The sequence below is a fragment of the Streptomyces sp. NPDC058371 genome (assembly GCF_042723265.1).
Lineage (GTDB): Bacteria > Actinomycetota > Actinomycetes > Streptomycetales > Streptomycetaceae > Streptomyces.
The window spans coordinates 101,220-215,953 of record NZ_JBHXJC010000013.1; the positions used below are offsets into that span (position 1 = coordinate 101,220).

Annotated in this window: 101 protein-coding genes and 1 pseudogene (1 of these 102 only partly in view); 31 read left to right on the plus strand and 71 right to left on the minus strand. The window is 70.6% G+C overall.

All coding sequences use genetic code 11. The features are described 5' to 3' along the window. Positions 1-117: 117 nt before the first annotated feature. The 5 genes from ACFWM2_RS30600 to argC all read right to left on the minus strand — a co-directional run bounded on the left by ACFWM2_RS30600 (position 118) and on the right by argC (position 5,067). Entirely contained in the window at positions 118-654 is a 537-nt protein-coding gene (locus ACFWM2_RS30600) for an arginine repressor (RefSeq protein WP_383286674.1), read from the minus strand. Positions 655-661: 7 nt separating this feature from the next. Next, positions 662-1,870 carry an acetylornithine transaminase gene (locus ACFWM2_RS30605; protein ID WP_383286676.1) on the minus strand — a complete coding sequence of 403 codons (1,209 nt, stop codon included), beginning with the start codon at positions 1,868-1,870 and terminating at the stop codon, positions 662-664. Further along, positions 1,867-2,775 (minus strand): acetylglutamate kinase, encoded by a 909-nt coding sequence (gene argB / locus ACFWM2_RS30610; protein ID WP_383286678.1) that lies wholly within the window; start codon positions 2,773-2,775, stop codon positions 1,867-1,869. Before argB ends, ACFWM2_RS30605 begins: the two co-directional genes overlap by 4 nt. Beyond that, the gene (gene argJ, locus ACFWM2_RS30615) at positions 2,772-3,923 is read right to left on the minus strand and encodes a bifunctional glutamate N-acetyltransferase/amino-acid acetyltransferase ArgJ (protein ID WP_383286680.1); all 1,152 of its coding nucleotides are present in this window, start codon (positions 3,921-3,923) and stop codon (positions 2,772-2,774) included. Before argJ ends, argB begins: the two co-directional genes overlap by 4 nt. A gap of 115 nt (positions 3,924-4,038) precedes the next feature. After that, positions 4,039-5,067: an N-acetyl-gamma-glutamyl-phosphate reductase gene (gene argC, locus ACFWM2_RS30620; protein WP_383286682.1), complete on the minus strand. Its 1,029-nt coding sequence runs from the start codon at positions 5,065-5,067 to the stop codon at positions 4,039-4,041. Positions 5,068-5,221: 154 nt separating this feature from the next. Here argC and ACFWM2_RS30625 point away from each other — a divergent pair, with 154 nt between their 5' ends. Then, positions 5,222-5,401, plus strand: coding sequence for a hypothetical protein (locus ACFWM2_RS30625; protein ID WP_383286684.1), 180 nt, complete (start codon positions 5,222-5,224; stop codon positions 5,399-5,401). Between the two features lie 145 nt (positions 5,402-5,546). Here ACFWM2_RS30625 and ACFWM2_RS30630 read toward each other — a convergent pair whose 3' ends face one another. After that, positions 5,547-6,719: an epoxide hydrolase gene (locus ACFWM2_RS30630; RefSeq protein ID WP_383286686.1), complete on the minus strand. Its 1,173-nt coding sequence runs from the start codon at positions 6,717-6,719 to the stop codon at positions 5,547-5,549. A gap of 81 nt (positions 6,720-6,800) precedes the next feature. Between ACFWM2_RS30630 and ACFWM2_RS30635 the strand changes: the two genes are divergently transcribed. Continuing rightward, entirely contained in the window at positions 6,801-7,376 is a 576-nt protein-coding gene (locus ACFWM2_RS30635; protein ID WP_383286688.1) for a CGNR zinc finger domain-containing protein, read from the plus strand. A 209-nt stretch (positions 7,377-7,585) separates the two neighbouring features. On the opposite strand, the gene ACFWM2_RS30640 is transcribed toward ACFWM2_RS30635, so the two are convergent. Beyond that, positions 7,586-8,398 (minus strand): sigma factor, encoded by an 813-nt coding sequence (locus ACFWM2_RS30640; protein ID WP_383286992.1) that lies wholly within the window; start codon positions 8,396-8,398, stop codon positions 7,586-7,588. Positions 8,399-8,583: 185 nt separating this feature from the next. Between ACFWM2_RS30640 and ACFWM2_RS30645 the strand changes: the two genes are divergently transcribed. Beyond that, positions 8,584-9,357, plus strand: coding sequence for an SDR family oxidoreductase (locus tag ACFWM2_RS30645; protein WP_383286690.1), 774 nt, complete (start codon positions 8,584-8,586; stop codon positions 9,355-9,357). Between the two features lie 260 nt (positions 9,358-9,617). After that, a complete protein-coding gene (locus ACFWM2_RS30650; protein ID WP_383286692.1) occupies positions 9,618-10,031 on the plus strand; it encodes a carboxymuconolactone decarboxylase family protein in 414 nt (137 codons plus the stop codon). Here ACFWM2_RS30650 and ACFWM2_RS30655 read toward each other — a convergent pair. Continuing rightward, positions 10,018-12,495, minus strand: coding sequence for an alpha-L-arabinofuranosidase C-terminal domain-containing protein (locus ACFWM2_RS30655; protein ID WP_383286694.1), 2,478 nt, complete (start codon positions 12,493-12,495; stop codon positions 10,018-10,020). The genes ACFWM2_RS30650 and ACFWM2_RS30655 overlap by 14 nt on opposite strands. A gap of 143 nt (positions 12,496-12,638) precedes the next feature. Between ACFWM2_RS30655 and ACFWM2_RS30660 the strand changes: the two genes are divergently transcribed. Beyond that, positions 12,639-13,145: a DUF6314 family protein gene (locus ACFWM2_RS30660; RefSeq protein ID WP_383286696.1), complete on the plus strand. Its 507-nt coding sequence runs from the start codon at positions 12,639-12,641 to the stop codon at positions 13,143-13,145. Here ACFWM2_RS30660 and ACFWM2_RS30665 read toward each other — a convergent pair. Both ACFWM2_RS30665 and ACFWM2_RS30670 read right to left on the minus strand, forming a co-directional pair. Next, on the minus strand, positions 13,142-13,726 hold the full coding sequence (locus ACFWM2_RS30665; protein WP_383286698.1) for a histidine phosphatase family protein: 585 nt from the start codon (positions 13,724-13,726) through the stop codon (positions 13,142-13,144). The two genes, ACFWM2_RS30660 and ACFWM2_RS30665, sit on opposite strands and share 4 nt — an antisense overlap. 346 nt (positions 13,727-14,072) lie before the next feature. Next, positions 14,073-15,509: a PLP-dependent aminotransferase family protein gene (locus tag ACFWM2_RS30670; RefSeq protein ID WP_383286700.1), complete on the minus strand. Its 1,437-nt coding sequence runs from the start codon at positions 15,507-15,509 to the stop codon at positions 14,073-14,075. Between ACFWM2_RS30670 and ACFWM2_RS30675 the strand changes: the two genes are divergently transcribed. Continuing rightward, positions 15,508-16,521, plus strand: a complete 1,014-nt coding sequence (locus ACFWM2_RS30675) for a DMT family transporter (protein ID WP_383286702.1) — start codon at positions 15,508-15,510, stop codon at positions 16,519-16,521. The genes ACFWM2_RS30670 and ACFWM2_RS30675 overlap by 2 nt on opposite strands. Before the next feature lie 92 nt (positions 16,522-16,613). Further along, a complete protein-coding gene (locus ACFWM2_RS30680; protein WP_383286704.1) occupies positions 16,614-16,808 on the plus strand; it encodes a DUF1918 domain-containing protein in 195 nt (64 codons plus the stop codon). A 104-nt stretch (positions 16,809-16,912) separates the two neighbouring features. Here the strand turns inward: ACFWM2_RS30680 and ACFWM2_RS30685 are convergent, their stop codons facing one another. Continuing rightward, entirely contained in the window at positions 16,913-18,172 is a 1,260-nt protein-coding gene (locus tag ACFWM2_RS30685) for a glycoside hydrolase family 10 protein (protein WP_383286706.1), read from the minus strand. Between the two features lie 148 nt (positions 18,173-18,320). Here ACFWM2_RS30685 and ACFWM2_RS30690 point away from each other — a divergent pair, with 148 nt between their 5' ends. Then, positions 18,321-19,199 (plus strand): 3-hydroxybutyryl-CoA dehydrogenase, encoded by an 879-nt coding sequence (locus ACFWM2_RS30690; protein ID WP_383286708.1) that lies wholly within the window; start codon positions 18,321-18,323, stop codon positions 19,197-19,199. Between the two features lie 206 nt (positions 19,200-19,405). Continuing rightward, the gene (locus ACFWM2_RS30695; protein ID WP_383286710.1) at positions 19,406-19,663 is read left to right on the plus strand and encodes a hypothetical protein; all 258 of its coding nucleotides are present in this window, start codon (positions 19,406-19,408) and stop codon (positions 19,661-19,663) included. A gap of 26 nt (positions 19,664-19,689) precedes the next feature. Here ACFWM2_RS30695 and ACFWM2_RS30700 read toward each other — a convergent pair whose 3' ends face one another. The 10 genes from ACFWM2_RS30700 to infC form a co-directional block, all read right to left on the minus strand. After that, a complete protein-coding gene (locus tag ACFWM2_RS30700; RefSeq protein WP_358854678.1) occupies positions 19,690-20,235 on the minus strand; it encodes an NUDIX hydrolase in 546 nt (181 codons plus the stop codon). 254 nt (positions 20,236-20,489) lie between these two features. Next, on the minus strand, positions 20,490-21,830 hold the full coding sequence (locus tag ACFWM2_RS30705; protein ID WP_383286712.1) for a transcriptional regulator: 1,341 nt from the start codon (positions 21,828-21,830) through the stop codon (positions 20,490-20,492). Positions 21,831-22,096: 266 nt separating this feature from the next. Continuing rightward, entirely contained in the window at positions 22,097-23,287 is a 1,191-nt protein-coding gene (locus tag ACFWM2_RS30710; protein WP_383286713.1) for a PP2C family protein-serine/threonine phosphatase, read from the minus strand. A 193-nt stretch (positions 23,288-23,480) separates the two neighbouring features. Next, positions 23,481-25,985, minus strand: a complete 2,505-nt coding sequence (gene pheT, locus ACFWM2_RS30715) for a phenylalanine--tRNA ligase subunit beta (protein WP_383286715.1) — start codon at positions 25,983-25,985, stop codon at positions 23,481-23,483. Then, complete coding sequence (gene pheS / locus ACFWM2_RS30720; protein WP_383286717.1) at positions 25,985-27,112, minus strand: phenylalanine--tRNA ligase subunit alpha; 1,128 nt, start codon at positions 27,110-27,112, stop codon at positions 25,985-25,987. Before pheS ends, pheT begins: the two co-directional genes overlap by 1 nt. Before the next feature lie 179 nt (positions 27,113-27,291). Then, entirely contained in the window at positions 27,292-28,440 is a 1,149-nt protein-coding gene (locus ACFWM2_RS30725; protein WP_383286719.1) for an ATP-binding protein, read from the minus strand. Between the two features lie 53 nt (positions 28,441-28,493). Continuing rightward, positions 28,494-29,354, minus strand: a complete 861-nt coding sequence (locus ACFWM2_RS30730; protein WP_383286721.1) for a TrmH family RNA methyltransferase — start codon at positions 29,352-29,354, stop codon at positions 28,494-28,496. Between the two features lie 173 nt (positions 29,355-29,527). Then, the gene (gene rplT / locus ACFWM2_RS30735; protein ID WP_266504458.1) at positions 29,528-29,911 is read right to left on the minus strand and encodes a 50S ribosomal protein L20; all 384 of its coding nucleotides are present in this window, start codon (positions 29,909-29,911) and stop codon (positions 29,528-29,530) included. A gap of 96 nt (positions 29,912-30,007) precedes the next feature. Continuing rightward, complete coding sequence (gene rpmI / locus ACFWM2_RS30740; RefSeq protein WP_003947156.1) at positions 30,008-30,202, minus strand: 50S ribosomal protein L35; 195 nt, start codon at positions 30,200-30,202, stop codon at positions 30,008-30,010. A gap of 152 nt (positions 30,203-30,354) precedes the next feature. Then, positions 30,355-31,074 (minus strand): translation initiation factor IF-3, encoded by a 720-nt coding sequence (gene infC / locus ACFWM2_RS30745; protein ID WP_383286723.1) that lies wholly within the window; start codon positions 31,072-31,074, stop codon positions 30,355-30,357. A 401-nt stretch (positions 31,075-31,475) separates the two neighbouring features. Here infC and ACFWM2_RS30750 point away from each other — a divergent pair, with 401 nt between their 5' ends. Further along, complete coding sequence (locus ACFWM2_RS30750) at positions 31,476-31,832, plus strand: DUF1844 domain-containing protein (protein WP_383286725.1); 357 nt, start codon at positions 31,476-31,478, stop codon at positions 31,830-31,832. 1 nt (position 31,833) lies between these two features. On the opposite strand, the gene ACFWM2_RS30755 is transcribed toward ACFWM2_RS30750, so the two are convergent. Beyond that, the gene (locus ACFWM2_RS30755; protein WP_383286727.1) at positions 31,834-32,568 is read right to left on the minus strand and encodes an SseB family protein; all 735 of its coding nucleotides are present in this window, start codon (positions 32,566-32,568) and stop codon (positions 31,834-31,836) included. 150 nt (positions 32,569-32,718) lie between these two features. On the opposite strand from ACFWM2_RS30755, the gene ACFWM2_RS30760 reads away from it, so the two are divergent. Beyond that, positions 32,719-33,693: a serine hydrolase gene (locus ACFWM2_RS30760; RefSeq protein ID WP_383286729.1), complete on the plus strand. Its 975-nt coding sequence runs from the start codon at positions 32,719-32,721 to the stop codon at positions 33,691-33,693. Between the two features lie 36 nt (positions 33,694-33,729). On the opposite strand, the gene mycP is transcribed toward ACFWM2_RS30760, so the two are convergent. Together mycP and ACFWM2_RS30770 are read right to left on the minus strand one after the other, a co-directional pair. Beyond that, positions 33,730-34,965, minus strand: coding sequence for a type VII secretion-associated serine protease mycosin (gene mycP / locus ACFWM2_RS30765; RefSeq protein WP_383286731.1), 1,236 nt, complete (start codon positions 34,963-34,965; stop codon positions 33,730-33,732). Positions 34,966-35,066: 101 nt separating this feature from the next. Next, a complete protein-coding gene (locus ACFWM2_RS30770) occupies positions 35,067-36,788 on the minus strand; it encodes a hypothetical protein (protein WP_383286733.1) in 1,722 nt (573 codons plus the stop codon). Positions 36,789-37,065: 277 nt separating this feature from the next. Between ACFWM2_RS30770 and ACFWM2_RS30775 the strand changes: the two genes are divergently transcribed. Beyond that, positions 37,066-38,268 (plus strand): amino acid deaminase/aldolase, encoded by a 1,203-nt coding sequence (locus ACFWM2_RS30775; protein ID WP_383286735.1) that lies wholly within the window; start codon positions 37,066-37,068, stop codon positions 38,266-38,268. A gap of 80 nt (positions 38,269-38,348) precedes the next feature. Here ACFWM2_RS30775 and ACFWM2_RS30780 read toward each other — a convergent pair whose 3' ends face one another. The 5 genes from ACFWM2_RS30780 to ACFWM2_RS30800 all read right to left on the minus strand — a co-directional run bounded on the left by ACFWM2_RS30780 (position 38,349) and on the right by ACFWM2_RS30800 (position 44,229). Further along, entirely contained in the window at positions 38,349-39,269 is a 921-nt protein-coding gene (locus ACFWM2_RS30780) for a DUF2510 domain-containing protein (protein WP_383286737.1), read from the minus strand. Between the two features lie 84 nt (positions 39,270-39,353). After that, entirely contained in the window at positions 39,354-40,616 is a 1,263-nt protein-coding gene (locus tag ACFWM2_RS30785; RefSeq protein WP_383286739.1) for a haloacid dehalogenase-like hydrolase, read from the minus strand. Positions 40,617-40,649: 33 nt separating this feature from the next. Continuing rightward, complete coding sequence (locus ACFWM2_RS30790; RefSeq protein WP_383286741.1) at positions 40,650-41,432, minus strand: 3-oxoacyl-ACP reductase; 783 nt, start codon at positions 41,430-41,432, stop codon at positions 40,650-40,652. Further along, entirely contained in the window at positions 41,429-42,856 is a 1,428-nt protein-coding gene (locus ACFWM2_RS30795) for an aldehyde dehydrogenase family protein (RefSeq protein ID WP_383286743.1), read from the minus strand. Before ACFWM2_RS30795 ends, ACFWM2_RS30790 begins: the two co-directional genes overlap by 4 nt. Positions 42,857-42,864: 8 nt before the next feature. Further along, positions 42,865-44,229 carry a glutamine synthetase family protein gene (locus tag ACFWM2_RS30800; protein WP_383286745.1) on the minus strand — a complete coding sequence of 455 codons (1,365 nt, stop codon included), beginning with the start codon at positions 44,227-44,229 and terminating at the stop codon, positions 42,865-42,867. 77 nt (positions 44,230-44,306) lie between these two features. Here ACFWM2_RS30800 and ACFWM2_RS30805 point away from each other — a divergent pair, with 77 nt between their 5' ends. Both ACFWM2_RS30805 and ACFWM2_RS30810 read left to right on the plus strand, forming a co-directional pair. After that, positions 44,307-45,053 (plus strand): FadR/GntR family transcriptional regulator, encoded by a 747-nt coding sequence (locus ACFWM2_RS30805; RefSeq protein ID WP_383286747.1) that lies wholly within the window; start codon positions 44,307-44,309, stop codon positions 45,051-45,053. Between the two features lie 78 nt (positions 45,054-45,131). Further along, the gene (locus tag ACFWM2_RS30810) at positions 45,132-45,812 is read left to right on the plus strand and encodes a gamma-glutamyl-gamma-aminobutyrate hydrolase family protein (protein WP_383286749.1); all 681 of its coding nucleotides are present in this window, start codon (positions 45,132-45,134) and stop codon (positions 45,810-45,812) included. Here the strand turns inward: ACFWM2_RS30810 and ACFWM2_RS30815 are convergent. Both ACFWM2_RS30815 and ACFWM2_RS30820 read right to left on the minus strand, forming a co-directional pair. Next, positions 45,781-46,743, minus strand: a complete 963-nt coding sequence (locus ACFWM2_RS30815; RefSeq protein WP_383286751.1) for an aminoglycoside phosphotransferase family protein — start codon at positions 46,741-46,743, stop codon at positions 45,781-45,783. The genes ACFWM2_RS30810 and ACFWM2_RS30815 overlap by 32 nt on opposite strands. Before the next feature lie 202 nt (positions 46,744-46,945). Next, the gene (locus tag ACFWM2_RS30820; RefSeq protein WP_383286753.1) at positions 46,946-47,884 is read right to left on the minus strand and encodes a LysR family transcriptional regulator; all 939 of its coding nucleotides are present in this window, start codon (positions 47,882-47,884) and stop codon (positions 46,946-46,948) included. 113 nt (positions 47,885-47,997) lie between these two features. Between ACFWM2_RS30820 and ACFWM2_RS30825 the strand changes: the two genes are divergently transcribed. Continuing rightward, a complete protein-coding gene (locus tag ACFWM2_RS30825; protein ID WP_383286755.1) occupies positions 47,998-49,122 on the plus strand; it encodes a TDT family transporter in 1,125 nt (374 codons plus the stop codon). Here the strand turns inward: ACFWM2_RS30825 and ACFWM2_RS30830 are convergent. From ACFWM2_RS30830 to ACFWM2_RS30855, 6 genes are all read right to left on the minus strand, one after another. Beyond that, a complete protein-coding gene (locus ACFWM2_RS30830; protein ID WP_383286757.1) occupies positions 49,088-49,831 on the minus strand; it encodes a helical backbone metal receptor in 744 nt (247 codons plus the stop codon). The genes ACFWM2_RS30825 and ACFWM2_RS30830 overlap by 35 nt on opposite strands. Then, complete coding sequence (locus ACFWM2_RS30835) at positions 49,828-50,625, minus strand: methyltransferase domain-containing protein (protein WP_383286759.1); 798 nt, start codon at positions 50,623-50,625, stop codon at positions 49,828-49,830. Before ACFWM2_RS30835 ends, ACFWM2_RS30830 begins: the two co-directional genes overlap by 4 nt. Before the next feature lie 31 nt (positions 50,626-50,656). Further along, the gene (locus ACFWM2_RS30840) at positions 50,657-51,235 is read right to left on the minus strand and encodes a helix-turn-helix domain-containing protein (RefSeq protein WP_383286761.1); all 579 of its coding nucleotides are present in this window, start codon (positions 51,233-51,235) and stop codon (positions 50,657-50,659) included. A gap of 148 nt (positions 51,236-51,383) precedes the next feature. Next, complete coding sequence (locus tag ACFWM2_RS30845; protein WP_383286763.1) at positions 51,384-52,355, minus strand: hypothetical protein; 972 nt, start codon at positions 52,353-52,355, stop codon at positions 51,384-51,386. Positions 52,356-52,526: 171 nt separating this feature from the next. Continuing rightward, a complete protein-coding gene (locus ACFWM2_RS30850; RefSeq protein WP_383286765.1) occupies positions 52,527-55,142 on the minus strand; it encodes an ABC transporter permease/substrate binding protein in 2,616 nt (871 codons plus the stop codon). Next, the gene (locus ACFWM2_RS30855) at positions 55,135-56,223 is read right to left on the minus strand and encodes a glycine betaine/L-proline ABC transporter ATP-binding protein (protein WP_383286767.1); all 1,089 of its coding nucleotides are present in this window, start codon (positions 56,221-56,223) and stop codon (positions 55,135-55,137) included. The genes ACFWM2_RS30850 and ACFWM2_RS30855 overlap by 8 nt, the downstream gene beginning before the upstream one ends. Positions 56,224-56,492: 269 nt before the next feature. Here ACFWM2_RS30855 and ACFWM2_RS30860 point away from each other — a divergent pair, with 269 nt between their 5' ends. Together ACFWM2_RS30860 and ACFWM2_RS30865 are read left to right on the plus strand one after the other, a co-directional pair. Then, positions 56,493-57,422: a 5'-3' exonuclease H3TH domain-containing protein gene (locus ACFWM2_RS30860; RefSeq protein WP_383286994.1), complete on the plus strand. Its 930-nt coding sequence runs from the start codon at positions 56,493-56,495 to the stop codon at positions 57,420-57,422. A gap of 56 nt (positions 57,423-57,478) precedes the next feature. After that, positions 57,479-58,315 carry a siderophore-interacting protein gene (locus ACFWM2_RS30865; RefSeq protein ID WP_383286769.1) on the plus strand — a complete coding sequence of 279 codons (837 nt, stop codon included), beginning with the start codon at positions 57,479-57,481 and terminating at the stop codon, positions 58,313-58,315. Positions 58,316-58,395: 80 nt separating this feature from the next. On the opposite strand, the pseudogene ACFWM2_RS30870 reads toward ACFWM2_RS30865, so the two are convergent. Beyond that, a pseudogene (locus ACFWM2_RS30870) lies at positions 58,396-58,647 on the minus strand (ABC transporter permease); the annotation flags it as partial. A gap of 374 nt (positions 58,648-59,021) precedes the next feature. On the opposite strand from ACFWM2_RS30870, the gene ACFWM2_RS30875 reads away from it, so the two are divergent. Together ACFWM2_RS30875 and ACFWM2_RS30880 are read left to right on the plus strand one after the other, a co-directional pair. Continuing rightward, positions 59,022-60,557 (plus strand): amino acid permease, encoded by a 1,536-nt coding sequence (locus tag ACFWM2_RS30875; RefSeq protein WP_383286771.1) that lies wholly within the window; start codon positions 59,022-59,024, stop codon positions 60,555-60,557. 109 nt (positions 60,558-60,666) lie between these two features. Further along, positions 60,667-61,644 (plus strand): RluA family pseudouridine synthase, encoded by a 978-nt coding sequence (locus ACFWM2_RS30880; protein WP_383286773.1) that lies wholly within the window; start codon positions 60,667-60,669, stop codon positions 61,642-61,644. On the opposite strand, the gene ACFWM2_RS30885 is transcribed toward ACFWM2_RS30880, so the two are convergent. The 6 genes from ACFWM2_RS30885 to ACFWM2_RS30910 form a co-directional block, all read right to left on the minus strand. After that, complete coding sequence (locus tag ACFWM2_RS30885) at positions 61,638-63,116, minus strand: cytochrome P450 (protein WP_383286775.1); 1,479 nt, start codon at positions 63,114-63,116, stop codon at positions 61,638-61,640. The genes ACFWM2_RS30880 and ACFWM2_RS30885 overlap by 7 nt on opposite strands. Positions 63,117-63,296: 180 nt before the next feature. Next, complete coding sequence (locus ACFWM2_RS30890; RefSeq protein WP_383286777.1) at positions 63,297-63,917, minus strand: ATP/GTP-binding protein; 621 nt, start codon at positions 63,915-63,917, stop codon at positions 63,297-63,299. Next, positions 63,898-64,311 (minus strand): DUF742 domain-containing protein, encoded by a 414-nt coding sequence (locus ACFWM2_RS30895; RefSeq protein ID WP_383286779.1) that lies wholly within the window; start codon positions 64,309-64,311, stop codon positions 63,898-63,900. Before ACFWM2_RS30895 ends, ACFWM2_RS30890 begins: the two co-directional genes overlap by 20 nt. Continuing rightward, a complete protein-coding gene (locus tag ACFWM2_RS30900) occupies positions 64,308-64,715 on the minus strand; it encodes a roadblock/LC7 domain-containing protein (protein ID WP_383286781.1) in 408 nt (135 codons plus the stop codon). The genes ACFWM2_RS30895 and ACFWM2_RS30900 overlap by 4 nt, the downstream gene beginning before the upstream one ends. After that, on the minus strand, positions 64,712-66,295 hold the full coding sequence (locus ACFWM2_RS30905) for an ATP-binding protein (protein WP_383286783.1): 1,584 nt from the start codon (positions 66,293-66,295) through the stop codon (positions 64,712-64,714). Before ACFWM2_RS30905 ends, ACFWM2_RS30900 begins: the two co-directional genes overlap by 4 nt. Positions 66,296-66,678: 383 nt before the next feature. Continuing rightward, entirely contained in the window at positions 66,679-67,302 is a 624-nt protein-coding gene (locus ACFWM2_RS30910; RefSeq protein WP_383286785.1) for a TetR/AcrR family transcriptional regulator, read from the minus strand. Positions 67,303-67,468: 166 nt separating this feature from the next. On the opposite strand from ACFWM2_RS30910, the gene ACFWM2_RS30915 reads away from it, so the two are divergent. The 5 genes from ACFWM2_RS30915 (at position 67,469) to ACFWM2_RS30935 (ending at position 75,704) form a co-directional block, all read left to right on the plus strand. Continuing rightward, entirely contained in the window at positions 67,469-68,293 is an 825-nt protein-coding gene (locus ACFWM2_RS30915) for an urea amidolyase associated protein UAAP1 (protein WP_383286787.1), read from the plus strand. Next, the gene (locus ACFWM2_RS30920) at positions 68,290-69,066 is read left to right on the plus strand and encodes an urea amidolyase associated protein UAAP2 (RefSeq protein ID WP_383286788.1); all 777 of its coding nucleotides are present in this window, start codon (positions 68,290-68,292) and stop codon (positions 69,064-69,066) included. Before ACFWM2_RS30915 ends, ACFWM2_RS30920 begins: the two co-directional genes overlap by 4 nt. Continuing rightward, positions 69,063-72,575 (plus strand): 5-oxoprolinase/urea amidolyase family protein, encoded by a 3,513-nt coding sequence (locus tag ACFWM2_RS30925; RefSeq protein WP_383286790.1) that lies wholly within the window; start codon positions 69,063-69,065, stop codon positions 72,573-72,575. Before ACFWM2_RS30920 ends, ACFWM2_RS30925 begins: the two co-directional genes overlap by 4 nt. A 214-nt stretch (positions 72,576-72,789) precedes the next feature. Then, complete coding sequence (gene atzF, locus ACFWM2_RS30930) at positions 72,790-74,439, plus strand: allophanate hydrolase (protein WP_383286792.1); 1,650 nt, start codon at positions 72,790-72,792, stop codon at positions 74,437-74,439. Between the two features lie 164 nt (positions 74,440-74,603). Continuing rightward, entirely contained in the window at positions 74,604-75,704 is a 1,101-nt protein-coding gene (locus ACFWM2_RS30935) for an LLM class flavin-dependent oxidoreductase (protein ID WP_383286794.1), read from the plus strand. An 88-nt stretch (positions 75,705-75,792) separates the two neighbouring features. Here the strand turns inward: ACFWM2_RS30935 and ACFWM2_RS30940 are convergent, their stop codons facing one another. The 14 genes from ACFWM2_RS30940 to ACFWM2_RS31005 all read right to left on the minus strand — a co-directional run bounded on the left by ACFWM2_RS30940 (position 75,793) and on the right by ACFWM2_RS31005 (position 90,082). Next, on the minus strand, positions 75,793-78,651 hold the full coding sequence (locus tag ACFWM2_RS30940) for a DEAD/DEAH box helicase (protein ID WP_383286796.1): 2,859 nt from the start codon (positions 78,649-78,651) through the stop codon (positions 75,793-75,795). Between the two features lie 71 nt (positions 78,652-78,722). Next, a complete protein-coding gene (locus ACFWM2_RS30945) occupies positions 78,723-79,613 on the minus strand; it encodes a diacylglycerol kinase (protein WP_383286798.1) in 891 nt (296 codons plus the stop codon). 30 nt (positions 79,614-79,643) lie between these two features. Continuing rightward, positions 79,644-80,591 carry a twin-arginine translocase subunit TatC gene (gene tatC / locus ACFWM2_RS30950; RefSeq protein ID WP_383286800.1) on the minus strand — a complete coding sequence of 316 codons (948 nt, stop codon included), beginning with the start codon at positions 80,589-80,591 and terminating at the stop codon, positions 79,644-79,646. A gap of 47 nt (positions 80,592-80,638) precedes the next feature. Then, positions 80,639-80,926 (minus strand): Sec-independent protein translocase subunit TatA, encoded by a 288-nt coding sequence (gene tatA, locus ACFWM2_RS30955; protein ID WP_383286802.1) that lies wholly within the window; start codon positions 80,924-80,926, stop codon positions 80,639-80,641. 238 nt (positions 80,927-81,164) lie between these two features. Then, positions 81,165-81,359 (minus strand): hypothetical protein, encoded by a 195-nt coding sequence (locus ACFWM2_RS30960; protein WP_383286804.1) that lies wholly within the window; start codon positions 81,357-81,359, stop codon positions 81,165-81,167. A 220-nt stretch (positions 81,360-81,579) separates the two neighbouring features. Further along, positions 81,580-81,858, minus strand: a complete 279-nt coding sequence (locus ACFWM2_RS30965) for a hypothetical protein (RefSeq protein ID WP_383286805.1) — start codon at positions 81,856-81,858, stop codon at positions 81,580-81,582. An 11-nt stretch (positions 81,859-81,869) separates the two neighbouring features. Continuing rightward, complete coding sequence (locus tag ACFWM2_RS30970) at positions 81,870-82,952, minus strand: helix-turn-helix transcriptional regulator (RefSeq protein WP_383286807.1); 1,083 nt, start codon at positions 82,950-82,952, stop codon at positions 81,870-81,872. A 16-nt stretch (positions 82,953-82,968) separates the two neighbouring features. Continuing rightward, positions 82,969-83,922 (minus strand): helix-turn-helix transcriptional regulator, encoded by a 954-nt coding sequence (locus ACFWM2_RS30975; RefSeq protein WP_383286809.1) that lies wholly within the window; start codon positions 83,920-83,922, stop codon positions 82,969-82,971. A 186-nt stretch (positions 83,923-84,108) separates the two neighbouring features. Beyond that, positions 84,109-84,480 (minus strand): FKBP-type peptidyl-prolyl cis-trans isomerase, encoded by a 372-nt coding sequence (locus ACFWM2_RS30980; RefSeq protein WP_383286811.1) that lies wholly within the window; start codon positions 84,478-84,480, stop codon positions 84,109-84,111. Positions 84,481-84,535: 55 nt separating this feature from the next. Then, the gene (locus ACFWM2_RS30985) at positions 84,536-85,516 is read right to left on the minus strand and encodes an FKBP-type peptidyl-prolyl cis-trans isomerase (protein WP_383286813.1); all 981 of its coding nucleotides are present in this window, start codon (positions 85,514-85,516) and stop codon (positions 84,536-84,538) included. Positions 85,517-85,664: 148 nt separating this feature from the next. Continuing rightward, on the minus strand, positions 85,665-86,333 hold the full coding sequence (locus tag ACFWM2_RS30990) for a hypothetical protein (RefSeq protein WP_383286815.1): 669 nt from the start codon (positions 86,331-86,333) through the stop codon (positions 85,665-85,667). Between the two features lie 14 nt (positions 86,334-86,347). Continuing rightward, positions 86,348-86,923 carry a matrixin family metalloprotease gene (locus tag ACFWM2_RS30995; RefSeq protein WP_383286817.1) on the minus strand — a complete coding sequence of 192 codons (576 nt, stop codon included), beginning with the start codon at positions 86,921-86,923 and terminating at the stop codon, positions 86,348-86,350. A 528-nt stretch (positions 86,924-87,451) separates the two neighbouring features. Continuing rightward, entirely contained in the window at positions 87,452-88,813 is a 1,362-nt protein-coding gene (gene pafA, locus ACFWM2_RS31000; RefSeq protein ID WP_383286819.1) for a Pup--protein ligase, read from the minus strand. A gap of 9 nt (positions 88,814-88,822) precedes the next feature. Continuing rightward, on the minus strand, positions 88,823-90,082 hold the full coding sequence (locus tag ACFWM2_RS31005) for an MFS transporter (protein ID WP_383286821.1): 1,260 nt from the start codon (positions 90,080-90,082) through the stop codon (positions 88,823-88,825). A gap of 119 nt (positions 90,083-90,201) precedes the next feature. On the opposite strand from ACFWM2_RS31005, the gene ACFWM2_RS31010 reads away from it, so the two are divergent. After that, positions 90,202-91,212: a LacI family DNA-binding transcriptional regulator gene (locus ACFWM2_RS31010; protein ID WP_383286823.1), complete on the plus strand. Its 1,011-nt coding sequence runs from the start codon at positions 90,202-90,204 to the stop codon at positions 91,210-91,212. 260 nt (positions 91,213-91,472) lie between these two features. On the opposite strand, the gene prcA is transcribed toward ACFWM2_RS31010, so the two are convergent. From prcA to arc, 6 genes are all read right to left on the minus strand, one after another. Beyond that, positions 91,473-92,219 (minus strand): proteasome subunit alpha, encoded by a 747-nt coding sequence (gene prcA / locus ACFWM2_RS31015; RefSeq protein ID WP_383286825.1) that lies wholly within the window; start codon positions 92,217-92,219, stop codon positions 91,473-91,475. A gap of 56 nt (positions 92,220-92,275) precedes the next feature. Further along, the gene (gene prcB, locus ACFWM2_RS31020) at positions 92,276-93,121 is read right to left on the minus strand and encodes a proteasome subunit beta (RefSeq protein ID WP_383286827.1); all 846 of its coding nucleotides are present in this window, start codon (positions 93,119-93,121) and stop codon (positions 92,276-92,278) included. Next, positions 93,073-93,678, minus strand: coding sequence for an endonuclease VII domain-containing protein (locus tag ACFWM2_RS31025; protein ID WP_383286829.1), 606 nt, complete (start codon positions 93,676-93,678; stop codon positions 93,073-93,075). Before ACFWM2_RS31025 ends, prcB begins: the two co-directional genes overlap by 49 nt. 51 nt (positions 93,679-93,729) lie before the next feature. After that, positions 93,730-93,948 carry a ubiquitin-like protein Pup gene (locus ACFWM2_RS31030; protein ID WP_030356241.1) on the minus strand — a complete coding sequence of 73 codons (219 nt, stop codon included), beginning with the start codon at positions 93,946-93,948 and terminating at the stop codon, positions 93,730-93,732. A gap of 166 nt (positions 93,949-94,114) precedes the next feature. Beyond that, positions 94,115-95,626: a depupylase/deamidase Dop gene (dop, locus tag ACFWM2_RS31035; protein WP_383286831.1), complete on the minus strand. Its 1,512-nt coding sequence runs from the start codon at positions 95,624-95,626 to the stop codon at positions 94,115-94,117. A 234-nt stretch (positions 95,627-95,860) separates the two neighbouring features. Continuing rightward, the gene (gene arc / locus ACFWM2_RS31040) at positions 95,861-97,627 is read right to left on the minus strand and encodes a proteasome ATPase (protein WP_383286833.1); all 1,767 of its coding nucleotides are present in this window, start codon (positions 97,625-97,627) and stop codon (positions 95,861-95,863) included. Positions 97,628-97,881: 254 nt separating this feature from the next. Here arc and ACFWM2_RS31045 point away from each other — a divergent pair, with 254 nt between their 5' ends. Further along, positions 97,882-98,187, plus strand: coding sequence for a ferredoxin (locus ACFWM2_RS31045; RefSeq protein ID WP_383286836.1), 306 nt, complete (start codon positions 97,882-97,884; stop codon positions 98,185-98,187). Between the two features lie 37 nt (positions 98,188-98,224). Here the strand turns inward: ACFWM2_RS31045 and ACFWM2_RS31050 are convergent, their stop codons facing one another. The 3 genes from ACFWM2_RS31050 to ACFWM2_RS31060 form a co-directional block, all read right to left on the minus strand. Beyond that, on the minus strand, positions 98,225-98,800 hold the full coding sequence (locus ACFWM2_RS31050; protein WP_383286838.1) for a hypothetical protein: 576 nt from the start codon (positions 98,798-98,800) through the stop codon (positions 98,225-98,227). A 176-nt stretch (positions 98,801-98,976) separates the two neighbouring features. After that, complete coding sequence (locus ACFWM2_RS31055) at positions 98,977-99,879, minus strand: tRNA (adenine-N1)-methyltransferase (RefSeq protein ID WP_383286840.1); 903 nt, start codon at positions 99,877-99,879, stop codon at positions 98,977-98,979. A gap of 47 nt (positions 99,880-99,926) precedes the next feature. Beyond that, positions 99,927-101,711, minus strand: coding sequence for a site-2 protease family protein (locus ACFWM2_RS31060; RefSeq protein ID WP_383286842.1), 1,785 nt, complete (start codon positions 101,709-101,711; stop codon positions 99,927-99,929). Positions 101,712-101,973: 262 nt separating this feature from the next. Here ACFWM2_RS31060 and ACFWM2_RS31065 point away from each other — a divergent pair, with 262 nt between their 5' ends. Further along, positions 101,974-103,014 carry a PD-(D/E)XK nuclease family protein gene (locus tag ACFWM2_RS31065; RefSeq protein WP_383286996.1) on the plus strand — a complete coding sequence of 347 codons (1,041 nt, stop codon included), beginning with the start codon at positions 101,974-101,976 and terminating at the stop codon, positions 103,012-103,014. Positions 103,015-103,028: 14 nt separating this feature from the next. Next, entirely contained in the window at positions 103,029-103,700 is a 672-nt protein-coding gene (locus ACFWM2_RS31070) for a response regulator transcription factor (protein ID WP_266467029.1), read from the plus strand. A 101-nt stretch (positions 103,701-103,801) separates the two neighbouring features. On the opposite strand, the gene ACFWM2_RS31075 is transcribed toward ACFWM2_RS31070, so the two are convergent. The 4 genes from ACFWM2_RS31075 to metH all read right to left on the minus strand — a co-directional run bounded on the left by ACFWM2_RS31075 (position 103,802) and on the right by metH (position 111,809). After that, positions 103,802-105,385 carry an ABC transporter substrate-binding protein gene (locus tag ACFWM2_RS31075; protein WP_383286997.1) on the minus strand — a complete coding sequence of 528 codons (1,584 nt, stop codon included), beginning with the start codon at positions 105,383-105,385 and terminating at the stop codon, positions 103,802-103,804. A gap of 77 nt (positions 105,386-105,462) precedes the next feature. Next, the gene (locus ACFWM2_RS31080) at positions 105,463-107,061 is read right to left on the minus strand and encodes an ABC transporter substrate-binding protein (protein WP_383286844.1); all 1,599 of its coding nucleotides are present in this window, start codon (positions 107,059-107,061) and stop codon (positions 105,463-105,465) included. A gap of 421 nt (positions 107,062-107,482) precedes the next feature. Beyond that, positions 107,483-108,184, minus strand: a complete 702-nt coding sequence (locus tag ACFWM2_RS31085; RefSeq protein ID WP_383286846.1) for an HAD family hydrolase — start codon at positions 108,182-108,184, stop codon at positions 107,483-107,485. Between the two features lie 97 nt (positions 108,185-108,281). Further along, positions 108,282-111,809 carry a methionine synthase gene (gene metH, locus ACFWM2_RS31090; protein ID WP_383286848.1) on the minus strand — a complete coding sequence of 1,176 codons (3,528 nt, stop codon included), beginning with the start codon at positions 111,807-111,809 and terminating at the stop codon, positions 108,282-108,284. 269 nt (positions 111,810-112,078) lie between these two features. On the opposite strand from metH, the gene ACFWM2_RS31095 reads away from it, so the two are divergent. The 3 genes from ACFWM2_RS31095 to glpK form a co-directional block, all read left to right on the plus strand. Continuing rightward, the gene (locus tag ACFWM2_RS31095) at positions 112,079-112,843 is read left to right on the plus strand and encodes an IclR family transcriptional regulator (RefSeq protein WP_383286850.1); all 765 of its coding nucleotides are present in this window, start codon (positions 112,079-112,081) and stop codon (positions 112,841-112,843) included. Between the two features lie 350 nt (positions 112,844-113,193). Then, the gene (locus ACFWM2_RS31100; RefSeq protein ID WP_383286852.1) at positions 113,194-113,988 is read left to right on the plus strand and encodes an MIP/aquaporin family protein; all 795 of its coding nucleotides are present in this window, start codon (positions 113,194-113,196) and stop codon (positions 113,986-113,988) included. Between the two features lie 103 nt (positions 113,989-114,091). After that, a protein-coding gene (gene glpK, locus ACFWM2_RS31105; protein ID WP_383286854.1) for a glycerol kinase GlpK crosses the window boundary here: on the plus strand, positions 114,092-114,734 show its beginning. 905 nt of this gene lie beyond the right edge of the window; the window shows 643 of its 1,548 coding nt (coding positions 1-643); it begins with the start codon at positions 114,092-114,094; the stop codon falls past the right edge of the window.

Sequence of the window (114,734 nt, forward strand, 5' to 3'; positions counted from 1 at the left end):
GGGGGTCTTGTGTGAGTCGGGGGGAGACACCAGGGAACCGTGGGGGGGTGGGGGGGGGGGGGAGAGGGGGGGGGGGTCCCCCCCCGGCCGTCCCCCCCCCCTCCACTCACGTATGCCTCAATGATTGTTCTGAGCCAGCCGCAGCAAGTGATCGGCGAGCGCCTGACCCCCCGCGGGTTCGCGGCTGATCAGCAGCAGCGTGTCGTCCCCGGCGATCGTGCCGAGGATGTCGTGCAGCTCCGCCTGGTCGATCGCCGAGGCGAGGAACTGCGCGGCACCCGGCGGCGTCCGCAGGACCACGAGGTTCGCGGAGGCCTCCGCGGAGATCAGCAGCTCCGCCGAGAGCCGCCGCATCCGCTCCTCCTTGGCCGACTCCCCCAGCGGCACGCGCGGGGTGCGGAAGCCGCCCTCGCTCGGTACCGCGTAGATCAGGTCGCCGTCGTTGTTGCGGATCTTGACCGCGTTCAGCTCGTCCAGGTCCCGGGAGAGCGTCGCCTGGGTGACGGTCAGCCCGTCGTCGGCGAGGAGCTTCGCCAACTGGCTCTGGGAGCGCACCGGTTGCCGGTTGAGGATGTCCACGATCCGGCGGTGGCGTGCGGTGCGGGTCTGCGGCACGGCAGGCCCCGCGTGCTCGTGATCCTGCGCCTGACTCATCGTCGTCTCATTCCCCGGATCGTCCTTCCCCGTGCACTGCGTCGAGGACGCCGGGAAGGGCCCGGAGGAACGCGTCCACCTCGTCGTCGCCGAGGTTCAGCGGCGGCATCAGCCGTACGACATCGGGGGCGGGCGCGTTGACCAGGAGGCCGGCGTCCTGAGCCGCCTGCTGCGCCTGGGGCGCGAGCGGCTCGGTGAGCACGATACCCAGCAGCAGGCCCGCACCCCTGACATGGTCGATCAACGGGTGCCCGAGTGACTCGATTCCGTCCCGCAACTTCTCGCTGGTGCGCTTGACGTTCTCCAGCAGGCCCTCGGACGCGATCGTGTCGAGCACGGCGAGTCCGGCGGCGCACACGACGGGGTTGCCGCCGAAGGTCGTGCCGTGGTGACCCGGCTTCAGGAGTTCCGCGGCCCGCCCGAAGGCGACGGTCGCACCGAGCGGCAGTCCGCCGCCGAGGCCCTTGGCGAGCGTGACGACGTCCGGCAGGACGCCTTCGTGGGCCTGGTACTCGAACCAGTGTCCGGTACGGCCGATCCCGGTCTGCACCTCATCGAGGACGAGCAGGGCGCCGGTGGCGGCGGTGATCGCGCGGGCGGCCTTGAGATAGCCCGGCGGCGGCACGACCACGCCGTTCTCGCCCTGGATCGGCTCGATGATCACCAGCGCGGTGTCCTCGGTGACCACCTCGGCCAGGGCCTGCGCGTCGCCGTACGGGACATGCGTGACGTCACCGGGCAGTGGCAGGAACGGGTCCCGCTTGCCGGGCTGGCCGGTGAGCGCGAGGGCGCCCATGGTCCGGCCGTGGAAGCCGCCCTCGGTCGCCACCATGTGCTTGCGGCCGGTGAGCCGTCCGATCTTGAAGGCACCCTCGCCGGCCTCGGCGCCCGAGTTGCAGAAGTACACCCGGCCGTCGCGGCCGAAGAGCTGGAGCAGCCGTTCGGCGAGCGCCACGGGCGGCTCGGCGACGAAGAGGTTGGAGACATGGCCGAGGGCGGCGATCTGCCGGCTGACGGCCTCGACGATCGCGGGATGGCCGTGCCCGAGCGCGTTGACCGCGATCCCGCCGACGAAGTCGAGGTACTCGTTGCCGTCCGCGTCCCACAGCCGGGTGCCCTCGCCGCGGACGAGGGGCAGGCGCGGGGTGCCGTAGTTGTCCATCAGCGAGCCCTGCCAGCGCTCGGTGAGCTCTGCGTTGGTCGCGGTCCCGGTCACGCGTCCCCCTCGGTCGTCTCGTCCGGCACGACCATCGTGCCGATCCCTTCGTCGGTGAAGATCTCCAGCAGGATCGAGTGCTGGACCCGGCCGTCGATGACCCGGGCGGTGGTGACGCCGTTGCGGACGGCGTGCAGACAGCCCTCCATCTTCGGCACCATGCCGCTGGCCAGCTCGGGCAGCAGCTTCTCCAGCTGGCTCGCGGTGAGCCGGCTGATGACCTCGTCGGAGTTCGGCCAGTCCTCGTAGAGGCCCTCGACGTCCGTGAGGACCATCAGGGTTTCGGCACCCAGCGCCGCAGCGAGTGCCGCAGCCGCCGTATCAGCATTGACGTTGTAGACATGTCCGTCGTCCTGGGAGCGGGCGATCGAGGAGACGACCGGGATACGGCCGTCGGAGAGCAGAGCCTCGATGGCGCCTGTGTCGATTGCGGTGATCTCGCCGACCCGGCCGATGTCGACCAGTTCGCCGTCGATCTCGGGCCGGTGCTTGGTGGCGGTGATGGTGTGCGCGTCCTCGCCGGTCATGCCGACGGCGAGCGGCCCGTGCTGGTTGAGCAGCCCGACCAGCTCGCGCTGCACCTGCCCGGCCAGCACCATGCGTACGACGTCCATGGCGTCCTCGGTGGTGACCCTGAGGCCCGCCTTGAACTCGCTGACGATGCCGTGCCGGTCGAGGGCGGCGCTGATCTGCGGTCCGCCGCCGTGCACGACGACGGGCTTCAGGCCGGCGTGGTGCAGGAAGACGATGTCCTGGGCGAACGCGGCCTTCAGCCCCTCGTCGATCATGGCGTTCCCGCCGAACTTGACGACGACGGTCTTGCCGCGGTGCCGGGTCAGCCAGGGCAGCGCCTCGATGAGGATCTGCGCCTTGGGGAGCGCGGTGTGCTTACGAGTAGTGCTCATGACGAGTACGCGCTGTTCTCGTGGACGTAGTCGGCGGTGAGGTCGTTGGTCCAGATCGTGGCGGTCTCGGAGCCGGCGGCGAGGTCGGCGACGATGTGGACCTCGCGGTAGCGCATGTCGACGAGCTCGCGGTCCTCACCGACGCTGCCGTTCTTGCAGACCCAGACGCCGTTGATGGCGACGTTCAGCTGGTCCGGCTCGAAGGCGGCCTGTGTGGTGCCGATCGCCGAGAGGACCCGGCCCCAGTTGGGGTCCTCGCCGTGGATGGCGCACTTGAGGAGGTTGTTCCTGGCGATGGAGCGGCCGACCTCGACCGCGTCGTCCTCGCTCGCGGCGTTGACGACCTCGACCTTGATGTCCTTGCCGGCGCCCTCGGCGTCCCGGATGAGCTGCTGCCCGAGGTCGTCGCAGACCGCGCGTACGGCCTCCGCGAACTCCTCGTAGCCGGGGGTGACTTCGGCGGCGCCGGAGGCGAGCAGCAGCACGGTGTCGTTGGTGGACATGCAGCCGTCGGAGTCGACGCGGTCGAAGGTGGTGCGGGTGGCGGCGCGCAGGGCCTTGTCCAGTACGTCGCTCTCGACGTCGGCGTCCGTCGTCAGGACCACGAGCATGGTGGCGAGGCCGGGGGCGAGCATGCCGGCACCCTTGGCCATGCCGCCGACGGTCCAGCCGTCGCCGGTGACCACGGAGGTCTTGTGGACGCTGTCGGTGGTCTTGATGGCGATGGCGGCCTTCTCGCCGCCGTGCCCGGAGAGGCGCGCGGCGGCCTGCTCGACTCCCGGCAGCAGCTTGTCCATCGGCAGCAGTACGCCGATGAGTCCCGTCGAGGCCACGGCGACGTCGCCCGCGTTCACGTCGAGGGTCTCGGCGACCTTCTCGGCGGTGGCGTGCGTGTCCTGGAAGCCCTGGGGTCCCGTACAGGCGTTGGCCCCACCGGAGTTGAGGACGACGGCCGAGACGAGACCGTCCTTGAGGACCTGCTCGGACCAGAGCACCGGCGCGGCCTTCACGCGGTTGGAGGTGAAGACGCCCGCGGCGGCGAGGCGGGGCCCGTTGTTGACCACGAGGGCCAGGTCCGGGTTGCCGTTCTCCTTGATGCCTGCTGCGATGCCGGAGGCGGTGAAGCCCTTGGCAGCGGTGACGCTCACTGTGTCTCCTTGTTCGCTTCTTCGCCCGTGCAGCGAAGAGGTGCGGCCTTCGTGGTGGTCTGCAGCCCGGTGGCTGCGCCTGCTCCCCCAGCTACCGCTGGGCGGTACCCCCGGCTCACGGTGCGACTCCGATCGTGGAAAGACCCTGCTCCTCGGGAAGCCCGAGGGCGATGTTCATGCTCTGGACGGCACCGCCCGCGGTGCCCTTGGTGAGGTTGTCAATGGCGCTGATCGCGATGATGCGGTGCGCGGCGGCGTCGTACGCGACCTGGACCTGAACGGCGTTGGAACCGTGGACGGACGCCGTGGCGGGCCACTGTCCCTCCGGCAGCAGGTGCACGAACGGCTCGTCCGCGAACGCCTTCTCGTACGCGGCCCGTACGGACTCGGCGGTGACGCCTTCCCTGGCCTTCGCGCTGCACGTGGCGAGGATGCCGCGGGGCATCGGGGCGAGCGTCGGAGTGAAGGAGACGGTGACGGGCTCGCCGGCCGCCGCGCCGAGGTTCTGGATCATCTCGGGGGTGTGCCGGTGGCCGCCGCCGACGCCGTACGGGGACATGGAGCCCATGACCTCGCTGCCGAGCAGATGCGCCTTGGGCGACTTGCCGGCGCCCGAGGTGCCGGAGGCGGCGACGATCACGGCCTCGGGCTCGGCGAGCCCGGCCGCGTACGCGGGGAAGAGCGCCAGCGAGGCGGCCGTCGGGTAGCAACCGGGCACCGCGACGTGCTTGGACCCCTCCAGCGCGGCACGGGCACCCGGCAGTTCAGGAAGGCCGTACGGCCAGGTCCCGGCGTGCGCGGAGCCGTAGAACTTCTCCCAGTCGGCCGGGTCCTTCAGCCGGAAGTCGGCGCCCATGTCGACGACGAGGACCTCGGTGCCCAGCTGCTCGGCGACGGCGGCGGACTGCCCGTGGGGCAGCGCGAGGAACACGACGTCGTGCCCGGCGAGCACCTCGGCGGTGGTCTCCCGCAGGACGCGGTCGGCGAGCGGCAGCAGATGCGGCTGCAGCGCGCCCAGGCGCTGACCCGCGTTCGAGTTGCCCGTCAAGGCGCCGATCTCGACCTCGGGATGCACCAGAAGCAGCCGCAACAGCTCTCCACCCGCATATCCACTCGCCCCGGCCACTGCCACACGTACCGCCATGGAACCCTCCTCCTGATGGCATGACTATACGTTTCTCTGCACGTTTATGCAATGCGGCAGGGGGCGCGGAGGCGGCACCTGTGACCGTCTGCTGGCCGATCCGGGATATGGCGCACGTACCGGTGCTGTCGTCCCGCCCGATGCGGGGGTTCCGGTGGCGGGCGAACAGCGGCATCGCCCCGGGCTTGAGGGCATGGCCTCAACGGGCAGGAAGCATGCCTACGAGTCGTTGGAGGAGATGCGCTTGCTGGTCGCGCTGGACCTCCTGAGGGCATCGGAGGTGCTGTCGCAGCCGTTCCGGCTGGGCTTCGAGCATGCGGGCGGGCAGGCCTGACATATCCCGGACTTTGCCCAGGCCTGTCTACGAGCCGCGCCCTGTCCGACCACGTTCTGCCGTCTCGATGAACTCGGACTGGGAGCCGTCGGGCAACGCCTTGAGCCGGATCAGGCGGTGATCGAGTGCCGGCACCCAGCCGCGTTCACCGATTGGCCGCCAGCACGGCCGCGAGGCCCTCTTGCAGGTCTTTGACGAAATACTCGGGGACCTCCAGCGACGGGAAATGTCCCCCGGATTCGGGCGACCTCCAGCGGACGATCTGGCGGTACCGCTCCTGTGCCCAGGTGCGCGGGCTCTTCTCGACGTCGCGGGGGTACATAGTGATCGCCGATGGGACGTCGACCCGAAGTTCGGGGTCGAGCGAGTTGTGGCTTTCGTAGTAAATGCGGGCCGACGATGCGCCCGTCCGCGTCAGCCAATACAGGGTGACGTCGTCAAGAATGCGGTCCCTGGAAATCGTCTCGAACGGACTGTCCTCGGTGTCCGACCACTCGGCAAACTTGTCGAGGATCCAGGCAAGCAGCCCGACCGGTGAGTCGACGAGTGAGTAGCCGATGGTCTGCGGCCGGGTCGCCTGCTGCTTCGCGTACGCCGCGCGGTGGCGCCAGAAATCGCGGGTTTCCTCGGTCCACCGGTGCTCGACCGCCGTCAGCCCGTCCGTCGTCAACCCGGGCGGCGCCTCCGCGAACGTGGTGTGAATGCCGAGAACGTGCGCCGGGAACCTGCCGCCGAGGACCGTGGTGATATTGCCGCCCCAGTCGCCGCCGTGGGCTACGAACCGGCTGTAGCCGAGCCTTCCCATCAGTTCGACCCATGCGGCCGCGATCTTTTCGGTTCCCCACCCGGTGGTGGCCGGCTTGTCGCTGTATCCGAAGCCCGGCAGCGACGGCACCACGACGTGGAACGCCGGCGCGTCCGCATCCTTCGGATCCGCCAACTCGTCCACCACATCGGTGAACTCGGCGATGCTGCCCGGCCAGCCGTGCGTCAAGATCAGAGGAGTGGCATCCGCGCGCACGGATCGGCGGTGCAGGAAGTGGATTCCCAGACCATCAATGGTCGTGCGGAACTGACCGATCCGGTCAAGACGCCTTTCGAAAGGCCGCCAGTCGTACCCGGTGCGCCAGTAGTTCACGACATCGACGAGGTCGGCGAGAGGAACGCCCTGCTCCCACCGGCGGGAGCCGGGCGCGGCGCCATGAACCGTCTCAGCCTCCGGCAGTCGCGCCGCGGCCAGTCGCGCACGCAGATCGTCGAGGTCGGCGTCGGTTGCGTGGGCTTCAAATGCTTGCACGTCGCTGGTCGGACGGGGCATGAGACCTCCTGGCTTCGCGGAACCGGCTAAGACGGTTCTAACAGTTCTCCGAGCCACGACGCAACCAGCTAAGGTGGTTCCATGCGTGCTGGCTTCCCTGACTTCCGCCTCGGTTCGGTGCTGGCGACCAGCTTCACGGGGACCCTGTCGGAGCGTCATGGCGATGCCGTGGAGCGCATTCCCACGCCGCAGCGACTCGTCGACTGGCTGGCGGTGTACGGCCTCGCCGTGGACTCCTGCACCACCGCCCAGCTCGACCTCGCCCGGGAACTGAGGGAGTCGATTCACGCCGCCGCGACAGCAGCCGCGATCCAGGATGTTCTCCCCGCACCTGCCGTCCACGTCATCAATAACCGCAGCGCTCAGGGTCGGGCCGCGGCCATCCTGACGCCCGAGGGCAAGCGGCAGTGGCAGCTCGGCTCGGCTTCCTGCGTGGAAGACGCCCTCAGCGTGATCGCCGCCGACGCGATCAGCATCATCTCGGGCGAACGAGACGGAAAACTGGCCCTGTGTGCCTCTCCGACCTGCCAAGCAGCCTTCTTCGACACCAGCCAGAGCCGCACCCGCAAATGGTGCGACATGAACACGTGCGGCAATCGTCAGAAGAAGGCGCGCTTCAATGCCAACCAGCGCAGAAACCCCGGCCCAGCGGAGTGATCGTTACCTCGGCGCAGCCAAGTGGGTCCCACGCCTACGGCACATCTGCCGCGTTGGGTGCAGTCCAACGGCACCACTGAGAGCCATCCGTCGCCTTCGAGCAACGTCCACTCCTCTACGAAGAGCAGATCTGAGGCCCGCCCCCCGCACGCAACCGCGAGAACATCACGCACCTGATCGAGACCTGGGCATGTGCTGACGCCATGCGGTCAGGCGTCGAGTACCGCGAGGGCGAGGCGGCGTAGGTGGGGCGGTTCGGCGATGACCTCGATCTCGGTGATGTGGCCGTCGGTGATGGTGAAGGCGAGGACCAGGGCGAGTCGGCCGTGGCGGGCCATGGCGAGGCCGACGGCTCCGTCGACCAGGGCCACGCCGGTGAACTGGGCGCGTTCCACGGCGGCCATCGCACCCTTGGCCACGGCGTGCGCGCCGCTGACACGGATGGGCTCGGGGGTGGGGATGACGGCCTTGTCGGCCCGGAGCACCACACCGGGGTGGAGCAGGGAGACCAGCGCGTCGAAGTTCCCGCCGCGGGTGGCGGCCAGGAAGGCGTCGACGACCTCGCGCTGCCGGGCGAGATCGGCGGCGGGCACCGCGCCGCCGCCCTTGACCCGGCGGCGGGCCCGGCCGGCGAGCTGCCGCGTCGCGGCGGCGGAACGCTCGATCATCGGGGCGATGTCGTCGAAGGGCACCGCGAACATGTCGTGCAGCACGAAGGCGAGGCGTTCGGCGGGCGCCAGGGTGTCGAGCACCACGAGCATCGCGTGCCCGACCGAGTCGGCCAGCTCCGCTTCCTGGACCGGGTCGCTCCCCGACTCCGGGCCCATGATCGGGTCCGACACCAGCGGGTCGAGCGGGTCCTCCCGCCGGTGGTCGCGCGAGCGCAGCATGTTCAGGCACACGCGCGCCACGACCGTGGTCAGCCAGCCGCCGAGGTTCTCCACGCCCTCGGTGCCGGCGCGGCTCGCGCGCAGCCAGGCCTCCTGAAGGGCGTCGTCGGCCTCGCTGAGGGAGCCGAGCATCCGGTACGCGACGGCCCGCAGATGGGACCGCTGTTCCTCGAACCTCTCCGTCAGCGACGTCAGCGATGCGTTCTCGTCCACGTGTCACATTCCTTCGTCGCCGGGTGTCAGAACAGTAGATCGACACAACGCGGCCGAAGAAGCCGGGAGCACGACTCCCGGATCTGACGAAACGAGGAATTGCCATGACGACCTCCCCCATCCTGGTCACCGGCGGCACGGGCAACCTGGGCCGCCACGTCGTCCCCCTGCTGCGGGCGGCCGGCTGCCAGGTCCGGGTCCTGAGCCGGAAGGGCGGCACGCCGGCCGACGGCGTCGAGCATTTCGCCGTCGACCTGCTCCGGGGCGAGGGCCTCGAGCCCGCCCTGGCAGGAGTCGAGACGGTGCTGCATCTGGCGGGCGGCACCAAGGGCGACGACCAGGTGACGCAGAACCTGGTGCGGGCCGCCCGGCAGGCCGGGGTGAAGCACCTGGTGTACATCTCCGTCATCGGGGCGGACACGATGCCGATCGGCTGGTTCAGGACGCAGCTGGCGGCGGAACAGGCCGTAACGGAATCCGGCATCCCGTGGACGATGCTGCGGGCGGCCCAGTTCCACGACATCGTGCTGATGATGGCCGAGAAGATGGCCAGGATGCCCGTCATCCCCGTCCCGGGCGGTCTGCAGTTCCAGCCGGTCGACTCGCGTGAAGTGGCCGCCCGTCTGGTGGAGTTGACGCTGGAGGGGCCGGCCGGTCTGGTGCCCGACCTGACCGGGCCGACGGTGTACCCGATGGGCGACCTCCTCCGCAGCTACCTGGGCGCGCGCGGCAAGCGCCGTCCGCTGATGCCGGTGCGGATGCCCGGAAAGGCCGGCAAGGCCTACCGCGCCGGTGAGAACCTCGCCCTCACGGGCACCGACACCGGCAACCGGACCTGGGAGGAGTTCCTCACCGAGAGGGTGAGCGCCGGCAAGTGAGCACCGGAACACCTCGCCTTGGAGCGCGCTCCAAGTTCTACGGTTCAGTCGTGGCGACTCCGGTGATGGCGACCGGCGTCACCGCAGGCGTGGCGACTCCGGTGATGACAACCGGCGTCACCGCGCCCCCGCCCGGCGAACCGCACCCGGAAGCGCATCCGGAAGCGGATCCGCCGTGCCGTCACCCGACCTGGACAGCACGACCGACCCCTGTACGGCTGCCCGCCCCGGCGCGGGCGGCCGGGAACGGACGACCCCACATGAGCGAGCCCACCACCCGCGAAGAGCGCTTCGAGAAAGGCCTGGAGGTCCTTCGGGGCATCGACAACCAGGCCGGACAGCGGGTCATCGACTCGCTGACCGACATCAACCCCGAACTGGCCCACCAGATCGTCGCCTGGGGCTTCGGCGAGATCTACTCACGGCCCGGACTGGCCGCGCGCGACCGCCAGTTGATGACCCTCGGCATGCTGACCGCGCTCGGCGGCTGCGAGCCCCAGCTCGAGGTGCACATCAACACCTCCCTCAACGTGGGCCTCACACCGGAGGAGATCGTCGAGGCCCTGCTGCACTCCGCGGGCTACTGCGGCATGCCGAAGGCGATCAACGCCACCCTGGTCGCGAAGAAGGTGTTCGCCGAGCGCGGTCTGCTGCCGGTGTCTACCGCGCCCTGATCCTCAGGAACGTCACCGAGTTCGCCGGGAAGGTGTACGTGAACCGGTCGGCGACCCCGGCGAAGGTCGAGGTGACCGGCGAGACGGCCGTGTCCGTCTCGCTGTTCACCGCGTCGGGCGCGGCGGCGAGCGTGGTCACCTTCGCCTTCGGTGAGACCCTGGCCCCGCCCAGATCGACGGCCGTACGCGCGTCCGCCGACTGGGCGTTGACGACCTTGACGATCAGTTCACCGGTCCGCGCGTCCCGCGTGACGACCTGCCGGAACGGCTCGGCCGGCCTGTCGTCGGTGAAGCTCCCCCACTCCTTGCCGTCGAGGGAGAGGGTCACCTGCCGTCCGCGCACCTTGATGCCGATGTCGTAGGCGCGACCCGTCTCGATCGAACCGGCCTTGGAGAGCAGGGTCGACTTGCCGCCGTCCACAGCCTGTTCGACGGCCGAGGCGGTGTTGTTCCAGCCGCCCAGGTTCCACCAGTAGTAGCTGCCGGTGTCCTTGACGCCGAAGGCGACGAGGAAGCCCTCCTTGCCGGACCTCTTGGTGGCCTTCACATGCAGGTCGTAGTCGTGCCAGGCCGGGTCGCCCGCCGAGACCATGGTGTTGGTGGCGGCCTCGTCGGTCTGCACGTACTGACCGTCCTGGACGCTCCAGCTGCCGGTGCCCGTGTGGGTCCATCGCCCGGTGCCCCCGCTGAAGTCGTCGTCGAGCAGCGCGGTGCCGTCCGCGCCGGTGACCCTGACATCGTCGTACGCGGCCGTGGTGGCCCAGGTCGACAGGCCGACCGCGCCCGAAATGGGGCCGCTCACCGAGGGGGTCGAGCTCGCGGTGCTGGGCACCACCCGGTCCCCGGCATTGGTCATGAAGAGCTTCTGCACCTCGTAGTCGGCGGACCCCCAGGAGGCGTGGTTGTTGAACCAGATCATGTCGGGCCGCCACTGCACGTAGTCCTCGTTGGCGAGCAGCGGGGCGTACGAGGCGAGTTTCACCACGTCCGCGTTGCGTTCCAGGCCGGTCATGTACGCGGCTTCGGCGAGGGCGTTCCCGAAGGTGTTGCCGCCGGACGCGTACTCGCCGAGGAAGACCTTGGGGCCGTTCCTGTCGTACGCGTCGTAGCGGTCGTTGTGCTGCAGGAACCACTGCGGGCTGTTGTAGTAGTGCTCGTCGACCATGTCGACGTCCGCGTCCCGGTTCAGCTTCCAGGACGCGTCGAAGGTCGAACCGCTGTCGTCGGGGCCGGAGTTGGAGATGACGGTGACGTCCGGGTACGCGGCCGCGATGGCCGCGCGGAACTCCTTGAAGCGGGCGAAGAACTCCGCGGGCAGGTTCTCCTCGTTGCCGACCTCGAGGTGCGTGAGGTGGAAGGGCGCGGGGTGACCCATGGCCGCCCGCTGCTTCCCCCACCGGCTCGATGCGGGCCCGTTGGCGAACTCGATGAGGTCGAGCGTGTCCCGGATGTGCCGCTTCAGCAGCGCGTCGTCGTCGACGGCCCTGTTCTGGCCGCAGCCGGTGACCAGCGCGGGCACGACGGGCAGCGGCATCGCGCCGATGTCCTCGGCGAACTGGAAGTACTCGTAGTAGCCGAGGCCGTAACTCTGGTTGTAGCCCCAGAAGTTGGAGTTCGTCGCCCGCTGCTCGACGGGACCGATGGTGTCCTTCCACTGGTAGGAGCGTCGGCGTTCGTAGCCCGAGGCCTCGTCGTACGCCTTCATGCTGCCGGTGTTGACCAGGCAGCCGCCCGGGAAGCGCACGAAGCCCGGACGGAGGGCGGCGATCTTCTCGGCGAGGTCCTTGCGCAGGCCGTGACCCCGGTAGGTGTCCCGCGGAAGCAGCGAGATCATGTCGAGCGCCACGGGATCGTCGGCGGTGACGGTGAGGCGGCCGGTCGTGCTGCCGCGGCTCGCGGTGAACTTCGCCGTGTACTGGGACCAGCCGCCCCGGGTGGCGACGCGGCGGGCCGGCGCGAGTGTGCCGTCCGCGTCGTGCAGTGTCACCGTCAGGGACGACCCGGCACCGGTGCGGGCCCGGACCGAGAAGTCGTACGTGCGGCCGCTCTCGACCCGCATGCCCGTGTTGTAGCCGGAGTTGGTGACCGATGAACCGGCACCCAGGGCGAGATAGGTGCGGTTGCGGGCGTTGAGGCGACCGTCGTCGTCGACGGCCCGTGCGGCTCCGGAGGTGCTCCAGGAGGTGAGCGGGGTGTACGAGGCGTTGTCCGCGCTCGTGTACTCGAACGACCGGTTCTGGACGAGCTCCGGGTAGAGCCCGCCGTCCGCCGCCCGGTTGATGTCCTCGAAGAACACGCCGTACATCGTGTCGTCGATGGTCGCGCCAGAGCCCTTCGGGTCGACGCTGATCGTGTAGTCGGTGACGTCGGCGGCGGCGTTCGCGGGCCCGGGCACGACGGCCGAGGCCACCAGGAGCGCGGCGGCGGTGAGACCGAGTCTCCAGCGGGTGCGGGTGGGTGACATGGACGCTCCACGATTCCCTAGTTGTTCGAAATATCAGACACTGATCTGTACTTCGAACGGCAAGATAGGGAGGGGGCAAGGGCGCGTCAATGGATCGCGCAGCATCCGGCGCCATGGCCGGCCCAGAGCGGAGAGCGGACGAAGTGCGAGACGGGACGGGCGAGTTCAGGCCGGTGGCCGATGTGCTCGGCTATCTGGCCGGAAGCTGGCGGGTGGAGCGGGAGGTGAAGGACCTGGCGTCCGGCGCCGCGGGCCGCTTCACGGGCACGACGGTCTTCTCGCCCCTCGAGGACGGCGGCGACGGCCTCCTCCACCAGGAGTCCGGCATGTTCGACTGGCAGGGCACGCCCCGGCCCGCGGAACGGACGCTGTGGTTCCTGCCGGGGGAACGTCCGGGCACCGCGGCCGTACGGTTCGCCGACGGCCGCCCCTTCCACGACCTGGACCTCACGACCGGGCGTCACGTCGCCGACCATCCGTGCGTGGCGGACCTCTACCGGGGCGAGTTCACCGTCCGGGACGCCGACCACTGGCGCACGGTGTGGCGCGTGGGCGGCCCCGCCAAGGACCTGGTCCTCACGACCGACTACGCACGCGTGCGCATCGCCGCTCCGGCGAGTCGGCCCCGGAGTCCGCGCGACAGGCCCTAGACGTGCCCCGACCCGGCCTCCAGACGCAGGTTCCAGCGCCCGTTGTGCCCGGTGAGGGTGGCCGTCGACAGGGGGCGCACGTCGATGTTCCAGTACGAGGTCGGCTGGGCCTTCAGGGCGTAGACGAGCGCGGCCCGCACCACGGAGGGTTCGGCGACGGCGACGATCCGGCTGCCGTCGTCGGCGGGCCGGGTGTCGAGCCAGGCGCCCACCCGGGAGATGAACGACATCAGGGACTCACCGCCATGCGGAGCGGAGCGCGGATCGGACAGCCAGGCGTCCACGGCCTCGGGTTCGCGCGCCATCGCCTCGCCGAGCGTGAAGCCGCGCCAGCGCCCCATGTCGCAGTCGCGCAGAGCGAGCTGGACGAGCGGCGCGTAGCCGAGCCCGTCCCCGGTGGCCCTGCTGCGCGGGGTCGGTGAGCAGTAGCGCAGTTCTGCCGCCGACAGCGGCACCAGTTCATGTGCGACGCGCTGCACCTCGTGCCAGCCGGCCTGATCCAGCGGCCGGTCGTCCTCGAAGCGCTCCGCGAGCAACGAGGAGCTGCGCGCGGCAGCGACGAAGGTGACCCGAAGATGCATGCGGCGATGGTGATCCGCGAAACAGCGCAGGTCAAGAGGGGTAACTCAGGGTACCCAAGGAGTCACGCGCACCGCCCGGGGCCAACGGCCCCACGGGTCGTCGAGACCCGGCGTCCGGCGCTCACCCGACGCTGCGCGCGGCCCGGTAACCGCGTCACCACGGCATCGCGGCATCGCGGCATCGCGGCATCGCGGCATCGCGGCATCGCGGCATCGCGGCATCGCGGCATCCTGCCTGACCGAGCCCCGGCCTCGGTCGCCCGAGACGGTCGGCATCCCCTGGTCCGCCGGTCCGGCGCCGACCACCGCGAGCCGACCCTTCGCCACACCCGGCGTTCCGGTGCCGTCACCCCAGGACCTCGTCGCAGGCGACCCGCAACCGCCGTACCCCCTCCGTGATCTCACTCGTCCCCGCGACGGCCGCGAAGCTCAACCGGACGTGGCCGGCGGGTGGTTCGGCGCTGAAGTACGGGCGGCCGGGAGCGACGGCCACGCCCGCGCGCAGGGCGGCCGCGACCAGCGCCGACTCGTCCGTGCCGTCGGGCAGCCGCAGCCAGAGGAGGTAGCCGCCGGACGGGATGTGAGGCAGGGCGAGTTCGGGCAGGTGGCGGCGGAGCGCGGTCGCCATCGTGTCGCGGCGGTTCTTCAACTCGGTCGCGACGGACCGCAGATGGCGCGGCCACGCGGGTGAGCCGACGAGTTCGAGTGCGGCTTCCTGCAAGGGGCGTGGCACGAAGAAGGTGTCGACGACCTGGATGGCGCGCAGCCGCTCCAGCACCGGGCCGCGGGCCGCGAGCGCCCCCACCCGGAAGCTGGGCGACGTCGCCTTGGTCAGCGAGCCGACGTGTACGACGACTCCGTCGGGATCGTCCGCGGCGAGCGGACGCGGCAGCGGCCCGGCGTCCTCGTGCACGAGCCGCCGTACGAAGTCGTCCTCCACGACGAACGCGCCCGCGGCCTGGGCGATCCGGAGCACCTCGCCCCGGCGCTCGGGGGTGAGCACGGCGCCCGTCGGGTTCTGGAACAGGGGCTGGCAGACGAACACCCGGGCGCCGGTCGCCTTGAAGGCGTCGGCGAGCAGGGCGGGCTTCACCCCGTCCGGATCCACCGGCACCGGCACGGGCCGCAGACCGGCCGACCGGGCGATCGCCAGCATGCCCGGGTACGTGGGCGACTCGACGAGAACCGGCGCACCGGGCGGTGCGAGCGCCCGCAGGGCGGTCGTCAACGCGGACTGACCGCCCGCGGTGACCAGGACCTCGGCCGCGGAGGTCGCGCCGCCGATGCCCCGGGCGAACCACTCCCGCAGCTCGGCGAGCCCCTCCATCGGCGGCCGCCCCCAGACGCCGGGCCGGCGTCCCGCGCGGGACAGCGCCGCGCCCATCGCACGCTCCGGCTGCAACGAGGGGTGCAGATAACCGCCGTTGAACTCGATCACGCCCGGCGCGGGTGCGGCCAGCGAGACGAGCACGCCGGACGCGTCGACCGTGCGCGGCACGCCCTCGGCGGTGGCGTCCGCGCTCAGTGCCACCTCCTGCCAGGCGGTGTCCCCGATGGCGGGGGGAGCCGTACGGGCCTCGGCCCGGAAGGCCCCGGACCCGGGCCGCGTCACCACCAGCCCCTCGGCGACCAGCTGCGCGAGGGCCCGCGACACCGTCACCGGACTCACCCGGAACCGCTCGACCAGGGCCCGACTCGACGGCAGCTTTCCACCTGCCGAGTAGCGGTTGAGCTCGCCCCGCAGCCGATTCGCCAGTTCATCGACACTGCTACGCTCTTGCATGAGAGCACAGGATAGCGCTACTGCCTCGACCGGGATAGCGGTCAACACCCCGGGCGACACCGCCCGGACCGCCGAGCACGCCCTCCGCGCGGAGACCGGGCCCGACGTCCGCACACAGGCCGGCACCACCGGCCGCCCGAGGCGAGCCGCCGCGGCCGGCACTGCCGGCACCCTCCAAGCCGCCCTCGGTGTCGCCGCCTTCTCGCTCACCTTCCCCGCCACCGCCTGGGGCCTGGAGGGCTTCGGGCCCTGGTCGCTGGTGGCCGTGCGCAGTGTGCTGGCGGCGGTGATCGCGGGTGGCTGTCTGCTGGCGCTGCGCGTGCGACTGCCCGCCCGCGAGCACTGGGCGGGGCTCGCCGTGGTGGCCGCAGGTGTCGTCCTCGGCTTCCCGCTGCTGACGACGCTCGCGCTGGAGACGGCCACCACCTCCCACGCGGCCGTGGTGGTGGGGCTGTTGCCGCTGACGACCGCGCTCCTCTCGGCGCTCCGCACCGGGGTGCGGCCCTCCCGTGCCTTCTGGGCCGCCGCGCTCACGGGCGCCGCGGCGGTCATCGCGTTCACGGTGCAGCAGAGCGGCGGCGCCCTCACCGGCGCGGACGCGTATCTCTTCGGGGCGCTGCTGGTCTGCGCCGCCGGTTACACCGAGGGGGGCCGGCTGGCCCGGGTCATGCCCGGCTGGCAGGTCATCGGCTGGGCGCTGGTCCTGTGCCTGCCCCTGTCGCTGCCCGGCGCGCTGGCCGCGCTGTCGTACGAGCCGGCGCGGCTGACGGCGCACAGTGTGACGGGACTCCTGTGGGTGGCGGCCGGTTCGCAGTTCCTCGGTCTGGTCGTCTGGTACCGCGGCATGGCGGCGATCGGCGTTCCGAAGGCCAGCCAGTTGCAGCTGGCGCAGCCGCTGCTCACACTGGTGTGGTCGGTGCTGCTCCTTGGTGAGCACCTCACACCGGCCGCACCCCTGACGGCCGCTGCCGTGCTGGTCTGCATCGCCGTCACCCAGCGAACGCGGGGCTGAGGGACCCGCACGGACCGGGCCAACCGGCGTCTCCAGCCGTAGAATCGTGGCCACCGACCGCTGTTCCCGCACGTGATGAGGAGGCCCTCCAGATGCGTGCAACCGTGGGCGACCAGCTTGTGCAGCACGGCAGGATTGTCGGACAGCACGACAAGGTCGCAGAGATCACCGAAGTCATGGGGGCGGAGGGCACACCCCCCTACCGTGTGCGCTTCCAGGACGGGCACGAGGCCGTGATGTCCCCGGGCCCCGACTCGGAAATCCGCCACCGGGAGAACCTGGGCTAAGGCCCGTCGGATCAGCCTGTAACCGCCGGGCCCCGCGACCGGACGTCCGCCGGGTCCGGGCGGTCACCGCGACCGGACATCCCGCCGGGACCGGACGCGCGGGCTCAGCGCGGTGTTCTCACCGGCTTCCCGTAGTGGTCGGCGACCACGCGCGCCATCGCGCCGATCCGGTCCACGCCCACTTCCTTGGCCGAGAAGAAGACGTGCCCGCGCACCTGCGGAAAGTCGGCGGCGAAGGTGAGATGCCGGGACAGTTCGGCCGGGTCCTGCCAGGCCGCGGGCTGCGCGGGATCGCCGGCCTTGTAGAGCGCCTCCCCCACGTACAGCCGGACGCCGGTGCCCTCGGCCACCTTCGCCCACCAGGGCACCAGCTTCGCGTAGTCCGCGGCGGCGAAGCCGATGTTCCAGTACACCTGCGGGCAGATGTAGTCGATCCAGCCCTCCCGCACCCACTTCCGGGTGTCCGCGTACAGATCGTCGTACGTCTGCACACCGGCGCGGGTGTCGGAGCCGAGCGGGTCGGTCGCCGCGTTGCGCCACACCGCGAACGGGCTGATGCCGAAGCGGACCGAGGGGCGGACCTTCTTGATGCGGGCGGCCGTCTCCAGCACCAGCCGGTCGATGTTGTACCGGCGCCAGGCCGCCCGGTCCGGGAAGCCGTCGCCGTGGGCCGCGTACGCCGCGTCGTCGTCGAAGACCTGGCCCGCGACGGGATACGGGTAGAAGTAGTCGTCCCAGTGCACGGCGTCGATCCTGTACTTGCGCACCGCGTCGAGCATCGCGTCCTGCACGAAGGCACGGACCTCGGGCAGCCCCGGGTTGTAGTAGAGCTTGCCGCCGTACGGCACGACCCAGTCGGGGTGCAGCCGTGCCGGATGGGAGGCGACGAGCCTGGTGGGGTCGGTGTGGTTGGCGATCCGGTAGGGGTTGAACCAGGCGTGCAGCTCCAGGCCCCGCGCGTGGGCCTCCCTGACCGCCGTACCGAGCGGATCCCAGCCGGGGTCCTGTCCCTGGACGCCGGTGAGGTACTGCGACCACGGTTCGTACGGCGAGGGCCACAGCGCGTCGGCCGTGGGGCGCACCTGGAAGACCACGGCGTTGAGGCGACGGCGGACCGCCGTGTCGAGATGGGCGAGGAGTTCGGCCCGCTGCTCGGCGGCGGTCAGTCCGGTCCGCGAGGGCCAGTCCCGGTTGGTGACGGTCGCCAGCCACATGCCGCGCAGGGCGCGCGTCGGCCGGTGCCGGCCCGTCGCACCGGCGGCTCCTGCCACGCCCGGTGCCGCCACCGCGTCGCCCGCCATCGTGAGCCCCGACAGCGTCGCCACAGCGGCCACCGCGAACGCCCGACGTGACACCCGCCCCATCTGCCCACCCCCATACGCTGCGGATCCGCGCCGTCACGGATCGTCTCCCCGCACAGCATGCCCGACCCGCACGATCGATCACCGGGACTTCGGAGGTAACGTGCACGATCGGAGCAGGCACCGAACAACGGGGATCCTGCCAAGCCCGATGATCAGCGAAAGGGACGATGTGACCGACATCGAACGCGTCGGAGTGGTGGGCTGCGGCCAGATGGGAGCGGGCATCGCCGAGGTGTGCGCCCGTGCCGGCCTTGACGTCAAGGTCGCCGAAACCACCGGCGAGGCGTTGGAGATTGGCCGTACCCGCCTTTTCAACTCCCTCTCGAAGGCGGCCGAGCGCGGAAAGATCTCCGCGGACGAGCTCCAGGCCACCCAGGACCGGCTGAGCTTCACCACCGACCTCGGCGAGTTCGCCGACCGGGATCTGGTGATCGAGGCCGTTGTCGAGAACGAGCAGGTCAAGACCGAGATCTTCCAGGTGCTCGACCAGGTCGTGACCCGGCAGGACGCGATTCTCGCCTCCAACACCTCCTCGATCCCGCTGGTGAAGCTGGCCGTCGCGACCTCGCGCCCGGACCAGGTCATCGGCATCCACTTCTTCAACCCGGCCCCGGTGCAGAAGCTCGTCGAGCTGATCCCGGCGCTCACCACCTCCGAGGGCACCCTCAGCCGGGCGCAGTCCCTCGTCGAGAAGATCCTCGGCAAGCACGCGATCCGCGCCCAGGACCGCTCGGGCTTCGTGGTGAACGCGCTGCTGATCCCGTATCTCCTGTCGGCGATCCGGATGTTCGAATCGGGCATCGCGAGCCGCGAGGACATCGACAACGGCATGGAGTTGGGCTGCGCCCACCCGATGGGCCCGCTCAAGCTGTCCGACCTGATCGGCCTGGACACCGTGGCCTCGGTCGCGTACTCGATGTACGAGGAGTACAAGGAGCCGCTGTACGCCGCTCCCCCGCTGCTCCAGCGCATGGTGGACGCCGGCCGCCTCGGCCGGAAGTCCGGCTCTGGCTTCTACAGCTACTGAGTGCGCGGCAGTTACTGACTACCCAGCGTAAAACCTGGGCGTGCGCGGGCCCGGCACTCTTTCGAGAGCCGGGCCCGCGCCATTCACACACCGTGTGCGCGCCGGGCCCGCATATGCCCCTCGCACACGCTCCCCACGCGCCCACCAGGCGAGTTGACTTTCCGTGCGCAGTAAGGGATGTGACGACTACGGAAAGGAGCGGACACGTGACCGCCGACCCCGAGCATCCCGTGGTCCAGGGGGAACTCGCAGAGTTACGCCGCCGCCTCGATGTGGCGCATGCCCGCGTCGAGGGAGGGCTGGCTCTGCTCAGTCACCGCGCCGAACAGACCACCAAGGAGGTCGACGATCTGAGCGCACGGATCGTCGCCATGGAGCACACCCGCTGGCCGCTGCCCGCGGTCGCGGCCATCGCGGCCGTGGGCGCACTGGCCGTGGCGGTCTGGCAGGCTCTCGGCCATTAGGCCCCAGGACGCCGGGGGGGGGGAGATCAGGGCACAGCGTCCTGCCCGAGCCTCAAGTGGTGCAGGAGGAGCAGCGCGGCCGCCATGTTGGCGGCCGGGACCTCGCCGCGGGCGACCATGTCGGGAACGAGTTTCAAGGGAACCCATTCCCGGCGGTCCGACTCGAAATCGTCCACGGGGTGTCCGATGTACGTGCCTTCGTCGGCCCAGTAGATGTGGTGCCTGGCGTCGGTGAGCCCGTTGCAGGGCTCGACGCTCATCAGACGACGCAGCGGGCCCGGCCGCCAGCCGGTCTCCTCCTCGAGTTCGCGGGCCGCCGCGACGGCGATGTCCTCGCCGTCCTCGACGACGCCCGCCGCGAGCTCCCATCCCCAGCTGTCGGTGATGAAGCGGTGCCGCCACAGAAGCAGCACCTCATTGGCCTCATTCACCACAGTTGCCACGGCGACGGGCCGCAGCCGTATTAAGAAGTGATCGAGGTGCCGACCGTCCGGCAGCTCGACATCCGCGAGATTGACGCTGAACCAGCGGTTTTCATACACAGTTTGTTCGTTCTGTTTCGTCCACTGCACGGTTCTGCCACCTTCCGCCGAGTAGATGGCAATATCGCAGCAGGAGCGTCCAGACAGCAGCTCACGGCAGTCCGCTCACAGCGCAGCGGCAGGCGCAGTGTTCCGGGCAATCGGGGGCACAGTGGTCGGGCGGAGACGGGCGCGGTCCGTTCCGGGGCCGGACGGGGCGTGTCTCCCGGTCCCCCGGAGACGCTGCCCCGCGGAGGCCCCGCCGATGCCTACGGCCGTACGCGCGGGGCCCGCCGACCGGCTGCCTACAGCGGTACGCGCAGTGCCCCGTCGATCAGTTCGGCGGCCGCCGCCGTGCCGGCGCAGCCGCTGGCCACCAGGTGTTCGCGTACCGCCCGCAGTCTGTCGCGCAGTCGCTGGGACTCCATCCCCCGTGCCTGCTCGGCCATTTGGACCGCGGTCGCCACCGCCTTGTCGGCGTTGCCCTGACGCAGTTCGATCTGGCTGAGCATGGCGAGCCGGTGCACCCGCCCCCGGTCGTGCGCCGGCGTGTCCACGGCGGCCGCCGCATGCTCGGCCGCGGCCACCAGGTCCCCGAGACTGAGCAGCGCCTCCGCCACCTGTACGTTGACGAGGCCCGGTTGGACATAGCCGGTCTCATCGGGCTCGTAACCGCGCCGGATGCGCTCGGCGGCCTGCTCGGCACGCCGGATGCAGGACAGGGCGCTGCTGCCGTCGCCGAGGTGTGCGTACGCCTTGGCCTGCATCGCGTAGAGGTCGGAGGCGAGCGCCGGAGTGATGTGCCGCCCCGCGGCACGCAGTGCGGCCTCCGCGAACGCGACCGCCTGCCGGTACTCGCGCATGAACAGCGACTGGTTGACCAGGAGCGCTATGACGTACGCGCCAAGTCCCCGGTCCCCGCTGGCCTTTGCCAGGCGCAGCGCCTGATGGAAGTAGCGCTGCGCGAGCCCGTGCGCGTCCGAGTCGTAGGCGCAGATGCCCGCGATGGCGACCAACCCACCGGTGGCGCGATGGAGTTGGCGTCCGGTCGCGTCGGTGTAGCCGCCCCGCAGCAGGGGCGCGGTCTCGGAGTTGAGGAAGCCGACGATGCGGGTGCGGGTCGCGATGCCGCCGGCCTTGCGGTACATCTGCTCGTAGTGGGCGCGGGCGGCGCGCAGCATGTCGATGTCGGCCATGCTGACGTGGTGCCGCCCGCCGCGCGAGACGTCGACGTCCTCGGGTGGGTTCTCCCACTCCCACACCGGCATCACGGCCGGCGTGCCGGTGACCGCCGGAGCGCCGAGGATGTGCGGGCGCTGCTGTTCGTCGCAGCGCCACAGCGCGGTGGCCCGTTCGACGAAGCCGGAGAGCGTGGTGCCGTGCGGGGCGGACGGCTCGCCGGGGACGCCGAGGCCGATGTCGTCGAGCGTGACCGACCGGTGGAGGCGTCCCGCGAGTACTTCGCAGATCAGGTCGGGCACCTGGCCGCGGGGGCGCTGCCCCTTCAACCACCGCGCCACGGCGGTGTGTTCGTATCTGAGCGCGAGGCCACGCACCCGCCCCGCCTGGTTGACGTGCGCGGCGAGTCCCGCGTGGGAGATGCCGGCCTCGTCGAGAATCGCGTCGAGCAGGGTGTTGGGCTGCATGAAGGCCCTCCGGTGGCTCGGTGTCGACAGAGTAGTGCGTCCGCCTTCACACGGGGTGTGAAGGGAATGCTCGAATCCGGGCAGTACGCGCGCTGTTGCAGAGCGTTTCGGGCCGGTTGACTGAAATGCCTCGCAAGAGGCCGGCCGGGCCGCCGGCTCCCCCTCGTACAGTGCGGTGGCCCGTTTCCGCGCCGTCCGCCCAGCTGCCTGCCCGACACTCCGTGGCGGGGCGGACGGCGCGTCCGCGCTTCGCGGAGACGCCGGGACTACACGCGGTTCGTCGGCTGCGGGTCCGAGGCGGCCGGCCGCGGTCCCGCGACGGAGCCGCACGGGTCACTGTCCCGCGCGCCCGAAGGGACGTGTGTCCTGCGGTCGTTGCGCAGCACGAGTATGGCGATGTCGTCCGCGAGCGCACCGCGGGTGTGACGCAGCAGCGCGGCGAAGACGGACCTCAGAACGGCCTGGGGCAGGACCACCGGATGCTCACGGAGGGCCTCGGCCAGCGCCGCGGGCAACGGAAAGAACCGGCCACGGCCGTCCCGTGCGTCCTCAGCACCGTCCGTGTACAGGACCAGCGCCTCGCCGGGCAGCAGACGCCCCCCGCTCGTGGTGCGCAGCTCGGCCGGCAGCGGGAAGGGCCCGAGCGGAGGCAGGGGTTCGGCGCGGGTGAGCGGCTCGACCCGGGCGCCGCTGAGCAGATACGGCCACGGATGCCCGCAGTTGAGGGCGCGCACCGCACCGTCCCGGCCGATCTCCAGCAGCAGCACGGTGACGAACTCCTCGGCGACCGGGCTGTCGGGGTTCGGTCCCGCCGAGGGATGCTCGGCCCGGGCCCGCTCGCGCAGATGCCGGCCCAGGGCACGCTCAAGTCTCCTGAGCACACAGCCGAGTTCGGGCTCGTCGTGCACGGCCTCGCGAAAACTGCCGAGGACGGCGGCGACGGTTCCGAGGGCACCGAGTCCGTGGCCGCGGACATCTCCCATGACGACCCGTACGCCGTGCTCGGTGGCGATCACCTCGTACAGATCGCCGCCGACGAGGGCGCCCCGTTCCGCGGAGAGCTGTGCCGCGGCGATGTTCAGCCCGTCGATCCGCGGCGGCAGCGGCCGCAACAGCACGTTCTGGGCGGCGCCCGCGACCTTGCGCATCTGCCGCAGCTCGCGCGCCAGCGCCCTTCTCACATGGAGCAGCAGCCCCGTCCCCACCGCGAAGAAGACGGCGCTGGTGACGATCCGGGCGCCGAGCCCGTTCTGCTGCGCGAGCGGACAGGCCATCTTGTACGTGACGGCGGTCGCGCCCCAGACGGCAGGCAGCCCTGTCGAGAGCGCACGCCGGAAGCGCCGGGGGTCCTTGCGTCGGCCGCGGCGGATCCCCCGGGCCACGACAGCCCCGATCCTTCCGCGGGGATGCGCTCGGGTCCTCGCCCTGCAGGGAAGCCCAGCCTTGATACGGATCATGCCGATGGCCCCCCAGTAGGCCCTGACTGCGCAGAACGGCTGCCTCGGAGCTCCATCTCGTACCCCCAGGGCCGGTCCGATTCTGTCGACCGCATGCCCCGAACGGGCCAGATCGCCCGGACTTGTCACCCGAACGAGTGAGGGGCCCCTCCGGTCTCCGGAGGGGCCCCTCACCTGGCTTTCCGCATGCGCGCTACGCCCCGCGCAACACCGCTCCGGTGCGCTCGGCTGCCAGCGCGACGGCCGCGTCGCGGGCCGCGGAGGCCTCGTCGACGGTCAGGGTGCGGTCGGGAGCGCGGAAGCGCAGCGCGTAGGCCAGCGACTTGCTGCCCTCGCCGAGCTGCTCGCTCTCGTAGACGTCGAACAGCCGGATGGACTCCAGGAGTTCACCCGCGCCCGCACGCAGTGCCACCTCGACGTCCGCGTGCGGCACGGACTTGTCGACGACCAGTGCGACGTCCTGGGTGGCGACCGGGAAGGTCGAGATGTGCGGGCCCTTGGGGACACCCGCGCTCGCCTGCTCCAGCACGTCCAGGTCGAGCTCCATCGCGCAGGTCCGCGCCGGCAGACCCAGGGTCTTCAGGACACCGGGGTGCAGCTCACCGGCGTACCCGATGACCCGCTCGGCGCCGTCGGTCCGCACCGCGAGCTCGGCGCAGCGGCCCGGGTGCCACGGCCCGTACTGGCCGCCGCGGACGAGGAGTTCGGTCCCCGCCTCGCGGGCCAGGACGCGCGCGGCCTCGACGGCGTCGGCCCAGTCCGCGGGCCGGCCCTTGCCCCACCAGCCGGCCTGCTCGCGGGCGCCCGCGAGGACGACGGCGGCGTGCCGGGGCTGGACGGGGAGGGCCTCGGTGAGGGAGGCGATCTCCTCGTCGGTCGGGCGCCGGTCGACGGGGAGCCGTACCGCGACCTTCAGCTCCTCGCGCGGGTGGAAGACCAGCCCGGTCTCGAAGAGCGCCAGGTCGTGGCTGCCGCGCCCGTCGTTGCGACGCAGCGCGCCGAGCAGGCCCGGCAGCAGCGTCGTGCGCAGCGCGGGCTCCTCGTCGGAGAGCGGGTTGACCAGCTTGACGACGTTGCGCTTCGGGTCGTCGGCGGCCAGGCCGAGCTGGTCGAAGACGGACTCGCCGATGAACGGGTAGTTCGGCGCCTCGACGTATCCGGCACCGGCCAGCGCGCGGCCGATCCGGCGGTGCAGCCGCTGCCGGTCGGTCAGGCCCCGGCCCGCGGGGGGCTTGGGCAGCGTGGACGGCAGGTTCTCGTAGCCCTCAAGACGGATGACCTCTTCGGCCAGGTCGTTCGGGTCGGTCAGGTCGGGCCGCCAGGACGGGACGGTGACGATCAGCTCGTCCTGTCCGTACACGTCGCAGCCGACCTGCTGGAGACGGCGGACGACGGTCTCGCGGCCGTACTCGACACCCGCCACCTTGTCCGGGTGGTCGGCCGGGATGGTGATGGTGTGCGGGGCCGAGGGGGCGATCACCTCGGTGACACCCGCCTCCGCCGTACCACCGGCGAGGAGGACCAGCAGGTCGACCGTGCGCTGGGCCGCGGCGGACGCGGCCTGCGGGTCGACGCCACGCTCGAAGCGCTTGGACGCCTCGGAGGCCAGCTTGTGGCGGCGGGCCGTACGCGCGATGGAGAGCGCGTCGAAGTGGGCGGCCTCGATGACGACCTCGGTGGTGGTGCCCTCGGTGTCGTCGATCTCGGTGTTGGCGCCGCCCATCACGCCCGCGAGGCCGATGGCTCCGCGGTCGTCGGTGATCACCAGGTCCTCGGCGTCCAGCGTGCGCGTGACGCCGTCGAGGGTGGTGAGCTTCTCGCCCTGCTCGGCCCGGCGCACGCCGATCGTGCCCTGGACGCGGGAGCGGTCGTAGGCGTGCAGGGGCTGACCCAGCTCCAGCATCACGTAGTTGGTGATGTCGACGGCCAGCGAGATCGGGCGCATGCCCGCCTTCTGGAGGCGGCGCCGCAGCCAGATCGGGGAGTGCGCCTCGGGGTCGAGGCCGGTCACCGTGCGGGCGGTGAAGCGGTCGCAGCCGAGCGGCTCCAAGACCTGGACCGGGTAGCCGAAGGCGTTCGGGGCCGGTACGTCGAGCAGCGCCGGGTCGCGCAGCGGCAGACCGTAGGCGATGGCGGTCTCACGGGCCACACCGCGGATCGACAGGGCGTAGCCGCGGTCGGGCGTGACGGCGATGTCGAGGACCTCGTCGACGAGTTCGAGCAGCTCGATGGCGTCGCTGCCGACCTCGTGCTCCGGCGGCAGCACGATGATGCCGTGCGTACCGTCGTCGCCCATGCCCAGCTCGTTGGTGGAGCAGATCATGCCGTGCGAGGTCTTGCCGTACGTCTTGCGCGCGGCGATCGCGAAGCCGCCGGGCAGGACCGCGCCCGGGAGGACCACGACGACCTTGTCGCCGACCGCGAAGTTGCGGGCGCCGCAGACGATCTCCTGGGGCTCACCGGTGCCGTTGGCCTGGCCGACGTCGACGGTGCAGAAGCGGATCGGCTTCTTGAAGCCCTCCAGCTCCTCGATGGTGAGGACCTTGCCGACGACGAGCGGGCCCTTGAGGCCGTCGCCGAGCTGCTCGACGGTCTCGACCTCCAGGCCGACCGAAATGAGCTGCTCCTGGACGTCACGCCCGGTCTCCGTCGCCGGCAGGTCGACGTACTCCCGCAGCCAAGAAAGCGGGACCCGCATCAGATCTCCATCCCGAACGGCCGGGTGAACCGGACGTCACCCTCGACCATGTCTCGCATGTCTTCGACGTTGTGGCGGAACATCAGCATCCGCTCGATGCCGAACCCGAAGGCGAATCCGCTGTACTTCTCGGGGTCGACACCGCAGGCGGTGAGCACCCGCGGGTTGACCATGCCGCAGCCGCCGAGCTCGATCCAGCCCTCGGAGGAGCAGGTACGGCAGGGGCGGTCGGGGTTGCCGACGGACTCGCCCTTGCAGACGTAGCAGAGCATGTCCATCTCGGCGGACGGCTCGGTGAAGGGGAAGTAGTTCGGGCGCAGCCGGGTCTTCATCTCCGCGCCGAAGAGCGACTGGACCATGTGGTCCAGGGTGCCCTTGAGGTCGGCCATGGTGAGGCCCTCGTCGATGGCGAGGAGCTCGATCTGGTGGAAGACCGGGGTGTGCGTGGCGTCCAGCTCGTCCGTGCGGTACACGCGGCCGGGGCACACGATGTAGACCGGCGGCTCGCGGTCCAGCATGGCGCGGGCCTGCACGGGCGAGGTGTGGGTGCGCAGCACGACACCGGACTCGTCGCCCTCGGTGCCCGCCGGGCCCTGGACGAAGAAGGTGTCCTGCATCTGCCGGGCCGGGTGGTCCGGGGTGAAGTTGAGGGCGTCGAAGTTGAACCACTCCGCCTCGACCTCGGGGCCCTCGGCGATCTCGTACCCCATGGACACGAAGACGTCCGCGACCCGCTCCATGAACGTGGTCAGCGGGTGCCGGGCGCCGGCCGGTACGCGGTCGTACGGCAGCGTGACGTCCACCGCCTCCTCGACCAGGACGCGGGCGTCGCGGTCGGCCTCCAGCTCGGCCTGGCGGGCGGCGAGGGCCTTGTTCACCGCGCCCCGGGCCTGGCCCACCAGCTTGCCGGCGGCTGCCTTGGCGTGCGGGGGCAGGGCGCCGATCTCGCGGTTGGCGAGAGCCAGCGGCGAGGTGCCGCCGGTGTGCGCGACCTTGGCCTCCTGGAGCGCGTCGAGGTCACCGGCGGCCGCGAAGGCGGCGAGCGCCTCGTCCCGCATGCGCTCGATCTCTTCCGGTTTCAAGGCCTCGACCTCTACAGGGTCGTACGACTTATTCGGTGCCGACATCTCTTCCCGTGCTTCCGGTTGGCTGGCTGAGGGTCCCCGTCCCGACTCGGGGGACGTGTCGTCCCTGAAACGGGGACGCAAAGGTGCCAAAGACCGAGTCTAACGGGGTGCGAGCCCGCCTCGGACGCGCAGTCCGAGGGGTGGCTCCTGTCGTGTGTGCCCGTGGGGCCTCGTCGGCGTTACAGCAGGTACGCCGGGGTGCCCACGGGCAACGTAAATCGGAACTCGGCGCCGCCGCCGGGGGCGCGGCCGACCGTGATGCCGCCGCCGTGGGCCTCGACGATGCCCTTGACGATGTAGAGCCCGAGTCCGGTGCCGCCGCGCTTGCTGCCCCGCCAGAAGCGGGTGAAGACGCGGTTCATGGACTCCTCCGGGATGCCGGTGCCCTCGTCGCTCACGGTGACCGACGTGCAGACGTCCTCCCCTTCACGCGGGGACGCCGAGGGCGTGACGTCAATGGTGACCGTTCCCTCGCCGTGGCGCACGGCATTTTCGAGGAGGTTGCTGAGCACCTGGTCGACCTTGTCGGGGTCGGCCCACAGCGCGGGCAGCGGCTGCTCGATACGGAGCAGGAAGCGGTCGGCGGGCTGGCCCGCGGCGACGTACGCCTGGATGTGGCGCCCGACGGCGGCGCCGATGTCGACGGGCTGGCGGCGCACTTCCAGCCGCCCGGAGTCGATGCGCGAGATGTCGAGGAGCTCGGCGATGAGCCGCGTGACGCGGTTGGCGTCCGCGTCGACCGTCTCCAGCATCAGCTTCTTCTGGTCGTCGGTGAACCGCTCCCACTTGGCGAGCAGGGTCGCCGTGAAGCCCTTGACGGAGGTGAGCGGGGAGCGCAGTTCGTGGGCGACGATGGCGATCAGCTCGGCGTGACTGCGCTCGGTGCGCCGGCGGGCCTCGGTGTCGCGCAGCGAGACGACGACGCGGCGGATCGGGCCGGTGGGGCGGACGCGGACGTACCGCGCGGAGACGAGCACCTCCCGCCCCCCGGGAAGCAGCAGATTCCGCTCGGGCTGGCCGACCCGGATCGCGAGCCCGCCGTACGGGTCGGTCAGCTGCCACCAGCGGCGGCCTTCGAGGTCTTCCAGGGGCAGGGCCCAGTCCAGCTGACGCCCGAGGGCGTCGGCGGAGGGCACGGCAGTGATCCGGGCGGCAGCGGCGTTGAAGCAGATCACGCGGCCCCGCTCGTCGGCGACGACGAGTCCGTCGGGCAGGTCGTCCGGGTCGATGCCCAGCTCGGCTCCGAGTTTCGCGAGATCACCGTGCCGGGGCGCGGACGTGCCGCGTACCTCCCGTGCTCCGAGTGCTCTCCTCGTGCCGACACCCATCCCCGTACCCCACCTCTCGTCTGGCGCAGTGGGCCCCCGAGCCCGTCACCCTACTAGCTCTCGGTGACGGAACGGCACCCTCCGGAGGCGCGCTGTGCACGGGCGGACGCATAGAGACATACGGCCGCGGCCGTCGCCAGGTTCAGGCTCTCGGCCTTTCCGTGGATCGGGACGCGCACGACGGCGTCGGCCAGCGCACGGGTCTCCTCCGGGAGCCCCCAGGCCTCGTTCCCGAACACCCAGGCGGTGGGACCGCCCATGGTCCCCTTGTCGAGCTCGTCGTCGAGGTCGTCCTCGCCCGCCCCGTCGGCGGCGAGGATCCGCACCCCGGCGTCCGTGAGGCCCTGTACGGCCAGTTCGACCGGCACACCCATGGCCACGGGCAGATGGAACAGCGAGCCGACGGACGCCCGTACGGCCTTGGGGTTGTAGAGGTCGACGGAGGCGTCGGTCAGGACGACGGCCTCGGCGCCTGCCGCGTCCGCACACCGCAGCACGGTTCCGGCGTTCCCGGGGTCCCGGACATGCGCGAGTACGGCGACCAGCTTGGGCCGCGCCGCGAGGATCTCCTCGAACGGGGTGTCCAGGAACCGGCAGACCCCGACGAGGCCCTGCGGGGTCACGGTCGTGGAGATGTCGGCGATCACGTCCTCGGCGGCGAGGTGCACGCGCGCGCCCGCGTCCCGGGCCTCGCCCACGAGGTCGGCGTACCGCTCGGCGGCCTCCACGGTCGCGAAGAGCTCGACGAGAGTGGCGTCGCCGGCGACCCGGTGCGCGGCAGCCTCCCGTACGGCCTGCGGCCCCTCGGCGAGGAACAGCCGCTCCTTGCCCCGGAAGTTCCGCCGGGCAAGCCGCCGCGCGGCGGACACGCGGGGCGAGCGGGGGGAGATCAGCTCGGGGGCGGCTGAGGGCATGGGATCACCTTCGGGAGTGCAGAGGGGACGATGGTCCGTCACGCGCGGGAGGAGCGCCACCGGGGCGGGGGCCGAACGCCCGGCCCGGCCGCGGGGCCGGGCGAACGCACTGGACCCGCAGGCCGTCAGGGCCTGCGGGTCCATGTCACATCCGGCTCAAGCCAGCGCGAGCGTCACGCGGCCTTCGGCGCGTTGACGTCCGAGGGCAGCGCCTTCTGCGCGACCTCGACGAGCGCGGCGAACGCGTTGGCGTCGTTGACGGCCAGCTCCGCGAGGATCTTGCGGTCGACCTCGATGTTGGCCGCGTTCAGACCCTGGATGAAGCGGTTGTAGGTGATGCCGTTGGCGCGGGCAGCGGCGTTGATGCGCTGGATCCACAGCCGACGGAAGTCGCCCTTGCGCTTCTTGCGGTCGTTGTAGTTGTAGACCAGCGAGTGGGTGACCTGCTCCTTGGCCTTGCGGTACAGGCGCGAACGCTGACCGCGGTAGCCGGAGGCCGCCTCGAGGATTGCCCGGCGCTTCTTGTGGGCGTTGACTGCCCGCTTGACGCGTGCCACTTGTTAACTCCTTGTAGCGGGGCCGTGGTTGGACTCACACGACCCGAAATCGATTGGGTCCCGGTCAGAGGTCGGGCGCGACGTGCACGCCCGACGTCACTTGCCGAGAAGCTTCTTGATCTTCTTGGCGTCGCCCGGGGCCATCTCGGCGTTGCCGGTGAGGCGGCGCGTCAGTCGGGACGACTTGTGCTCGAGCAGGTGGCGCTTGCCGGCGCGCTCACGGAGCACCTTGCCGGAGCCGGTGATCTTGAAGCGCTTGCTGGCACCGCTGTGCGACTTGTTCTTCGGCATAGCGCCGTTCTCTCCTCGTCAGTGGCGTTCCGGTGCCCGGTCGTGAAACCGGGCACGGTGGAACGTCATACGTATCGGTTGACATCCCTGGACCGGTGTCCCGGGACTCCCTGGACTCGCGTCCTGGGCATCCCGGGGCCTGCACCCTGGGATCAGGCCTCGGCGGAAGCCTCGGCCGGCGCCTCAACGGTCTCGACGTCGCCGGCGATGTCCTCGCCGTCGATGTCCTCCCCGTCGATGTCGCTCTCATGGGCGTTCTGCGACTTGCCCGGGTTGGCCTTCGCTTCGGCCTTGCGAGCCGCCTGGGCCTCACGGGCTTCGGCCATCGCCTCGGTCTTCTTCTTGTGCGGACCGAGAACCATGATCATGTTTCGGCCGTCCTGCTTCGGGTTCGACTCGATGAACCCGAGATCCTCGACGTCCGTTGCGAGACGCTGCAGCAGTCGGTAGCCGAGCTCCGGCCGGGACTGCTCGCGACCACGGAACATGATCGTGATCTTGACCTTGTCGCCCTGCTTGAGGAACCGCACGACGTGACCCTTTTTGGTGTCGTAGTCGTGCGGGTCGATCTTCGGCCGGAGCTTCATTTCCTTGATGACCGTGTGCGCCTGGTTCTTGCGCGCCTCACGGGCCTTCATGGCCGACTCGTACTTGAACTTCCCGTAGTCCATGAGCTTGCAGACGGGCGGACGAGCGCTCGCCGCCACCTCGACCAGGTCGAGGTCGTACTCCTGCGCAAGCTCCAGGGCCTTGGCAAGCGGAACAATCCCGACCTGCTCGCCGCTGGGACCGACAAGTCGCACCTCGGGAACGCGAATCCGGTCGTTGATGCGGGGCTCGGTGCTGATGGATCCTCCTCGGTAGCACCACACGGCAGTCTGGCGGACGGCCGCGTATGTCTCTGATGACAGTGGGACCAACCGCCGCGGCACATGAAAAATGCCCCGGACGGGACACAGGCGGGGCTCCAAGGACTACCGGAGCACCGCCGCGGTCAACCGCGGGGCGCACTTTCGGGCGACTCCATCGTCCGTACGGAACGATGGTGGCCGCCTGACCGGGGTGACCCGCCGTCCCGGAGGACAGTCGGGTGGGAGATCGGAGCCTCCACTTGTGGGCCGGGCACACCGCACAGCTCATGGCGTGTCCGACCGGTCGTAACACAAGGTTAGCAGCTCGGGCCGGGAAGGCCTAACCGAGCCGGGCAGGGCCCCGGTCGGCCCGACCGGGGCCGAGTAGGTCCCCCGCGCGCGGGGGACCTATCGTGTCAGCCATGAGTGACACCCCTCCCCAGAGCCCCGACTTCGACACCATGGCCCGCGACATCGCCGAGGTCCCCGCGGTCGAGGTGATCGTGACGGTCGCCGTCAACCTGATGAGCGCCGCCGCGGTGAAGCTCGGTCTGACGGAGGAGGGTGACGAGCACAAGGACCTGGACGAGGCCCGCAAGCTGGTGCATGCCCTCGCCGGGCTGCTCGACGCCAGCACCACCGAGATCAGCTCCTTCCACGCGGCACCGCTGCGCGACGGACTGAAGTCGCTGCAGCTGGCGTTCCGCGAGGCCTCGCTCGTCCCGGACGAGCCGGGTCAGGGCCCGGGCGAGAAGTACACGGGTCCGGTCTACGGCTGATTCACACGTCTCGTACGTACAGGGGCTCGCCGGGAGGCGTCGCCTCGGCCGGCAGCAGTGCCAGGTCGAGGCCGCGCACCAGGCGGGCCCTCAGTGTTTCGTCGGCGGCCAGCCGCTCGGCGACCGCCCGGGCCGCCTCGGCCGGGGCCGCGGCCGGATTCAGTACGAGGGCCAGGGTGGCGCCCGCCCGGCCGGGGCCGAGATGGGCGCTCAGGACGGCGGGCTCGGCGGCGACAGCCGCGCGGACGGCCGCGGCGACGGCCGGGTCGCTCAGCGGATCCGTGCTCGTCCGCCCCTCGGCGAGGGCGAGCAGCGCCGGGCCGGTCAGCTCGTAGGGCACCGGTCCCGCCAGGTCCAGCACGAGCGTGTCGGCCTTCTCGTGCGCGGCAGCCTGCAGGGCCTGGTGCAGCGGTACGGCGACCGGACGGGCCTCGGGGTTCCAGCGGGCGAGCGACTCCGTGGACGTGAAGGCGGGCAGGGCGGTACGGCTTCCGGCCTTCAAGGTCGGGACCGCCATGTCGCTGGTCTTCTCGTGGCGCAGCCCGCGCTCGTCCTCCTCGACCTCGCCGAGGACGGCCACCACGGGGACCAGCAGCCGGGCCCCCTTGAGCGCCTCCAGGACCGGGGACACCGCGGTGCGGTCCGCGGCCCAGGCCGCGAGCGCCGCGCTGAGCCGGGGATCGGCGGAACCGTCGTCGTCGGGGAAGCCGGAGTCGGGAATGTTCTTGTTCGCCACGGTCACCGACCCTATCGGGGGGATGCTGCTGCGCTTCTGCGGGCCCGGAAACCTGGTGTTCACGCCCCTCACGGGTTTCTCAGCTTTCCCTGACACAGCTCTAACATTCGTCTAACGGCCTGCACAGGCCCGGCACCCAGCATCACGTGCATGGAGTCCGACAGAACTCAGCACCGCCGCGCCCGCGCCCGTTCGTCCCGGCTCCGGCCGCTCCTCTACACGGCCCTGGCCTCCGCCGTGATCGTGGGCGGTACGGCGGCGGGGACCGCGTATGTGAAGGCGCAGGCGCACGCCGACGACGGTCCCGTACCGTCGTCGGCAACGCCTTCCGCGTCGGCGCCGGCGAGTGAGGAGGGCTCCGTGGAACCTGCTGTGGAACCGTCCGCGCCGTCCGTGGACCGGGACGCGCTGCTGGCCGGGGCCATGGCGTCGGTGACCGTCGAGGACGGCGCCGACGTGGCCGTGTCCGTGTTCGATCCGGACTCCGGGGACAGCGCCGGGTACGGCGAGGGCAGCTTCGACACGGCGAGCATCGTCAAGGTCGACATCCTGGCGACGCTGCTGCTCCAGGCGCAGGACGCGGACCGGCACCTCACGGCCCAGGAGCGGACGTACGCCACCGCGATGATCGAGAACAGCGACAACGACTCCGCGACGGCGCTGTGGACCGCGATCGGCGAGGCGGACGGCCTCGACGCGGCGAACAAGCGCTTCGGGCTGACCGGTACGGCAGGCGGGGACGGCGCGCTGTGGGGGCTGACGCAGACCACGGCGGCCGATCAGCTCACCCTGCTGCGGCAGGTGTTCGGGGACGACTCGAAACTGAGCGCGGCCTCGCGGACGTATCTCCAGGGGCTGATGAGCCGGATAGCCGAGGACCAGCACTGGGGTGTCTCGGCGGCGGCCACGGACCCCGGGACCGGCTGGGCCCTGAAGAACGGCTGGCTGGCACGGAGTTCGACCGGGCTGTGGGACATCAACAGCATCGGGCGCGTCACCGTCGACGGCCACGACTATCTGGTGGCGGCGCTGTCCCACGGCAACACGACCAAGGCGAAGGGGATTTCGCTGGTGGAGTCGGCGGCCGAGGCGGCGGTCTCGGCGTTCGGGACGTCGGGCGACTAGGACGCCCGTACCGGCCGGCGCGCGGGGCGCCGGAGGTCAGAGGCTGTAGCGGCGTGATCCTGCGCGGCCGCGCCACAGGGCGATCGCTCCGGCCAGCAGCACCACGCCGAGGCCCCCGGCGACCGGGCCGATCCAGCCGGAGGCGCCGTCGTCGTCCTTGACGGCGTCGGGACCCGAGCCGAAGTACCGCCGGTCGTACGCCGTGGAGTGCAGCCCCTCCGGCTTGAGCCGGCCGCCCTCCTCGATGGCCGCGGCGGGGTCGACGAAACCGAAGCCCCGGGAGTCGTCGCGGCCCCCGCTGGGCGCGTTGCGGGCCGTGTCCTCGAGGAGCTGCTTGATCTGCGCGGGGGCCAGGTCCGGGTGGGCGGCCCTGATCAGGGCGACCGCTCCGGAGACGAAGGCGGAGGCGGCGCTGGTGCCCCAGCCCTGGTAGTACTTGTCGTCCGGATCGGCGATGACGACATCGACCCCGGGGGCGCTGACGGTGGCGTACCAGCGGCGGGTGGAGAACGAGGCGCGGGTGCCGTACCGGTCGACGGCGGTCGCGGCGATCACGCCGGGATACGCGGCCGGGTACGAGATGTGGTCGCCCTTCTCCCCGCCGTTGCCGGCCGAGGCGACCACGACGGACCCCTTCTTGAGGGCGTACTGGACCGCTTCGTCCTCGGCGGGCTCGGGGTGGGCGGAGTTGGAGTCGTCGCCGAGGGAGAGGTTGATGACGTCGGCGCCGTGATCGGCGGCCCAGCGGATGCCCTCGGCGAGGGCGTTGCCTCGGGTGTTGCGGGCCTTGCTGCGGGCCGCGTCGCCGTCTTCGAGGATGACGCGGACGGGAAGGATCTTCGCCTCGGGCGCGATGCCCATCACGCCGTCGGCGTCGCCCGCGCCGTGTCCGTGGCCGGCGATGATGCCCGCCATCGCGGTCCCGTGCCGTGCCCAGGCACGGTCGCCGCGGCTTGCCCCGAAGCCGACCATGTCCTTGCCGGTGAGGACGTTGCCCGCCAGGTCCGGGTGCTCGCTGTCGACTCCGGTGTCGAGGACCGCGACGGTGATGCCGGCGCCCTTGGTGGTGCGCCAGGCCTGCTGGGTGTGCATCGCGTCGAGGGCCCACTGCTGGGCCCGTATGCCATCGGCGTGCGCGGTCGTCGCGGGCAGGAGAGCGAGGGAGCCGGCCAGGAGGAGGGTGAGGAACCGCCCCGACCTGCGGAGGGCGCCAACGGGCCTGCGGGCCGCGCCGCTTGGCGTACGGGACAGGCCAATTGACGTACGGGACACGCTGGTTGGCGTACCGGACGTGCCGGTTGACCTACGCGACACGCCGGTTGGCGCACCGGTTGGCTTGCGGGACGCGCCGTTCGCGCCTCGGGGCTCACGGATCATGACGGCTTCTCCGTGGCCGAGGTGACGGTCTTGCGCAGGCTCCGCTCGATGCGGTCGGCGAGGCCCTGCGCCTCGTGGCCGAGGCCGGCCTGGGCGACGGAGGTGGTGGCGCCGGACTTCACGGCGTCCGCGGCGGGTTCGGGCGTCGTGACGGACCGGCCGTCGGTGAAGCCGGACACCGCGTAGACGACGACGGGGGCGTCGGTGAGGACCGACACCGTCCAGGAGGCACGCTGGGCGTCGCCGAAGCCGGCGGCGACGGTGCCCTTCGCGGCGTATCCGCGGGGCATCAGGTCCGTGCGCCGGTCCAGGCCGTCCTTCTGGAAACGGGTCTTCAGCGAGGTCATGGCCGCCGCGTCCGCCTTGGTGAACAGCAGCCCGACGGTGGTGACATGACTGCGGGTCGCGTCCGTGTAGGTGGCCCGCAGGAGCCGCAGACAGCCGACGGGGGCGAGCGCCTTGCGCAGCAGCGGGTCGAAGGCGTCCTTGCAGCCGCTGTCGGGAGCGATGGCGATCCGCGTCCAGGTGCGGTCGGCGCCGCCGGGTCCCGCGCCCTCTCCGTTCACCGTGGGCGGGAAGAGCTGGTCGACAGGGGCGCTGTGCCACAGGTTCCCGGAGGCCGCGAAGGCACCGGCCGCCCCGGCGGCGCTCGCGCTGTCCCCGGTCAGCCAACTCCCGGTCGCCGCACCGCCGATGAGCCCGAGCCCGAGGACGACGCAGACGGTGGCAGCGACGATCCGCGGGCGGGTCCGGCCGCCCGGCGGGCGCAGCCGCGCGGTGTCGTCGTCGTAGGTCTCGGGCTGCCCGAACGACACGAAAGGACGCCCCTCGGTGGTGGTTCCCGACGGAGACGCGGCGTCGGCCGAACGTCGCGCCGAGGGGACTTCCGGGGACGGGGTCGCGCCCGTCCCGGACTCCTCGTCGCGGATCGGGCGCAGCCGCGTGGTGGTCTCGCTGAAGGACTCCGCGGGTACGTCGGTGCGACGCGGCGGTGCGGCGGGCCGCGCCGGCCTGTTGAAGGGCTCCACGGGTACGTCGGTGCCACGCCCCGGCGTGCCGGGGCGGGCCGGTGTGCCGTCGCGTCCGGAGTCGCGACGGCCGACGGCCGTGGCCGGCCGTGCCGTGCCCGAGGGCGGCGTGTCCGGGAACCGCGCCGAGGCCGGTGGCGGCGGCGGGGTGGTGCCCCGGTCCGGGTGCAGCGGCGGCTTCGGCCGCTCGCCGGTGCGGTGCGCACCCGCGGCGGACGCCGACGCCGGCCGGCGGAAGAAGCCGCCGGTCTCCGGGCCTCCCTCGCCCGCCGGGGGCCGGCTCTCCGGGGCGCCCGTCGCCGGCGGGGTCCCCGGTCGGGGCGGAGTCGACGCGGCTCCCCGCGAAGCCGGCGCCGACGGACGCTGCGCGGGCCCCCGCTGCGAGGCATGCGGTGCGGTGGAGGGCGCGTACGGAGGCCTCGCCGGGGTGTTGACGGTGGCCGGCGCCGGGGGCCGGCCGGTCGAGGGGGGCGGCGGCGGGGCGAGACCCGGACGGCGCGGCACGTCGGGGCGGGACGCGGGCATCGGCGGGGCGGACGGCTCGCGCGAGGAGCCCTGTCCGGTCGGCGGCGCCGGGATGCCGGGCGGCGGGGTGTCGTCCGCCGTGAAATCCTCGCCCTGCGGTACCGACGGACGGGGCGGAGACGACGGGCGTGGGGGAATGTCGGCGCGGCGCGCTTCCGTGCCCATGGCTCCCCCCGCTTCCTCGTACCGGGCCATCGGCCCGCCTCGGAGATCGTGCGGGTCGCTTCACACGTGCGGGAAGGATCCGGCCGACACAGGCACGCATACCCGTACCGACGTGCCGCCACCCCGGCCGTGACCGGCCCGGGCAAGGGCGTTCCTCCCTGCGTGCGCGTCACTCTACGGGTTGACACGCGCCGGGCGGGAACCAGTCCACGGCCCCGCGGCATCTGCCCGGAACGTCCCCCTACCCTGCGGTAATCCTGTCTGGCAGGCTTCGCTCATGACCGTCCGCGCCGCAGACCGGGCCCGCTACGACCGGGCCACCGCTCACCTCGACGCCCCCGTCGCGATCGTGGACCTGGAGGCCTTCGACGCGAACGCCGACGATCTACTGCGCAGGGCCGCGGGGAAACCGATCCGGGTCGCCAGCAAATCCGTACGCTGCCGGGCTCTGCTCGAACGCGTCCTGGGCCGCGACGGCTTCGCCGGCATCATGTCGTTCACGCTGGCCGAGTCGATCTGGCTCGCCCGCTCCGGCTTCGACGACGTCCTTCTCGCCTATCCCTCGGCCGACCGCAAGGCCTTCGCCGAGCTGACCGGCGACCCCAAGCTCGCGGCCGCGGTCACCGTCATGGTCGACGACCCCGCCCAGCTCGCGCTGATCGACGCGGCCCGGCAGGGCGGCACCGAAGTCGTCCGGGTCTGCCTGGAGTTGGACACGTCCTTCCGGCTGTTCGGCGGGCGCGTCCGGGTCGGGGCCCGCCGCTCGCCGCTGTACTCGGCGGCCCAGGTGGCCGAGATGGCCCGTACGGTGACGCGTCGGCCCGGCTTCCGGCTCGTCGGGATCATGGCGTACGAGGGGCACATCGCCGGTGTGGGCGACTCCCTCGCCGGCCGACCCGTGCGTTCGCGTGCCATCCGGCTCATGCAGGCCGCGGCCCGCAAGGAGCTCGTCGAGCGGCGGGCCGACGTGGTGGGCGCGGTGCGGGCCGTCGCGCCCGACCTGGAGTTCGTCAACGGCGGCGGCACGGGCAGCGTGCAGCACACGGCGGCCGAGGACGCGGTGACCGAGATCGCCGCGGGGTCGGGGCTCTATGTGCCGCGGCTCTTCGACAACTACACGTCGTTCGACGGGCGTCCGGCCGCCCTGTTCGCCCAGCCGGTGGTCAGGCGGCCCGGGGTCGGAGTGGTGACGGTGCTCGGCGGCGGGTATCCGGCGTCGGGTGCCGCGGGCCCTGACCGGCTCCCCGTGCCGTATCTCCCGGAGGGGTTGAAGTACGACCCTCAGGAGGGCCCCGGCGAGGTGCAGACGCCGCTGCTCGGTGCCCCTGCCGACGATCTGCTGATCGGCGACAAGGTGTGGTTCCGGCACGCCAAGGCGGGCGAACTGTGCGAGCGGTTCGAGGAACTGCACCTGGTGGAGGGCGACTCCGTGACGGCGACCGTGCCGACGTACCGCGGAGAGGGCCGGACCTTCCTCTGACCGGCTGACCGGCCGACCGGCTGACCCACCGACCCGACCGGCTCACCGACCGGCCGTCCCGGGGCGTTGGCCGCCGGTCCCTACTGGCCGGGGCCGATGCTGCTGCCCACTCCCCCGCCCGTGGCCGCGTCGTCCACCGGGCGGATCCCCTTGGTGATCCGGTCCATGTCGGAGAGCGACGGCCCGTCCGCGCCGGCGTCGAAGGCGAAGCGGACCATGACCAGCGACTGGGAGCCGGTGCTGGCGGGGAAGGCCAGCGACTCGACGTAACCGCCGGGCCCGACCCCGGTCCTGACGCGCCAGCGCACGAAGTACCCGGCCCGGCCCCCGACGGCGACCGAGCCGGACTTCACCACCTCGTGGGACGTGATGCCGCGATAGGGGCGGTTGTCGAGGACGTCGCGGTCGTACGCGCTGTCCGCGGCGGACTTGATGTCGTGCTGGGCGAGGGCCTTGGGCGACTTCTCGTCGTTCGAGGTGACCGTGCTGGAGAAGACCCTGCCGTGGCGGCAGAGCCCGGGGTCACCGGGGCAGTCGTACGTGCCGGGCGTGACCATCAGGAGGTCGTCCTCGGCGAGCCGGTCGGCTCTGGCCCAGCCGTCTGGCAGGGGCAGGGTGATGCCGTTGAGTTCGTCCTCGACGACGGACGGGTCGTCGGACGGTTCGGACGCGGAGGCCGTGGGCGAGGGCGAGGACGACCGGGTCCCGCTCGCCGACGGGGTGGCGGAGGCCGCCTTGGCCGCCGCGTCGCTCCCGCCGTCACCCTGGCCGAGGACGACGGCACCGGTGACGATCGCGGCGACCAGGACGACCGCGGCCACGGTGAGAGTGACGGCCTTGGCTCGGCGCGAGCCGCCCCCGGCCGGCTGCGGCTGCGCCGCGGGCGGTGCGGGCGCCTCCGGCTGACGCCGGTGCTCGGTCCACGCGGTGCCGTCCCACCAGCGCTCGACGAGCGGGTAGGACGGATCGCGGTACCAGCCGGGCGGGGGCGTCATGCTCATCCCGGCACTCTAGGACGTGCCCGCGAGCTCCGTACACGCGGCCGGGCGGGCGGTGTTCGGTGAGCGGCCTTCAACGGGCGGCGTTCAGTAGACGGTGTCCTGCTGGTCGGGCACCACCGAGCCGTCGTCCCGCCGTACCGGCCCCTTGCCGCCGTCCGGCTCGTTGTAGGCGGTCGTCGAGCACGGGTAGGGGTCCGTCTTCCGCGGAAGCGGCTCGATGAACATCGGGTTGATCACCCAGCGGCCGTCGGCGTCGTCGTACGCCCGGCACATGACCTCGTTCTTGTTCCGGTTGAGGACGAGGTGCGCGCCGGTGGCGTCGCCGACGAAGGTCACGTCGGTGTCGGCGTCGCCGCCCGCGATCGCCGTCCGGTGCCGCCGGTCCTGCTGCTGCCAGGCCGCGGCGCCCTTGACGCCGTAGATCTCCTGGTTGATCCAGCAGCGCTTGCCGTCGATGTACGGAATGGCCTCGCCCTGGCTCGCCGGTACGTCGCCGCAGCCCTGGTTCCAGGTGGTGATCCGGCCGTGCCGGTCCAGGACCGAGCGGATCGCGATCGTGTGCGCCGCGTCGATGCCGACGCCGCGCGACCAGACCTCGGTGACGGGTTCGGAGCCCGCCGAGACGATGTAGACGTCGAATCCGGCCCGTTGCAGCGTGCGGATCAGATCACGCTGCTGGTCGTAGTAGCGGACGTACGCGGGGATGGTGTGCGTGCCGAGGGTCCGGGTCGAGCCGACGGGGGCCGCGAGCGCCTCCTCGCGCGCCTTCTTCGTGTACGAGGTCAGCTCGGCGACCGTGTGCCCGGCGAACAGCTGGGGCACCCAGGCGTACTGCGGGACGGTGCGCCGGTGGTTCCAGTCACCGGCGAAGGCGGCGGCGCCGCTCATCGTCGTCCCGTCCTCGCGGATCTCGAAGATCTCGTCGGTGCAGCCGGTGTTCGTGGCGGTCGGCAGCGGCGCTCCCACCGGCACGTCGGTGCCGCAGGCCGCGGTGAGGGCGGTGTCCGCCGCGTCCGTGAGCCACTTGCTGGTGTCCTGCCAGCTCGCCGGGCGCAGGATCTTGTCGTGCCGCAGGGCCCAGGAGATGGTGGCGTCGGTGACGTCGTTCTTGGTGACCGTGTTGTCCCAGTCGAAGGCGGCCACCGGGCGGCCGCCGCCCCCGTGCCCGGAGCAGCTGCCCCGCTCGTCGATGACCTGCTGGAGGTGGGCGCGGTTGTCGCCGTACCAATGTCCGGACAGGCGAGGGCAGTTCGCGGACGCGGTCGCGGCGGCGACCGGAGCTGTCGGCGCGGCCGCCAGGGCGGCGGCCGCGACCGTGGTCCACGCGAGGGCTGATCGGAATCGCATGGAACGTACATACACCTGAACGGCCCCGAGAACCTACTGGGGCGTGACGTACGCGCCCGAGATTCCACCGTCCACCAGGAAGTCGGTGGCGTTCACGAAGGACGAGTCGTCACTGGCGAGGAAGGCGACCGCGGCCGCGATCTCGTCGGCCTCGGCGAACCGGCCGACCGGGATGTGCACGAGCCGGCGCGCGGCCCGCTCCGGGTCCTTGGCGAACAGCTCCTGGAGGAGCGGGGTGTTCACCGGCCCCGGGCACAGCGCGTTGACCCGGATCCCCTCGCGGGCGAACTGCACGCCCAGCTCGCGCGACATGGCGAGCACTCCGCCCTTGGAGGCGGTGTACGAGATCTGCGAGGTCGCCGCGCCCATCCGGGCCACGAAGGACGCCGTGTTGATGATGGAGCCCCTGCCCTGCTGCCGCATGTACGGGATGGCCGCCTTGCAGCAGAGGAAGACGGAGGTGAGGTTGACCTCCTGGACCCGCTTCCAGGCCTCCAGGCCGGTCTCCAGGATGGAGTCGTCGTCGGGCGGCGAGATGCCCGCGTTGTTGAAGGCGATGTCGACCGATCCGTAGGTCTCGTACGCGGTCCTGAAGAGCGCGTCGACCTCCTCGGGGTCGGTGACGTCGACCTTGACGAAGATTCCGCCGACGTCCTCGGCGGCCGCCTTGCCGCGGGTCTCGTCGACGTCGCCGCAGACGACGTGGGCGCCCTCGGAGGCGAGCCGGCGTGCGGTCGCGAGGCCGATGCCGCTGCCGGCACCGGTGATGACGGCGGTGCGGCCGACGAGGCGACGGCAGATGTTGTCCTCGGTCACTGTGCGGGGCCCTCCGTGCTGATGAAGACGTTCTTGGTTTCGGTGAAGGCGGCAAGCGCGTCCGGGCCGAGTTCACGGCCGATCCCCGACTGCTTGAAGCCGCCGAAGGGGGTCCAGTAGCGGACGCTGGAGTGGGAGTTGACGGACAGGTTCCCGGCGCGGACGGCCTGGGAGACACGCAGCGCCCGGCCGACGTCCCGCGTCCAGATGGACCCGGCGAGGCCGTAGTCGGTCGCGTTGGCGAGCCGGACGGCGTCGGCCTCGTCCTCGAAGGGGAGGACGACGGCGACCGGGCCGAAGACCTCCTCGACGGCCACGCGCGCGCCGGGCGCGACGCCGGTGAGCACGGTCGGCGGGAACCAGAAGCCGGGGCCTTCGGGGGCCTTGCCGCGGATGCCCTCGATGTCGTCGGTGGCGTACGACCGTACGCGCTCCAGCTGCACCCGGGAGATCAGCGGACCCATGCCGGTCCGCTCGTCGGCGGGGTCGCCGACGACCACGGACTCGATGGCCGGGGCGAGGAGGTCGAGGAACCGGTCGTAGACCGAGCGCTGGACGAGGATGCGGGTGCGGGCGCAGCAGTCCTGTCCGGAGTTGTCGAGGAAGGACATGGGGGCGGCCGCGGCGGCGGCCTCGATGTCGGCGTCGGCGAAGACGATGTTCGGGCTCTTGCCGCCGAGTTCGAGGGTGACGCGCTTGAGCAGGGCCGCACCCTTGGCCAACACCTGTTTGCCCACGGCCGTTGACCCCGTGAAGACGATCTTCGCGACCCCGGGGTGCTCGACCAGTGCGTTGCCGGCGACGGCGCCGGCCCCCGGGAGTACCTGGAAGAGGTGCTCGGGCAGGCCTGCCTCCAGGGCGAGTTCGGCCAGGCGCAGCGCCGTCAGGGGGGTCGTCTCGGCGGGCTTGAGGATCACCGCGTTGCCGGCGGCGAGGGCGGGTGCCGTGCCCCAGGCCGCGATGGGCAGGGGGAAGTTCCAGGGCGCGATGACGCCGACCACGCCGAGCGGTTCGAGGATCGTGACGTCGAGACCGCCCGGCACCGGGATCTGGCGGCCGGTCAGCCGTTCCACTCCGCCGGCCGCGTAGTCCAGCAGGTCCCGGACGTTGCCCGCCTCCCAGCGGGCGTTGCCGATGACGTGCCCGGCCTCGCGCACTTCCAGCAGGGCCAGTTCCTCGACGTGTGCGTCCACGGTCGCGGCGAAGCGGCGCAGCAGCCGGGCCCGCTCGCCCGGTGCGAGAGCGGCCCAGCCGGCCTGCGCCTTCGCGGCCCGTACGACGGCCGCGTCGACGTCCCGCGGGGTGGCGGCCGGGACGGTGGCGATGACCTCCTCGGTCGCGGGATTGAGCACCTGGAGCGCGTGCTCGCCGGCGTCAGGACCGGCGGACGGCTCGGCGTGCTGGGCAGCGGACTGGTCGGACAAGAAATGCCTCACAAGCGTTCGAAGGAGCGGCGCAGCTCCCAGTCGGTCACCGCGGCGTCGAAGGCAGCCAGCTCGACGCGGGCCATGTTGCGGTAGTGCGCGACGACCTCGTCGCCGAAGGCGGCCTTGGCGATCGGGCTGTTCTCCCAGATCTCGGCGGCCTCGCGCAGGGTGGTGGGCACGTGCGCGTACTCGGCGGCGTACGCGTTGCCCGCGCAGGCCTCGGGCAGTTCCAGCTTCTGCTCGATGCCGTACAGACCGGCCGCGACGAGTCCGGCGACGGCCAGGTGCGGGTTGACGTCTCCGCCGGGGAGCCGGTTCTCGAAGCGCATCGAGCGGCCGTGGCCGACGACGCGCAGCGAACAGGTGCGGTTGTCGTAGCCCCATGCGACCGCGGTCGGCGCGAAGGAACCGGGCTGGAACCTCTTGTACGAGTTGATGTTCGGGGCGTACAGCAGCGAGAAGTCCCGGAGCGCGGCCAGCTGGCCGGCGAGGAAGTACCGCATGACCTCCGACATACCGCCGGGCCCGTCACCCGCCATCGCGTTGGTGCCGTCCTGGTCGGCGAGCGAGAGGTGGATGTGGCAGGAGTTGCCCTCGCGCTCGTTGTACTTCGCCATGAAGGTCAGCGAGACGCCTTCCTGGGAGGCGATCTCCTTGGCACCGGTCTTGTAGACGGTGTGCTGGTCGCAGGTGACGAGGGCCTCGTCGTACTTGAAGGCGATCTCGTGCTGGCCCGGGTTGCACTCGCCCTTGGCGGACTCGACGGTCAGTCCGGCCGTCTGCATCTCGTTGCGGATGCGGCGCAGCAGGGGCTCGATCCGGCCGGTGCCGAGGACCGAGTAGTCGATGTTGTACTGGTTGGCGGGCGTCAGGTCCCGGTAGTGCGCGTCCCAGGCCTGCTCGTAGGTGTCCTTGAAGACGATGAACTCGAGCTCGGTGCCGACCTGGGCGGTGTAGCCGAGTTCCGCGAGCCGGTCGAGCTGCTTGCGCAGGATCTGCCGGGGCGCGGCCACCACGGGGGAGCCGTCGTTCCAGACGAGGTCGGCGATGAGCAGGGCGGTGCCCTCGTTCCACGGCACGCGCCGCAGGGTGGCGAGATCCGGGCGCATGGCGAAGTCGCCGTAGCCCCGGTCCCAGGAGGACATGTCGTATCCCTCGACGGTGTTCATCTCGGTGTCGACGGCGAGGAGGTAGTTGCAGCCCTCCGTGCCGTGCTCCAGGACGTCGTCGAGGAAGAAACGGGCGGCGAACCGCTTGCCCTGGAGCCGCCCCTGCATATCGGGGAAGGCCAGGACTACCGTGTCGATCTCTCCGCTCGCGACGAGGGCTCGAAGCTCCTCGACACTGAGCGGGGGTGTGCGGTCTGCCACGGGAAGTGCCTCCTTCGGTCAGCCGAGAGCCATAAGGTATTGCGGAGAACCATTGCTTGGGAAGGGGGAACGGCCAGATGTCGCAGACGGATCCTGACGGTGGCCCGGGCGGCCTCGTGGACCGGCTGACGCCGGTGCTGCGGCCGGTGCGGGCGGGCAACGGTTTCGAGGAGGCGCTGGAACAGATCCTCCAGGTCGTCCGGCTCGGGCTGGTGCCGGGCGGCGAGCGGCTGCCCGCGGAACGCGAGCTGGCCGAGCGGCTGGGGATCAGCCGGGTGACCCTGCGCGAGGTACTGAAGGTGCTCCAGGACGAGGGGCTCGTCGAGTCGCGGCGGGGCAGGTACGGCGGCACGTTCGTCCGGCCGCGGACCGACGCGCGGGGCGAGGACGAGCTGCGGCGCCGGGTCGCGGCGGTCGACATCGAGGACGTGCTGCGCTTCCGCGAGGTGCTGGAGGTCGGAGCGGCCGGTCTCTGCGCGGCGCACGGGCTGTCCCCGCAGCAGGCGGCGCGGCTGCGCGACGCGCTGGCCCGCACGCACGACGCGCCACTGGCGGACTACCGGCGCCTGGACACGCTGCTGCACCTCACCCTCGCCGAGCTGTGCGGCTCCCCCTCGCTCACGGCCCAGTACGCGGCCGTACGCGCGAACCTCAACGACCTGCTCGACTGCATCCCGCTCCTGGTGCGGAACCTGGAGCATTCGCAGCGTCAGCACATCGCGCTGGTCGAGGCGGTGCTCGACGGGGACGCGGACGGCGCGCGGGAGATGATGCGCGAACACTGCGGGGGCACGGCGGCGCTGCTGCGGGGTTTCCTGGCCTGAGCGACGGGCAGGTCTTGATTCCGCCCGCCCGGCCAGCAATGGTATGAACGTGTTCCATTGAATCCCAGGGAGTGCAGTGTGGGCAGGCCGCTGATCGGTGTGAGTACGTATCTGGAGCCCGGGGTGCGCTGGGGCGTCTGGGAGCTGGACGCGACACTGCTGCCGGCCGGCTATCCGCGGCTCGTGCAGCGGGCGGGCGGGCTCGCCGCCCTGCTGCCGCCGGACGATCCGGCGTATGCCGCGGAGGCCGTCGCCCGCCTCGACGGGCTGGTCGTCGCGGGCGGCCCGGACGTCGAGCCCGCGCGGTACGGCGCCGAGCGCTCCCCGCGCACCGGCCCGCCGGCCGCGGAGCGGGACGCCTGGGAACTCGCCCTGATCGAGGCGGCGTTGGCGTCCGGCACACCTCTTCTCGGCATCTGCCGCGGGATGCAGCTCCTGAACGTCGCCCTCGGCGGGACCCTCGTGCAGCACCTCGACGGCCATCTGAAGGACGTCGGAGTCTTCGGGCAGCACGACGTGACGCCCGTACCCGGGACCCGGTACGCGGAGGCCGTCCCGGAAACCAGCACCGTGCCCGCGTACCACCACCAGGCGGTGGAGCGGCTCGGCGAGGGCCTGCTGGCCTCTGCCCACGCCACGGACGGCACGGTGGAGGCGATCGAACTTCCCCGCCCCGCCTGGGCGTTGGGTGTGCAGTGGCACCCCGAGATGGGCGACGACCCCCGCGTCATGCGGGCCCTGATCGAAGCCTCTTCCTGAGCCACTCCAGGGCCGCCTCCCCCTGAGCCCGCTGGAAGGGGCGCAGGGTCGGCAGCCCCGGAGGCGCCGGCCGACGGGACTGGTGCACGAAGTAGCCCGCCACGGCGGCCAGCGTGGCCGTGGCGCCGTCCGGGTCGGCCGCCCGGCCCAACGGGTGTGCGGCGAAGAGCACTTGCGGGTCGGGGCCGCCCTGAGCGCGCACGCACGGGAGCATGACCAACAGGTCGAACCAGGGGGCGGCCCGCACGGCGTGCGGCCAGTCCACGAAGACGACCTGGCCGGCCACCGTGAGCAGGATGTTGTCCGCGCGCAGATCACCGTGCGCCAGGGTGTCACCGCTCGCGAACCGGGCCCAGGGGGAGGCGAGTTCGGCCAGCTCGCGCAGATGGCTCCGCGTCCAGGGGTCGAGGCCCTCGCCGGTGTCGCCCTCCTCGGTCATTCGCTGCCAGCCACGGAAGGCGTCCGCGCTGCTCGCGGCGACCGGCGGAGCGTCCACCGGGGACGGGGTGAGCGCCCGGCCCAGCTCGCCGACCGCGTCGAGCACCCGCGTCAACTCGTCGTCCCGCCACGGGACATGGGGCTGGCGACCGTCGACATCCTCGAAGACGAGAGCGACCCAGGTGCCGTCGTCGTAGGAGCCGAGCAGACGGGGTGCGGGAACCTCGGGAGGGAGCGCGGCGGCGTGGCGGGCCTCTGCGCGGTGCATCGCCGGGCTGTCCGGGTTCGTCTCGGCGCTCACCGCCTTGACGAACGCGCGACGCCCGGCTGCCGTGGTGACGCGGGCCGCCACGCCGGGCGAGAAGCCGCCGGTCTGGGTGACCGCCGCCGTCACCGGCGCCCCGAGCAGGTCCGCGACGGCGCCCTTGACCGCCCCGGGAAGTGCTTCCCAGGAGGTACGGACACCTGTGGCGGGCGGGGCGGGGAGGCGCATGTCCGCATCCTGCGGGGCGCCGGGCGGGCCGCGCCACGCAATTTCGCGAGCGGCACGTGCGGTACCTGCAACCGCCCGTACCACCGGAACAGGGTGCGCGATGCCTGCAACCGCCCGTACCACCGGAACGCGGTGCGCGGCACCCGTAGCCGCCCGTACGGGACGCGACAAGTCCCTCGCGGAGCGCCCCCGGCCGATCCCGTCACGCCCGGCTTCGGGTGAGCGTCAGCAGGTCGCGGGCCGGGCCCGTGGGACGGTGGCCCGTCGGCCAGACCGCGCGGAGGGCTCGGTGGAGGCGTACCTCGGCGAGCGGGATGCTCACCAGGCGATGGGAGGAGAGCTCCTCGCGCAGGGCCAGTTCGCTCAGCACGGCGGGCCCCGCGCCACTGACCGCCGCGGCCTTCACCGCCGTGGTCGAGGAGAGTTCCAGGAGCGGCAGGGCCAGACCGCCGAGCGCCGTGTCGAGGACCTGGCGGGTGCCCGAGCCCTTCTCGCGGAGGATGAGGGCGGTCGCGGCCAGCTCGTCCGCGGCGAGCGGAGCGCGCCGGCGGGCCCACGGGTGCGTCGGGGCCACCACCACGATCAGGTCGTCATGCGCGATGACGGCCGAATCCAGTCCCGTCGGCACCGACAGTCCCTCGACGAAGCCCAGATCCGCCTCGCCGGTCAGCAACTGCTCGGCAACCACGGTCGAGTTGCCCGCGAGCAACGACACGGCCGTACCGGGTCGCTGCGCGTGCAAGGCGATCAGCCAGCCGGGCAGCAGGTACTCGGCGATCGTCATGCTCGCCGCGACCCGCAGCCGGGAGTCGCGACGGTCGCGCAGCGCCCGTGCCCCCACGTCGAAGGCCTCCGCCGCCTCGACGATCCGCCGCGCCCATTCGGTGACCAGCGCACCGGCGTCGGTGAGGCGCGAGCCGCGCGGCGACCGGTCGACCAGGGCCACGCCCAACTGCCGCTCCATGGAACGGATCCGGCTGCTGGCCGCGGGCTGCGTGATCCCGAGCTCGCGCGCGGCCCGCCCGAGACTCCCCAGCCGGGCCACGGCCAGCAGCAACTCCAGCGCGCCCAGATCCGGGACGCGATGCGCGATCCCGGCCGACGCCCCCGCGCCGCCCACCGCCTCCGGCTGCTCAGCCATGGGGACCCCCGTAAGGGCCACTGCCGTACGTCCGCTCACTCATAAACCCAGCTTATGCCCTCATAGACACGTACTCCCTGGTGGCGGGCCCGGGACGGCGGGACCGTGGAGACATGGTCACCGCAGCCCCGCCCCTCCCCCTCCCGATCGCAGAGGTCCGCCGCCCCCGCGCCGCCGCCGTCCGCCACCTCGGGCCGAACTGGTACGCCTCCGTGATGGGTACGGCAATCGTGGCCACGGCGGGAGCCGGACTGCCCGTGGACGTGCCCGGGCTGCGCACGGCGTGCGCGGTCGTCTGGGCCCTCTCGCTGATCATGCTCGTCACCCTGCTCGGCGCCCGGACCCTGCACTGGACCTACCACCGCGACCAGGCCCGCGCCGGCCTCCTCGACCCGGGCACGGCCCCCTTCTACGGCTGTGTCGCCATGGCCCTGCTCGCCGTCGGCGGCGCCACCATCGTGGTCGGCGCGGACTGGATCGGGACACGGGCGGCGGCCGTCCTGGACGCCGTGCTGTTCAGCGCCGGTACGGCCGTCGGGCTGACGGTCGCCGTGGTGGTGCCGTACCTCATGGTGGTCCGCCATCGCATCGAGCCCAACCAGGCGACGCCGGTCTGGCTGCTGCCCGTCGTCTCGCCGATGGTGTCCGCCGCGCTCGGCCCCCTGCTGGTCCCCCACCTGCCGCCCGGGCAGGCACAGGAGAGCCTCCTGCTCGCCTGTCTCGCGATGTTCGGGCTCAGTCTGGTGGCCACCCTGCTCATGCTCCCGTTGATCTTCGCCCGGCTGATCACCGGCGGTCCGCTGCCGCTCGCGATGACCCCGGTCCTGTTCCTGGTCCTCGGTCCGCTCGGGCAGTCCACCACCGCCGTCAACAAGTTCGCGGACAGCGCCCCCGGTGTGGTCCCCGTCCCCTACGACCAGGGCATGGCGGTCCTCGCCGTGCTGTACGGCGTGCCGGTGATGGGCTTCGCACTGCTCTGGCTCGGCCTCGCCGGCGCGTTGGTACTGCGGGCCCGGCGCCGGGGCATGGGGTTCACGATGACCTGGTGGGCGTTCACCTTCCCGGTGGGCACCTGTGTCACCGGCGCGGAGGGACTCGCCCGGCACACCGGACTCGCCGCGTTCGACGCGCTCGCGGTCGGCCTGTACGCACTGCTCGTGGCCGCCTGGGCCGTGGCCGCCGTCCGCACAGCCCGCGGTCTGCTCAGCGGCGAGCTGCTCGCAGCGCCTCGCCGATGACCTCGGGAGCCTGCGCCAACGAGGGTCCGTACCAGGTGAGATGACGGCCGCTGACGAGTGCGCAGGGGGTTCCCGGGAACGCCTCGGGGCCGTCGTCGGCGCTGAAACGGTAGGGCTCGTCGGGCAGGACCACGAGGTCGGGCCCTGCGTCCCGCAGCTCCTCCACCGGGACCCGCGGATAGCGCTCGGAGTGGCCCGCGTACAGCTGGTCCACGCCCAGCCGCGCGAGCACGTCCCCGGCGAAGGTGTCCCGGCCGAGCACCATCCAGGGCCGCCGCCAGACCGGCACGACGGCGGTCGTACGGCGGTCCGGCTCGGGAAGGTCCGCCCACGCGGCCTCCGCCTCGTCGAGCCAGCGCGGCCGGGACCGGGCCCCGCAGGCCCGCAGCACCCGGTCCAGTTCGCGGAAGGCCGCCGGCACGTCCCGCACCTCGGTGACCAGGACCTCGATCCCCGCCTCGCGCAGGGCGGCCAGGTCGGGGGCGCGGTTCTCCTCCTCGTTGGCGACGACCAGGTCGGGGGCCAGCCGGACGATCGCCTCCACCGCGGGATTCTTGGTGCCGCCGATCCGTACGACGTCGAGGTCCGCCGGATGGCTGCACCAGTCGGTCGCGCCGGCCAGGGCGCCGGGGAGCGACACGGCCACGGCCTCGGTCAGCGAGGGCACCAGCGAGACCACACGCCTCGCCGCGCTGTGAAAGGCGGTCACGGCCGTGTGCCCCAGGTGGTGATCAACGGATACGAGCTGACCGCGAAGGCGGGGTCGTCGAGGAGCCGCAGACAGCGCTCCAGCCGGTCCGGCGTCAGCCCCTCCCCCAGGAGCCGCTCGGCCAGCTGCCGGATGTTGACCTGGTGGAGCTGGGTGCCGGGCGATCCGCCGGTCCAGGACTCGGCGTACGTCACCGACGCCACGTCCGTCAGCCCGGCCGCACGCAGCGCCCCGTACGTGCGCAGGCCCCAGTGGATGTCGGCGCCGGCCCGCGAGACGACCGTCATCACCGCGTCGTGCGTCCGCTCGAAGAGCGCGGCCGCCTCGGGCGTGGGCGCCGCGAGGACGGAGATCCAGCCGCAGTCGAACTCGTCCAGCACCAGCCGTCCGCCGGGACGCAGCGCCCGCACCAGCCGGTCCAGGGCGGCGAGCCGCTCCGGCACGTGCAGCAGCACGAGCCGTGCGTGGACGAGGTCGAACCCGCCCTCGGGCAGGTCTTCCTTGCTGATGTCGTGGCGTACGACGCGGAGGTTGGGGCGCTCGGGCAGGCCGTCCATCCAGCGCGGTTCGAGGTCCGTGGCCAGCACGGAGCCGCTGGGTCCGACCCGGTCGGCGAGCCAGCCGGCCACCGAGCCGCCGCCCGCACCCACCTCCAGACAGCGCGTTCCCGCCGCGACGCCGAGGTCGGCCAGCCGCGCGAAGGTCACCGGGTCGTAGCAGGTCTCCAGGGCGTCGAAACGCCCACCGGCGTGCTCGGAGGTGTTGTCGAAGGCGTAACCGGGGGTGCCTGGCATGGCGTCAGTATCCCAGCGCCGCCCGGTCGGGTCAGCGGCCCCCGAAGGCGTGCCGGTCCTCCACGGCGTCGATGTGGTCGGCGACGGCGACCACGACCACACGGGTGTCCGGCACGGTCGCCCGCCACCGGTGGCGTACCCCGCCCGTCAGGTACAGCGTGTCGCCGCGCCCGAGCCGGTGGGCGCGGCCCTCCGCCTCGACCTCCACCGCGCCGTCCGCGACGTACATCAACTGGTCGTTGCGGTGCTGCAGTTCGCGGCCCGCGTCGTGGTCGCCGGTGAACTCCGTGGCGTGCAGCTGATGGTGACCGCGCACCAGAGGGCGCACCCGGGCCTCGGAGGTGAACTCGGCGGCGTCGGCCCGCACGACGTCCACGCTGCACGCCGGGTCGGCCGCGGCCAGCAGCTCGCCGGCGGTGGTGTCGAGGGCGTCGGCGACCCGCTCCAGGGAGCGCCTGCTGGGCCGGGCCCGCTCGTTCTCCACCTGGCTCAGGAAAGGGACCGACAGGCCGCTGCGCTCGGCCACGACGGCGAGGGTGAGCTCCAGTGCCCGGCGCCGCCGCCGGACGGCCGCGCCCACCCGAAGGGGCTGTTCTTTGTGGTCGCCCATCGCTCCGGCTCCCTCCATCGCTCGTCGGTTGCTGCTTCTGACCACTTCTCACGGCAGTGCTTCTGATGAGTTCTCTGCACCCTACGCATGTTCGGCAAACCGTTTCATGCGCCCGTCACATCGCTGTCACACCGAGGGAGGGCCAGGGTTACAGTTCGCGCCAATAGACGAGTTCTCCCGACTCGCCCGGTGCCGACTCCTCCCGGGGGACGAAAAGGCTGACCAAGAGCGCCGGGTGCCCTGCGGGGTCGGTGATCAGGGCGGCCGACGGATTGGCGAAGGCGCGGCTGCCGCCGTGGGTGCGGAGGCCGAGCCGGTCGGCCCGACCGGTGGCCGGATCGTAGGCGTACGTCCGCCAGCTCCCGAAGTCGTTCTGCCACCGCTGGCCCTCGACCAGGACCAGCTCGCCGCCGCCGAGTTCGAGGGCGGAGCGGTCGCCTATGTTGCCGGCGGTGCCCCAGGACTCCAGGGCGCGGTCGAGGCGCTGGTCGGGACGTGCGTGCCAGGTCCTGAAGTCCGTGAGCACGGCGCGCAGTTGCCGGTCGTTGTCGCACTCCGCCCGGTAGTGCCCGGTGAGTTCGACCGTCCCGTCGTGCACCGCGGTGATGTCCGGCGTGCCCTCGGCGCAGCGCGAGAGCGTCAGGGGTGCGTCGAACGCGTGCTCGGCCGTGCCGGTCAGCAGGGCGTCGAGATCCGGGTAGCCGCGTACGGCTATGTGGTTGTCCGGATCCTTCTCGTACGCGAGGACGTAACCGCCGCGGTCGTCGGCGGCGAGGCTGGGCTGGCTGGTGCCCGCGCCGAAGTCGTGCCGCCGGGTCCAGGTGCGCAGGTCGGCGGAGGTGGCGAGGGCCGCGTGGAAGCGGCCGTCGCCGAGGGTCGTGTGGTAGACGGCGAGATACATGCCGTCCGCCGCCTGCACGATCTGCGCGGCGTCCATGGTGCGGCCGGAGTCGTCCCGCGTGCCGTAGCTGTGGCCGTCGGACGTGCGCACGTCCCCGGCCAGTTCCGCGAAGCGCGCGGTGGCCGCGGAGGCGGGGGCCGCGCTCGCGTCCGGCAGGCGGGAGAGCAGGAGCGCGGCAGCCGTCAGCGCGACGAGGAGTACGGGCAGGCGTGCGGTCACGGGTGGCTCACAGGGACGGGCGGCGGGCAGAGGACGAGCGTACGAACGACTCGGCCGCCCCGGGTACGCCCCGAGGGGTGGGCTTCGCCACACGAGAACCGCTCGGGTTCCCGTCGCGAGGCCCACCCCTCGGGGTGAGCGGCGGCCGGACGGCCGCCGTACCGGTCCGGTCTACTGCGGAGTCATCCGCTCGACCATGTCCGGGTGCTGCTTCAGCCATGTGGCGACGGCGTCCTCCTCATGGCCCTGTCCCGACTTCTTGATCTCGCTCTCCAGGCTGCCGAGCTCGCCCTCGCTCATCCGGAAGTTCTTGATCCACTTGGTGAGCTGCGGGTACTGCTCCGGGAACTTCTTGCTGGAGATGGTCCGGATCGTGTTGCCCTCTCCGAACAGCTTCTTGTCGTCCGCGAGCTTGGTCAGCTTGTACTCGCTGTAGGCCCAGTGCGGAGACCACAGCACAACGGCCACCGGCTCCTTCTTGGCGTACGAACGCTTCAGCTCGGCCAGCATCGCGGGCGTGGAGCCGTCGACGACCTTGTACTCCTTGTCGAGCCCGTAGCCCGGCAGGACCTTCTTCTTGAGCAGGTTCATCTCGCCGGTGCCCGGCTCGATACCGATGATCTTGCCGTCGAAGGTGCCGGCCTTGCCCTTGAGGTCCGCCAGGGTCTTGACGCCCTTGACGTACGAGGGCACGGCGACCTCCAGCGAGGTCGGCCGGTACCAGGTGCCCAGGTCCTTGAGGTCGTTCTTGTGCTGGTCCCAGTAGTTCTTCTGGGCATACGGCAGCCACGCGTCGAAGTTGACGTCGAGGTCGCCGGTGGCCAGGCCGGTGTAGACCGGGCCGACATCCATCTGCTTGAGGTTCAGCTTGTAGCCGCGCCGTGCCAGGACGTTCTTCCACAGATAGGTGACGGCGACGTCCTCGTCCCAGGGGAACCAGGCGACATTCACCTCGCGTTTCGCCTCGGCGCTCGTGCCGGACGAGGAGCGCTCGACCGGCGCCAGCTTGTCGGCGAGCCCGGGGTTCTGCTTCAGCCAGGCACGCACGGCGTCCTGCTGCTTGCCCTTGCCGGCCTTGTTGATCTCGGCCTCAAGACTCGTGAGCTGCTTCTCGGTCAGCTTGAAGTTCTTGAGCCACTTGCCGACGGCCGGGTTGTCCTGGGCGAAGCCCTTGCGGGACAGCGTGTGCACGCCGTCGCCCTTGCCCCAGGCGCCCTTGGGGTCCTTGAGCTTCTTCAGCTTGTAGTCGCTGTACGCCCAGTGCGGCGACCAGAGCGTGCCGACGAACGGCTCCTTCTTGGCGTACGCGCGCTTCAGCTCGGCCAGCATCGCGGGCGTGGAGCTGTCGACGACCTTGTACTCCTTGTCGAGCCCGTACGCCTTGAGGACCTTGGTCTTGAGCAGGCCCATCATCCCGGCGCTCGGCTCGATGCCGGTGATCTTGCCGCCGAACTCGTCGGCCTTGCCCTTGAGATCCTCCAGGGAGTCGATGCCCTTCATGTACGAGGGCACGCTCAGCTCCAGGGACGTCGGGCCGTACCAGGAGCCCAGGTCGTCGAGCTGCTTGCCGTACTTCTTCCAGTACTGCTCGTGCGTGGTCGGCAGCCAGGCGTCCGTCTGGAAGTCGATGTCACCCCCGGCGAGCGAGGTGTAGATCGGGCCGGCCTCCATTTGCTTCGTCTCGACCTCGAAGCCGCGCTCCTCCAGGAGCTCCTTCCACAGAAACGTGGAGGCGACGCCCTCGTCCCAGGGGATGTAGCCGATGGTGATCTTCTTGCCCTGGCCGACGTTCTCGGCGTCGGACGCGGTGGCCTGGGTGTCGCTGGAGCCGAAGATGCCCATGCCGCCCGCGACCAGCGCGAGCACGACGACGCCCACCACGGCCACGGCGGGCCGGGGGCGGTAGGACCAGATCTTCAGCCCCTGTGCGGCGCGCAGCCTGGCGGCGGCGCGGCGGCCGAGCGGTGAGACCTGGGTGCCCAGGGAGCTGGTCATCCGGTCCAGGTAGATGGCCAGGATGACGATGGCGACTCCGGCCTCGGCGCCCAGGCCGACGTTCAGCTGGCCGATGGCCTGGTTCACGTCGCCACCGAGGCCGCCGGTGCCGACCATGCCCGCGATGGCAGCCATGGAGAGGCCCAGCATGATGACCTGGTTGACGCCGGCCATGATCGTGGGCAGCGCCAGGGGCAGCTGGACGCGGAGCAGGATGTTGCCGGGGGTGGTGCCGAACGCGTCGGCGGCCTCGACCAGTTCCTTGTCGACCTGGCGGATGCCCAGCTCCGTCATCCGGACGCCGGGGGCCAGCGCGAAGATCAGGGTGGCCACCAGGCCCGCGGGGGCGCCCGTGCCGAAGAAGAGGAGCGCCGGGATGAGGTAGACCATCGCGGGCAGCGTCTGCATGAAGTCGAGCACCGGGCGCACGAGTCCGCTGACCCGGTCGGAGCGTGCCGCCCAGATGCCCACGGGCACGGAGATGACGAGCGCGATGACCGTCGCCACGATGATGAGCGAAAGGGTCTCCATCGCGTTCGCCCACAGTTCGAGGGAGTCGATGAAGGCGAAGCCGACGAAGGCCAGGACACCGGCAAAGGTGCCGCGCAGCCAGAACGCGATCACGGCGAATATGCCCGCGAGGAGAAGCGGTTCCGGGGCCTGGAGGACGTCGTTGATGCCGTCGAACGAGCCCTGGAAGACGGTCTTGAGGAAGTCGAAGAGCCACGACATGTGGTCGAGCAGCCAGTCGACCGTGTCGTTGACCCAGTCGCCGAAGGGGATCCTAGGCACCGGCCTTCACCACCTTGACGCGCTTGTCGCGCGGTGTGTCACAGGCCACGGGTTCGCCCTGCTGGTCTCCCAGGAAGCCGATCAGCCGCTGCCGTGGCACGACTCCGACCAGTGCCTGTTTCTTGTCGAGCACGGCGACCGCGTGCGACAACCGGGCGCTGATCGCGCACAGTTCGGTGAACGAGGTGTCGGGCGAGGCGGTCTCACAGCCGCAGTCCGCCTCGTTGCCGCGTACGTCCCTGTCCATGACGGACTCCGCGGTGAGGACCCGGGAGCGGTCCACGTCCTTGGTGAAGGAGGCGACGTAGTCGTTCGCGGGGCGCACCAGGATGTCCTCGGCGGTGCCTTCCTGGACTATTCGGCCGTCGCGCATGACGGCGATCCGGTCGCCCAGGCGCATGGCCTCGTTGAGGTCGTGCGTGATGAAGACGATGGTCTTCTTGAGCTTGCGCTGGAGCTCGATCAGCTGGTCCTGCATGTCGCGGCGGATCAGCGGGTCGAGCGCGCTGAAGGACTCGTCCATCAGCAGCAGGTCGGCGTCGGTGGCGAGCGCGCGGGCCAGGCCGACGCGCTGCTGCATACCGCCGGACAGCTCGTCGGGCCAGGACTTCTCCCAGCCCGCAAGGCCCACCATCTCCAGCGCCTCGGTGGCCCGCCGCTTGCGCTCACCGCTCGGCACGCCCTGGACCTCCAGGCCGTAGGCGGCGTTCTCGCGGACGCTGCGGTGCGGGAAGAGCGCGAAGTGCTGGAAGACCATGCTGATCTTCTTCGAGCGGACCTCGCGCAGTTCGCGCGCGCTGAGTCCGGTCAGGTCCTGTCCGTCGAAGCGGACCTGTCCGGCGGTCGGCTCCAGCAGTCCGTTGAGCATGCGCAACAGCGTGGACTTGCCGGATCCGGACAGGCCCATGACCACGAAGATCTGGCCCGGCGCCACGGTGAAGGAGGCGTCGATCACGGCGGCGGTGGTGCCTTCGCTGCGCAGTTCCTCACGGTCGGCTCCCTGGCGGAGCCGTTCCACCGCGTCGTCGGGTCGTCTGCCGAACACCTTGTACAGATGCTCCGCCTCAAGCGTGGATGCCACGGGCGCCTCTCCTCTAGAACCACAACGGCCCGCCTCCCCCGCCGGCGGGCCGTGGAGCGAGGCGGGTTCCGCCCGCTCGACCGGATGGCATTTGTCAGGTGTGGTTGAAAATGCGATCGGCTTCGCTCCGGCTCGGCGCCTGCCCATGCTTATACGGACCAAACGCAGGAGTGACCCAGTTCACATGTCGTTCACCTTGATCTTGTAAGGCCGCGCATGCCGAGCCCCGTACCCGTTCCGAACCGTGCCTGTCGGTGCCGTACGGCATGATGCGCAGGGTGACCAGACGCCTGATGCTGCTCGACACCGCCTCCCTGTACTTCCGGGCCTACTTCGGGGTTCCCGAATCGGTGAAGGCCCCGGACGGCACGCCCGTGAACGCCGTGCGCGGGCTGCTCGAATTCATCGACCGCCTGGTCAAGGACCACCGTCCCGACGACCTGGTCGCCTGCATGGACGCCGACTGGCGCCCCCAGTGGCGCGTCGACCTGATCCCCTCCTACAAGGCGCACCGGGTGGCCGAGGAGCGCGAGCTGGGCCCGGACGAGGAGGAGGTGCCGGACACGCTGTCACCGCAGGTGCCGGTCATCGAGGAGGTGCTCGACGCGCTCGGCATCGCCCGCGTGGGCGTCGCCGGGTACGAGGCGGACGACGTGATCGGCACCTTCACCGGACGCGCCACGGGCCCCGTCGACATCGTCACCGGCGACCGCGATCTGTACCAACTGGTCGACGACAAGCGGGAGATCCGCGTGCTCTACCCCCTCAAGGGTGTCGGCACGCTCCAGCTCACCGACGAGGCGTGGCTGCGCGAGAAGTACGGCGTCGACGGTCAGGGGTACGCGGATCTGGCGCTGCTGCGCGGCGACCCCAGCGACGGCCTGCCGGGCGTGCCGGGCATCGGCGAGAAGACGGCCGCCAAGCTGCTGGCCGAGTTCGGCGACCTGGCCGGGATCATCGCCGCGGTCGACGACCGGGCGGCCCGGCTGACTCCCTCGCAGCGCAAGCGGCTGGACGAGTCGCGGCCGTATCTCGCCGTCGCGCCCAAGGTTGTGCAGGTCGCGGGCGACGTCCCGTTGCCGGCCGTGGACACGGCGCTGCCGCACGCGCCGCGCGATCCGGCGGCGTTGGACGGGCTCGCGGCGCGCTGGGGTCTCGGTGGATCGTTGCAGAGGTTGCTCGCGACTCTTCAGGCATGAGGTGTTAACTGGGGAGAGATGCTAACTTAGGTAACCCTAAGAACTGGGAGGCTGTCATGGCAGAGCGTCCGGCACGCAGGACCCCAAAGCCCCACTCCGCGCGGGTCGTGCGGACCGAACGGCTGACCCCGCACATGCAGCGGGTCGTGCTCGGCGGCGACGGCCTCGCCGGGTTCACCCTCGGCTCCTGCACCGACCATTACGTGAAGCTGCTGTTCGGCGCCGAGGGTGTCGCCTACCCCGAGCCGTTCGACATGCAGCGCATCCGCGACGAGTTCCCGCGCGAGCAGTGGCCGGTGACCCGCACCTACACGGTGCGCAACTGGAATCCCGAACTGCACGAGCTGACCCTCGACTTCGTGGTGCACGGCGACGAGGGGCTGGCCGGCCCCTGGGCCCTGCGCGTCCAACCGGGTGAAATCGTGCGGTTCATGGGCCCCGGCGGTGCCTATGCGCCCGACGCGAGCGCCGACTGGCATCTGCTGGCCGGTGACGAGAGCGCCCTGCCCGCCATCGCGGCATCCCTGGAGGCGCTGCCCGAGGGAGCCACGGTCCGCGCCTTCGTGGAGGTTTCCGGGCCCGAGGAGGAGCAGAAGATCGACTCCGACGCGGAGGTCGTCTGGCTGCACCGCGGGGACCGGCCGGTCGGTACCGCCCTGGTGGAGGCCGTCCGTGCGCTGGAGTTCCCGGCGGGCCGGGTGCACGCCTTCGTGCACGGCGAGGCGGGCTTCGTGAAGGAGCTGCGCCGGCTGCTGCGCGTCGAGCTCGAGATCCCGCGCGAGGACCTGTCCATCTCCGGCTACTGGCGGCTCGGGCACAACGAGGACGGCTGGCAGGCGTCGAAGCGGGATTGGAACGCGCAGGTGGAGGCGGAGCAGGAGACGGCCGCGTAGCACCAACCCGCGTGCGGCGGCGCCGCACGACACAGACACGAACGGCGGGAGGCGGCCACCCAGCGGTGGCCGCCTCCCGCGTTCAGCGGGTCACAGCCCGCCCACATGTGGGAGCTCAGGGCGCTCGTCACCACCACTCCGGGGACGAGGTAGTCCGGACATGACGTGGCGCCGAAGCCGCCGAGCTCGACGACCTTCTTGAAGAGGTTGCCGAACAGGAACAACCGGACCACCGGCCGGATCAGCGTGATCAGCAGATACGCGGGCTGCCGCAGGAAGACCATCAGTTGACGCTGGGGCATACACCGGGTCTGGGACAGAGCGGTGCTCATCGGACGCCTCCGGCGAGGGAGAGCTCGGCCGCGGAGCTGATCGCCTCGGCCTCCGCCTCGGCGTGACGACGGCCCGCGGAGGGGAGGAGACGCCGTCGAGCGAGGACGGGCGACGGTCGCGGCGGCGAAACCGACCCGGCCGGCTCCAGTGCCACGAGCAGCGAGCGTCGACACACGCGATGTATCGCGACCCTGACCCCACCGCAAGGGCGTGAGGACTTCGGCCCGCCCGCGACACGGCCGCGTCATGCGGGCGAAACAGCCCCTCCCTAATTTCTGTCACCCGACAGGAATTAGGCGCGCGGCAGCACCGCCGTCGCCCTTCCCGTCGTGCTCCCGTCCCGCCCCCTTCCGCGCCGAAGGCAGGTGCCGCCGTGACCACCACCGCTCCCTCCGACGTACGCCCCGACCCGCCGCGGTCCCCCGGCGACGGCTCGCTGACCGAGTTCGGCTACCGCCAGGAACTGCACCGCAGCCTCGGCCGGTACGCCTCGTTCGCCGCCGGTTTCTCCTTCATCTCCGTGCTGACGACCGTCTTCCAGTTCTTCGCCTTCGGATACGCGTTCGGCGGCCCCGTCTTCTTCTGGACCTGGCCGGCCGTGCTGGTGGGCCAGTTGCTGGTCGCCGCCTGCTTCGCGGAACTGGCTGCGCGCTATCCGATCTCGGGCGCCATCTACCAGTGGTCGTCGAGGCTCTCCAACCCCTCGTTCGGCTGGTTCGCCGGCTGGATCATGGTGATCGGGCAGATCGTGGTGGTCGCGGCGGCGGCGCTCGCCCTGCAGATGGTGCTGCCGGCGATCTGGTCCGGCTTCCAGCTGGTGGGCACCGACCCGACCCCCACCAGCCCCGACGGCGCGGCCAACGCGGCCGTCCTGGGCGTGATCCTGCTGGTCCTGACCACACTGGTGAACATCCTCGACAACCGCGTGATGTCCGTGATCAACCGGGTCGGCGTCACCGCCGAGATCATCGGCGCCGTCCTGATCATCGTGCTCCTGCTGACCCACTCCCAGCGCTCCCCCGGCATCACCTTCCACTCGGGCGCGGGCGGCACCGGCCTCTTCGGGGCGCTGATGGTGGGCTCCTTCATGGCGGCGTACGTGATGATCGGCTTCGACAGCGCCGGGGAGATGAGCGAGGAGACCCGTGATCCGCGGCGCACCGCACCCCGCACGATCCTCACGGCACTCGGCGCGGCGGGCCTGCTCGGGGGACTGATCGTCCTCGGCGGCCTGCTCGCCGCACCGAGCCTCACCAACGGCCGGCTGGGTGTCGACGGTCTGAGCTACGTCCTGACCAGCAGCCTCGGTGACGGCGTCGGCCGGGCGCTGCTCGCCGACGTGGTGGTGGCCATCGCGGTGGCGACCCTGGCGATCCAGACGGCGGCCTGCCGCATGCTCTTCTCGATGGCCCGCGACGGCCGGCTCCCCTTCTCCGGCCGGCTGGCGAAGGTCAATCCGCGCACCGGTGTGCCGAGCGTCCCCGCCCTGGTCGTCGGCGTCCTCGCCGCGGCCCTGCTGCTCCTCGACTTCGCCTCCCCGGACGCCTTTCTGGCCATCGGCACCACCTGCATCGTGATGCTGTACCTCGCCTACGCGATGGTCACCGGGCCCCTGCTGGTCCGCCGGCTGCGCGGGGAGTTCACCGCCGACGGCACCGACGAGACGGGCGCCCCGCTCTTCTCCCTCGGCCGCTGGGGCGTCCCGGTCAACGCGATCGCCCTGCTCTACGGACTCTTCATGACCGTCAACCTCGCCTGGCCCCGCGCCGAGGTGTACGACCCGGCGGGCGGCCACTGGTACTTCCAGTGGTTCACAGTGCTGTTCCTCGGGGCGACGCTCGCCGTGGGTCTGGCCTATCGGGCGTACAAGGTGCGGGCCACGGTGGCGGAAGCCCCGGCGTACGCGTGACGGGCGACGCCTGGGTACAGCCCCGGGCAAGAAGCCGCGGACCGTGTGCGACGGCCGGGGGCGGCACCTTCCGTCCCCGGCGCAGGCGCCGCCTCGTACGCTTGACCAGGTGAGACGCAAGCCACGGATCCCGCCCTCCCCCCTGCCGCAGCGCGACGGGGTGGACCCCGTGCGGATCAGACTGCCGCACGCAGGGAGCTGGGCCACGGTGCGCGAGCACCTGGTGGAGCGGCTCGCGGCGGAGGCCGGGGTCATCGACGGCATGCTCGGCGACGGACTGATCGTCGGGGCGGACGGGCTGCCGGTGCGCTCCGACGCGGTGTACGTGCCGGGGATGTTCGTGTGGTTCCACCGGGAGCCCCCGGACGAGGAACAGGTGCCGTTCCCGCTCGACGTGGTGTACCGCGACGAGCACATCGTCGTCGCCGACAAGCCCCACTTCCTCGCCACCACCCCGCGCGGAAGCCATGTCGTCGAGACCGCTCTGGCGCGCCTGCGGCGGGAGCTGGGCATCCCGACGATCGGGGCCGCGCACCGGCTCGACCGCCTCACGGCCGGCATCGTGCTGTTCACCGTGCGGCCGCAGGAGCGGGGCGCGTACCAGTCCCTGTTCCGTGACAAGCGGATCGGCAAGGAGTACGAGGCGGTCGCTCCCTACGATCCGGAGCTCGCCCTGCCGCGTACCCTCCGCAGTCGCATCCTCAAGGAGCGGGGTGTCATGGCGGCCCGGGAGATCGAGGGCGAGCCGAACGCGGTGAGCCGGGTCGAGCTCCTCGGTCATCGCGGGCGGCTGGGGCGCTACCGGCTGACGCCCAGCACCGGGCAGACCCATCAACTCCGGGTGCACATGAACGCGTTGGGCGTGCCCATCCTCGGCGACCCCCTCTATCCGGTGGTGACCGGCCCCGTGCCGGTCGGCGACTTCCGGTATCCGCTCCAACTGCTGGCGCGGTCACTGGAGTTCACCGATCCGGTCACGGGGCGGGAGCACCGGTTCGTCAGCGGGCGGCTGCTGGAGGCCTGGTCCTCGTACGAGGACTGGGCGGCCCCGGCGCCGTCACCGCCGTACGCCGGACGGGATCAGTAACCACGCCACCAGCGCAGGAAGCGCTGCCAGGCACCGAGCCGGTGGGCGGCTTCCGGCGTCGGCTCGAAGGGCCCCGGGGCGGCGGGCTGCGGGGCGGGTGCCACCGGCTGCGACCGTGGCGGAGCCGTCGAGACCGGTTGGCTCGGCCGGGGCGGCGGCAGCGGGCGGGTGCCGGGCTGCTGCATGACGTCCTGCGGCGGCTTGGGCGCGAACCGTACCGGCAGCTCCACCAGGTGCCGTGAGGAGATCGACGAGGTCCAGCGCAACTCGCGCTCCTCGCAGTCCAGTTCGACGTCCGGCAGGCGCATCAGCAGGGCGTCGACGCCGGTGTCGGCGATGGCACGGCCGATGTCCTGGCCCGGGCACTCGTGGGGGCCGCCGCCGAAGGCGAGGTGCGAGCGGTTGCCCTGCATGTTGGCGGCGAGGTCGGGCCGGACGTGCGGGTCGACGTTGCCCGGGGCGATACCGAGCAGGAGTCCGTCGCCCCGCCGGATGCGCTGACCGCCCAACTCCGTCTCCTGTTTGGCGAAGTAGCCGAAGATCGTGCTGAACGGCGGCTCGTCCCAGAGGGACTGCTCGACCGCCTCCGGCACCGTCATCTGGCCGCCGCTGAGCTGGGCGCGGAAGCGCGGGTCGGTGAGGACCATGCGCAGCACGTTGGCGATGAGGTTCGCCGTGGCCTCGTAGGCGGCGATGAGGACCAGGCGCAGATGCTGCCCGACCTCGTCGTCGGTGAGCCGGGCCGGGTGGTTGACGAGGTGGGTGGTGAAGTCCTCCTCGGGCTTGGCCCGGCGGCGTGCGGTGAGCCGCATCAGGGCGCCCATGACGTACTCGTTGCTGGCGATCGCGGTCTCGGTGCCCTTGAGCATGTCGCGGGCAGCCTGCACCATGCGCTCGTTGTACTCCTCGGGCATGCCGAGGATCTCGCACATCACGGCCATCGGCAGATGCTCGGCGAACTGGCTGACCAGGTCGGCGGTGCCGCGCTCGCAGAACTGGTTGACCAGCCGCTGGGTCGAGCGGTTGATGTGCCGGCGCACGCCGCGGTGGTCGATCGTCGACATGGCCCCGGTGACCGCGCCGCGCAGCCGGAGGTGCTCGTCGCCCTCGGCATGGGAGCAGATGGGCTGCCACATGATGTGCGGCGCCAGCGGGTGGTCGGCGCCTGCCGTGCCGTTCTGGACGGCGGTCCACACACGGCTGTCGCGGGTGTACTGCATGGGCGTGCGCACCATGTGCAGGTTCTCGCCGTGGCCGAGCACCACCCAGATCGGCACGTCGTTGTGCAGCAACGCGGGTGCGACCGCGCCGTGTTCGGCACGGAGTTTCTCGTACAGGTCCCCCAGGTCCTCCGCCTCGGGGCCGTACAGCCGGCGCAGCCCGCCGGGTCCGGTGCCATGGGCGGGGCAGCCCGGCGGCGGACCGAGCGTGGGGTCGTCGGTACCGGTCGGGGTGTGGGATTCAGGCGTCACGATGATCGCTCCGAAGCTGAAGTGGATCAGTTGTCTTGGGAGTGGGGTCGGGTGGTACGGGGGGATCCGGCGGGCGTGAGGGTGGCTCGTACCCGGTGGGATCCCGCCGGCCGCATGGGCGGGTCGCTCACGGCGGACTCCGCCGGGTGCGGTCGGTGCGTACGCGGCAGGCTCTGCCGGCTATGCGGGCCGCGGCGCCATCGCCAGCGAGTGCAGGAAGCGCATCAGGGTCATCAGGACGTCACGGCTGGAGGCCCGGCGCCGCGCGTCGCACTTCACGATCGGGATCTCCTCGGCCAGGTCGAGCGCGGCCCGCAGGTCCTCGATCGGATAGCGGGGCGCGTCCGGGAAGTCGTTCATGGCGACGACGAACGGCACTCCGCGCTCCTCCAGCCGGCCGATCACGTCGAAACTCACTTCCAGCCGGCGGGTGTCGATCAGGACCACCGCGCCGAGGGCGCCCTCGAACAGGCCGTTCCACAGAAACCAGAAGCGCTCCTGGCCCGGGGTGCCGAACAGGTACAGCACCAGCTGTTCCGTGATGCTGATGCGGCCGAAGTCCATGGCGACGGTGGTGGCCGTCTTGGTCTCCGAACCGTAGTTGTCGTCGACTCCGATGCCGGCCTGCGTCATGGTCTCCTCGGTCGTCAGCGGCCTGATCTCGCTGACGGAGCCCACCATGGTCGTCTTGCCGACTCCGAAGCCGCCCACGATCACGACCTTCACGGCGGCCTCGGCCGTGTGCGGCAGATGGTCCTCGGTGCGAGGGCCCGTGATGGTGTCAGAGCTTTTGAAGTCCATGCATCACCGCTTCGAGGAGGGAACGGTCGGGCAGCGCCGAGCGGACGATCGGGGCGCGTGCCTGTACCAGCTCTGCCGCCAGCAGCTCGGTGAGCAGGACGGTCACCACGCTGACCGGCAGACTGAGATAGGCCGAGATCTCGGCCACGGACAGAGGGGCCCTGCAGAGCCGGAGCAGGGCGGACTGCTCCGGATGGGCGGTGGGCGGCACGTCGGCGCGCGCCACGATCAGCGTGACCAGGTCGAGGGGGGCGCGGTCGCCGCCCTCGCCCCCGCCCGTGAGGACGTACAGCCGCTCCGGATTCCTGGGGTCCTTGCCGTCCCCGGAGCTCTCTTGGGGAGGCTCCGGAGGTTCTTCCTTGGGGTAGCGCCGTCGGCGTTGCGGAGGAGTCATACGGTCTGCCCGTTGCGCCGCGGCGGGCTGGTCAGATGGGCGCCGATCCGTACGACGAGGTCACGCATGCGGTTGCTCATCAGCCCGGCGTCGGCCGTCTGGTCGGCGAGCACCGCGAGATAGGCGTTGGCGCCGGCCGACATCAGATAGAAGTAGCCGCCGTTGATCTCGATGATCACCATGCGCATCCGGCCGTCGCTGTCGGGGATCTCCCCGGCGACCGCGCTGGCCAGGCTCTGCAGACCCGCGCAGGCGGCGGCGAGGCGGTCGGCGGCGTCGGGGTCGCCGCCGTAGCGCGCGATCCGCAGTCCGTCGGCGGAGAGCACCACGATCTGCTGGGTGCCCGGGACACCGTCGGCCAGCTCCTTGAGCATCCAGTCGAAGTTTGCTCGCTGCTGGATCACTTGAGGTCCCCCTCGTCGTCGGCCTCGACGCGGGCCGGCTGATTGGTCGTCGTTCCTGCGGCGGCCGGGTCCGGGTCGCCCTTCAGTCCGTTCATGAACGCCTCGACCCACAGCCCGGGTTCGGGCTCCGGGTCCGGCTCGGGCTCCCAGGTCGGCGCGGCGGCCCGGGCCGCCTCCGCCGCGGCCTCCGCGGCCCGGGCCTCGGCGATGCGCTGGCTGAAGGAGACCTTGACCCGGCTGCGGCGCTGCGGCAGGCCGTTGGCGGTCCACTCGGTGACCTCGGGGACGTCGTCCTCCAGGGACGCGTTGAGCGGGGCGGGGACCCGGGGGCCGGTGGTGGGGCGGCGCTTCTTGGGCTTGCGCGCGGGGCCCTCGACACCGCCGGTGTCCATGCGCGGTACGGCGTTGACACCGATGCCGTGGGCGAGCCCGGGGGCCTCGTCGGTGGTGAGCATGGCGCGCGGTACGACGAGGACGGCGCGGACACCGCCGTACGCGGACTGGCGCAGGGAGACCTGCATGTCGAACATCTGCGAGAGCCGGCCCACGACGGCCATGCCGAGCCGGGGGGTCTCGCCGAGGTCGTTCAGGTCGATGCCGGCCTGGGCCTGCCGCAGCAGGTTCTCGGCGCGGTTGCGGGCCTCCTCGCTGAGGCTGACGCCGCCGTCCTCGATCTCGATGGCGATGCCGGTCTGCACCTCCACGGCGGTCACGTGCACCTTGGTCTGCGGGGGCGAGTACCGCGTGGCGTTGTCGAGCAGCTCGGCGCAGGCGTGGATGAGCGGTTCGACGGAGACGCCGTTGACGGCGACCTCGGCGATCGAGTGGAGCTCGATGCGGCGGTACTCCAGGATCCGGGACATCGCGCCGCGCAACACGCTGAACAGCGGTACGGGCTGCGGCCACTGGCGTCCGGGCCGGCCGCCGCCGAGCACCGCGATGGAGTCGGCGAGGCGGCCGATCAGCGCGGTGCCGTGGTCGATGCGCAGCAGGTCGTCGAAGACCTCGGGGTTGCGCCCGTGGTCCTCCTCCATCTCGCGCAGTTCGTTGGCCTGTTGGTGGACGATCGCCTGGACGCGCCGGGCGATGTTGACGAAGGCGCGCTGGGCGGAGTCACGCAGCTGGGTCTCGTGGTCGACGATCCCGAGCACCGTGCGCACCAAGTCGCGCTGCGGCTCGGGGAGTTGACCGTGGACCGGGTCGCCGTCGATGAAGGTGCGCATCACCTCACCTGGGGAGTCCCCGCCGCGCAGCCGGTAGAGCGCGGCCGGCAGGAGTTCGGCGTCGAGGTAGGCGATCTCCTGGTCGTGGGCGGCGATGCGCTCTTCCAGGTAGGCGGACCGCCGTGCGAGGTCGGCGCGCAGGGCGCGGACGACGCGGCCGCGGCGCACCGCTTCGGCCGCGGTCAGGATCACCACGAGCGTGGCCACGGCACCGCACCAGCCGACGGCGATCCGGGCCGGCTCCGTCACCAGGGCGACGGCGGCCCCGGACACCGCGGCCATCGCTATGGCCGGCAGCAACAGCACGCGCGCGTAGGGAAGTTCACGGCCAGCGGGAGGCGATTGAACACTCACCATGTATGCCCTCTGAGACAGATCGACTGGGGGTGGGGGAAGGAATCGGGGGGAACGACAGCGAACCGTCGCGGAGCTGAACTCTCGTGCTGGGGAATGGTCGTGCAGCTTTCTGGACCTTCGGAACCTTTGGGAACAAGCGCACGATTACATCTCAACTCGGTGCGCTGCGGGCGAGCTTAGTCCGACCGGATCATCGCTGTGTCATATTCAGCAAGCACCTGAAATCGCCCGTACGACTGGAGTACTCTCGGCCCCATTTGCACGCTCAGGCTTCATTCGCACACGTTGAGTGACGGCGCACGGGCATACGAAGCACCCTCTCGCGAGGCCGCCCGAACCTCCCCGGGACCGCCCTTCGGGACTTTTCTTCGGGACTGCGGCGTTCAGATGCCGGCGATGCGCAGCGCCGCGTCCGCCGTGGCCTCGGCGAACGCCGACACGGGCCGCTCCGGGTCGGAGCGATGGACGAGGATGACACCTTCGATCAGACCGAAGACCAGATCCGTACGCAGTTCGAGCTCACTCTTGGCGAGCGCGCCGCCCGCCTCGGTCGCGGCGAGCAACTGCCGGTAGGCGTCCTTGAGTTCGGCCCGTACGGCATGGAAGCCGGCGAAGCGCTCGGCGCGCACCTCGGGCAGCAGATACAGCCCGCCGAGGTTGTGCGAGCCGCCGCACAGCAGTTCCACGTCCGTGCGGCACAGCTCCCACAGCCGGCCGGCGGCGGGGGTCGCGTCGTCCGCGAGGAGCTGCCGGGCGAGGGTCAGCGAGGGCGTGACGGTGGACTCCAGGAGCTCGGCGAGCAGCTCCTCCTTGCCGGAGACGTAGTGGTACATGGAGGCCTGCCGCATGCCCGCGCGCTCGGCGACGGCGCGCGTGGTCGTGGCGGCGTAGCCTCGCGTCGTGAACAACTCGGCGGCCGCCGCGAGGAGTTCGTCGCGCGGCGACAGACCGCTGTCCGGCCGCTGTGCGGCACGCGGCCTGCCGACCCGCCGTCCACTGGTCCCCATGTGTTCGATCGTCGCACACCGCGTCGCGAGGTGATCACGGTGAGGGATCGGTAACCGCGCGGCAACCCGCGGGCAACGGCGCCGACCCGCCGGACTCTTAATTTCTGTCGAGCGACAGAAATGACGGAGCGGGGCCGGCCGGGCCCTGCCGAGCCGGAGGTCCGCGATGGCGACAACGACCACGTACGGAGCCCGCGCCCATGCCCGGGCGCAGGAGGGCGCCCGTGCCGAGGCCATGCCCGTCGTACCCGCAGGCACCTGGCCGGACCCGCCCTGCGAGGCGGGCCACCTGGTGTGGGCGGAGACGGTGGCGGGCGGCAACTACACGCACCGGGTACTGGCCCGCGGCACCGAGCTGCGGCTGACCGACCTGAGCGGCGACGCCTGCGCGCACCTCCTGCTCCATGCCGCCGACCGACCGTGGGAACGGCTGAACGTGGCCGACACGGTCAAGGTCCAGTGGAACGCCTACCTGGGCGAGGGACAGCTCCTGCTGTCCGACCAGGGGCGAGTGCTGGCCTCGGTGGTCGCCGACACCTCCGGGCGGCACGACGCACTGTGCGGGACCTCCACGCTCGTACGGAACACGGAGCGGTATGGCGACGGCACCCCCCAGTCCGCCTCCCCCGCCGGGCGCGAGCTGTTCAAGCTGGCCGCCGCGAAGAACGGTCTGGCGCCGCGCGACCTGCCGCCCTCGCTCTCGTTCTTCCAGGCTGTGCAGGTACGCGACGACGGCACCCTCGCCTTCACCGGCTCGGCCGGTCCGGGGGGCAGCGTGACCCTCCGCGCCGAGCAGGACGTCACCGTCCTGCTCGCGAACGTGCCGCATCCCGCCGATCCGCGCCCCGCCTACACCAGCACCGCGCTCGAAGTGCTCGCCTGGCGCGCGGCGGCGACCCGGCCGGGCGACCCCCTGTGGGAGGCGACACCCGAAGGCCGCCGCGCCTTCCTCAACACCGCCGAATTCCTTGCCGCGAGGGGCATCGCATGAACGCCGTGCCGCAGCCGTCCGAGGAGCCGCGCCCGACCCGCGCCGTGGTCCCGGCCCGGGCCGCCTGGTCGGCGGTCCTGCGCACCGGCGAGACCCTCACGATCACCGATCTGCACGGCAACCAGGCGGTCGACTTCCTGGTGTACGACGCCCGGGACACCGCCGTCCGCTACAGCGCGCCCGACACGATCCACGCGCAGGGCGGCATCTTCCTCAGCACGGGCAGTGTGCTCCTGTCGAACGAGCACACCCCGCTGATGACCGTCGTCGGGGACCAGGTCGGCCGGCACGACACCGTCGGCGGCGCCTGTTCCAAGGAGTCGAACACGCTCCGGTACGGCCATCACACCTGGTCCCAGCACGCCTGCGTGGACAACTTCCTCGCCGAGGGCGCCCGGTACGGCCTGGGCAAGCGCGATCTCGTCTCCAACATCAACTGGTACATGAACGTGCCGGTCGAGAAGGACGGCACCCTCGGTATCGTCGACGGCATCTCGGCGCCGGGACTCACGGTCACCCTGCGCGCCGAACGCGAGGTACTCGTGCTCGTCTCCAACTGCCCGCAGATCAACAACCCTTGCAACGGCTTCGAGCCCACGGCGGTCGAGATGACGATCGGCGCGGCGGGCACGGCGGGCACGCCAGGCACCGTGGGCACGGGCACGGCGGACACCCCAGGCACCGCGGACGCGGGCACGGCGGACACCCCAGGCACCGCGGACGCGGTAGGCGCGGTAGGCACCGCAGCCACCGCCGCGGAGGTCGTCGCATGAGCTTCGACACCCTGCTCGTCGCGAACCGGGGCGAGATCGCCGTCCGGATCATCCGGACGGCACGCGAACTCGGCCTGCGTACGGTCGCGGTGTACTCCGACGCCGACCGCTCCGCGCCCCACGTCCGGCTCGCCGACGAGGCGGTCCGGCTGGGACCGGCGGCCGCCAAGGAGTCCTACCTCGACGCCGACCTCGTCCTGAAGGCGGCCAAGGACACCGGCGCCGGCGCGATCCACCCCGGCTACGGATTCCTCTCCGAGGACGCGGTCTTCGCGCGGCGCTGCGAGGACGCCGGGATCGTGTTCGTCGGTCCGACGCCCGGGCAGCTGGAGCTGTTCGGCGCGAAGCACACCGCGCGGGCCGCGGCCGAGGCCGCCCGGGTGCCGCTCCTGCCGGGCACGGGACTGCTCGCCGACCTCGGCGAGGCGCTCGCGGCGGCCGGCCGCATCGGTTATCCCGTGATGCTCAAGGCCACCGGCGGAGGCGGCGGTATCGGCATGTCGGCGTGTCGCTCCGCCGACGAACTGACCGAGGCGTGGGAACGGGTGCAGCGCGTGGCCGCGGCCTCCTTCTCCTCCGCCGGGGTCTTTCTGGAGCGTCTGGTCGAGCGGGCCCGCCATGTCGAGGTGCAGGTCTTCGGCGACGGACAGGGCCGGGTCGTCACCTTCGGCGACCGCGACTGCTCCCTCCAGCGACGCAACCAGAAGGTCCTGGAGGAGGCGCCCGCGCCCGGCCTGCCGCCCGCCCTGCGAGCCCGGTTGGCCTCCTCCGCCCGCGACTTGTGCGCCGGCGTCGGCTACCGCTCCGCCGGCACCGTCGAGTTCGTGTACGACGCCGCACGGGAAGAGGCCTACTTCCTGGAGGTCAACACCCGCCTCCAGGTGGAACATCCGGTCACCGAGGAGATCTACGGCGTCGACCTGGTCGCCTGGATGCTGCGGCTGGCGCGCGGCGAGGCGGATGTCGTACGGGACCCGGGGACGCCCCGCGGCCACGCCGTCGAGGCCCGGGTGTACGCCGAGGACCCCTCGCGCGGACACCGGCCGAGCGCGGGCCTGCTGACGCGGGTCGAGTTCCCCGGCGGCGTCCGGGTGGACGGCTGGGTCGAGACGGGCACCGAGGTGACCACGTCGTACGACCCCATGCTCGCGAAGGTCGTCGCGTACGGCTCCGACCGGGCACACGCGCTGGCGCGGCTGGACGAGGCGCTGGCCCGGACCCGGGTGGACGGCATCGAGACGAACCTGGGCCTGGTCCGGGCGGCCCTCGCCACGGAGTCGTTCCGCCGGGCCGCCCACTCCACGGCGACGCTCGCGGGGATCACGGACCCGACCCCTCGCGTCGAGGTCGTCTCGGGCGGCACCCTGACCACCGTGCAGGACTGGCCGGGCCGCACCGGCTACTGGCAGGTGGGCGTGCCCCCGTGCGGACCGATGGACGACCAGTCCTTCCGGCTGGGCAACCGCGCCCTCGGCAACCCCGAGGGCACGCCCGGCCTGGAGTGCACCCTGCAGGGACCGGGACTGCGTTTCAGCCACGCCACGACCGTGTGCGTCACGGGCGCGCCGGCACCCGTCACCGTGGACGGCACGGCGATCGCCCAGTGGGAACCGGTGACAGTGCCCGCGGGCGCCCTCCTGGAGGTGGGCGCCCCCGCCGAGCACGGGCTGCGGACGTACGTGCTCTTCGCGGGCGGTCTGGACGTGCCGCCGTTCCTGGGCAGCGCGTCCACCTTCACGCTGGGGCGGTTCGGCGGTCACGGGGGCCGGGCACTGCGCACCGGCGACGTGCTGCACGGCGGGTCGGTCACGGACGCCGGAGCGCCGGTGCCCCGCGCGGACCGCCCCGACATCGGCTCGCGCTGGCACATCGGCGCCCTCGAAGGCCCGCACGCCGCACCCGAGTTCTTCACCGAGCAGGACATCCACGACTTCTACGCCGCCGACTGGAAGGTCCACTTCAACTCGGCGCGCACCGGCGTACGGCTGGTCGGTCCCAAACCCCGCTGGGCCCGCACCGACGGCGGAGAGGCGGGCCTGCACCCGTCCAACATCCACGACACGCCGTACTCGGTCGGCGCCGTCGACTACACCGGTGACATGCCGGTACTGCTCGGCCCCGACGGCCCCTCCCTCGGCGGGTTCGTCTGCCCGGCGACGGTGATCTCCGCGGAGCGCTGGAAACTCGGCCAGCTGCGCCCCGGCGACCTCGTGCGCTTCACACCGATCGGCACGGACGGTTCGACGCGGCCCGCGATCGTGGACGGCGGTGTCCTCGCCCGCGACGGCGACGTCACCTTCCGCCGCAGCGGTGACGACAACCTGCTCGTCGAATTCGGCCCCATGCAGCTGGACCTGGCGCTCCGCATGCAGGTGCACGCCCTGATGGAGGCGGTGAGCGAGGCCGGCCTCCACGGTGTCACCGACCTCACCCCGGGCATCCGCTCGCTCCAGATCCGGACGGACCCGCACCGGCTTCCGCAGCGCGAACTCCTCACCGCCGTACGGCAGATCGTGCGGACGCTCCCGCCGAGCGATCAGCTGGTGGTGCCCTCCCGCACGGTGCACCTCCCGCTGTCCTGGGACGACCCGGCCACCCGCGAGGCGATCGCCCGCTACATGGCGGGAGTGCGCGACGACGCACCCTGGTGCCCGTGGAACATCGAGTTCATCCGCCGCGTGAACGGTCTCGATTCCGTCCAGGACGTGTACCGCACGGTCTTCGACGCCGAGTACCTCGTCCTGGGCCTGGGCGACGTCTACTTGGGCGCGCCGGTGGCCACCCCACTGGATCCGCGCCACCGCCTGGTCACCACCAAGTACAACCCGGCACGCACCTGGACCGCCGAGAACTCGGTCGGCATCGGCGGCGCCTACCTCTGCATCTACGGCATGGAGGGCCCGGGCGGCTACCAGTTCGTGGGCCGTACGACCCAGGTGTGGTCGGGCTGGCAGCAGCGGGGCGCCTTCGAGCCGGGCTCCCCCTGGCTGCTGCGCTTCTTCGACCGCATCAAGTGGTACCCGGTGGAACCGGAGGAGCTGCTGCGGCTGCGGGCCGACATCACCTCGGGTCGTTTCGTGCCGCGCATCGAGGACGGCGTGTTCTCGCTGGCCGAGTACCAGGCCTTCCTGGCCGGGAACGCCGACTCGATCGCGGAGTTCCGAGCCCGGCAGGGTGCGGCCTTCTCGGCGGAACGGGACGCCTGGGAGGCGGCGGGCGAGTTCACCCGGGCCGAGGCGGCGACCGCCCCGGCGGCTGCGCCGGCCGAGGTGACCGTCCCGCCGGGCGGCCGGCTGATCGAGGCCGAATTCGCCGCTTCCGTATGGCAGTTGAACGTACGTCCGGGCGACCGGGTGACGGCCGGCCAGCCCCTCCTCGCCCTGGAGGCCATGAAAATGGAGTCCAGGGTGCCGGCTCCGATGGACGGCCTGGTCACCGAGATACTCGCCAAGCCGGGCGACCAGGTGGAGGCAGGTACGGCGCTGATGGTCCTGGCTCCCGCACCATGAGAATCGGACCGGACCCGAACGGACCGAATGGTCCGGTCCGGTGGCACGGCTGAACCACTGGCAGCGGGCCGCGCCCACTGACGTACGGGGCTGCGGTGCGCGCGCCGGAGCCCGACGCCGGGCGGGTCCCCGATGCCGGCCCGGCCGGTGGGTCACCTGCCGCCATCCACCGACCCGCACCCGCAGACCCGCCCCCGCACAAGGAGCACCTCCGATGTCCACTCTGACCCGGGTACGCAGGGCCTACGCCCGCATCGGGACCGTCGACCGCCCCGAGATCTGGATCGACCTGCGCCCCCAGGCGGAGGTCGAGGCGGAGGCCCGGACGATCGACGCCCGGACGGCCGCGGGCGAGCACCTCCCCCTCGCCGGAAAGCTGTTCGCCGCGAAGGGCAACATCGACGTGGCCGGCCTCCCGACCACCGCGGGCTGCCCGTCGTACGCCGGCACACCGGACGCGGACGCCCCCGTCGTCGCCCGGCTCCGCGCGGCCGGTGCGCTCGTGCTCGGCACCACGAACCTGGACCAGTTCGCCACCGGCCTGGTCGGCACCCGCTCGCCCTACGGCGCGGTCCGCAACGCCCTCGACCCGGCCAGGATCAGCGGAGGTTCCAGCTCGGGCTCGGCCGTCGCGGTGGCACTCGGCATCGTCGACCTCGCGCTCGGCACGGACACCGCCGGCTCCGGCCGGATCCCCGCCGCGTTCAACGGCATCGTCGGTCTGAAGCCCACCCGCGGTCTCGTCCCGACGGCCGGCGTCGTCCCGGCCTGCGCCTCCCTCGACTGTGTGACCGTCTTCGCCCGGACCCTCCCGGAGGCCGAGCAGGCACTCGCCCACCTGACCTCCCCGCCCGGGCGCGACCTCCCGGTCCTGCCCCAGCGCACCCCGGGGCCGTGGCGCGTAGCCGTCCCGCCGCCGGAACAGCTCGGCGAACTGGACGAGGGATGGGCGGCGGCCTACGCGGCAGCGGCCGGACAACTGGCCTCCGAGGGTGCGGAGTTGCGCACGATCGACCTCACGCCGTTCACCGAGGCGGCCGCGATGCTCTACGAAGGGGCGTTCGTCGCCGAGCGCTACACCGCGGTGGGGAGTTTCATCGACAAGTCGATCGCGGAAGGCGGTGCGGATCTCGACCCCACCGTCGCCGGCATCATCACCCGCGCCCGGGACATCCCGGCGCACCGGCTCTACGCCGACCAGGACCGGCTGGCCACCCTGCGCGCCCGGGCGCAGGACGAACTCGGCGACGCGGACGCGCTGTTGCTGCCCACCGCACCCGGCCATCCCACCCTCGCCGAGGTGGCCGCCGACCCGCTGGGCAGCAACGCCCGCCTCGGCCGCTTCACCAACTCCACGAACCTCTTCGACCTGGCGGCCGTCGCCGTCCCCGCCGGCGAGGTGGCCGGACTGCCCTTCGGGGTGATGCTGATCGGCCCCGCCTTCACCGACGAGCGGCTGGCCCGGATCGCCCGGCTCCTCGAACCGCGGCTGCGGGTCGCGGTGGTCGGCGCGCACCTCTCCGGTCAGCCGCTCAACCCCCAGCTGCTCTCCCTGGGCGCCGAGTGGGAACGTACGACCACAACAGCCCCCCGCTACCGCCTGCACGCTCTGCGGACCACCCCGCCCAAGCCGGGACTGGTGCACGTGGGCGAGGGCGGCGCCGCCATCGAGGCCGAGGTCTGGACGCTGCCCGCCGAGGGGCTGGGCCGACTGCTGGCCGCACTCCCCCGCCCGATGGCGCTCGGGCAGGTCGAACTCGCCGACGGCGGTCACGTGCCGGGCTTCCTGTGCGAGCCCGAGGCGCTCGTGGATGCGGCCGACATCACGGCGTACGGGGGCTGGCGGGCGTATCTGAACCGTTGACGCGCGACACGCCCGCCTGTTCAACTGAGCCCATGCGACCTCGGCTGCTGCTGGTCACCCGCGACCACATCGACTTCTGTCGAGTGTGTTCCGCGGCGTGTTGCCGCTGATTCCCCGCCCCAGCAGCAGTTCATCCGCACGCCACGAAACGAGGCCGCTTCACCATGCCCGTCGAGTTCCTCGGCATTGCCGCAACCAACGAAGGCTCCGAAGTCACCGCACGCTCCGGCGTCTCCTTCGACAAGGACTACACACTCCGGCTCGCCCGCGCCCATGAGGAGTACGGCTGGGACCGGGTGCTGTTCGCGTACGGCTCCGGCTCGCCCGACCCGTCCCCGGCCGCCGCCTACATCGCGGCCCGCACGGAGAAGCTGCAGATCCTGGTCGCCCACCGGCCGAACGTCTCGTATCCGACCTTCGCGGCGAAGACCTTCGCGACGCTGGACCGGATCAGCGACGGCCGGCTCGCCGTGCACTTCATCACCGGCGGCAACGACCACGAGCAGCAGCGCGAGGGCGACTTCCTCACCAAGGACGAGCGCTACGCCCGTACCCGCGAGGCCATCCAGATCATCAAGAAGGCCTGGACGTCGCACGAGCCCTTCGACCACGAGGGCACGTACTACCGCTTCAACGACTTCGTGAGCGACACCTTCCCCGTCCAGCAGCCGCATCCGCAGGTCTCGTTCGGCGGTTCGTCCCCGGCCGCGTACGAGGCCGGCGGCGCCGAGGCCGACATCTACTGCCTGTGGGGCGAGCCGCTGGCCCAGACGGCCGAGCAGATCGAGTCGGTGAAAGCCGCGGCGAAAGCGGCGGGCCGCACGACGGTGCCGAAGATCCAGGTCGCCTTCCGGCCGATCATCGCCCCGACCGAGGAACTGGCCTGGGAGAAGGCCCACGACACCCTGGCCCGGATCAAGGCCCGCAAGTCCGGCGCTCCGCTCAGCCGCCGCCACCCCCTGAAGAACCCGGAGAACTCGGGCTCGCAGCGGCTGCTCGCGGTGGCCTCCCGGGGCGAACGGCACGACCGCGCCCTGTGGACGCCGACCGCGGCCGAGACGGGCGGTGCCGGCAACTCCACGGCCCTGGTCGGCACCCCGGAGACGGTGGCCCAGGCGCTGCTCGACTACTACGACCTCGGCGTCGACATCCTCTCGGCCCGCGGCTACGACCTCCTGGACGACGCCATCGACTTCGGCCGGCACGTGATCCCGATCGTCCGCGAGGAAGTGGCGAAGCGGGACGCGGCGCGAGCGGCGGCGTAGCACGCGCGGCGTCGCGGTCGGGGCGCCTTGTGAACGACTGCGCCGCCTCCCGGTCCGGGAGGCGGCGCAGCGCGGAACACCGGTCGGCTCAGCCCACCGACGAGTAGGCCACGACCCCGCGCAGCAAACCGTCGACCGCCTTGCGCGCGTTCTTCGCGACCGTCGACGTCGTGCCCGAGACGGGCGCGGCGGCCGAGATCTGGCCCAGCACGTCGATGACCTGCTTGCACCAGCGCACAAAGTCACCGGCCGGCATCTCCGCCTCGCGCAGCACCTCGTCGAGGCCCTTGCCGGACGCCCACTCGTACGCCGCCCAGGCAAACCCGAGGTCGGGCTCACGCTGGCCGACGCCCTCGGTCTGGTTGATCCGGAAGTCCTCCTCCAGGGCATCGAGACGGCCCCAGATGCGGACCATCTCACCGAGCGCGGCCTTGGCCTTGCCGGACGGCACCTTGGGCGCCATGGCGTCGTCGGCGACCCGGGACTCGTACACCAACGCCGAGACGCAGGCGGCCAGTTCGGCCGGGCTGAGCCCTTCCCAGACACCGGCGCGCAGGCACTCGCTGGCCAGCAGGTCGAGCTCGCCGTAGAGCCGGGCCAGGCGCTTGCCGTGTTCGGTGACCTCGTTGCCGCGGAGGTAGTCCAGCTCGGTCAGGAGCGCGACGATGCGGTCGAAGGTGCGGGCGATGGTGTTCGTCCGGCCCTCGATACGACGCTCCAGCTGCGAGGTGTCGCGCATCAGCCGGTGATAGCGCTCGGCCCAACGGGCGTGGTCCTCGCGGTCCGTGCACCCGTGGCAGGGGTGGGCCCGGATCTCGGTGCGCAGCCGGGCGATCTCACGGTCGTCGGCCGCTTCGGAGCGGCGCTTGCGGTGCCGGTCGGCGACGATGTGCCCGGCCTTGGTGCGCAGGGCGGAGGCGAGATCGCGACGGGACTGCGGCGAGCGCGCGTTGAAGGACTTCGGGATCCGCATCCGCTCCAGCGCCTCGACGGGCACCGGGAAGTCCATCGACGCCAGCCGCTTGACCTGGCGCTCTGCGGTGAGCACCAGCGGGCGGGGCCCGTCGACGTGCTCGAAGCCGCGGTGGCCGTTCGACCGCCCGGCGGGCAGGCCGGGGTCCAGCACCAGCGCGAGTCCCGCGTACTTGCCCGTGGGGACCTGGATCACATCGCCGGGCTTCAGCTTCTCCAGGGCGACGGCCGCCTCCGCGCGACGCTGCGCCGCGCCCTGCTTGGCGATCTCGGTCTCGCGGTCCTTGAGGTCGCGGCGCAGCCGCATGTACTCCTCGAAGTCGCCCAGGTGGCAGGTCATGGAGGACTTGTAGCCCTCGAGACCCTCTTCGTTGCGCTGCACCTGCCGGGAGATCCCGACGACCGACTTGTCGGCCTGGAACTGCGCGAACGACGTCTCGAGCAGCTCGCGCGAGCGATGCCGCCCGAACTGGTCCACCAGGTTCACCGCCATGTTGTACGACGGCTTGAAGCTGGAGCGCAGCGGATAGGTGCGGGTGCCGGCGAGTCCCGCCAGGTGCTCGGGACTGATGCCGCGCTGCCACAGCACGACCGCGTGACCCTCGACATCGATGCCACGGCGGCCCGCGCGTCCGGTGAGCTGGGTGTACTCGCCGGGGGTGATGTCGGCGTGCTGCTCCCCGTTCCACTTGACGAGCTTCTCCAACACCACCGAGCGGGCAGGCATGTTGATGCCGAGCGCGAGGGTCTCCGTCGCGAAGACGGCCTTCACCAGTCCGCGTACGAACAGCTCCTCGACGACCTCCTTGAACGTCGGCAGCATGCCCGCGTGGTGGGCCGCGATACCGCGCTCCAGGCCCTCCAGGAACTCGTAGTAACCCAGGACGTGCAGGTCCTCGGTGGGGATGGACGCGGTGCGCTCCTCGACGAGCTCGCGCACCCTGGCCCGCGCCGCGTCGTCGTTCAGCCGCAGGCCCGCGTACATGCACTGCTGGACGGCGGCCTCGCAGGCCGCGCGGCTGAAGATGAACGTGATGGCGGGCAGCAGCCCCCCGGCGTCGAGCCGCTCGATGACCTCGGGCCGGCTCGGCGTCCACACGCGGGAGCGCTGTCTGCGATCCCGCTCGCGGTCGGCATCGCGCATCGCGCGGCCGCGTTTGCGGTCCTGGTAGGACGGGCGGCTCGCCTCCATGCGCGCCAGGCGCGTGAGGTCGGGGTTGACGGCCTTCTTCTGGCCCTCGCCCTCCTCGAAGAGGTCGTACATCCGGCGCCCGGCGAGCACGTGCTGGAACAGCGGCACGGGCCGGTGCTCGGAGACGATCACCTGGGTGTCGCCGCGCACGGTGTCCAGCCAGTCGCCGAACTCCTCCGCGTTCGACACGGTGGCCGACAGCGAGACCAGGGTCACCGACTCGGGGAGGTGGATGATCACTTCCTCCCAGACGGCGCCGCGGAAGCGGTCGGAGAGGTAGTGCACCTCGTCCATGACGACATAGCCGAGACCGCGCAGGGTCTGTGAGCCCGCGTACAGCATGTTGCGCAGCACCTCGGTGGTCATCACGACCACCGGGGCGTCGGAGTTGACGCTGTTGTCGCCGGTGAGCAGGCCGACCTTGTCCGCGCCGTATCTGCGGGCGAGGTCGGCGTACTTCTGGTTGGAGAGTGCCTTGATGGGTGTGGTGTAGAAGCACTTCTTGCCCTGCTGGAGGGCGAGGTGGACGGCGAACTCGCCGACGATCGTCTTGCCCGAGCCGGTGGGCGCGGCCACGAGCACACCCTTGCCCGCCTCGAGCGCCCGGCAGGCCTCGATCTGGAAGGGGTCGAGGCCGAAGTCGTACATCTCGCGGAAGGACGCGAGCGCGGTGGCCTGCTCGACAGCGCGTTGCCGCGCCGCCGCGTACCGCTCGGCCGGTGAGAGGTCCTCTGTCATCGTGCATTCGAGACTACCGGGAGCCACTGACAACAGGACGATCAATATCGGGATCCCTTCCCGCCCGGCACCGCGCGAGGGTCACCGCCCGGCCTCCCGTGCAGGATCCGCGCAGCTCAGGGCCCCGCGACCCGGACCGCTCCGGACACGCACTCCGCCGCCAGCGGCAGGGGGCCCAGCGGCTCCCCGTCCGCGTATCCCGTGATGCCCTCGGCCGCGAGTTCGACCTTGGCCGCCCGGTACACGGTGACCTGGGGATGGTCGAGATGGGTGCCCTTGTACACCCGTGGGAAGACCTTGAGCAGGGTCGTACGGCTGCAGGCCCCGACCACCGTGACATCGAAGAGCCCGTCGCCCAGGTCCGCGCCGGCACAGATCTTCATGCCGCCGCCGTACGACGATCCGTTCCCGACCGCCACGAGCGTCGCCTCGATCTCCCGGACGTCACCGTCGTCCAGCGTGATCCGGTAGGGGAAGGGCTTGAAGGCGGCCAGCTCGACGAGCATCGCCAGGTCGTACTTGAAGCGCCCCGTCGGCCACCGCATCCGGTTGCCGCGGTCGTTGACGCGGGAGTCGAAGCCGGAGGCGAGGACGGTGCCGAACCAGGTGCCGCCCACCCGTCCCAGGTCCACCTCGCGCAGCCGCGCTTCCTTGAGGGCCCCGGCGATCAGCCGTCCCGCGGCCGCCGGGTCGCGCACCGGGAGTCCCAGGGCGCGGGCGAAGTCGTTCCCCGTGCCGACGGCGACCAGGCCCAGCGGCGTACGGGTCCCGGCGACGGCCTGCAGGGCGAGGTTCGCCATGCCGTCGCCGCCGACGGCGATCAGGGCACCGGTGCCGTCCGCGACGGCGGCCCGCGCGCGGATCAGCGCGTCCTCGGCGTTCTCCCCGAGAACCGTCCGCACGGAGAAGCCCGCCGCCCGCAGAGCCGAAGCGGCCGGCTGCGCCGCGTGGGCGCCCCGGCCGCGGCCCGCGGTGGGGTTGACGAAGAGGGTGATCTCGCTGGTCACGGCCCGACCTTACGAGGTCACCGGGCTTCGTCAGGTCACGTCGTCATAACCGTTGACCCGGTCCGAGCCCGCCTGTTCCGGCAGCGCCCGGCCGGCCGGCACGGCCTCGACCTCGCCGATGTCCTCGGGGGTGAGGTCCAGTTCGGAGGCCTCGTCGTCGTCCGGCCCCGCGGCGTCACGCAGACGCTTGCGGCGGTCGTTGAGGAGCGAGAAGGCGACCGCGGCGAAGTACAGGACCCAGATCGGTCCGGCCAGGGCCAGCATGGTCAGCGGGTCCGTGCTGGGCGTGGCGACGGCGGCGAAGACCGTGATGCCCATGATCATGCCGCGCCACCAGCCGACCATGCGCTTGCCGGTGATCGCCCCGGTGAGGTTGAGGAAGACCAGCAGCAGGGGCAGCTCGAACGAGAGGCCGAAGACCAGCACCATGCGCGTGACGAGGTCGAGCAGATCGTCCAGCGGCAGCAGGTTCGACGCGCCGTCCGGTGTGAAGTCGAGCAGCACCTTCGCCGTGGTCGGCAGCACCGTGTAGGCGAAGTAGGCGCCGCCCAGGAAGAGCGGGACACCCGTGCCGACGAACGCGTAGGCGTACTTCTTCTCGTGCCGGTGCAGGCCGGGGGCGACGAAGCCCCACAGCTGGAAGAGCCAGACCGGCGAGGCCAGGACGACACCTGCCATCAGCGACACCTTCAGCGCCAGCGTGAAGGGGGTGAGCAGTCCGTTGATGGTGATCTGCGCACACGGCTTGCCCGACGACACCTTCGCCAGTTGCTCGAAGCTCTTGTCGCAGCCGACCGAGTCGAGGATCGGCCGGGTGATGAGATTGACGATGTCGTTGTAGAAGAAGGCGGCGACGATCGTGACGGCGATGATGGCCAGCATCGCCTTCGCGAGCCGGTTGCGGAGCTCACGAAGGTGTTCCGCGAGGGGCATCCGTCCCTCGGGATCCTTCTCCTTGTTGCGGGCAGACTTGGGCAACCCACGTTCCCATCTCGTGCGGCGGGCCGGCAGTCACCGGCCCTGCGTCAGCGCTTGGTCGTGTCCGTCGGCTCGGCGACCGGGCGCGAGCTGGTCACGTCTCCGGGCGCGGCCTGGATGGTGCGCTGCGACGGGGGCTGCTCGTCGGTGTTCGGCGGGCCCGCGGGGGTCGTGGTGTCCTGACCCTCCGACTTCATGGCCTTGGCCTCGCTCTTGAGGATGCGGGCGGACTTGCCGAGCGAGCGCGCCATGTCCGGAAGCTTCTTCGCGCCGAACAGCAGGATGATGACGACGAGGATGAGAATGATCTCGGGAGCTCCGAGCCTTCCGAACATAATTCTTTACCTTCTCACCGAGGCGACTGTGTGGGGTGCTGTCCGATGGGTCGGACATACGTCCGACCACCATGCTGACAGCGATCGTAACGCTCAGGGGTAAACGCGGGGCAATCCCTGTGCGTACTCCCAGTTTGCGACCCGGGCCTCGTTCTCCGAGCCGCGATCAGCAGCGTACCTGCCGTTGCCAGGAAGTTGACAGGGCGAAAGCGACGCGAAGCGCAAACCGCCCACCGCATCACAGAGCATCCACGGAGCGCGCCGTGGTCACGGCGGCACGCTCCAGATCCTCGGCGGCACGGTTGATGCGCTGCGCGGAGTCGGCGACCTGTCTGCCGAGACGCTGCGCTTCCAGGAAGACACGGACGGCGAGCACGCCGAGGACGGCGATTCCCAGGAACCCCGCGGCAATCGCGAGCATCGGCCACAACATGGCGACGACCCTAGCGCCTGGCCCCGACCGCCCAGGGCCTGTCCGACGGATCGTGCGGTAGGTCGCGGGGTGTGGCACGCACATCCGCCGCGTTGTCGTCGGTCGTCATGGCTCCGCCATGACTCCCTCCTCCGCCTTGCAGCTGCACGCACCACACCCCGCTCAACCCAGTCTTTCGGGGCACCGTGGGGACCGAACCGCAAGATCCGCCGAACAGACCCTAGGCCTCGGCGTGCAGACGCAGCGCCCGCACCCCGCCGCCGGTGAGCAGCTCGACGATGCGCTCTCCCGCGGGCTTGCGTACGGAGGCCGCGCACTCGGGGCAGGTGAAGGAGTAGAAGGTGGTGCGGCTGGAGGCGCCGACGACCAGCCGCAGGGCGCCGGCGGAGAGCTCGAAGGCGGACCGGCAGTCGGGGCAGGCGGCTCTGAACATCACCGGGGCCACTATGGTCATCCCCGCGAACGCGGATGCCACCGACATTTCACGCGAACCAGACATCGCCGACGTGCTCAAAGCCCTTGCTCCTGCCTGTCGTACAGCCCGTCCTGAACTCCGTGCGGCCCGGCGGGGCCGTCGTCCCCGAGGCCCTCGGCGGGCCCTCCGCGCGCGGGGGGTCCGTCGTACGCCGTGAGCGCCGCACGGGCCGCCCGGCGGGCGCTGTCCGCGAGGTCCTGCGGCGACACGATCCGGCCGTCGCGCCCGAGGCGCAGCGCGAGCCGGCGCAGCGAGGCCGGGTCGGGTGCGCGCAGGGTGATCCGCAGTCCGCCGTCGGGCAGCTCCTCGGCGCTGTCGTGCGGGTAGTACTCGGCGACCCAGCGCCCGCCGGGGCCGACTTCCACGACCACCTCGGGATCCTCGGCCGCCGGCTGGACGAGCCCCTCGGAGAGGTCCCGCAGTTCGATCTCCGGCGGCGCGGACGGTTCGTCCAGGATGCGGATCTCGGCGACCCGGTCGAGCCGGAAGGTGCGGCGCGCCTCGGAGCGGCGGCACCACGCCTCCACATAGGTGTGACCGACGCTGACCAGGCGGATCGGGTCGATCTCCCGCTCGGAGAGCTCGTCGCGCGCGGGCGAGTAGTAGCGGATCCACAGCCGGCGCCGTTCGGAGATCGCCCGGTCGACGTCCGCGAAGACACCCCCCTCGGACTCGAAGGTGACCGACAGCCGGGCACTGGCGCCCGCGGCCTCGCCCGCCGCGGCCTCCACCTTGGCGGTGGCCCGCAGCAGGGCCTGCCGGTCCCCCTCGCGCAGTCCGGGCAGCGTGGAGACCGCGCGGGCGGCCACCAGCAGCGCGGTCGCCTCGTCGGCTGCCAGACGCAGCGGCTCGGCCGCCTCCGCCCCGAGGGCGGCCGGGTTGTGCCACCAGATGCGGTCGCCGTCGGTGTCGATGTCGAGGAGATCGCCCCCACGGAAGCTGGTCCCGCACAGCGGCAGCACATCGAGGTCGGAGATCAGCTCGTCCTCGCTGATCCCGAAGGCGCGGGCGACGTCGCTGACGCGCGCGCCGGGGCGTTCGCGCAGATACGTCACCAGGGACAGCATCCGTCTGGTCTGGTCGATCGCGTTCGCCGGCCTGGCCGGTTTGCCTGCCACGTTCTGTACGTCCCCCTCAGCCCTTGGCCACGGCGCGCAGCCGGTCCACTACATCGGCTCGCAGCTCGGCCGGCTCCAGGACCACCACGTCCGGTCCGAACTCCACCAGCCAGGCGTCCAGCCCATGCCCGTACGGAATCTCCAACTCGTCCCAGCCGTCGCCCAGTTCCCGTACGGAGGCGGCCTTGGCGCGCAGCGGGTAGCCGGACCCGGCGCGCAGCCGGATCCGGGCGGAGCGGTCGGCGTTCTCCCCCGCCCAGCTCGCGACCGTCTCCCGGACCGTGACGACGTCCGGAACCTCGGTGGTGAACTTCCCGGCGCGGGTGCGGACCTTGCCGGTGATGCGCGAGAGCCGGAAGACGCGCTCGGCACTGCGGTCACGGTCCCAGCCCGCGAGATACCAGTGACCGCGCCAGCACTCCAGAGCCCAGGGCTCGACGGTGCGCGGCTCGGGGCGGGCCGCCGTCGCCTTGCGGTAGTCGAAGGCGACCGGGCGGCGGTCGCGGCAGGCGAGCATCAGCGGTTCGAACGCCGCCTCGTGCACCGGAATGTGCGGCTCCAGCGCGCCATGGACCTCGTACGGGTCGACGTCCTCGGGCAGGCCCGCGGCGCGCAGCTTCTGCAGGGCGCCGCTCGCCGCGCCCGCGAGCCGGGCCTGCTGCCAGACCTTGGCGAGCAGACCGAGGGCGGCCGCTTCCTCGGCGTCGAGCGTGATGGCCGGCAACCGGTTGCTGTCGCGGCGGGCGAGATAGCCGACCTCGCCGTCCAGGTTCTCCACGGTCTCGATGACCAGTCCGAGCTCGCGCAGATCGTCCTTGTCGCGCTCGAACATCCTGTTGAAGGAGTCGTCGGAGCCGGCTTCCAGATAGGCCTCGATGGACTCGCGCAGCTCACGCTTGCTGAGCGGCCGCCGGGTCCCCAGCAGACACAGCGCCAGGTTCATCAGCCGCTCGGCCTTGGCAATGGCCATCGACGCCCTTTCCTATGATGCTTCCGACCGATGACCGTACCGCTCCGGAGTGGCGCGGCAAAAGCCGAGGGCCCATGCCCGGGCAGGCATGGGCCCCAGATGATCGGGTCCGGTCAGACCCTGATCACACGGCGTATGAAGATCGGACAGCGGTCCGATCCGCACGATGCTCGGACCGAGTCCGGATCAGACGGCGACCAGGTCGCAGACGAAGATCAGCGTCTCGCCCGGGGCGATCCGGGCACCGGCGCCGCGGTCTCCGTACGCGAGGTGCGCCGGGATCGTCAGCTGGCGGCGGCCGCCGACCTTCATGCCCTGCACGCCCTGGTCCCAGCCGGAGATGACCTGGCCGACACCGAGCTGGAACTCGAGCGGGTTGCCGCGGTTCCAGGAGGCGTCGAACTCCTCGCCGGTGGAGAAGGCCACACCCACGTAGTGGACCTTGACGAAGTCCCCGGCCTTGGCGACCGGGCCGTCGCCCTCCCAGATGTCCTTGATCTCGAGGTCCGCCGGGGGCTCGCCACCCGGGAAGTCGATCTCGGGCTTCTCGATGCTCACTTCATTACTCCTTGTTGCAACGTCTGCGTCCCGGACAGTCTCACAGATTCTGTGGTCAGACCGTGCCGAGGATGTCGACCACGAAGACAAGAGTGTTCTTGGCCAGCTCGCTGCTGGGGTTGGCGCCGTAGCCGAGAGAGGGCGGGATCACCAGCAGCACGCGGTCGCCCACGTTCTTGCCGACGAGACCCTTGTCCCACCCGGCCACCACGGAGCCGGTGCCGATCTGGAAGGCGGTGGCGCCACCGTGGTCCCAGGAGGAGTCGAACTTCTTGCCGTCCTCCCACTTCACCCCGGTGTACTGGGCGATGAGGCCCTGGCCGGCCTCCACCTTCTTGCCGGTGCCCTTGATCAGCACCTGCTCCTTGAGGTCCTTGGGCGCCTTGGTGCCCTTGGGGATGGTGATGGTCGCCGCCTTCGGCGCGGGGGCCGACACCGTGGGCAGGCCCGGGTCGGGTGCCCCCTGCGTCCCCTTGGCATAGGCCTTGGCGTCGACCTTGGCCGAGCCGATCGCGTCGACCACCCAGACCAGCACATCCTTGGCGGTGATGCCGGAGGAGGTGTTCAGCCCCGAGCCGATCAGATCACCCGCGGTGCCCTGCACCAGGATCCGGCTGCCCGTCTTCTGCCCCTTCACGGCGTCCAGGACCTTGGCGGGCAGCTGCTGGCTCTGCTTGCCGATCTGTTCGACGGACTGCTGCCGCGGCGTCTTGGAGCTCGCGGTCGCCGAGGCCCAGGTGCCACCCAGCGCCTGACTGCTCCCCCACTTCTCGGCGGTCCAGTCCAGCCGGACGAAGTCGGAGGCCTTGATCACGGCGCCGCTGCCAGTCGAGACCGTCTTGACCACGGTCTTCTCGGACGGCTTCCCGTTCTTGGGCACGGAGATCTCGGGCTTGGCCCCGAACTCCCCCTTGACCTGAGCGATGCCCGCCGACGTCTCGCTGTCACTCTTGTTGTCCGATCCGCACGCGGCGGTGAACAACAGGGCGGGCACGGCCAGCAGTGCGACGGCACGTCGTTTCACGTTGTAGTTCATCAGTCCAACTGGGAGTCGGGGGTGGGGGCAATGGCCGCCACTCTACGACCTACTTGCCCCCCGCACGGTCTGACGCGAGACACGCCGTCGCCCGGACCGGTGACCGGTCCGGGCGACTGTCAGCCCTGAGCGACCTGCGGACGATCCGTCAGGAGGCCGTCTTCGCGGACAGCGGGCGGAGCTTGCGAAGGAACTCCGTCCGGTTCATCCGGTCGGCGGGCCCCCCGTCGTACGCACCGCGCGCGTAGGTGGCGTCGACGACCGTGTCACCGGCTTCCCGGTAGAGGAAGTTGGGTGTGATGGCCGGCCCCCTCTCCGAGTGGACGGCCGTGTACTCGCTGCCGAAGACGACCAGCGAAGTGCCCTTCGCGAACGTCTTCTTGGCAGGGGCTTCCTCGATCGCGTACCGGACCCCGTCCGCGGTGCCGCCCATGGACCGTACGACGACCTCGGCGCCCTTCTTCAGCGCGCCCTTGTGGACCGTGTCGACCCTGACGACGACGGGTGTGTACACGACCTCGAACTTCGTTCCGTCGTCGAGCACGTCCGTGGCATGCACATCGGGACGCCGGTCCACGACCCTGCCCTCGAAGACGTTCTCGTTCATCGGGAACGCGATCGCGGCCTCGGGGCTGCTGTCGACGGCGTACGGGTGGCCCTCGATGACGCGTACGGCCTTGGTGCCGGACTTCTTCGCCGTGTCCTCGTGCCCGCCGCCGGTGGACCCGGCGCACGCCGAGGCGCCGAGGGCGAGCAGGGCGAGAGCGGCCGAGGCGCGCACCAGGGCACGCGGCCTCACTGTGCGAACTGCACTCATTTCTGCTTCCCCCGTCAGTAGATGGCCCGGACGCCGGCTATGTCGTCGCTGTTCAGAGCGCGCCGGGTGCCGGTGTTGATGGTCGTCATGACGGACCCCTTCTCCGCGGACGTGTACGCGGAGCCGTCCGTGCAGGGGCCCGGCCACGGGTGGGCGAGGCCGGTGAAGTGACCGATTTCGTGCACGACGACCGTCTGCACGTCCGCCTTGCCCTGGCCGATGTTCTGACTGGCGTTCACCCAGGTGAAGCGGTTGGAGAGGTACAGCGTTCCGCCGTTGTGCGTGCTACCCGACACCTGGGTGGAGGCGTATCCGGGCGCGCTGCCCATGAGGCTGGTGTAGCTGTAGGAGGCGCGGAAGGCGTAGATCAGCCAGCCGCTGGTGTACACGGGCGAGTTGTAGCGCAGCGCGGAGCTGCTGCGGTTCCACTGCGTCAGGCCGCCGTTGAGGCCGTTCCGCAGCACGCTGGGGAACGTGGTGTTGACGCCGACGGTCTTCGCGCTGGAGGTGCTGTTCCACTTCGTCATGCCACTGCGGCAGTACGCCGCCGCGGGCGAAGCGGACACTCCCACCAGGGCGGTCGCGATCACCGTTCCCGCTGTGGCGAGAACGAGCGCCGCGCGTCCGTTTGTCTTGACAGAGCGCAAAATGAGCCCCCGGTATGTGTTTGTTGCTGCGAGCGCGGAAAGTCCCCCGGACAGGGGAATCCGCAGCGATATCGGCAGTTTGGTCATGGTCATGCCGATGGCGTGAAGCTAACAGCAGACAAAGGAGACGGACCAGGGATATCGCGCCGGGATGGCACGCCGGGAGTGAGCCCGACCGAGCTGGATCCCGGCGCGTCGCACACGGTTGTTGGAGCTCACGTGGTAGTGGGCCAACCGGGAAGGGTGACAGGTTCATGGCGATTTGCCCTGCCGGACAGCCCTGAACACCCACAGGAAGGGACGATTCCGCCCAGAGCGCCCCACTCGGGGAATCGTGACATCTCTCTCACAGCCACGCCCACACCGTGGGCAACAGACGGCGCCGCAGGACCAAAGATGCCCGATGCCCGGAGGTGGTCACACCTCCGGGCATCGGGCATCCGACCGGCACGCGAGCGCGCCGGCGCCGGCTCACATTCCCGCGATCAGCTTCTCCACCCGGTCGTCGACGGAACGGAACGGGTCCTTGCACAACACCGTGCGCTGCGCCTGGTCGTTCAGCTTGAGATGGACCCAGTCGACGGTGAAATCGCGGCGCTGTTCCTGAGCGCGCCGGATGAAGTCACCGCGCAGCCGCGCCCGAGTGGTCTGCGGCGGTACGGACTTGCCTTCGAAGATCTTCAAGTCGTTGCAGATCCTGGCGGCTTGTCCCCTTTTCTCCAGCAGGTAGTACAGACCACGACGTCGGTGGATGTCGTGGTAGGCGAGGTCTATCTGAGCGACTCGCGGATGCGACATCGTCATGTTGTGCTTGGCGCGGTACCGCTCGATGAGCTGGTACTTCATCACCCAGTCGATTTCCGTGCCGATCCGGTCGAGGTCCTCGGCCTCGATCGAGTCGAGCACCCGGCCCCACAGCTCCAGCACCTGTTCCACGGTGCCGGTACGGATGCCGCGGCGCTCGCAGAAGTCCACGGCCTTCTCGTAGTACTCGCGCTGCACCTCCAGCGCGGAGGCCTCACGGCCACTGGCCAGACGCACCTTGCGACGGCCCGTGATGTCGTGACTGACCTCGCGGATCGCCCGGATCGGGTTCTCCAGGGTCAGATCGCGCATCACCGTGCCCGCCTCGATCATGCGCAGCACGAGGTCGGTGGCGCCGACCTTGAGGAGCATGGTCGTCTCGGACATGTTCGAATCGCCGACGATGACGTGCAGCCTGCGGTAGCGCTCGGCGTCCGCGTGCGGCTCGTCCCTGGTGTTGATGATCGGCCGGGAACGGGTCGTCGCGGAGCTGACGCCCTCCCAGATGTGCTCGGCACGCTGACTGACGCAGTACACGGCGCCACGCGGCGTCTGCAGCACCTTGCCGGCACCGCACAACAGCTGCCTCGTGACGAGGAACGGGATGAGGATGTCCGCAAGCCGGGAGAACTCCCCGTGCCGGGCCACCAGATAGTTCTCGTGGCACCCGTAGGAGTTGCCCGCCGAGTCGGTGTTGTTCTTGAAGAGGTAGACGTCGCCCGCGATTCCTTCCTCGTGCAGGCGTCGTTCGGCGTCGACCAGGAGTCCTTCGAGAATGCGCTCGCCGGCTTTGTCGTGGGTGACCAGCTCGGTCAGGTTGTCACATTCGGGTGTCGCGTATTCCGGATGTGACCCCACGTCGAGATAAAGGCGGGCGCCGTTTCGCAGAAAGACATTGCTGCTGCGGCCCCATGACACGACACGGCGGAAGAGGTACCGCGCCACCTCGTCGGGAGACAGGCGGCGCTGTCCCCTGAACGTACACGTGACGCCGTACTCGTTCTCCAGCCCGAAAATGCGGCGGTCCATGACTGAACATTACGCCCGATCCCCTGAGCTGAAACGGGGTTCGACAGCACGGTTTGGATCATTTTCCGATGAGACCGCAACCACCGCGCCCCCGGCGGGAGCTGCGAGTACCCGCCCGGTGGCCAGCAGAACCAGCAGCGACACGGCCCCGGCGACACCCGGTACGGCAAAGCCCCGGGCCGCTCCGCCCCACTGGACGACCGGGCCCGCGAGGCCTGTTCCGACCGACGCACCGACCGTGAACGTCGTCACGAGCCAGGAGAACGCCTCGGTGACCGTGCCACGCGGCGCGTGCCGGTCGACGATGAGGAAGGCGCACGCGATGCAGGGCGCGAGGAACACACCGGCGAGCGCCGTGAGCGCCGTCATGGCGACCGCTCCCGGCATCAGCGGCAGCGGCAGGTAACACACCGCCAGAAGCGCCACCAGCACCCGCAGTCGCCGCTCCGGAGGCCCGCTCCACTGACGCGCTCCGTACACCGAACCGCCGAACAGCGCGCCGAGCCCCAGCGCCGCCATCAGCCAGCCGTACACAGCGTCCCCGCCGTGGTCGTCGGCGTACGACACGGCGGCGACGGTGATGGAGCCGAGCGCCATGCCGACGAACAGGAACGCGCCCAGCAGGGCGAGCAGCCCGGGCGAGCGAAGTGCGCCCAGCCAGTGCGCCTCACGCGGGGCCGAACGCCACGCGCGCGAGGGCGGCGACACGACCACGGAGAGGGCGCCCAGGACCCCGATGACATTCAGGACGAGCAGCGCGGCCTGGGCGGACCACAGCGCCACGCACAGGGTCACGAGCAACGGCCCGACCGTGAACATGACTTCCTGCGCCACGGCGTCCATGGCGTACGCGGTGTGCAACTGGCCCTCCTTGCGGAGGACCGAGGGCCACAGGGCACGCAGACCGCCCTCCAGGGGAGGCGTGAAGAGTCCGGCGACGGCCATCGAGAGATACGCGAGGGGCAGCGGATCCGTTCCCGCGAAGGCGAAGACGCTCATGCCCAGGGCGGAGACGACCGCGGCGGGCAACTGGACGCGCGGCTGACCGTAGAGGTCCACGAGCCGGCCGAGCAGCGGCTGCCCCACGGCGTTGGCCACTCCGTAGACGGCGGCCAGCGCCCCGGCCAGGCTGTAGGTGCCGCCCTCGGCGCGGATGAACAGCACGACCGCGATCGCCGCGGTGGCGTTCGGCAGCCGGCCCACCAGGGTGCCGGTGAGCAGCCGCGCGGCGTGCCTCGCCCTGAGGATCTCCACGTACCCCGCGGCCATGTCCCGCCTTCTCTCCACAGCTCCCGAGGCCGCCGAGCGCCTCAAGTTTTACGTATAACGTGCCGTCTCATACGTACCATGTGCCCAGTCCGCGAGTCCAGCAGAAAGACAGGTCCACGGTGCCACCAGGTAGTACGCGCCCCACGAGCCGGGACGTCGCCCAGGCCGCCGGGGTCTCCCAGGCCGCGGTCTCCCTGGTGCTCGGCGACAAATGGCGGGGCCGGGTCTCCGAGACAACGGCGGACCGGGTCCGCGAAGCCGCCCGCGAACTCGGCTACCGGCCGAACCTCGCCGCCCGCAACCTCCGCCTCGGCCGCACCAGGACCGTGCTGCTCGTGGTGCCCGCCCTGACCACCGAATTCTTCGCCGGCGTCTACACCGGCGCCACCCGGATCGCCGCCGAGCACGGCTTCGGCGTCGTGCTCTACCCCTCCCCCGAAGGCATCGGCCCAGCCCGCGACCCCTTCGGATCCGCCCGCGCCGCCCTGGACGGCGTCATCGCCTCCTCGATGGCCGCCGACGCCCTGACCGCGATCCGCGGCGACCAGCTGCCCCTCGTCATGCTGGACAGCGACCCCGCCGGCAGCCTCGGCGCGGCCACCGTCAACCTCGACATCCGAGACGGCGTACGGCAGGTCGCCGAGCATCTGCTGACCCTCGGCCACCGCCGATTCCTGCACCTGGCGGCCGACATCGCCTCCTGGACCTTCGAAGTGCGCGCCCAGGAACTCGCCGCGCGACTGGGCCAGGTACCCGGCACCGAACTGCGCACCACCAGAGCACCCATCTCCATCGAAGGCGCCCGGGCCGCCGCCGAAGCAGCCCTCGCCGTACCGGACCACCGGCCCACCGCGGTCGTCTGCGACGACGACCAGCTGGCAGCAGGGACCTACAAAGCAGCCCGCCGACTGGGACTGCGCGTCCCCGACGACATCTCGGTCACCGGCCTCGACGATCTCGCGCTCGCCACCGCCATCGACCCGGAACTGACGACCGTACGACTGGACGCCGAGCTCTTCGGCGAGCGGGGCATGGCAGCGCTCCTTGCCGTCCTGGAGGGCCGGGACCCGGCGGAAGGGGACATTCCCGTGGCACTGGTCGTACGGGGCTCCACGGCCCCACCACGCTAGCCCTCGACACCGACACCGACACGGAACGGCCGTTCTCGCACTCGGGGGCCGACTTTCCCCCGGAGGGGCTGAATCCCTCTTCGGACGGTTCTGGAGATTTCCAGCCCGTCCGGCGTTTGAGGACGAGGCCGTTCAGGCCGATACGTGGTCGGGGCGGAGCCCCGAGTCGGGCAGCGGCGAGAACCGGGCCCCGCCAAAAACGCCGTGCGCCCCGGCCGAGGAGAGGCCGGGGCACACGAACAGCGGGGTGAAGACGACGATCACTCGTCGTCTTCGGGATCCTCGGCCTCGGTAGCGGTCGACGCACCGTCCGCCTCCAGCAACCGAGCGAGCTGCCGCCCGACGATCCGCTTGAACTTGCGCTGCTGAGGCCGCGTACGGTCCAGGATCGCAACCTCCAGGCGCTCCGCGGGAATCTCCCGCTCACCCCCGTTCGGCTCGCGCGACAAGGACTGGACGGCCAGCTTGAGCGCCTCGGCGAGAGACATCCCGTCCTCATGACGCTGGTCCAGATAACTGCTGATCTGCTCGGCATTGCCACCGACCGCGACCGAGCCGTGCTCGTCCACGATCGAGCCGTCATGCGGCAGCCGGTAGATCTGGTCACCCTCCGCCGTCTCGCCGACCTCGGCGACCACCAGCTCCACCTCATACGGCTTCTCGGCCGCGGAGGAGAAGATCGTGCCCAGCGTCTGGGCGTACACATTCGCGAGACCGCGGGCGGTCACATCGTCACGGTCGTAGGTGTAACCCCGCAGATCGGCATAGCGCACACCACCGATCCGCAGATTCTCGTACTCGTTGTACTTGCCGGCGGCAGCGAAACCGATCCGGTCATAGATCTCGCTGAACTTGTGCAGCGCACGGGACGGGTTCTCACCGACGAAGACAATGCCGTCGGCGTACTGCAGCACAACGAGGCTGCGACCACGAGCAATGCCCTTGCGGGCGTACTCGGCCCGGTCGGCCATGGCCTGCTGGGGTGAGACATAGAACGGCGTCGACACCGGTTATCCGTCCCTTTCTGTGGAAGTCACTGTGGCCACCTGTCAAGAACCCGCTGTCAGAGCAGCGCGGCGCGCGGGCCGTCGGGCTGCTCAAGACGGCGCTCCAGGATCGCGCGGGCGATCTCGGAGGACTCCGTGTCCGTCAGCCTGCGGAATCCGTTTTCGGTGATCACGGTGACGATCGGGTAGATCCGGCGGGCGACATCGGGACCACCAGTCGCCGAGTCGTCGTCAGCCGCGTCGTACAGGGCCTGGACGACGAGGGTCGTGGCCTGCTGTTCGTTCAGGTCGTCGCTGTAGAGCTTCTTCATGGCACCGCGCGCGAAGATCGACCCGGAGCCGGTGGCGGCGAAGCCGTGCTCCTCGGAACGGCCGCCCGTGACGTCGTAGGAGAAGATGCGGCCCTTTTCGCGGTCCACGTCATAACCCGCGAACAGCGGAACCACGGCGAGGCCCTGCATGGCCATGCCCAGGTTGGAACGGATCATCGTGGAGAGCCGGTTCGCCTTGCCCTCCAGGGAGAGCGTGGTGCCCTCCACCTTCTCGAAGTGCTCCAGCTCCAGCTGGAACAGCTTCACCATCTCGACGGCCAGACCGGCCGTACCGGCGATGCCCACCGCCGAGTACTCGTCGGCCGGAAAGACCTTCTCGATGTCGCGCTGCGCGATGACATTGCCCATGGTGGCCCGCCGGTCACCAGCGAGCACCACACCGCCCGGGAACGTGACAGCGACGATCGTGGTGCCGTGCGGCGCCTCGATCACTCCCTTGATGGGCGGCAGTTGCCGCCTGCCCGGGAGCATCTCCGGCTGATGGTCGGACAGGAAGTCCATGAAGGACGACGACCCAGGCGTCAGGAAGGCAGCTGGTAGACGCCCGGTGCTACGAGTGTTGGCTTCCACGCGTTTCCTTCCACGTATGTCGCAGCCCGCCTTATGGCATCGGGCCGATCCTTGAACTGCCCCAGTGCGGCGTTGCAGCTGAAGCACAGTACGCCTCGGACCCTACCCGTCTTATGGCAGTGATCCACATGCTCGGCGGAAGCCGCCAAACATATGCAGCAGACGCCTCCTTGAGAGGCAATCAACTCGTCGCGTTCCGCTTCGGTGATGCCGTACTGGCGCTTCAGATGATCTTGCCGCCCCTGCACCGCCCGGCGCGCTTTGCAACGCGTCGACAGACCGTCCGATGCAGTCGCGTTGCGATGCCAGTCCTGGTGAGGCTTGATCTCGCCACACCTCCGGCACAGCTTGTGCCCGGCCGGAACGTCGACTTTCTCGCGTACAGGCTTGCCGATGGCCTCACGGCGACGCCGGTAGTGCGCGGCGCTGTACTGCGCCACACACTCCCGACACCGCACCTGAAGGCCATCACTCCGATTCCCGTCCCGGGCGAAAGCAGCAACGGGCAGGTCTCGCCTGCAACCCGTACACCGCTTCGCAGGCGACTCCTCAGCCAATTCCGACTCCCCCGAACCTTCAAATCGAAGGCAGAATGGCCATCCTCCTGCCTACTGTCCACCCTTTTGCACGAAGGACCTCACGAAATCCTCTGCGTTTTCCTCGAGTACGTCATCGATTTCGTCCAGAACCGAGTCGACATCGTCGCTCAGCTTTTCCTGCCGCTCCTTGAGGTCCTCAGAAGCCTGCGCGTCCTGCGTCTGCTCCTCGACCTCCTCGGTGGATCGCGTGGCCTTCTGCTGTCCGCCGCCGGTGTCCTTGGTCGCCATAACCCTCACCCCGCTCGGTTCGACGTTCTTGATCAGACCCTACAAGCAGGGTCCGACATCGGCCCCGCAGTTGCTACAACGTCCGGGAGCCACCTCGATGATTCCCGGACACCACCTGTTTCCACCCCGTCGGGCCGCTCGGGCCCGACGGGGGGCCCAGCACAGGTCAGTGGCCCGACAGGACCCTGACCAGGTCTTCCGCCGTACGACAGCGGTCCAGGAGCTCCTTCACGTGATTACGCGTTCCGCGAAGCGGCTCCAGGGTTGGGACGCGCTGGAGCGAGTCCCGGCCGGGCAGATCGAAGATCACCGAGTCCCAGGAGGCCGCGGCGACGTCGTCCGCGTACTGCTCCAGGCAGCGGCCGCGGAAGTACGCGCGGGTGTCCTCCGGTGGCTTGGTCCGGGCCCGCTCGACGTCCGTCTCGTCCAGCAGGCGCTTCATCTTGCCGCGCGCCGCCAGACGGTTGTAGAGGCCCTTCTCGGCGCGTACGTCGGCGTACTGGAGGTCGACGAGGTGCAGGCGCGCCGCGTCCCATTCGAGGCTGTCACGGCGGCGGTAGCCCTCCATGAGTTCCCGCTTGGCGACCCAGTCGAGCTCTCCGGAGAGGCTCATCGGGTCGTTCTCCAGGCGGTTCAGGGTGTCCTCCCAGCGGATCAGGACGTCCTTGGTCTGCTCGTCGGCGTCGGCCCCGAACCGCTCCTCCACGTATTTGCGCGAGAGCTCGAAGTACTCCATCTGGAGCTGGACGGCGGTGAGTGTCCGGCCGCTGCGGAGGGTGACCAGGCGCTTGAGCGTCGGGTCGTGGGAGACCTGGTGAAGGGTGCGGACGGGCTGGTCTACGGCCAGGTCGACGGCGATGAAGCCGTCCTCGATCATCGAGAGGACGAGGGCCGTGGTGCCCAGCTTCAGGTAGGTCGAGATCTCGGACAGGTTCGCGTCGCCGATGATCACGTGCAGCCGGCGGTACTTCTCGGCGTCCGCGTGCGGCTCGTCGCGGGTGTTGATGATCGGGCGCTTCAGGGTGGTCTCGAGGCCCACCTCGACCTCGAAGTAGTCGGCCCGCTGGCTGAGCTGGAAGCCGTGTTCGTGGCCGTCCTGGCCGATGCCGACGCGTCCGGCGCCGGTGACGACCTGGCGGGAGACGAAGAACGGTGTCAGGTGACGCACGATGTCCGAGAACGGGGTCTCCCGTTTCATCAGGTAGTTCTCGTGCGTGCCGTAGGAGGCGCCCTTGTTGTCGGTGTTGTTCTTGTAGAGGTGGATGGGCTGGGCGCCGGGGAGCTGGGCGGCGCGTTCCGCCGCCTCTGCCATGATGCGCTCGCCGGCTTTGTCCCAGAGGACGGCGTCGAGGGGGTTGGTGACTTCGGGGGCGCTGTATTCGGGGTGCGCGTGGTCCACGTACAGCCGTGCGCCGTTGGTGAGGATGACATTGGCGAGGCCGATGTCCTCGTCGGTGAGCTGGCTGGAGTCGGCGGCCTCCCGGGTGAGGTCGAAGCCTCGCGCGTCCCGCAGCGGGTTCTCCTCCTCGAAGTCCCAGCGGGCGCGGCGCGCCCGGTGCATCGCCGCCGCGTAGGCGTTGACGATCTGGGACGAGGTGAGCATGGCATTGGCGTTGGGGTGGCCGGGGACGGAGATCCCGTACTCCGTCTCGATGCCCATTACTCGCCGTACGGTCATGCGGCCCTCCTTGCCCGGCGGCGCCCTCGGTCGGGGGCGCTGCTCAAGTACCGCTGGCGCTCCGGTGCGTGTGCGGTGCCCGTCCCCGCACTGCGCGACTCGGCGGTACGAAAGAGCCTAGAGCGCCTTCGCGCTGGTGGGGAGATCATTTGCGTCATTGCCTCGCTCCAGCTGTGACCTGAAAAACAGTCGGCTGCGGGTACCCGCTGAGGGCACCCGCAGCCGCCCTGTCTTTTACAGGTACTGACCGGTGTTCGCCACCGTGTCGATGGAGCGTCCGGTGTCGGCTCCCTGCTTTCCGGTGACGAGGGTGCGGATGTAGACGATCCGTTCACCCTTCTTTCCGGAGATTCGGGCCCAGTCGTCCGGGTTGGTGGTGTTGGGCAGGTCTTCGTTCTCCTTGAACTCGTCCACGCAGGCCTGGAGGAGGTGGGAGACGCGAAGGCCCTTCTGGTTCTGGTCGAGGAAGGCCTTGATGGCCGCCTTCTTGGCGCGTCCGACGATGTTCTCGATCATGGCGCCGGAGTTGAAGTCCTTGAAGTACAGGACTTCCTTGTCACCGTTGGCGTAGGTGACCTCCAGGAAGCGGTTCTCCTCGGACTCGGCGTACATGTGCTCCACGGCCGTCTGGATCATGCCGTGGACGGTGGCCGCCCGGTCCCCGCCGTGCTCGCCGAGGTCGTCGGAGTGCAGCGGGAGGCGAGCCGTGAGGTACTTGGCGAAGATGTCCTTCGCCGCCTCGGCGTCCGGGCGCTCGATCTTGATCTTCACGTCGAGGCGGCCGGGGCGCAGGATCGCGGGGTCGATCATGTCCTCGCGGTTCGAGGCTCCGATCACGACCACGTTCTCCAGGCCCTCCACGCCGTCGATCTCAGCGAGCAGCTGGGGGACGATGGTGTTCTCCACGTCCGAGCTGACGCCTGATCCACGGGTGCGGAAGAGGGACTCCATCTCGTCGAAGAAGACGATGACGGGTGTGCCCTCGCTGGCCTTCTCACGTGCACGCTGGAAGACGAGGCGGATCTGCCGCTCGGTCTCACCGACGTACTTGTTGAGGAGTTCGGGACCCTTGATGTTGAGGAAGAAGCTCTTGCCGGTGGCTTGGCCGGTGACCTCGGCGACCTTTTTGGCCAGCGAGTTGGCGACGGCCTTGGCGATGAGCGTTTTGCCGCATCCGGGGGGCCCGTAGAGCAGCACACCCTTCGGTGGCCGCAGTTCGTGCTCCTTGAAGAGGTCGGGGTAGAGGTACGGGAGCTCGACGGCGTCGCGGATCAGTTCGATCTGGTTTCCCAGGCCGCCGATCTGCTCGTAGCCGATGTCGGGGACCTCTTCGAGGACGAGTTCCTCGACCTCGCTCTTCGGTACGACCTCGTAGACATAGCCGGAACGGGGTTCGAGGAGCAGGGCGTCGCCGGGGCGGATGACGACGTCCAGGAGCGGCTCGGCGAGCCGGACCACCCTTTCCTCGTCGGTGTGACCCTGTACGAGCGCGCGCTCGCCGTCCTCGAGGATCTCCTTGAGGGTGACGATGTCGCCGACGCTCTCGTACTCCATGGCCTCGACCACGTTGAGGGCTTCGTTGAGCATCAGTTCCTGGCCGCGCCTGAGCTCTTCGAGCTCCACGCTGGGGCTGACGTTCACCCGGAGCTTGCGGCCCCCGGTGAAAATGTCGGCCGTGCCGTCCTCGTTTGCCGTGAGGAAGACACCGAAGCCGGCCGGCGGCTGCGCGAGCCGGTCGACTTCCTCCTTGAGGGCCACGATCTGGTCGCGGGCCTCACGGAGCGTGTTGGCGAGCCGCTCGTTCTGAGCGGACACGCCGGCCAGATTGGTCTGCAGCTCGACGATCCGCTCTTCGAGAATCCTCGTGTGCCGCGGAGAGTCGGCGAGCTTGCGTCGCAGGACGGCGATCTCCTGCTCAAGGTAGGCAATCTGCCCGGCGGGGTCATCGGACCCTCTTCCCGGGCGGATGCCGCGGTTCATGTCGTCGTCGTGGGCTGCCACGGTCCTCACCTCCTCCAAGGGGAGCTGGACGCTTCCAGACCCTACCTGGGTGGGTGTCGATTGAAACCCCTAGATCACAAAGACTGTCGAGGTGTGTCCGATCTTCACCCTTGCGCTCTCCCTCACGCCAGTGGAATACCCACCCAACATGATTGGGAAGCCGACGGAGGTAGGGTCGAAGTGTTCAACACCCGTCAGAGCTGGCCCGACTTGCCCATCGATCGGACCGCTCGACGCAGGAAACGGCAGGAGAAATGACCGTGCAGCAGGAGGCTGGAGTCGACGGCGACGCGCTCGAGGTCTGGATCGATCAGGACCTGTGCACCGGCGACGGCATCTGTGCCCAGTACGCGCCCGAGGTCTTCGAGCTGGACATCGACGGTCTCGCCTATGTGAAGAGCGGCGGGGACGAGCTGCTGCAGGCGCCGGGCGCCACAACGCCCGTACCGCTGACGCTTCTGCGTGATGTCGCGGACTCCGCGAAGGAGTGTCCGGGCGACTGCATCCACGTACGTCGGGTTTCGGACAGGGTCGAGGTCTTCGGTCCTGACGCGGAGTGACCTGATCGGCACGCCGCGTCACCCACTGTCTGGTTTCTCACATGCTCCGCGCTTCGGGCGGTGTCGAGCGGATGAACGCGCCGTCCTTCCACTGCCACTTGGCGCTGTCCTTCTCGTCCGGGCAGCAACTCGGTACGTCGGGTGAGGAGTAGCCGAGCAGTGTCGCGGTGACCGCTCCGTCGCGCAGTGCGAAGTCCGTGACGCTCAGCCGGTCCTTCGGGTCGACCAGGGTGGCCACCACGCGCGGTGCGGGGGCGTCTGCGGCCTGGGTGAGGACGTACACGCCGTTGGGCGGGGTCCCGGAGCCCGCGTCGCAGCGGACCACGGCCACCGTTTCCGGGCGGCCGTCTCCGTCGAGATCCCCGGACGCCTTCTTCTGTACGAGGACCTCGGCCGGTCCGCAGTCGATGGGGAAGTCGGCGTCCGCGGGGTCGGGGGGCGCTGCCGCGGCGGGCGCGGCTTTGGCGTCGGGGCCGGCTTGGGCCGCGGTCGCCGCGCCGGGCTGCAGGAACGCGGAGAGGGCGACGACTCCGGCCAGCGCGGTGGCTGTGGCGAGCCAGTGAATGGGTTGTGTGTGCGTGTGTGCCAGTTCCGGGACGGCGGATTGCTGCACTCGGAGCGTCTCCTGTGAGGGCTGTACCGGTGGGGGTGGCCAGCATGGTGCCACACGTCACAGGGCGGTGGAACGGCGGGGTCCGGACTTCTGGCTGCGCGTCAACGGAAAAGTGCGGTGGCCGAGTTCCCGGACGCTTCCGGGAACTCGGCCACCGTTGTGGTGCGTTGGTTGCGTCAGCGGCCGGCGCCGCCGTCGGCGTTGGGGCCGGTGTAGTCGTCGCCGTAGGAGCCCTTGGAGGGGCGGCGGCGGCGCATGGGCGGCTCGACGCCGTCCGCGAGGCGGCGGGCGGTGAGCAGGAAGCCGGTGTGGCCGATCATCCGGTGGTCGGGGCGGACGGCCAGGCCCTCGATGTGCCAGTTGCGGACCATCGACTCCCAGGCGGTCGGCTCGTTGAAGCAGCCGATCTCACGGATGGACTCGACGGTCCGTGCGAGCTGGGTGGTGGTGGCGACGTAGCAGCAGAGGATGCCGCCGGGGACGAGCGCCTTGGAGACGGCTTCCAGGCACTCCCAGGGGGCGAGCATGTCGAGGATGACGCGGTCCACGTCGGTGTCGCTCAGGTTGTCCTGGAGGTCACCGACGGTGAGCTGCCACGCGGGGTGCGGGCCGCCGAAGTACCGCTCGACGTTCTGCTGGGCGATCTCGGCGAAGTCCTCGCGGCGCTCGTAGGAGTGCAGCATGCCCTGGTCGCCGATGGCGCGCAGCAGGAAGCTGCTGAGCGAGCCGGAGCCGACGCCCGCTTCGACGACGCGTGCGCCGGGGAAGATGTCCGCGAAGGACAGGATCTGCCCCGCGTCCTTGGGGTAGACCACGGCGGCGCCGCGGGGCATGGACAGGACGTAGTCGGGGAGCAGGGGGCGCAGCGCGAGATAGGCGACGTTCCCCGTGGTGCGGACAACGCTGCCCTCGGGAGCACCGATCAGCTCGTCGTGCGGGAAGGAACCCTTGTGGGTGTGGAAGTTCTTCCCCGCTTCGAGCGTGAACGTGTAGTGGCGGCCCTTGGGATCGGTCAGCTGAACCTGGTCCCCGACCTTGAAGGGCCCGCGCCTGCGGGCGGCACCGGTCGGTTCGGACATGTGACCAGCCTACCGGTCCGGGGGCGGCCCTCCGACCACTGCGCGGCTCAGTTGGGACGGGCCATCGCCTTGACGAAGGCGCGCTCCACGTCGGCTGCGGACAGGACTCCGTAGATCTCTCCGGAGTCCTCGACCACCAGGTATTCGGTGGCCGGGCTCGCGCGCAGGACGTCGAGGAGTTCCTCGCCCGCGAGCTCGGCGGAGACGCGCATGCCGTCGGTGAGGTCCTGGGCGAGGCCGCTGACGGCGACCCAGGGGCGGCGGTGCTCGGGGACGCCGACGATGGCGGCCTCGCGGACCAGCGAGAGGGGTTCGCCGTCGGGGTCGACCACGACGAGGGCGCGGGCGCCTGCCTCGTTGGCGCGGCGCAGCGCCTCGGAGAGCGGGGTGTTCGTCTCGACCGGGACCGCGCGGCGGGTGAGCAGACGGGCGCGCAGTTCGGGCAGGTGTTCGCGCAGGCGGGCCATGCGCAGGCTGTTGCCGGCGCCGGTCCAGATGATCGCGGCGAGGATCGCGGCCAGGAGGGCGTCGGTGACGGTGTCCATGCCGCCGATGTTGTCCGGGGCGTCGCCGAGGGCTCCGGTCTGGGTGAGCAGGGGCAGTCCGATCAGTACGGAGACGGCGAGGGCCCGGCCGACCCAGGCTGCGGCGACCGTGCCGCTCATCGGCTTGCCGGTGATCTTCCAGACGACGGCGCGCAGCATGCGGCCGCCGTCGAGGGGCAGTCCTGGCAGCAGGTTGAAGACGGCCACGATCAGGTTGGAGACCATCAGGCCGGCCAGCAGGACGCCGGGGACCGTGCCCGGTTCCACGGCCTGCATGGCGAGGTAGAAGAGGCCCGACAGGACCAGCGAGAGCAGGGGTCCGACGAAGGCGAGCACGAACTCCCGGCCCGGGGTCTCGGACTCCTTCTCGATCTCCGAGACCCCGCCGAAGAACTGCAGCTGGATCCGGCGTACCGGCAGCTTGAAGCGCAGGGCGGCGACGGTGTGGGCCAGTTCGTGGACGAGTACGGAGGCGTAGAAGGCGACCGCGAAGAACAGGGCGACGAGGTAGCGCAGGGCGCCCAGTTCGGGCAGCACGCGGTCGAGCTGGCCGCCGAACACCCAGGTGATCAGTGCGGCCACGAGGAACCAGCTGGGCGCGACGTACACGGGCACGCCGAACGGCCGTCCCATCAGCAGCCCGCCGCCCGGCTCCTTCCCGCGCCGGGGCGGCCGGCCCTTGCGGTTCCCCGAGTGGGCGGAGGTGCGGTGGGCGGGCGCGGTGCCGGACGGTTCGTCCGTCCCCGGCGAGCCGGGCGCCGGTGCGGGGCGGGTGTCCGTACCGGTGGGCGGGGTGTCGCCGTGGCCGGGGTGCGGCTCGGGATGCGGCTCGGGATGCGGCTCGGGATGCGGCTCGGGGTGCGGCTCGGCCGCGCCGGTGACGCCGGCCTCGCTGCGACCGCCGGCCGCGTGTCCGTCCACGGCTGCCGGCGCGGCGGCGCGGTCCGCGGAGGGGGGCTCTTGCGCGGTGGGCCGGTCGGCGGGAGCGGGCTGATCCGGGGTCGCGTCCGCCGGTCCCGTCGGGGTGCGACCGGCTTCGGCAGAGGGGGGATCGTCGGGGGTGCCGTCTGTCGGCACCGCCGGGGTACGGCCCGGTTCGTCGGCGCCGGATTGGCCGAGGGGCTCGTCCGACGGCGCCGTCGGCGTCCGGTCCGGTTCGGGGGAAGCAGCGGCCGAGGGGTTCGCGTGGTGCTCGGTCGCCCCGCCGTTGCCGGACCGCGGCTGCCCGCTCCCGCCGCTCTCGTCCACGATGTCCCCTAGTTCGAAGCGTCCCCCGCTTCCGATCATGCCCGGCGGGAGGGTCTCCGGTCGATGGTATGCGGCCGTCGCGGCGCGTTCCGCCCCGGCACCCCCTCTGTTTTCCGCGTCGTCGCGCGAACCACGACTGGGTCACTGTCAGTGGTGGGCCGTATGGTCTGTGGACATGGAAACCAGCACCGAGGACGCGGCGGAATCCGGCGTGGGCGATCCCGCGCAGGTGAGTGCCGACGGCAGGGCGGAAGCCCCCGCCGACCGCACCGACGCGGCCGCGCCCGAGGCGCCCGAGGGGATGGCCGCGCCCTCCGTCACCACCGCCGCCGTCGTGACCGAGCCCCCTCCCACCCCCGACGCGGCTCCGATCGACACACCCGTCACCCCCGTGACGGCGGGCGTCCCCGCCCAGGCCACCGAGGCGGTCCAGGCTCCCCCGTCGGACGCGGAGCCCGGCACGGGCGCCGGGGATGTCGCCGAGGTCAGAGCCAGGCCTCCCGTCTCGCTGTCGCCCTCTCGGGCCAGTGACTTCATGCAGTGCCCGCTGCTCTACCGGTTCCGGGTGATCGACAAGCTCCCGGAGAAGCCGAGCGAGGCGGCCACCCGGGGCACGTTGGTGCACGCGGTGCTCGAGCGGCTCTTCGACGCCCCGGCGACCGAGCGGACGGCGCCGCGTGCCAAGTCCCTGATCCCCGGTCAGTGGGACCGGCTGCGCGAGACCAGGCCGGAGGTCGTGGAGCTGTTCGCCGACGACCCCGAGGGCGAGCGGCTGGCGCGCTGGCTCACCGAGGCCGAGCAGCTGGTCGAGCGCTGGTTCTCGCTGGAGGACCCGACGCGGCTCGAACCGGCGGAGCGCGAGCTGTTCGTCGAGGCCCAGCTGGACTCCGGTCTCAAGCTGCGCGGCATCATCGACCGTGTCGACGTCGCGCCGACGGGCGAGGTGCGGATCGTCGACTACAAGACGGGCAAGGCCCCCCGGCCGGAGTACGCCGAGGGTGCCCTGTTCCAGATGAAGTTCTACGCCCTCGTGGTGTGGCGGCTGAAGCGAGTGGTCCCGCGCCGCCTGCAGCTCGTCTATCTCGGCAGCGGCGACATGCTGACGTACGACCCGGTGATCGCGGACCTGGAGCGGGTGGAGCGCAAGCTGCTGGCGCTGTGGGACGCGATCCGGCTGGCCACCGAGACCGGTAACTGGCGGCCGCGGCCCACCAAGCTCTGCGGCTGGTGCGACCACCAGGCGGTATGCCCGGAATTCGGCGGTACTCCCCCGCCGTATCCGCTTCCGGTCAGGGCGCCGGAGTCCGGTGGGATCGAGCAGGGCAGAATGGGGCCGGCCTAGCGAAGGAGACTTACGTGGCCATCCGCGTCCTACTGGTCGACGACCAGCCGCTGCTGCGTACCGGCTTCCGGATGATCCTGGAGGCGGAGCAGGACCTTGCGGTCGTCGGCGAGGCCGGAGACGGCCTCCAGGCACTCGACCAGGTACGTGCCCTGCAGCCCGATGTGGTTCTGATGGACATCCGTATGCCGCGGATGGACGGTGTCGAGGCCACCCGGCAGATCACCGGTCCCGGCCGGGACGGTCCGGCGAAGGTCCTTGTCCTGACCACCTTCGACCTCGACGAATATGTGGTGGAGGCGCTGCGCGCGGGCGCCAGTGGCTTTCTCCTCAAGGACGCACCCGCCAATGAGCTGGTGCAGGCGATCCGGGTGGTCGCATCGGGCGAGGCGATGCTCGCGCCGAGCATCACGCGCCGGCTCCTCGACAAGTACGCGAGCCATCTGCCGTCCGGCGACGAGCCGGTGCCCGACACCCTGCACACGTTGACCGACCGTGAGGTCGAGGTGCTGAAGCTGGTGGCACGCGGCCTGTCGAACGCGGAGATCGCTGCCGACCTGTTCGTCAGTGAGACCACCGTCAAGACGCATGTGGGGCATGTACTCACCAAGCTGGGCCTGCGCGACCGGGTACAGGCCGCGGTGTACGCGTACGAGAGCGGTCTGGTGCGCCCCGGCGCGCAGTAGGTCCGCGCACACCGGCGAAGCGGACCGGTAGCAGCGAACACTGAGGGCGCCCCTTCTTCAAGAAGGGGCGCCCTCGGTGTTGGTGCAGCGGGTCCGGCCGGTCAGCCCTTGCTGATCTCCCAGAAGCGGAACACGGTCGACGCGTCGAGGCAGTACTCGAGTCCGTACACGTTGTCCCTTACGACCGCGTACTGCTTGCCCTGCCAGATCGGAATGACGGGCAGTTGCTCGGCCACGATGTTCTGCAGCTGGGCGTAGTCCGAGTCCGTCGAGGCGCGGTCGCTCTGGGCGGCGGTCTTCGGGATGAGCTGCGAAGTGATCGTGCTGTTCGCGTAGTTGTTGCTGAGCACGTTGCCCTTGCCGAAGAAGGGGGCCGTGAAGTTGTCGGGGTCCGGGTAGTCGGGCACCCAGCCCTTCACGTACACGCCGTACTTGCCCTTGGCGATGTCCTTCTCGTACTGGCCGAAGGCAACGGACTTGACCGTGGCGTCGAACAGTCCGCTGGCGTTGAGCTGCTTGGCGATCGCCCTGAACTCCGCGTCGGTGGAGGGGCCGTAGCGCGAGGGAGTCGACCAGAGCGTCAGCTTCACCTTGCCGGTGATGCCCTCGGTCCGCAGCGCGGCCTGTGCTTTCGCCTTCGACGGACGGGCGCCGTAGGTGTCGAAGAAGGCCGTGTCGTGGCCGGTGATACCGGCGGGGATGATCGAGTACAGCGGAGTCGCCGAGTCCTGGTAGACCTCGTTGACGAGCGCCTCGCGGTCGAGCAGGTAGGCGATGGCCTTGCGTACGCCGAGCTTGCCCGCCACCGGGTCGTTCATGTTGAAGACCATGTGCTGCACCTCGGCGCCGGTGCCCTCGACGACGTCGGTGCCCTTGCTGGTGGAGGTGTCGTTCTCGATGTCCGCGATGTCGCCGGCGGCGAGGCCTCGGTAGGCGACGTCGACCTGGTTGGCGAGGAGTGCCTTCTTCAGGGCGCTCTGGTCGCCGTGGAACAGCTTCAGGGTCACGCCGGAGTTCTGGACCTTGGCGGTTCCCTTGTAGTCGCCGTTGACGGAGAACACTGCCTTGTCGTCGCTGTACGAGTCCAGCTTGTACGGGCCCGAGCCGACCGCTTTGCCGTCCTTGCGCAGCCCGTTCGCGGCGTACTGCTTGTGGTCCACGATCGAGCCGGCGCCGGAGGCGATCTTGCTCGGGAAGGTCGCGTCGGCGTACTTGAGCTTGAAGACCACGGTCTTCGCGTCCGGTGTGGTCACCTCGTCGAGCATGGGGAACATGATCGCGGGGCCTGCGGCGTCGTTGATCCTCATCATGCGGTCGAAGGAGAACTTGACGTCCTCGGAGGTGAGCGGGTCACCGTTGCTGAACTTCAGACCGTCCTGGAGTGTGCACGAGTAGACCTTGGTGCCGGTCCCCGTGAAGGCGCACTCCTTGGCGGCCTCCGGTTCCGGCTCCGTGCCGCCCTTGGGGAAGCTGAGCAACGACTGGAAGACGTTGTTGAACAGCAGCCACGAACCGGGGTCGTAGCCGGAGGCGGGGTCGGTGGCGAGGACGTCGTCGGACATCCCGACCACCACGGAGGATCCGGTGCCACCGGAGCCGCTCGAGTCCGAGCCGCATCCGGTGATCAGGCCGGCGGCCAGTCCTGTCGTGACGAGCAGGACCGGCCACTGGTTGCGCAGGTTCACGTGCATGTGCCTTGTCGTCGGGTCGTGCGGGCCCGGAGCCGCCGGCGGCTCCGGGTCGGGAAGGCCCGGTCAGCCGCTCACAGGCCGCGGCCGAGCTCCCACAGCTGAAGGGTCGAGGAGGAGTTGAGCGCCCACTCGGCTCCCGTGATGTCGTCCCGGGCGGCGATGTACTGCTTGCCCTGCCACAGCGGCAGCACCGGGACGTCGTCGGCCACGATGTCCTGGATCTCGCTGAGGCTCTTCGACGCGGTGAGGCGGTCGGCCTCGCGGCGGGACTCCGGGATCAGGGTGCCGATGATCTGGTTGTTCGTGTAGGGCGAGCCGAGGAAGTTGTCCTTGTCCAGGAACGGCGCGATGTAGTTGTCGGCGTCCGGGAAGTCGGGGAACCAGCCCATGCCGTAGACGTCGTACTTGCCCGCCTGCTCGGCCGGGCGGAACTTGTCCCAGGCCTCGCCCTTGATGTCGACCTGGAACAGGCCGCTGGCGTTGAGCTGCTTCTTCAGCACCTCGAACTCCGACTTGGTGGCCGTGCCGTAGTGGTCGGTCGTGTAGTGCAGGGTGAGCTTCACGGGGGCGGTGATGTTCGCCCGGCTCAGCAGCGACTTGGCCTTGGTGGTGCTCGGGTCGCCGTACTTGTTGAAGAACGAGTTGGAGTGGCCGGTGATGGTGGCCGGGACCAGCGAGAAGAGCGGTTCGGCCTGGGTGCCGTACACCTTGTCGATGAGTTCGCCGCGGTTGACGACCTGGGCCATGGCCTGCCGGACGGCCCTCGTCTTCACCGATGTGGCATCGGTGTTGAAGGCGAGGTAGCGGATCTCCAGACCCGGCATCTCCACGAGGTCGACGGAACCCGTCGAGTTCTTGGAGAGCTTCTGGATCTGGGCCGGCGTCATCGAGCGCGTCATCAGGTCGATGTCGCCCTTTTCCAGCGCGGTGCCCATGGTGTCGGCGCTCTCGAAGGACCGCAGCTCGACCTTGTCGTTCTTCGGCGTCAAGAGCCCCTTGTAATTGGGGTTCTTCGTGTAGACGGCATTGACGAGCTCGTTGTTCTTGACCTCGGACTCGATCGTGTAAGGACCGGAGCCGTCGACCTGGAAGCCGTCGCGCAGCTTGCCCTTCTCGTAGTCGTCGGGGTTGACGATGCCGGCGACCGGAGTCGACAGCTTGAACGGGAAGGTGGCGTCGGCCGTCTTGAGGTGGAAGATCACCTCGCGGTCGCCCTGGGTCTCGACGGTGTCGATGGTGGAGAGCAGCGCGAAGACACCGCTGTCGGCCTTGATGTTCCGTGCGCGGTCGATCGAGAACTTCACGTCCTTCGCGGTGACGGGGTCACCGTTCGAGAACTTCAGGTCCTTGCGCAGGGTGCAGGCGTACCGCTCGTTGCCGGTGTCGCTGAAGCTGCACTTCTCGGCCGCCTCGGGCTCCGGCTCGCCGTCGCCGCGCGGCTGGACCATCAGGGTCTGCACCGTCTGGCGCAGGATGTTCCAGGTGCCGACGTCGTACGCGTACGCGGGGTCGAGCGGCGCGGGGGCTTCACTGGAGGCGGTGAACCGGTCCGTGGTGCCGACGACGATCGCATCGCCGCCCTTGCTCCCGCTGTCGGAACCGCCGCAGGCGGCGAGCAGCGGGCCGAGCAGGCCGACGATCGCCGGCAGCACCAAAGTCTTGCGGTTCATGCTCGAGTTTCTCCAGAGCTGTCGAGTCCGTGTATCCGGCATGCAGGGGTGGTGCTGCGGATCACGGGGGTTGTGGCGAGGTTCTCGCGACGAGATTAGTCCGCACCGGCACGGCGCTTCACGGGTACCGGAGTTGAGTTCCCATCACGCTGCGAAACCGGGTGCGGACGCACCGAAAACCCGACAGGGGAAGGATTAGTGCAGCCTTTCATCAATCGGGACACAAGGGCACACCAAGCACCCCCGAAACACGGGACTCAGCACATTCAGTACCAGATGTCCATCCGTCGCCGAGTGGGAAACATCACAGTCTCAACTCGGTTGCCAGGCACCGGAATTCGGCCATCCGGCCGGGTTTCCAATTCGCCGCCCGGACACCGGATGATTTCCGGGTATTCGGCTCCGTACGCTGGGTGAACGCCTAGCGCATTTTCGTCATCAGACCGCGCAGAAATGACAGGTCGACCTCTTCCAGAGAGGTCACGACCGTGCGCCGGGCGGCGGGCGCGATCGGCGCCACCGAGGGTACGGCAACAACCTGGCAGCCGGCGGCCTCGGCCGCGGCGACGCCGGTCGCGGTGTCCTCGATGACCGCACATCTGGCCGGATCCGCACCGAGCCCGGCGGCGGCCAGCAGATAGGGGTCGGGGAACGGCTTGGTCCGCTCGACCTCGTCGCCGGCGACCGTCAGCGCGAAGTACTGCGGGCCGACTCCGGCCAGGATGCGGTCGATGATGCGCCGGTGCGAGGCCGAGACCAGGGCGGTGGGCACCTCGTGCGCCGCGAGCTCGGCGAGCAGTCTGGCGGCACCCGGCATCAAAGGCAGCGACCGGCCGATGCGTTCCTCGAACGCGTCGTTGAGCAGCACCGTGAGCTCGGGAAGAGCGATGTCGGCGCCGGTGGCCTCGATGAGGAAGCCGGCGCTGCGTGTCATGGGGCCGCCCACGACCACATGGCGCCACGAGTCGTCGAGCACATGACCGAGGGACGCGAAGACCTCGGCCTCGACGTCCCACCAGAAGCCCTCGGTGTCCACCAGGGTTCCGTCCATGTCGAGGAGCACGGCCTGCAGTGCTGAGCCTTCGGCCGTACGGGTTCCGAGCGCGGGGACCGTACTGGTCATCCTGGCGCACCTCCTTGAGGGACGATCAGGCCGGTTGCCTTTTCTGACACAAAGGCAACCGGCCTGCGGTGGACCGACCAGTGTACGACTTATCCGATCAGCGTGCGTTGAAGTACTTCGCCTCGGGGTGGTGGATGACGATGGCGTCGGTGGACTGTTCGGGGTGGAGCTGGAATTCCTCGGAGAGGTGGACGCCGATGCGTTCGGGCTGGAGCAGGTCGGCGATCTTGGCGCGGTCCTCCAGGTCGGGGCAGGCGCCGTAGCCGAGCGAGAACCGCGCGCCGCGGTACTTGAGCGCGAACATGTCCTCGACCTGCGAGGGGTCCTCGCCGGCGAAGCCGAGTTCGGAGCGGACCCGGGCGTGCCAGTACTCGGCGAGGGCTTCGGCGAGCTGGACGGACAGGCCGTGCAGTTCGAGGTAGTCGCGGTAGGCGTTGGCCTCGAAGAGTTTGGCGCTCTCCTCGCCGATCCGGGAGCCGACGGTGACGACCTGGAGGCCGACGACGTCCCGCTCGCCGGACTCCTCGGGGCGGAAGTAGTCGGCCAGGCACAGGTGACGGCCGCGGCGCTGGCGCGGGAAGGTGAAGCGGGTGCGTTCGCTGCCGTCGTCGTTGAGCAGGATCAGGTCGTCGCCCTTGGACACGCAGGGGAAGTAGCCGTAGACGACGGCTGCTTCCAGCAGGTTGTCGGTCTGCAGCTTGTCCAGCAGGCCGCGCAGCCTGGGCCGGCCCTCGCTCGCGACGAGTTCCTCATACGTCGCACCGTCCCCCGCGCGGGCCTGCTTGAGGCCCCACTGGCCCTTGAACAGGGCGCCCTCGTCCAGCCAGGACGCGTACTCCTTGAGCTGGATGCCCTTGATGACGCGGGTGCCCCAGAACGGCGGGGTGGGCACCGGGTTGTCGACGGCGACGTCGGAGCGGACCGGGCCCTCCTTCGGGCGTTCCTCGACGGCCGGCTGCGGGGTGGCCCGCACCCGGCGCTGCTTCAGCTCCGGCAGGACCGCCCCGGGCACCCCGCGCTTGACACCGATCAGGGCGTCCATCAGGCGCAGCCCCTCGAAGGCGTCCCGGGCGTAGCGGACTTCACCGTCGTAGATCTCGTGCAGGTCCTGCTCGACGTAGGCCCGGGTCAGGGCCGCGCCGCCGAGGATCACCGGGTAGTCGGCGGCCAGCTCACGCTGGTTGAGCTCCTCCAGGTTCTCCTTCATGATCACTGTGGACTTGACCAGCAGGCCGGACATGCCGATCACGTCCGCGCGATGCTCCTGAGCGGCATCCAAAATCGCGGACACGGGCTGCTTGATGCCGAGGTTGACCACGTTGTAGCCGTTGTTGGACAGGATGATGTCGACGAGGTTCTTACCGATGTCGTGGACGTCGCCGCGCACGGTGGCCAGCACGATGGTGCCCTTGCCGTCGTCGTCGGTCTTCTCCATGTGCGGTTCCAGATGGGCCACCGCCCTCTTCATGACCTCGGCGGACTGCAGCACGAACGGCAGCTGCATCTGCCCGGAACCGAACAGCTCACCGACCACCTTCATCCCGTCCAGCAGCGTCGCGTTGACGATGTCCAGCGCCGCACGCTCCTGCAGGGCCGCATCCAGGTCGGCCTCCAGGCCGTTCTTCTCACCGTCGATGATGCGCCGCTTGAGCCGCTCGTCCAGCGGCAGCGCGGCCAGCTCCTGCGCCTTGCCCGCCTTCAACGACTTCGTAGTGGCACCCTCGAACAGTGCCATCAGCTTCTGCAGCGGGTCATACCCCTCGGCCCGGCGGTCGTAGATCAGATCGAGGGCCGTGCTCACCTGCTCCTCATCGAAACGGGCAAGAGGCAGGATCTTGGAGGCGTGCACGATCGCCGAGTCCAGGCCCGCCTTGACACACTCGTCGAGGAACACGGAGTTCAACACGACACGGGCGGCCGGGTTGAGACCGAAGGAAATGTTGGACAGGCCCAGCGTGGTCTGCACATCCGGGTGACGCCGCTTGAGTTCACGGATCGCCCCGATGGTGGCGATGCCGTCACCCCGGGACTCCTCCTGACCCGTGCAGATCGTGAACGTCAGGGTGTCGATGAGGATGTCCGACTCGTGGATGCCCCAGTTCCCCGTCAGGTCCTCGATCAGCCGCTCGGCGATCGCCACCTTGTGCTCGACCGTGCGGGCCTGGCCCTCCTCATCGATGGTCAACGCGATCAGCGCCGCCCCGTGCTCCCGGGCCAGCCCGGTCACCTTCGCAAACCGAGACTCCGGCCCGTCCCCGTCCTCATAGTTCACCGAGTTGATGACCGCCCGACCACCGAGCTTCTCCAACCCGGCCCGCAACACCGGCACTTCAGTGGAATCCAGCACGATCGGCAACGTCGAAGCCGTCGCGAAACGCCCCGCCAGCTCCTCCATGTCCGCGACACCGTCACGACCCACGTAATCGACACACAGATCCAGCATGTGCGCGCCCTCACGGATCTGATCGCGAGCCATCTCCACACAATCGTCCCAGCGGGCCTCCAGCATCGCCTCACGGAACTTCTTCGACCCGTTCGCGTTCGTCCGCTCACCGATCGCCAAATACGCCGTGTCCTGACGAAACGGCACCGACTGATAAAGCGAAGCCGCACCCGGCTCGGGCTGGGGGGACCGCTCGGCGGGCGTGACACCCCGGACGCGCTCGACGACCTGGCGCAGGTGCTCGGGGGTCGAGCCGCAGCAGCCGCCGATCAGTGAGAGGCCGTAGTCGCGCACGAAGTTCTCCTGCGCGTCGGCCAGCTCGGACGGCGTCAGCGGGAAGTACGCGCCGTCCTTGGTCAGCACGGGCAGGCCCGCGTTCGGCATGCACATCAGCGGCGTACGCGAGTGGCGGGCCAGATAGCGCAGGTGCTCGCTCATCTCGGCCGGGCCGGTCGAGCAGTTCAGGCCGATCATGTCGATCTCGAGCGGCTCCAGGGCGGTCAGCGCCGCGCCTATCTCCGAGCCGAGCAGCATGACACCCGTGGTCTCGAAGGCGAGCGAGCAGATCAGCGGCACGTCGAGGCCGACCGCCTCCATCGCGCGGCGCGCGCCGATCAGGCTCGCCTTGGTCTGCAGCAGGTCCTGGGTGGTCTCCACGATCAGGGCGTCCGCGCCACCGGCGAGCAGGCCCTCGGCGTTCTGCTGGTAGCCGTCGCGCAGGACGTCGTACGCGATGTGGCCGAGCGAAGGCAGCTTGGTGCCCGGGCCGATCGAGCCGAGGACCCAGCGTGGGCGGCCGTCCCCGGCGCCGAACGCGTCGGCGACCTCGCGGGCGATCCGGGCCCCTGCCTCCGACAGTTCGAAGATCCGGTCGGCGATCTCGTACTCGTTCGCCGCCGAGTGGTTGGCACCGAACGTGTTCGTCTCGACGCAGTCGACACCCACCGCGAAATACGCCTCGTGGACGGAGCGGACGATGTCGGGGCGGGTGACGTTCAGGATCTCGTTGCAGCCCTCGAGGTTCTCGAAGTCCTCGAGCGTCGGATCCTGTGCCTGGAGCATCGTGCCCATCGCGCCGTCGGCCACCACCACCCTGGACGCGAGCGCCTCGCGGAGGGCATCGGTTCGGGTCCGGCTCTCTGCGGCGGCGGACGGAAGGGTCGGGCTCGGCAACGAGGCCATGGAAGGTGCTCCCTGGAGTGCGACGGCTGTCGGCTTTGCGCTTTCCATGGAGAGCGCACGCCGTCAGGGTAGCTCGGAGCGTCGCCGGACGGACGGGGCCGTCCACGGGGCGGACTGCGTTGCGTACGCGAACGCGATGCGCAGGAACGGAACACATGCCGACCGCCCATTAGCGGGAGGTCGGTGACGACCGGTAGTGTTCGACATTGCCGAACGGTGGCAGTGGAGTCGCTCCGCCGGCGGTCGAAGGGGACGGAGGCAGCACGGCGATGGCACGGAACATCCAGTCGCTCGAACGGGCGGCGGCGATGCTGCGGCTGCTCGCGGGCGGCGAGCGCCAGCTCGGCCTGTCGGACATCGCCTCCTCGCTGGGCCTGGCCAAGGGCACGGCCCACGGCATACTGCGCACCCTTCAGCAGGAGGGTTTCGTCGAGCAGGACGGGGCCTCCGGGCGGTATCAGCTGGGCGCCGAGCTGCTACGGCTGGGGACCACGTATCTCGATGTGCACGAGCTGCGGGCGCGGGCCCTGGTCTGGACGGACGACCTGGCCCGCTCCAGCGGCGAGAGCGTCTACCTGGGCGTGCTGCACCAGCAGGGCGTCCTGATCGTGCACCACGTCTTCCGGCCCGACGACAGCCGTCAGGTGCTCGAGGTCGGCGCCATGCAGCCGCTGCACTCCACGGCGCTGGGCAAGGTCCTGTCGGCCTACGACCCGGTGGCGCACAGCGAGGTCCTGGAGGCCGAGCGCAAGGCGTTCACGGCCCGTACGGTCAGCGAGCTGGAACAGTTCGAGGGCGTGCTCGACCTGACCCGCGCGCGCGGGTACGCGGACGACGTCGAGGAGACCTGGACGGGCGTCGCGTCGGTCGCCGCCCCCATCCACAACCGGCGGCGGATGCCGGTCGGCGCGGTGGGCATCACCGGGGCCGTGGAGCGGGTCTGCAAGGACGGGGAGCTGCGCCCCGAGCTCATCGCGGCGGTGCGGGACTGCGCCCGCTCGGTGTCACGGGATCTGGGCGCCGGCCGGTTCTGAGGCCGGCGCGCCGCATACGGAAGGGCCGGGGCGTCAGGGGCGCCCCGGCCCTTCGTCGTACGGGCTCGGCGGGCATCGTGGAACCCTCCCGCGGGCTCGGCGGACCGGCTCAAGATCGATAACACACGGCACTCAATAACGATCGTGTTTTCGATAACAGAACCCTTGACGAGCTGGTCACACCGGGACAAGACTCCCGTCCATCGGTCGGCATTGTCGAACACCTATCGGCATAACGCGTTAGAGTGTGACAGCGCCAAGGGCCGAGCCGCTCTCATCTCCCGAGAGCACGAACCACCGGAGGGACCCGGGGTTCGGCTTCCCCTGGACGAAGGACAAAGGAGTCGCGGGTGTCCAGCTCCGACATCTTCATCGGCGAGACCATCGGTACCGCCATACTCATCCTGCTCGGCGGCGGTGTCTGCGCCGCCGTCACGCTGAAGGCCTCCAAGTCACGGAACGCCGGCTGGCTCGCCATCGCCTTCGGGTGGGGCTTCGCGGTGCTCACGGCCGTCTACACCTCGGCGCCCCTCTCGGGCGCCCACCTGAACCCGGCCGTGACGCTCGCACTCGCAATCAAGGACGGCGGCTGGGACAACGTGCCGCTGTACTGGGGCGGACAGCTGCTGGGCGCCATGATCGGTGCCACGCTGGTCTGGGTCGCCTACTACGGCCAGTTCCAGGCGCACCTGACCGACCGCGAGATCGTCGGCGGCCCGGACGCGCAGGACACCACGGCCAAGGCCGTGGAGGCGCAGGAGACCGGCGCGGGACCCGTGCTCGGCATCTTCTCCACCGGTCCGGAGATCCGCAACGCGGTGCAGAACCTCGCCACGGAGATCATCGGCACGGTCGTCCTGGTGCTCGCGGTCCTCACCCAGGGCCTGAACGACAAGGGCAACGGCCTCGGCACCCTGGGCGCCCTCGTCACCGCGCTCGTCGTCGTCAGCATCGGCCTCTCGCTCGGTGGCCCGACGGGCTACGCGATCAACCCGGCCCGCGACCTCGGCCCGCGCATCGTGCACGCCCTGCTCCCCCTGCCCAACAAGGGTGGTTCCGACTGGAGCTACGCCTGGATCCCGGTCGCCGGTCCGCTCATCGGCGGTGCGATCGCAGCAGGCATATACAACGTCGCCTTCGCTTGACAGCACCGCTTCGGCGCACCGCCTCACCGCAGCGCCGACAAGCACCGCACAGCACCGCGCCGTGGACCCGGCCCCCTTCATACGGAACTTTCAGGAGCACACCGTGACCGACGCACACACCGCCGGCCCCTTCATCGCCGCGATCGACCAGGGCACGACGTCGAGCCGCTGCATCGTCTTCGACCGGGACGGCCGCATCGTCTCCGTCGACCAGAAGGAGCACGAGCAGATCTTCCCGAAGCCGGGCTGGGTCGAGCACAACGCCACCGAGATCTGGACCAACGTCGAGGAGGTCGTCGCCTCGGCCATCGAGAAGGCCGGCATCACCCGCGACGACATCAAAGCCATCGGCATCACCAACCAGCGCGAGACCACGCTGCTGTGGGACAAGAACACCGGTGAGCCCGTACACAACGCGCTCGTCTGGCAGGACACCCGCACCGACGCCCTCTGCAAGGAACTCGGCCGCAACGTCGGCCAGGACCGCTTCCGCCGGGAGACCGGCCTGCCGCTCGCCTCGTACTTCGCGGGGCCCAAGGCCCGCTGGCTGCTCGACAACGTCGAGGGCCTGCGCGAGCGCGCCGAGGCCGGCGACATCCTCTTCGGCACGATGGACAGCTGGGTCATCTGGAACCTCACCGGCGGAGTCAACGGCGGCAAGCACGTCACCGACGTCACCAACGCCTCCCGCACCATGCTGATGAACCTGCACACGCTGGCCTGGGACGAGAAGATCGCCGAGTCGA

Excerpts from the sequence above, each read along its gene's own strand:
- ACFWM2_RS30770 (WP_383286733.1), bottom strand. The coding sequence starts at position 36,788 with ATGGGCACGGAAGCGCGCCGCGCCGACATTCCCCCACGCCCGTCGTCT.
- ACFWM2_RS31005 (WP_383286821.1), bottom strand. The coding sequence starts at position 90,082 with ATGGCCGCGGGGTACGTGGAGATCCTCAGGGCGAGGCACGCCGCGCGG.
- ACFWM2_RS30705 (WP_383286712.1), bottom strand. The coding sequence starts at position 21,830 with ATGCAGCCCAACACCCTGCTCGACGCGATTCTCGACGAGGCCGGCATC.
- ACFWM2_RS30655 (WP_383286694.1), bottom strand. The coding sequence starts at position 12,495 with ATGTCACCCACCCGCACCCGCTGGAGACTCGGTCTCACCGCCGCCGCG.
- ACFWM2_RS30935 (WP_383286794.1), top strand. The coding sequence starts at position 74,604 with ATGCCCGTCGAGTTCCTCGGCATTGCCGCAACCAACGAAGGCTCCGAA.
- ACFWM2_RS31060 (WP_383286842.1), bottom strand. The coding sequence starts at position 101,711 with ATGATCGGAAGCGGGGGACGCTTCGAACTAGGGGACATCGTGGACGAG.
- ACFWM2_RS30860 (WP_383286994.1), top strand. The coding sequence starts at position 56,493 with ATGCGCAGGGTGACCAGACGCCTGATGCTGCTCGACACCGCCTCCCTG.
- ACFWM2_RS30725 (WP_383286719.1), bottom strand. The coding sequence starts at position 28,440 with ATGGGTGTCGGCACGAGGAGAGCACTCGGAGCACGGGAGGTACGCGGC.
- ACFWM2_RS30920 (WP_383286788.1), top strand. The coding sequence starts at position 68,290 with ATGAACGCCGTGCCGCAGCCGTCCGAGGAGCCGCGCCCGACCCGCGCC.
- ACFWM2_RS30990 (WP_383286815.1), bottom strand. The coding sequence starts at position 86,333 with ATGAGTGCAGTTCGCACAGTGAGGCCGCGTGCCCTGGTGCGCGCCTCG.
- ACFWM2_RS30975 (WP_383286809.1), bottom strand. The coding sequence starts at position 83,922 with ATGGCCATTGCCAAGGCCGAGCGGCTGATGAACCTGGCGCTGTGTCTG.
- ACFWM2_RS31065 (WP_383286996.1), top strand. The coding sequence starts at position 101,974 with ATGGCCGCGCCCTCCGTCACCACCGCCGCCGTCGTGACCGAGCCCCCT.
- ACFWM2_RS30780 (WP_383286737.1), bottom strand. The coding sequence starts at position 39,269 with ATGAGCATGACGCCCCCGCCCGGCTGGTACCGCGATCCGTCCTACCCG.
- ACFWM2_RS30670 (WP_383286700.1), bottom strand. The coding sequence starts at position 15,509 with ATGCAAGAGCGTAGCAGTGTCGATGAACTGGCGAATCGGCTGCGGGGC.
- ACFWM2_RS30905 (WP_383286783.1), bottom strand. The coding sequence starts at position 66,295 with ATGGTGAGTGTTCAATCGCCTCCCGCTGGCCGTGAACTTCCCTACGCG.
- tatA (WP_383286802.1), bottom strand. The coding sequence starts at position 80,926 with ATGTTCGGAAGGCTCGGAGCTCCCGAGATCATTCTCATCCTCGTCGTC.
- ACFWM2_RS30760 (WP_383286729.1), top strand. The coding sequence starts at position 32,719 with ATGGAGTCCGACAGAACTCAGCACCGCCGCGCCCGCGCCCGTTCGTCC.
- ACFWM2_RS30785 (WP_383286739.1), bottom strand. The coding sequence starts at position 40,616 with ATGCGATTCCGATCAGCCCTCGCGTGGACCACGGTCGCGGCCGCCGCC.
- ACFWM2_RS30915 (WP_383286787.1), top strand. The coding sequence starts at position 67,469 with ATGGCGACAACGACCACGTACGGAGCCCGCGCCCATGCCCGGGCGCAG.
- ACFWM2_RS30640 (WP_383286992.1), bottom strand. The coding sequence starts at position 8,398 with ATGCTCGGCTCCCTCAGCGAGGCCGACGACGCCCTTCAGGAGGCCTGG.
- ACFWM2_RS31045 (WP_383286836.1), top strand. The coding sequence starts at position 97,882 with ATGACCGTGCAGCAGGAGGCTGGAGTCGACGGCGACGCGCTCGAGGTC.
- ACFWM2_RS30835 (WP_383286759.1), bottom strand. The coding sequence starts at position 50,625 with ATGCCAGGCACCCCCGGTTACGCCTTCGACAACACCTCCGAGCACGCC.
- ACFWM2_RS30965 (WP_383286805.1), bottom strand. The coding sequence starts at position 81,858 with ATGTCTGGTTCGCGTGAAATGTCGGTGGCATCCGCGTTCGCGGGGATG.
- ACFWM2_RS30775 (WP_383286735.1), top strand. The coding sequence starts at position 37,066 with ATGACCGTCCGCGCCGCAGACCGGGCCCGCTACGACCGGGCCACCGCT.
- pheT (WP_383286715.1), bottom strand. The coding sequence starts at position 25,985 with ATGCGGGTCCCGCTTTCTTGGCTGCGGGAGTACGTCGACCTGCCGGCG.
- ACFWM2_RS31055 (WP_383286840.1), bottom strand. The coding sequence starts at position 99,879 with ATGTCCGAACCGACCGGTGCCGCCCGCAGGCGCGGGCCCTTCAAGGTC.
- ACFWM2_RS30600 (WP_383286674.1), bottom strand. The coding sequence starts at position 654 with ATGAGTCAGGCGCAGGATCACGAGCACGCGGGGCCTGCCGTGCCGCAG.
- ACFWM2_RS30925 (WP_383286790.1), top strand. The coding sequence starts at position 69,063 with ATGAGCTTCGACACCCTGCTCGTCGCGAACCGGGGCGAGATCGCCGTC.
- argB (WP_383286678.1), bottom strand. The coding sequence starts at position 2,775 with ATGAGCACTACTCGTAAGCACACCGCGCTCCCCAAGGCGCAGATCCTC.
- ACFWM2_RS30650 (WP_383286692.1), top strand. The coding sequence starts at position 9,618 with ATGAGCGAGCCCACCACCCGCGAAGAGCGCTTCGAGAAAGGCCTGGAG.
- ACFWM2_RS30985 (WP_383286813.1), bottom strand. The coding sequence starts at position 85,516 with ATGAACTACAACGTGAAACGACGTGCCGTCGCACTGCTGGCCGTGCCC.
- argC (WP_383286682.1), bottom strand. The coding sequence starts at position 5,067 with ATGGCGGTACGTGTGGCAGTGGCCGGGGCGAGTGGATATGCGGGTGGA.
- ACFWM2_RS30805 (WP_383286747.1), top strand. The coding sequence starts at position 44,307 with ATGTCGCAGACGGATCCTGACGGTGGCCCGGGCGGCCTCGTGGACCGG.
- ACFWM2_RS31080 (WP_383286844.1), bottom strand. The coding sequence starts at position 107,061 with ATGAACCGCAAGACTTTGGTGCTGCCGGCGATCGTCGGCCTGCTCGGC.
- ACFWM2_RS30820 (WP_383286753.1), bottom strand. The coding sequence starts at position 47,884 with ATGGCTGAGCAGCCGGAGGCGGTGGGCGGCGCGGGGGCGTCGGCCGGG.
- ACFWM2_RS30680 (WP_383286704.1), top strand. The coding sequence starts at position 16,614 with ATGCGTGCAACCGTGGGCGACCAGCTTGTGCAGCACGGCAGGATTGTC.
- metH (WP_383286848.1), bottom strand. The coding sequence starts at position 111,809 with ATGGCCTCGTTGCCGAGCCCGACCCTTCCGTCCGCCGCCGCAGAGAGC.
- rpmI (WP_003947156.1), bottom strand. The coding sequence starts at position 30,202 with ATGCCGAAGAACAAGTCGCACAGCGGTGCCAGCAAGCGCTTCAAGATC.
- atzF (WP_383286792.1), top strand. The coding sequence starts at position 72,790 with ATGTCCACTCTGACCCGGGTACGCAGGGCCTACGCCCGCATCGGGACC.
- ACFWM2_RS30825 (WP_383286755.1), top strand. The coding sequence starts at position 47,998 with ATGGTCACCGCAGCCCCGCCCCTCCCCCTCCCGATCGCAGAGGTCCGC.
- ACFWM2_RS30890 (WP_383286777.1), bottom strand. The coding sequence starts at position 63,917 with ATGGACTTCAAAAGCTCTGACACCATCACGGGCCCTCGCACCGAGGAC.
- ACFWM2_RS30675 (WP_383286702.1), top strand. The coding sequence starts at position 15,508 with ATGAGAGCACAGGATAGCGCTACTGCCTCGACCGGGATAGCGGTCAAC.
- ACFWM2_RS30635 (WP_383286688.1), top strand. The coding sequence starts at position 6,801 with ATGCGTGCTGGCTTCCCTGACTTCCGCCTCGGTTCGGTGCTGGCGACC.
- ACFWM2_RS30840 (WP_383286761.1), bottom strand. The coding sequence starts at position 51,235 with ATGGGCGACCACAAAGAACAGCCCCTTCGGGTGGGCGCGGCCGTCCGG.
- ACFWM2_RS31030 (WP_030356241.1), bottom strand. The coding sequence starts at position 93,948 with ATGGCGACCAAGGACACCGGCGGCGGACAGCAGAAGGCCACGCGATCC.
- ACFWM2_RS30665 (WP_383286698.1), bottom strand. The coding sequence starts at position 13,726 with ATGCATCTTCGGGTCACCTTCGTCGCTGCCGCGCGCAGCTCCTCGTTG.
- ACFWM2_RS30815 (WP_383286751.1), bottom strand. The coding sequence starts at position 46,743 with ATGCGCCTCCCCGCCCCGCCCGCCACAGGTGTCCGTACCTCCTGGGAA.
- dop (WP_383286831.1), bottom strand. The coding sequence starts at position 95,626 with ATGACCGTACGGCGAGTAATGGGCATCGAGACGGAGTACGGGATCTCC.
- pheS (WP_383286717.1), bottom strand. The coding sequence starts at position 27,112 with ATGTCGGCACCGAATAAGTCGTACGACCCTGTAGAGGTCGAGGCCTTG.
- ACFWM2_RS30710 (WP_383286713.1), bottom strand. The coding sequence starts at position 23,287 with ATGATCCGTATCAAGGCTGGGCTTCCCTGCAGGGCGAGGACCCGAGCG.
- pafA (WP_383286819.1), bottom strand. The coding sequence starts at position 88,813 with ATGGACCGCCGCATTTTCGGGCTGGAGAACGAGTACGGCGTCACGTGT.
- ACFWM2_RS30730 (WP_383286721.1), bottom strand. The coding sequence starts at position 29,354 with ATGCCCTCAGCCGCCCCCGAGCTGATCTCCCCCCGCTCGCCCCGCGTG.
- ACFWM2_RS30645 (WP_383286690.1), top strand. The coding sequence starts at position 8,584 with ATGACGACCTCCCCCATCCTGGTCACCGGCGGCACGGGCAACCTGGGC.
- ACFWM2_RS30630 (WP_383286686.1), bottom strand. The coding sequence starts at position 6,719 with ATGCCCCGTCCGACCAGCGACGTGCAAGCATTTGAAGCCCACGCAACC.
- ACFWM2_RS30960 (WP_383286804.1), bottom strand. The coding sequence starts at position 81,359 with ATGTTGTGGCCGATGCTCGCGATTGCCGCGGGGTTCCTGGGAATCGCC.
- ACFWM2_RS31085 (WP_383286846.1), bottom strand. The coding sequence starts at position 108,184 with ATGACCAGTACGGTCCCCGCGCTCGGAACCCGTACGGCCGAAGGCTCA.
- ACFWM2_RS30910 (WP_383286785.1), bottom strand. The coding sequence starts at position 67,302 with ATGGGGACCAGTGGACGGCGGGTCGGCAGGCCGCGTGCCGCACAGCGG.
- ACFWM2_RS30690 (WP_383286708.1), top strand. The coding sequence starts at position 18,321 with ATGATCAGCGAAAGGGACGATGTGACCGACATCGAACGCGTCGGAGTG.
- ACFWM2_RS31095 (WP_383286850.1), top strand. The coding sequence starts at position 112,079 with ATGGCACGGAACATCCAGTCGCTCGAACGGGCGGCGGCGATGCTGCGG.
- ACFWM2_RS30895 (WP_383286779.1), bottom strand. The coding sequence starts at position 64,311 with ATGACTCCTCCGCAACGCCGACGGCGCTACCCCAAGGAAGAACCTCCG.
- ACFWM2_RS30685 (WP_383286706.1), bottom strand. The coding sequence starts at position 18,172 with ATGGGGCGGGTGTCACGTCGGGCGTTCGCGGTGGCCGCTGTGGCGACG.
- ACFWM2_RS30865 (WP_383286769.1), top strand. The coding sequence starts at position 57,479 with ATGGCAGAGCGTCCGGCACGCAGGACCCCAAAGCCCCACTCCGCGCGG.
- ACFWM2_RS30750 (WP_383286725.1), top strand. The coding sequence starts at position 31,476 with ATGAGTGACACCCCTCCCCAGAGCCCCGACTTCGACACCATGGCCCGC.